At 69.4% G+C, this 83,139-nt stretch carries 74 protein-coding genes and 1 tRNA gene; 28 read left to right on the top strand and 47 right to left on the bottom strand.

All coding sequences use genetic code 11. From position 1 onward, the window contains the following. Positions 1-3,174, bottom strand: a 3,174-nt coding sequence (locus ACFORO_RS28310; RefSeq protein WP_377873733.1) for a BTAD domain-containing putative transcriptional regulator, incomplete at its 3' end; no start/stop codon positions are given. A 95-nt stretch (positions 3,175-3,269) separates the two neighbouring features. On the opposite strand from ACFORO_RS28310, the gene ACFORO_RS28305 reads away from it, so the two are divergent. The 3 genes from ACFORO_RS28305 (at position 3,270) to ACFORO_RS28295 (ending at position 6,146) form a co-directional block, all read left to right on the top strand. Beyond that, entirely contained in the window at positions 3,270-4,136 is an 867-nt protein-coding gene (locus ACFORO_RS28305; protein ID WP_377873734.1) for an NAD(P)-dependent oxidoreductase, read from the top strand. Positions 4,137-4,146: 10 nt separating this feature from the next. Beyond that, positions 4,147-5,007: an NAD(P)-dependent oxidoreductase gene (locus ACFORO_RS28300; protein WP_377873735.1), complete on the top strand. Its 861-nt coding sequence runs from the start codon at positions 4,147-4,149 to the stop codon at positions 5,005-5,007. 176 nt (positions 5,008-5,183) lie between these two features. After that, positions 5,184-6,146, top strand: coding sequence for an ArsR/SmtB family transcription factor (locus tag ACFORO_RS28295; RefSeq protein WP_377873736.1), 963 nt, complete (start codon positions 5,184-5,186; stop codon positions 6,144-6,146). Positions 6,147-6,366: 220 nt separating this feature from the next. Here the strand turns inward: ACFORO_RS28295 and ACFORO_RS28290 are convergent, their stop codons facing one another. Then, positions 6,367-7,281 carry a hypothetical protein gene (locus ACFORO_RS28290; RefSeq protein ID WP_354737043.1) on the bottom strand — a complete coding sequence of 305 codons (915 nt, stop codon included), beginning with the start codon at positions 7,279-7,281 and terminating at the stop codon, positions 6,367-6,369. A gap of 184 nt (positions 7,282-7,465) precedes the next feature. Here ACFORO_RS28290 and ACFORO_RS28285 point away from each other — a divergent pair, with 184 nt between their 5' ends. Next, positions 7,466-8,209 (top strand): S1 family peptidase, encoded by a 744-nt coding sequence (locus ACFORO_RS28285; RefSeq protein ID WP_377873737.1) that lies wholly within the window; start codon positions 7,466-7,468, stop codon positions 8,207-8,209. Here ACFORO_RS28285 and ACFORO_RS28280 read toward each other — a convergent pair. Further along, positions 8,188-8,868, bottom strand: coding sequence for a bifunctional DNA primase/polymerase (locus ACFORO_RS28280; protein ID WP_377873738.1), 681 nt, complete (start codon positions 8,866-8,868; stop codon positions 8,188-8,190). The two genes, ACFORO_RS28285 and ACFORO_RS28280, sit on opposite strands and share 22 nt — an antisense overlap. 200 nt (positions 8,869-9,068) lie before the next feature. After that, a complete protein-coding gene (locus ACFORO_RS28275) occupies positions 9,069-9,485 on the bottom strand; it encodes a hypothetical protein (RefSeq protein WP_377873739.1) in 417 nt (138 codons plus the stop codon). 324 nt (positions 9,486-9,809) lie between these two features. Here ACFORO_RS28275 and ACFORO_RS28270 point away from each other — a divergent pair, with 324 nt between their 5' ends. Together ACFORO_RS28270 and ACFORO_RS28265 are read left to right on the top strand one after the other, a co-directional pair. Beyond that, entirely contained in the window at positions 9,810-10,490 is a 681-nt protein-coding gene (locus ACFORO_RS28270; protein ID WP_377873740.1) for a response regulator transcription factor, read from the top strand. A gap of 5 nt (positions 10,491-10,495) precedes the next feature. Beyond that, positions 10,496-11,800: a sensor histidine kinase gene (locus tag ACFORO_RS28265; protein ID WP_377873799.1), complete on the top strand. Its 1,305-nt coding sequence runs from the start codon at positions 10,496-10,498 to the stop codon at positions 11,798-11,800. Here ACFORO_RS28265 and ACFORO_RS28260 read toward each other — a convergent pair. After that, positions 11,789-13,012, bottom strand: coding sequence for a DUF1501 domain-containing protein (locus ACFORO_RS28260; RefSeq protein ID WP_377873741.1), 1,224 nt, complete (start codon positions 13,010-13,012; stop codon positions 11,789-11,791). The two genes, ACFORO_RS28265 and ACFORO_RS28260, sit on opposite strands and share 12 nt — an antisense overlap. 6 nt (positions 13,013-13,018) lie before the next feature. Next, positions 13,019-14,317 carry a DUF1800 domain-containing protein gene (locus ACFORO_RS28255; protein ID WP_377873742.1) on the bottom strand — a complete coding sequence of 433 codons (1,299 nt, stop codon included), beginning with the start codon at positions 14,315-14,317 and terminating at the stop codon, positions 13,019-13,021. 466 nt (positions 14,318-14,783) lie between these two features. Between ACFORO_RS28255 and ACFORO_RS28250 the strand changes: the two genes are divergently transcribed. Together ACFORO_RS28250 and ACFORO_RS28245 are read left to right on the top strand one after the other, a co-directional pair. Further along, complete coding sequence (locus ACFORO_RS28250) at positions 14,784-15,284, top strand: M15 family metallopeptidase (protein ID WP_446681613.1); 501 nt, start codon at positions 14,784-14,786, stop codon at positions 15,282-15,284. Positions 15,285-15,288: 4 nt separating this feature from the next. Next, a complete protein-coding gene (locus ACFORO_RS28245; protein WP_377873744.1) occupies positions 15,289-15,924 on the top strand; it encodes a TetR/AcrR family transcriptional regulator in 636 nt (211 codons plus the stop codon). Between the two features lie 167 nt (positions 15,925-16,091). Here ACFORO_RS28245 and ACFORO_RS28240 read toward each other — a convergent pair whose 3' ends face one another. Next, positions 16,092-16,535 (bottom strand): MarR family winged helix-turn-helix transcriptional regulator, encoded by a 444-nt coding sequence (locus tag ACFORO_RS28240; protein WP_377873745.1) that lies wholly within the window; start codon positions 16,533-16,535, stop codon positions 16,092-16,094. A 167-nt stretch (positions 16,536-16,702) separates the two neighbouring features. Between ACFORO_RS28240 and ACFORO_RS28235 the strand changes: the two genes are divergently transcribed. From ACFORO_RS28235 to ACFORO_RS28225, 3 genes are all read left to right on the top strand, one after another. Beyond that, positions 16,703-17,923 (top strand): MFS transporter, encoded by a 1,221-nt coding sequence (locus ACFORO_RS28235; RefSeq protein ID WP_377873746.1) that lies wholly within the window; start codon positions 16,703-16,705, stop codon positions 17,921-17,923. Between the two features lie 571 nt (positions 17,924-18,494). After that, positions 18,495-18,980, top strand: coding sequence for an acyl-CoA thioesterase (locus ACFORO_RS28230; RefSeq protein ID WP_377873747.1), 486 nt, complete (start codon positions 18,495-18,497; stop codon positions 18,978-18,980). A 437-nt stretch (positions 18,981-19,417) separates the two neighbouring features. After that, on the top strand, positions 19,418-21,037 hold the full coding sequence (locus ACFORO_RS28225) for an alpha/beta hydrolase (RefSeq protein WP_377873748.1): 1,620 nt from the start codon (positions 19,418-19,420) through the stop codon (positions 21,035-21,037). 282 nt (positions 21,038-21,319) lie between these two features. Here ACFORO_RS28225 and ACFORO_RS28220 read toward each other — a convergent pair whose 3' ends face one another. The 3 genes from ACFORO_RS28220 to ACFORO_RS28210 all read right to left on the bottom strand — a co-directional run bounded on the left by ACFORO_RS28220 (position 21,320) and on the right by ACFORO_RS28210 (position 23,697). After that, the gene (locus ACFORO_RS28220; protein ID WP_377873749.1) at positions 21,320-21,928 is read right to left on the bottom strand and encodes a hypothetical protein; all 609 of its coding nucleotides are present in this window, start codon (positions 21,926-21,928) and stop codon (positions 21,320-21,322) included. A gap of 320 nt (positions 21,929-22,248) precedes the next feature. Beyond that, the gene (locus tag ACFORO_RS28215; RefSeq protein ID WP_377873750.1) at positions 22,249-22,914 is read right to left on the bottom strand and encodes a hypothetical protein; all 666 of its coding nucleotides are present in this window, start codon (positions 22,912-22,914) and stop codon (positions 22,249-22,251) included. A 153-nt stretch (positions 22,915-23,067) separates the two neighbouring features. Further along, positions 23,068-23,697, bottom strand: coding sequence for a VanZ family protein (locus tag ACFORO_RS28210; RefSeq protein ID WP_377873751.1), 630 nt, complete (start codon positions 23,695-23,697; stop codon positions 23,068-23,070). A 343-nt stretch (positions 23,698-24,040) separates the two neighbouring features. Between ACFORO_RS28210 and ACFORO_RS28205 the strand changes: the two genes are divergently transcribed. The 3 genes from ACFORO_RS28205 (at position 24,041) to ACFORO_RS28195 (ending at position 27,166) form a co-directional block, all read left to right on the top strand. Next, a complete protein-coding gene (locus tag ACFORO_RS28205; RefSeq protein WP_377873752.1) occupies positions 24,041-24,262 on the top strand; it encodes a DUF1905 domain-containing protein in 222 nt (73 codons plus the stop codon). A gap of 261 nt (positions 24,263-24,523) precedes the next feature. Further along, on the top strand, positions 24,524-26,794 hold the full coding sequence (locus ACFORO_RS28200; protein WP_377873753.1) for an MGH1-like glycoside hydrolase domain-containing protein: 2,271 nt from the start codon (positions 24,524-24,526) through the stop codon (positions 26,792-26,794). 225 nt (positions 26,795-27,019) lie between these two features. Further along, positions 27,020-27,166, top strand: coding sequence for a hypothetical protein (locus tag ACFORO_RS28195; protein ID WP_377896661.1), 147 nt, complete (start codon positions 27,020-27,022; stop codon positions 27,164-27,166). 421 nt (positions 27,167-27,587) lie between these two features. On the opposite strand, the gene ACFORO_RS28190 is transcribed toward ACFORO_RS28195, so the two are convergent. Continuing rightward, positions 27,588-27,836, bottom strand: a complete 249-nt coding sequence (locus ACFORO_RS28190; RefSeq protein ID WP_377873754.1) for a hypothetical protein — start codon at positions 27,834-27,836, stop codon at positions 27,588-27,590. 543 nt (positions 27,837-28,379) lie between these two features. Next, positions 28,380-28,877, bottom strand: a complete 498-nt coding sequence (locus ACFORO_RS28185) for a hypothetical protein (protein WP_377873755.1) — start codon at positions 28,875-28,877, stop codon at positions 28,380-28,382. 342 nt (positions 28,878-29,219) lie between these two features. Between ACFORO_RS28185 and ACFORO_RS28180 the strand changes: the two genes are divergently transcribed. Continuing rightward, complete coding sequence (locus tag ACFORO_RS28180; protein WP_377873756.1) at positions 29,220-29,654, top strand: hypothetical protein; 435 nt, start codon at positions 29,220-29,222, stop codon at positions 29,652-29,654. Between the two features lie 990 nt (positions 29,655-30,644). Here ACFORO_RS28180 and ACFORO_RS28175 read toward each other — a convergent pair. The 4 genes from ACFORO_RS28175 to ACFORO_RS28160 form a co-directional block, all read right to left on the bottom strand. After that, entirely contained in the window at positions 30,645-31,055 is a 411-nt protein-coding gene (locus tag ACFORO_RS28175) for a hypothetical protein (RefSeq protein ID WP_377873757.1), read from the bottom strand. Positions 31,056-31,110: 55 nt separating this feature from the next. Beyond that, a complete protein-coding gene (locus ACFORO_RS28170) occupies positions 31,111-31,392 on the bottom strand; it encodes a hypothetical protein (protein ID WP_377873758.1) in 282 nt (93 codons plus the stop codon). Between the two features lie 195 nt (positions 31,393-31,587). Continuing rightward, the gene (locus ACFORO_RS28165; RefSeq protein WP_377896659.1) at positions 31,588-32,703 is read right to left on the bottom strand and encodes a hypothetical protein; all 1,116 of its coding nucleotides are present in this window, start codon (positions 32,701-32,703) and stop codon (positions 31,588-31,590) included. Between the two features lie 1,097 nt (positions 32,704-33,800). Then, complete coding sequence (locus tag ACFORO_RS28160; protein ID WP_377873760.1) at positions 33,801-36,593, bottom strand: AfsR/SARP family transcriptional regulator; 2,793 nt, start codon at positions 36,591-36,593, stop codon at positions 33,801-33,803. A gap of 710 nt (positions 36,594-37,303) precedes the next feature. Here ACFORO_RS28160 and ACFORO_RS28155 point away from each other — a divergent pair. After that, the gene (locus ACFORO_RS28155; RefSeq protein WP_377873761.1) at positions 37,304-37,726 is read left to right on the top strand and encodes a hypothetical protein; all 423 of its coding nucleotides are present in this window, start codon (positions 37,304-37,306) and stop codon (positions 37,724-37,726) included. A gap of 194 nt (positions 37,727-37,920) precedes the next feature. After that, positions 37,921-38,427 carry an RICIN domain-containing protein gene (locus ACFORO_RS28150; RefSeq protein ID WP_377873762.1) on the top strand — a complete coding sequence of 169 codons (507 nt, stop codon included), beginning with the start codon at positions 37,921-37,923 and terminating at the stop codon, positions 38,425-38,427. A 725-nt stretch (positions 38,428-39,152) separates the two neighbouring features. On the opposite strand, the gene ACFORO_RS28145 is transcribed toward ACFORO_RS28150, so the two are convergent. The 4 genes from ACFORO_RS28145 to ACFORO_RS28130 all read right to left on the bottom strand — a co-directional run bounded on the left by ACFORO_RS28145 (position 39,153) and on the right by ACFORO_RS28130 (position 41,056). After that, positions 39,153-39,404, bottom strand: a complete 252-nt coding sequence (locus ACFORO_RS28145; protein ID WP_377873763.1) for a hypothetical protein — start codon at positions 39,402-39,404, stop codon at positions 39,153-39,155. A 75-nt stretch (positions 39,405-39,479) separates the two neighbouring features. Further along, entirely contained in the window at positions 39,480-39,926 is a 447-nt protein-coding gene (locus ACFORO_RS28140; RefSeq protein WP_377873764.1) for a hypothetical protein, read from the bottom strand. A gap of 3 nt (positions 39,927-39,929) precedes the next feature. Then, entirely contained in the window at positions 39,930-40,610 is a 681-nt protein-coding gene (locus ACFORO_RS28135) for an alpha/beta hydrolase (RefSeq protein ID WP_377873765.1), read from the bottom strand. Between the two features lie 74 nt (positions 40,611-40,684). Beyond that, on the bottom strand, positions 40,685-41,056 hold the full coding sequence (locus ACFORO_RS28130) for a VOC family protein (protein WP_377873766.1): 372 nt from the start codon (positions 41,054-41,056) through the stop codon (positions 40,685-40,687). Between the two features lie 253 nt (positions 41,057-41,309). Here ACFORO_RS28130 and ACFORO_RS28125 point away from each other — a divergent pair, with 253 nt between their 5' ends. Then, positions 41,310-42,137, top strand: coding sequence for a class I SAM-dependent methyltransferase (locus ACFORO_RS28125; protein WP_377873767.1), 828 nt, complete (start codon positions 41,310-41,312; stop codon positions 42,135-42,137). A 237-nt stretch (positions 42,138-42,374) separates the two neighbouring features. On the opposite strand, the gene ACFORO_RS28120 is transcribed toward ACFORO_RS28125, so the two are convergent. The 4 genes from ACFORO_RS28120 to sigK all read right to left on the bottom strand — a co-directional run bounded on the left by ACFORO_RS28120 (position 42,375) and on the right by sigK (position 46,057). Then, a complete protein-coding gene (locus ACFORO_RS28120) occupies positions 42,375-44,117 on the bottom strand; it encodes a cytochrome c biogenesis protein DipZ (protein ID WP_377873768.1) in 1,743 nt (580 codons plus the stop codon). Positions 44,118-44,304: 187 nt separating this feature from the next. Continuing rightward, positions 44,305-44,571 carry a hypothetical protein gene (locus ACFORO_RS28115; RefSeq protein ID WP_377873769.1) on the bottom strand — a complete coding sequence of 89 codons (267 nt, stop codon included), beginning with the start codon at positions 44,569-44,571 and terminating at the stop codon, positions 44,305-44,307. Positions 44,572-44,738: 167 nt separating this feature from the next. Continuing rightward, on the bottom strand, positions 44,739-45,461 hold the full coding sequence (locus tag ACFORO_RS28110; RefSeq protein WP_377873770.1) for an anti-sigma factor: 723 nt from the start codon (positions 45,459-45,461) through the stop codon (positions 44,739-44,741). Beyond that, on the bottom strand, positions 45,458-46,057 hold the full coding sequence (gene sigK, locus ACFORO_RS28105; RefSeq protein ID WP_377873771.1) for an ECF RNA polymerase sigma factor SigK: 600 nt from the start codon (positions 46,055-46,057) through the stop codon (positions 45,458-45,460). The genes ACFORO_RS28110 and sigK overlap by 4 nt, the downstream gene beginning before the upstream one ends. Before the next feature lie 247 nt (positions 46,058-46,304). Between sigK and ACFORO_RS28100 the strand changes: the two genes are divergently transcribed. Continuing rightward, positions 46,305-46,976, top strand: coding sequence for a fasciclin domain-containing protein (locus tag ACFORO_RS28100; protein WP_377873772.1), 672 nt, complete (start codon positions 46,305-46,307; stop codon positions 46,974-46,976). A 237-nt stretch (positions 46,977-47,213) separates the two neighbouring features. Beyond that, positions 47,214-47,348, top strand: a complete 135-nt coding sequence (locus tag ACFORO_RS28095; protein WP_377873773.1) for a hypothetical protein — start codon at positions 47,214-47,216, stop codon at positions 47,346-47,348. A 740-nt stretch (positions 47,349-48,088) separates the two neighbouring features. On the opposite strand, the gene ACFORO_RS28090 is transcribed toward ACFORO_RS28095, so the two are convergent. Further along, positions 48,089-49,051, bottom strand: coding sequence for a ferritin-like domain-containing protein (locus ACFORO_RS28090; RefSeq protein ID WP_377896658.1), 963 nt, complete (start codon positions 49,049-49,051; stop codon positions 48,089-48,091). A 619-nt stretch (positions 49,052-49,670) separates the two neighbouring features. On the opposite strand from ACFORO_RS28090, the gene ACFORO_RS28085 reads away from it, so the two are divergent. From ACFORO_RS28085 to ACFORO_RS28075, 3 genes are all read left to right on the top strand, one after another. Further along, the gene (locus ACFORO_RS28085) at positions 49,671-51,026 is read left to right on the top strand and encodes a HEAT repeat domain-containing protein (protein ID WP_377873776.1); all 1,356 of its coding nucleotides are present in this window, start codon (positions 49,671-49,673) and stop codon (positions 51,024-51,026) included. Positions 51,027-51,116: 90 nt separating this feature from the next. Continuing rightward, positions 51,117-51,536, top strand: a complete 420-nt coding sequence (locus ACFORO_RS28080) for a barnase inhibitor (RefSeq protein WP_377873777.1) — start codon at positions 51,117-51,119, stop codon at positions 51,534-51,536. A gap of 446 nt (positions 51,537-51,982) precedes the next feature. Further along, positions 51,983-52,402 (top strand): hypothetical protein, encoded by a 420-nt coding sequence (locus tag ACFORO_RS28075; RefSeq protein WP_377873778.1) that lies wholly within the window; start codon positions 51,983-51,985, stop codon positions 52,400-52,402. 153 nt (positions 52,403-52,555) lie between these two features. Here the strand turns inward: ACFORO_RS28075 and ACFORO_RS28070 are convergent, their stop codons facing one another. Beyond that, positions 52,556-55,678 (bottom strand): NACHT domain-containing protein, encoded by a 3,123-nt coding sequence (locus tag ACFORO_RS28070; RefSeq protein WP_377873779.1) that lies wholly within the window; start codon positions 55,676-55,678, stop codon positions 52,556-52,558. Positions 55,679-55,959: 281 nt separating this feature from the next. Next, positions 55,960-57,423, bottom strand: coding sequence for an FAD-dependent monooxygenase (locus ACFORO_RS28065; protein WP_377873780.1), 1,464 nt, complete (start codon positions 57,421-57,423; stop codon positions 55,960-55,962). Positions 57,424-57,506: 83 nt separating this feature from the next. On the opposite strand from ACFORO_RS28065, the gene ACFORO_RS28060 reads away from it, so the two are divergent. Then, on the top strand, positions 57,507-58,112 hold the full coding sequence (locus ACFORO_RS28060; RefSeq protein WP_354736944.1) for a TetR family transcriptional regulator: 606 nt from the start codon (positions 57,507-57,509) through the stop codon (positions 58,110-58,112). 671 nt (positions 58,113-58,783) lie between these two features. Here the strand turns inward: ACFORO_RS28060 and ACFORO_RS28055 are convergent. Further along, a tRNA-Asn gene (locus tag ACFORO_RS28055) sits at positions 58,784-58,856 on the bottom strand. A gap of 177 nt (positions 58,857-59,033) precedes the next feature. Between ACFORO_RS28055 and ACFORO_RS28050 the strand changes: the two genes are divergently transcribed. Then, on the top strand, positions 59,034-59,213 hold the full coding sequence (locus tag ACFORO_RS28050) for a hypothetical protein (protein WP_116204675.1): 180 nt from the start codon (positions 59,034-59,036) through the stop codon (positions 59,211-59,213). A 23-nt stretch (positions 59,214-59,236) separates the two neighbouring features. Here ACFORO_RS28050 and ACFORO_RS28045 read toward each other — a convergent pair whose 3' ends face one another. The 4 genes from ACFORO_RS28045 to dnaG are packed head-to-tail and all read right to left on the bottom strand — an operon-like array spanning position 59,237 to position 63,080. Then, the gene (locus ACFORO_RS28045) at positions 59,237-59,821 is read right to left on the bottom strand and encodes a class I SAM-dependent methyltransferase (protein ID WP_377873781.1); all 585 of its coding nucleotides are present in this window, start codon (positions 59,819-59,821) and stop codon (positions 59,237-59,239) included. Further along, a complete protein-coding gene (locus ACFORO_RS28040; RefSeq protein WP_377873782.1) occupies positions 59,821-60,588 on the bottom strand; it encodes a trans-aconitate 2-methyltransferase in 768 nt (255 codons plus the stop codon). Before ACFORO_RS28040 ends, ACFORO_RS28045 begins: the two co-directional genes overlap by 1 nt. Positions 60,589-60,640: 52 nt before the next feature. Next, a complete protein-coding gene (locus ACFORO_RS28035; RefSeq protein ID WP_377873783.1) occupies positions 60,641-61,165 on the bottom strand; it encodes a hypothetical protein in 525 nt (174 codons plus the stop codon). A 1-nt stretch (position 61,166) separates the two neighbouring features. Next, the gene (dnaG, locus tag ACFORO_RS28030) at positions 61,167-63,080 is read right to left on the bottom strand and encodes a DNA primase (protein WP_377873784.1); all 1,914 of its coding nucleotides are present in this window, start codon (positions 63,078-63,080) and stop codon (positions 61,167-61,169) included. Between the two features lie 51 nt (positions 63,081-63,131). Between dnaG and ACFORO_RS28025 the strand changes: the two genes are divergently transcribed. Continuing rightward, a complete protein-coding gene (locus ACFORO_RS28025) occupies positions 63,132-64,073 on the top strand; it encodes a sigma-70 family RNA polymerase sigma factor (protein WP_377873785.1) in 942 nt (313 codons plus the stop codon). Between the two features lie 65 nt (positions 64,074-64,138). Here ACFORO_RS28025 and ACFORO_RS28020 read toward each other — a convergent pair whose 3' ends face one another. The 13 genes from ACFORO_RS28020 to ACFORO_RS27960 all read right to left on the bottom strand — a co-directional run bounded on the left by ACFORO_RS28020 (position 64,139) and on the right by ACFORO_RS27960 (position 77,909). After that, a complete protein-coding gene (locus tag ACFORO_RS28020) occupies positions 64,139-64,705 on the bottom strand; it encodes a carboxymuconolactone decarboxylase family protein (protein WP_377873786.1) in 567 nt (188 codons plus the stop codon). A gap of 63 nt (positions 64,706-64,768) precedes the next feature. Then, the gene (locus tag ACFORO_RS28015) at positions 64,769-66,502 is read right to left on the bottom strand and encodes a glycosyl transferase (protein ID WP_377873800.1); all 1,734 of its coding nucleotides are present in this window, start codon (positions 66,500-66,502) and stop codon (positions 64,769-64,771) included. 92 nt (positions 66,503-66,594) lie between these two features. Then, positions 66,595-67,668, bottom strand: a complete 1,074-nt coding sequence (locus ACFORO_RS28010) for a serpin family protein (RefSeq protein WP_377873787.1) — start codon at positions 67,666-67,668, stop codon at positions 66,595-66,597. Positions 67,669-67,702: 34 nt separating this feature from the next. Then, positions 67,703-69,001, bottom strand: coding sequence for a deoxyguanosinetriphosphate triphosphohydrolase (locus ACFORO_RS28005; RefSeq protein ID WP_377873788.1), 1,299 nt, complete (start codon positions 68,999-69,001; stop codon positions 67,703-67,705). A 30-nt stretch (positions 69,002-69,031) separates the two neighbouring features. Then, positions 69,032-69,679, bottom strand: a complete 648-nt coding sequence (locus ACFORO_RS28000) for a YdcF family protein (RefSeq protein WP_377873789.1) — start codon at positions 69,677-69,679, stop codon at positions 69,032-69,034. A 268-nt stretch (positions 69,680-69,947) separates the two neighbouring features. Then, positions 69,948-70,553, bottom strand: coding sequence for a response regulator (locus ACFORO_RS27995; RefSeq protein ID WP_377873790.1), 606 nt, complete (start codon positions 70,551-70,553; stop codon positions 69,948-69,950). Further along, complete coding sequence (locus ACFORO_RS27990; RefSeq protein WP_377873791.1) at positions 70,550-71,779, bottom strand: sensor histidine kinase; 1,230 nt, start codon at positions 71,777-71,779, stop codon at positions 70,550-70,552. Before ACFORO_RS27990 ends, ACFORO_RS27995 begins: the two co-directional genes overlap by 4 nt. A gap of 23 nt (positions 71,780-71,802) precedes the next feature. Continuing rightward, entirely contained in the window at positions 71,803-72,543 is a 741-nt protein-coding gene (locus ACFORO_RS27985) for an ABC transporter permease (protein ID WP_377873792.1), read from the bottom strand. Continuing rightward, positions 72,540-73,469, bottom strand: a complete 930-nt coding sequence (locus ACFORO_RS27980) for an ABC transporter ATP-binding protein (RefSeq protein WP_377873793.1) — start codon at positions 73,467-73,469, stop codon at positions 72,540-72,542. Before ACFORO_RS27980 ends, ACFORO_RS27985 begins: the two co-directional genes overlap by 4 nt. Positions 73,470-73,838: 369 nt before the next feature. Next, positions 73,839-75,227, bottom strand: coding sequence for a glycine--tRNA ligase (locus ACFORO_RS27975; protein WP_354736918.1), 1,389 nt, complete (start codon positions 75,225-75,227; stop codon positions 73,839-73,841). Between the two features lie 85 nt (positions 75,228-75,312). After that, positions 75,313-75,972, bottom strand: a complete 660-nt coding sequence (locus tag ACFORO_RS27970) for a class F sortase (RefSeq protein ID WP_377873794.1) — start codon at positions 75,970-75,972, stop codon at positions 75,313-75,315. A 185-nt stretch (positions 75,973-76,157) separates the two neighbouring features. Further along, positions 76,158-76,796 (bottom strand): class F sortase, encoded by a 639-nt coding sequence (locus tag ACFORO_RS27965; RefSeq protein ID WP_377873795.1) that lies wholly within the window; start codon positions 76,794-76,796, stop codon positions 76,158-76,160. A 3-nt stretch (positions 76,797-76,799) separates the two neighbouring features. Further along, positions 76,800-77,909, bottom strand: coding sequence for a hypothetical protein (locus tag ACFORO_RS27960; protein WP_377873796.1), 1,110 nt, complete (start codon positions 77,907-77,909; stop codon positions 76,800-76,802). A 921-nt stretch (positions 77,910-78,830) separates the two neighbouring features. On the opposite strand from ACFORO_RS27960, the gene ACFORO_RS27955 reads away from it, so the two are divergent. Both ACFORO_RS27955 and ACFORO_RS27950 read left to right on the top strand, forming a co-directional pair. Continuing rightward, complete coding sequence (locus ACFORO_RS27955) at positions 78,831-79,256, top strand: ArsR/SmtB family transcription factor (RefSeq protein WP_377873801.1); 426 nt, start codon at positions 78,831-78,833, stop codon at positions 79,254-79,256. 2 nt (positions 79,257-79,258) lie between these two features. Further along, positions 79,259-79,672 (top strand): Fur family transcriptional regulator, encoded by a 414-nt coding sequence (locus ACFORO_RS27950; protein ID WP_354736910.1) that lies wholly within the window; start codon positions 79,259-79,261, stop codon positions 79,670-79,672. Positions 79,673-80,548: 876 nt separating this feature from the next. Here ACFORO_RS27950 and ACFORO_RS27945 read toward each other — a convergent pair. Continuing rightward, positions 80,549-81,304: a TIGR03943 family putative permease subunit gene (locus ACFORO_RS27945; protein ID WP_377873797.1), complete on the bottom strand. Its 756-nt coding sequence runs from the start codon at positions 81,302-81,304 to the stop codon at positions 80,549-80,551. Next, the gene (locus ACFORO_RS27940) at positions 81,301-82,320 is read right to left on the bottom strand and encodes a permease (RefSeq protein ID WP_377873798.1); all 1,020 of its coding nucleotides are present in this window, start codon (positions 82,318-82,320) and stop codon (positions 81,301-81,303) included. Before ACFORO_RS27940 ends, ACFORO_RS27945 begins: the two co-directional genes overlap by 4 nt. Between the last annotated feature and the right edge of the window lie 819 nt (positions 82,321-83,139).

The following is an 83,139-nucleotide window of genomic DNA, read 5'->3' as shown; positions in this document are numbered from 1 at the left end:
CCACCACCGCCCAACCACGAGCCGCTTAAGTCCCAGGCATTGGACTCTGATTCCCTCAAGGAGCCCTTCACGGACCGTAAGTGGTTCTCCCAGCTCGCCGCCCGCGCGGAACTCGGCGGCGAATTCCTCCGCACCGAGAACGCCGCTCGCGCGGGCGGTGATCCGGTCCACGTCGTCCCGCTCCGCAGCGGGCAGCGGAGCGCCGACCCCGGCGCGGGACGCCGCGGCCGCGCCCAGCAACCGTGCGGCGTCGCGAGCCGCACCGGCCAACGCATGTGCGCCCGCCAGCCCTTCCAACGCCAGCGCGATCGCTCGCGGGTCCCCTGCCCGGTGGGCGATCTCGTAACCTTCCCGCTGCCTTCGCAACGCACTGTCCGGGTCTCCGCGCAATTCGGCGACGAAACCGAGTTCCGCGAGAATCAAGGTGTTCCCCGGTTCGAAATCGACCTGCTTGTTCCACTCGAGCAGTGTCCGCAAATGCCGCTCAGCGAGATCCAGGTCGCCCTCGCGGCGGGCGCCGAGGGCCAGCCCGGTCAGCGCATACATTTCCCCCGGCGTGAAGCCGTGCTCCGCGGCGACCTCGCGAGCGCGGTCATGCAGTTCGCGGGCGGCGGCGTAGTCCTTGCGCAGCAACGCTACCCGGCCCAGCCACGACAGCTGGTACGACGCTTCCGGCCACAAGCCCAGTTCCTCGGCGATCCGTAATCCTTCGATGTGGATCTCCTCGGCGCGCGTGTAATTCCCTGCGAGGGAACTGAGTGCGCCCTGCGCGAAAATCGCCTGCAGCTGACCCCATTTGTCACCGATCTCGGCGAACAAATCCGCGCAACGATCGGCGTAACGCCATGCTGCCGCGACATCGCCTCTCGACAACACCTGGCTCGCGCGGTCGCCGCTAGCGGCAGCGATCCCCCATCGGTCATCGGAGGCTTCGAAGGCGGCGAGGGCGTCCAGGGTCAGCGGTTCGGCACCGGGCAGATCGGCCACTGTGGACAGTGCGTAGCCGATGAACCACTTGGCGCGGGCGCTCATCGGCTGTTCGGCCACGGGACGCCAGTCCGGCCGATCGCCAGCGAGGATGCCGAGCGCGGTGAGCGTCGCCTGAGCTTCCGCGCGCAGTTCAGGATCGCCGCCGGGCAAGCCGAGCGCGGCGCGCAGGGAACGCATCGCCTCGGCCATCCGGCCGCGCAGGAACCGGTACCAGGACAGCCGGTTCGCCAGCCGCAACGCGTCGTCGGCGCTCCCCCAACCCGCCAGGTTTTCCGCTGCGGCACGGAGATTCGGCAGATCCGCGTCGAGTCGTTGCAGCCAGCGACGTTGGTCTCGGCTACGGAGACCGGCGTCCGCGACACCGGCGAGCTGGACGTAGTACTCCGCGTGCCGACGCCGTGTCTTTTCGACCGCACCGGCCTCACGCAACCGCTCCAGGCCGTAAACCGCCACCGATTCGAGCAGCCGGTACCGCGCGTTGTTCGCGGGCACGACCAGCGAGCGGTCGACGAGCTTCGCCAGCAGACCCAATACCTCACCCTCTTCGACACCGTCGCCAGCACAGACCGCCTCGGCCGCGTCGAGCGCACAGTCTTCGGTATGCACCGACAACCGTTGCAGCACAAGGCGTTCGGGCTCGCTCAGGAGTTCCCAGCTCCAGTCGATCATCGCGCGCAAAGTCTGCTGCCGCGCAGGTACGCCGCGACGGGTGGTGTCCAGCAGGCGGAAACGATCGTCCAGGCGACGCAGCAACTCCGGGACGCCCAGCGCGCGCACACGGGTCGCGGCGAGTTCGAGTGCCAGTGGCAATCCGTCCAGCTTCCGGCAAATCTCCGCGACCGCGGCAGCATCGGCACTGTCCACAGTGCACCCGGTGTCGGCGACCCGCGCGGTGAAAAGCCGCGCGGCGCTGTCGTGGTCCAGCGGCGGCACGGGGAACTGTGTTTCCCCGGTAATCCCGAGCGGCTCCCGGCTGGTGGCGAGGATCCGCAGGCCGGGCGCGGCCGCCAGCAGTCGTGCGGTCAGCGCGGCGACCGGCTCGATCAGCTGCTCACAGTTGTCCAGGACAACGAGGGTTTCCTTGCCCCGCAACGACTCGGCCAGCCGTTGCACGGGATCCGCCGGGGAGGGAACTGCCGCGTCCCGGATCCCCAGCGTCGCGGCGATCGCCTCGACGACCCACTCGATCGGCGGGCACTGGCTCAGCGCGCATTCGTGCCGGTCCATGCCGGTGAGTTCCACGAGCCACGCGCCCGCGGCGAAGTCGCCGCCGAGCCGGTGCGCGGTCTCCAGCGCGAGCCGGGTCTTGCCGACACCGCCGGGTCCAGTGAGCGTCACCAGGCGAGATTCGCTGACGAGCGTGCTGACGGCCCGCACCGCGGCGGTCCGGCCGACCAGTTCGGTGAGCGGTACCGGAAGCTGCGGGACGACGGCCGTCAGCGCCGGGTCCTGCGCCAGGATCGACCGGTGCAGCGCGGTGAGTTCCGGGCCTGGATCCAGGCCTAGCTCATCGGCGAGACGGCGGCGCAGCTCGTCGTAGGAGGCCAGCGCTTCGCTCTGCCGCCCCGCCGCATACAGCGCGCGCAGCTGGAGAGCGCGCAAGCGTTCCCGCAACGGATGCTGCCGGACGAGGTCGGCGAGTTCCGCGGTGAGCGCGGCATGTTCGCCCAGAGCGAGCCGGGCGTCGGCGAGGTTTTCTTGCGCGACAAGGCGATCCTCTTCGAGCCGCTGGATCACCGGCTGCGCGAAGGGTTCGTCGGCGAACTCGGCGAGCGTCGGGCCCCGCCACAACGCCAGCGCTTCGGTGAGCAGCGCGACCTTCGACCGCGAGTCCTCCGCAGTGTCCGCTGCAGCGGTCAGCGCGCGGAACCGTCCGACGTCGACCGCCTCCGGCTCGACCCGCAGGACGTAGCCGGGGGCCTGATGCGCGAGCGCACGGCCCTGCCCCGGTTCGGCGGCTTCGAGCGCGCGCCGCAGCTGCGAGACCTTCGTCTGCAGCGTGTTGACCGGGTTGCCGGGCAGATGGTCGCCCCACAGGTCGTCCGCCAGCCGGTCCGCCGACACCGGACGGCCCTCGTGCACGAGAAGAACCGCGAGCAGGGTCCGGACCTTGGCCTCGGGCACCCGGACCGGCTCGCCGTCGTCGCTGCTCACGGCCAAGGGCCCCAGGATGCCGAATCGCACAGACCCACCGTAACCGCACCCGTGCGCGGACCCCCAGCGAACCGTGCGTACGCCTCGGCACCGTGGTCGGCAGATCGACGAACTGGAGGGACGACATGTCCGGGAACACGACCTCGGCGACCGTGCTGGGGCTCGGCGCGATGGGCAGTGCGCTGGCCGGCGCGCTGCTGGGGACGGGACGGCCGGTGACGGTCTGGAACCGCTCGGCGGACAAGACGAAGCCGCTGGTGGCACGGGGTGCCGTGGCGGCGGAGTCGGCCGCCGAAGCGGTCGCGGCGAGCGAGCTGGTGCTCGCCTGCCTGCTGGACGACGCGTCGGTGCGCGAGGTGCTCGGCACGGCTTCGCTGGCGGGCAAGACGGTGGTGAACCTGACCAACGGCACCCCTCGGCAGGCGCGCGAGCTGGCCGAATGGGTCTCGGAGCAGGGCGGGAAGTTCCTCGACGGCGGCATCATGGCGGTGCCGCCGATGATCGGGCAGCCGGGCGCGTTCGTGTTCTACAGCGGGCCCAAGGACCTCTTCGACACGCACCGCGCGGCGTTCGACGCGTTCGGCGGCAGCAACTACGTCGGCGAGGACCCGGGGCTGGCGGCGTTGCACGACCTCGCGCTGCTGTCGGGGATGTATGGCCAGTTCATCGGCATCTTGCAGGCCTACGCGCTGATCCGCAGCGAAGGCCTCTCGGCGGTCGAGTTCGCGCCGCTGCTGAGCGGATGGCTGACCGCCATGGGCGCCTTCGCCGAACACGCCGCCAAGGAAATCGACAGCGGCGACTACACCCAGGGCGTCGTGTCGAACCTGGGGATGCAGGCCGCCGCGTTCGACAACCTGCCCGCTGCCGCCGCTGACCAGGGCGTCAGTTCCGAACTGCTCGCGCCGCTGCACCAGTTGCTCCTTCGCCGGGCCGCGGACGGCCACGGCGCGGAAAACCTCACGAGCGTCATCGAACTGCTGAAGAAATAAGGAGAAACCCGTGAATGTGACGTTGATCGGTCTCGGCCCGATGGGCCAGGCCATGGTGCGGTCCTATCTGGCGGCCGGCCACGAGGTGACAGTGTGGAACCGCACCGCGAGCCGCGCCGACGAGCTGGTGGCCGCGGGCGCGAAGCGCGCGGAAACGGTCGTGGACGCGCTGGCCGCGAACGAACTGGTGCTTCTCAGCCTCACCGATTACCAGGCGATGTACGACATCCTCGCGCCGACCGAGGACGCGCTGCGGGGCAAGATCGTGGTGAACCTGAGCTCGGACACGCCGGAGCGGACGCGAGTGGCCGCGGAATGGCTGGCCGCGCGCGGTGCGGAGATGATCGCCGGCGGGATCATGGTGCCCGCGCCGGTCGTCGGCACTGAGGGTTCGTTCGTGTTCTACAGCGGCGCGCAGCCGGTGTTCGACCGGATCGAGCCTGCCCTGCGCGTCATCGGACGGCCGGACTACCGGGGCGCGGACCCGGGCCTGGCGCAGCTGTACTACCAGTCGCTGCTGGACCTGTTCCTCACCACGCTCTCGGCGTTCCTGCACTCCGCCGCGCTCGTCGGCACGGCCGGGGTGTCCGCCGCGACGCTGGTGCCGTACGCGACGGAACTGCTGGCGCTCGCGCAGTCGATGCTGGACGAGACCGCGAAGAACGTCGACAGCGGCACCCACCCCGGCGACCAGGCGAACGCCAAGATGATGGGCGCGACGGCCGACCACGTCCTCGCCGCCAGCCGGGACGCGGGCATCGACACGGCCCTGCCCGCCGCGGTCAAGGAGCACTACGACCGCGCCATCGCGGCTGGGCACGGCCGGGACAGCTGGTCCAGCCTGATCGACGCGATCCGCAGCAAGGCTTGATCCGCTCGCGGTCTGGGAAGCCGCCGTCGTTCAGCCCCGCCGAATCCGCGGCCCCGCCCGCCGACGGATCCGCGCCGGTCGGCGGAGGACGCTTCCCAGACCGCGGTCCCGGGCCGCATCCTGGACCCAGAGCCGCGCTGGGGAGGCGCGGACCAGGGGTGGTTTCGATGCTGCGCATGATTTTCACAGCCGAAGACCTGTGCCGGGTGCGAGTGGCCAGCGGCGCGCACCCGACGTGGGAGCTGATTCTGAGCATCAACAGTCTCCAGGACCCTCACCTGCCCCTGGAGTACCGCGGTTGGCGAGCGACAGTCCTGACTGGCGCCCGGCGCGCCCCTGCTCGCTGGCGCTGCCTGAAGGCCGCCGCGGAACTGGTCCCGGCCGGGAACTTCCCGGACTTCCTGACGCCCGCGCTGGACGAAACGGACGTCGGAGCCCACTTCGAAACCATCCTGGCCCAGCCGAGAGCCGCCCTGCGCGAGGACATCGTCCGCACTTTCGCCCGGCACCGCCGCGTGCCGCGCTGGGCCCGCACGGTCTATGCCGACGGCAGCACGCGCGACGTCGTGCATGCGCTGCGCGAGTACAGCGACCTGGTCCTCGGGCCTGCGCGGCCGATCCTGGACCGGCGGGTCGAGGCCGACCGGGCTCGGTATGCGCAGCAGTTGCTGAGCGGTGGGGTCGAGGCGCTGCTGGGAAATCTGCATCCGTCGATCCGGTGGCGGAATCCGGTGCTGGAGGCGGACTATCCGCGTGACCGCACGGTGTCCTTGGACGGCCGGGGTTTGGTTTTGGTGCCTGCCCATTTTTGCTGGGGCGAGCCGGTGACGTTCATCGACGCCGCCCAGCGGCCGATGCTGGTCTGCCCGGCGGTGGGGCTGGTGCCGCATGAACCGGTGGGTACCCGGGAGGATCAACTAGCGGGGCTGGTGGGTCGTACGCGGGCCCGGTTGCTGTGCGAGTTGGCGGCGGAGGCTTCTACTACGGCGCTGGCTACGCGGTTGGGGGTTTCGCCTGCGGCGGTTAGCCAGCACACGAAGACGTTGCGGACGGCTGGGTTGATTACGACGACTCGGGAGGGGGCGGGGGTGCAGCATTCGCTTACGCCGTTGGGGAGGGCGTTTCTCGAGGCGCGGTAGTCAACCGGAAGGATCCGCACGCCGAGCACGAGCGCGGAAACAACGGCGATGACGCTTGCCCACCGATTCGGCCGCGTCCACCAAGCGATCCCCGCCAAAACTGGCTGCTCGTCAGGAAAACCCTCAATAGCCGCCCGCACGCGAAGCGCTCCGCCCAAGACAGAGGCCATCTTCTGTCCACAAAGGATCAGTCCGCAGTGGATCGCGGACGGTCACCGGATCACCAGCGCCACCGCATGCCGTGAATCCCGGGCCCCTGCCCGGTCCGGATCGCATGCGCCGGCACGCCGGAGCGCACCCGCACCTCCGCGGTCTCCAGTTCCGGCCCCACCGGCGAATCCTGGCGGTACGACACGCATTCCACGGGCAGCGCCGCCGGATCGAAATGCACTTCCAGCAGGTGTTCCGCGATCGGCAGCCGGAACCGCCGGTCGTAGCGCGAGTCCGGTTCCTCGTCCCGGAACGCGAACCGGTACTCCACGATCGCCGTCTCGCCCGGCGCCAGCGGGTGGTCCAGCACCAATTCCGTCACCGAGAACGCCTGCTCCGGCGTCGCCTGCACGATCCCCGGACGGCAATACCGTGCCGACACCAGTTCCGGTGACCGTCCGGGCGTGAATCCCCGCAACGCGACAATGCGCACGAACGCCGGTTCGTCCAGTGCCCGCAGCACTTCTCGCACGTGAAGACTGCGCATCCGGCCTTGGGCGTCGACGTGCAGTGTCTCGTGCACGCTCACCGATTCCGGCGAAGAATCCTCGAACGAATTCAGCACCATCGGAAGGAGACTGCGGTTCTCCCACAACCGGTCCCATCGCGCCGCGCGCGGGGCCGGGCCGCCGGTGCGCGGCCGGTCCAGCAGGGCGCGCAGCGAACCCGGCGGCACGTCCAGCACGGGTTCCAGCAAAGCCAGTGCCCGCAACGATTCCGGCCGCTCCGGACGGCTGCGGCCGGTGCGCCACGAGCTGAGCGTGGTCGTGCTGACGGGCACGCCGGACGCCGCGAGCCGTTCGCGCAGCCGGGCCAAGCCGAGGCCGCTGCGCTCGATCGCCAGCGAGAGGGCACGTTCGAACGGGCCTTCGGCCAGTGCCTGGGCCAGCCGCTCCCGCATCGGAGCCGGGGCGAACAACCGCATTTCGCCCCTCCTGGAAAAAACGGACTGAGACGGATTGTCGGCATTGATTCACCGGTTGGCAACCCGTCGAAAGTCGCGTCGCCGCCGCTTGCCCGTCACGGGCGTTTCGGCGGATTCCGCTGTCCCGCCGCGCTGCTTACGTTCGGAAGCGTCCCCATCGGAAACGCCTTCCCCAAGGAGCGACATGCGCGCACTCACCCGGGCCCTCGCCGTGCTGACCGGTTCCTGCGCGGTGCTCGGCGCGGCCGCCGTGACCCCCGCGTCCGCGAGCCCCGCCACGCCCGAGGCCCAGCCGTCGATCATCGGCGGCAGCACCGCGCAGAACCCCGGCTACATCACGCGGTTCAACGGCCACGCCAACGGGTACACGTTCTTCTGCACCAGCACGCTGATCGGCAGCCGCTGGGTGCTCACCGCGAAGCACTGCATGTACGACAACAACGGCCAGCGCCTCACGGACATCGACCTCTACATCGGTTCCAACAGCGCCAGCGGCGGCGTGCACGCCAAGGCCTCCTCCACCTACCTCTACTCCGGCGGCGACCTGGCGCTGATCAAGCTGAACACCGACGGCGGCAGCACGTTCGCCCGCCTCGCCAGCAGCTCCAACGACGCGCAGGAGGGCGACAGCGCCACCGTCTACGGCTGGGGCGCCACGCAGAGCTCCGACGAGGGCCACCACCAGTCGAGCGTGCTGAAGCAGGCCGTGGTCACCATCTCGAACACCCAGGACAGCGACAACTCCGGCGGCCCCGCGATCACGGCGAGCACGCCGAACGGCGCGGTGGCAGGCGGGGATTCGGGCGGCCCGATGGTGGACGACGGCGTGCAGGTCGGCGTGTGCTCGACGAGCGACCGTTCCAGCGTGACGACCTACGGCAGCGTGGCCGCGGGCCGGGACTGGATTCAGCAGACCTCCGGGGTCTGACCTGCGCGGCCCGGGCCGGAGGGGCTGGTGCGTGTCCCCTCCGGCCCGGGCTGTCGCGGTTCGCACCCGGATTCGCGGGAAAGTTCGGCCAGCTTGCCCAGAATCGCGGCGCCGTCGCCTAACGTGTCCCGATCCGCCGGGGAAATGCGCCACCACACGACCCCTGAGACAACCCTGCTCGGCGGAAGGACGACCAGGTCTCCCGGCGCGAGGACCTCAACCCCGGGGGCCGGCTCGCGGTCCGCGCGGATGCCGGACTCGACGAAGAAGTACGCCCCGTGCGGCGACAACGCCACCGGACCGAGCGGCAAGCCGCCCTCGAAGGCGGCGAGCGTCCGCCAGCCGAGGTGGGCCGTAGTGCGCAGGACCTCGAACTGCCGCCCGACCGGCGCGAGAATCGCCTGCCGATGCGCAGACCACCACTCCGAAATAACGCGGCGGTCGACGGTCGCGCCGGACCGCGACACCGCGGTCTCCCGGCCGCCGAGCAGCTCGAGAGTGACCGGATCCCAGCTGGTCAGCCCGTCGCACACCGGCCCCGGCAGCACCGGCCAGCCCCGTGCGGCGTAGTTCTCGGCCGCCGCGCGCAGCGCACGCAACGCGGCTCCGTGGTCCCCGGCCAAGCAGCGCGAACGGCTGCCACGCGCAACAAGGGTCATCGCGAGAATCCCTTCCGAGAGATCAAGCCCGGACCGCGCGGTTCACGGTGGACTGCGCGGGACTGGCGGGAACCGGCTGCCGGAGTGCCACCGACCACCATGGGACCGCGACGCGTCCCAGACCAGCCAGAAAACCGCCCGGGAACCGGCAGCAAACCGGGAGCGGTCGCCCCGGACCCGGGACGCAGGCGCGAAGACCGTCAGCCCCGGTCCCAGAGCGCCAGGAAACCTTCGATGATCTCTCTGCCCTGGGGCACGTCCGCGCTGACGCCCAGAGCCGCCTCGCCCGAATCGAAGATCCGGAACAGCACCAGGCAGCGCGAGAAGTCGTCCCGATCCAGCTCTTCCCGGACGTAGTCCGCTTCCGAACGAGTGGCCACCACCAGCACGTCGATGGACTGGCCTATCCCCTCCGCCAGCCGAACCACGCCCGGCCAGGCGATCCCGGGCCGCGACGCCCCACCTCCGCCGAAAAGTTCTTCGACCACCGCGTCAGCCAGCCCCAGCGCTTCGACCTCCAGCACCCACCAGCACCAGTCGTAGTCCGGAATCAGCGGAACGACATCGCGCAAATTCGGATAGCCGTTCTCCAGAAGCTCCTTCTCGACGACTTCCATCCTCGGCACTCCAAGAGGTGTCACTCGGGCATTGCTCGACCGAACACCATAGCGGTGCCCAGAGCAGTCGCGGCCGACGCGAAGATCTTCGCTGACGCCGTCCTCCACAGCGGAATCTTGCTGTCCCGCAACAGCTTTTGCGACACGGCAAGGTCGCGGACACCACCCGGCAGTTGACACCGCGCGCCAGGTTTTCCGGCTCGAAAGAGTCCGAGTCAGAGTGACCCGCTGCCAGCACTCTGATCTCGTTCAGCGCGCTCCGGATTGCCGCGCGGCCGTCAGCGGTCCGCGTCGCGGCGCCGCCGGGACGCCTAGACTCCGGCCATGGTCCAGGGCGAACCGCGCATCCTCCTCGTCGAGGACGCCGAAGCGATCCGGCTTTCGGTGGAAGTCGCGTTGCGGGCGGCGGGGTTCGCGGTGCGGACGTTGCCCGACGGCGAACGACTCGAAGCGGAACTGGCCCGTTTCCGGCCCGATCTGGTCGTGCTCGACGTGCTGTTGCCCGGACGCGACGGGTTCGCGCTGCTGCGGGTCGTCCGGCGGCACCGCGCGGCGGGGGTCGTCATGCTCACCGCGCGGGACGGCGTCGAGGACCGGCTGCGCGGGCTCGGCGAAGGCGCGGACGACTATCTGGTGAAGCCGTTCGTGCTGGCCGAACTGGTCGCGCGAGTCACCGCGGTGCTGCGCCGGACGGGCCGGGCGCAGCCGGCGGTCGAGGTCGGCGATCTGGTCGTGGACTTGGACGCCGGGCTCGCGCTGTGCCGCGGCGAGCGGGTCGAACTGACGGTCACCGAGTGGAAGCTGCTGGCGTATCTGGCCGTGCATCGCGACCGCGTGGTCGGGAAGGCGCAGATCCTGAGCGCGGTGTGGGGTTACGACGAGTACAGCGCGAATCTCGTCGAGGTGAACGTCAGCACGCTGCGCCGGAAACTCGAAGCGCACGGGCCGCGGCTGCTGCACACGGTCCGCGGGCAAGGCTACGTGCTGCGCGGTGACCGTCCGTGAGCCGGATGAAGACGGGCTCGCTGTACCGCCGGGTCACGGTTTCCTCGCTGCTCGTGCTGGTCGCGGTCCTGGCGCTGGTCGGGTTCGTCGTGTTCGCGGTGTTCCGCGCCCAGGCCGAACAGGACGTGAACCGGGTGCTGGCCGGACGGGCCCAGCTCGCACAGCAGCTCGCCCGGCAGAACGTGAGCCCGCGCAGCCTGTTGCGCCGGGTCGAAACGACCGGCGTGCACGGGCGGCTGGCGTTGCCGGACGGCACGGTCGTCGGGGAACCGGCGCCGCCCGCCGGATCGCGGCTGAAGCAGGTCAAGGCGACGTTGACCGGTCCGGCGCGGATCGACGGCGCGAAGCTGACGCTGATCGCGGACGATTCGATCGTCGCCGGCGCCGAAGCACGGCTCGGAAAGCTGCTGCTGATCACCGGGCTCGCCGCGATCGTCGCGACCGCGCTCCTGCTGCTCGTCGGCGTCCGGCTGGCGCTGACGCCGCTGGACGCGATGACCCGGCTCGCCCGCTCGATCGTGTCCGGCGGGCGGGGCGGCCGGTTGACGCCGACCCGGACGAACACCGAGCTCGGCCGCGCGGCGGCGGCCTTCGATTCGGCGCTCGACGCGTTGGAGGGCGCGGAGCAGACCGCCCGGGCGTCCGAAGAACGGACCCGCCAGTTCGTCGCCGACGCCGCGCACGAGCTGCGGACGCCGATCGCCGGGGTCCAGGCCGCGGCGGAGGCGCTGGTGCAGGCGTCCGGCGACCCGGAGCACGCCGCGCGGCTGCAGCTGCTGCTGGCCCGCGAAGCGCGACGGGCCGGAAAGCTGGTGAGCGATCTGCTGGATCTGGCCCGGCTGGACGCCGGCGCCGAGATCGCCCGCGAGCCGGTCTCGCTGCTCGCGCTCGCCCGCGCGCAAGCTGACCGGATCGCATTGCTGGCCCCGGAAACCCTCGTCGAAGCGACCGGGGCGGACACCGTCGTCCGCGGCGACGCCGACCGGCTCACCCAGATCCTGGCCAACGTCGCCGACAACGCGGTGCGCGCGATGCACGGGCAAGGCAGCCTCACGCTGACCGTCACCGCGGACGGGTGCACGGTGACCGACACCGGGCCTGGCGTCCCCGAATCGGATCGGGAGCGGATCTTCGACCGGCTCGTCCGGCTCGACGACGCCCGCGACCGCGACTCCGGCGGATCCGGCCTCGGCCTGGCCATCGCGCGCGGCTTCGCGCGAGCCCACGGCAGCGACCTCCGGTGCGTCGAAGCTCCGGGCGGCGGCGCGCGGTTCGTCCTGTCCGGATTGGAGCCGGTGCTAGGCGAGTAGGCCCTCCAGCCGGCCGGAGTGGCCGGGCAGCACCCGGCCCGGGTCGGTGCCGAGCACCTGCTCCAGCACGGTCGCGTAGACGTCGCGGAAATCGGTGGTTTCCTTCAGGTCCCCGCCGGCGAGGTCGGTCAGGCTCGGCTCGTCGCCGTGGAAGCCGCCGCGCACTCCGTTGCCGAGGACGAAAACCGGACCGGCGGTACCGTGGTCGGTGCCTTCGCTGGCGTTGGCGACGACCCGGCGGCCGAACTCCGAGTACACGAGCACGACGGCCTGCTTGCCGCGGTCGGTGCGGCCGAGCCGCTGCACGAACGGCGTCAGCGCGCCGTCCAGTTCGGCGAGCAGCCGTTGCTGGGTGCCGCGCTCGTCGGCGTGCGTGTCGAAACCGCCCAGCGACACCGAATACGCGCGCGTCGGCACCCCGGCCTCGATCAGCCCGGCGACGACGTCGAGCTGCGCGGCCAGCGCGCCGTCTTTGCGGCCGCCGGCGGCCTTGTGCGCGCCCTTGGCCGGGTGTGCCGCCGAGCCCAGGACCTGCTCGGCGCGGTAGAGGTCGGCGATCGAACGCGCCGCCTTCGCCTGCCAGTAGCCCTCGCCGTTCTGCGCACCGCCGAGTGCTTGAAAAGCCTTGCCCAGCGCGCCTTTCGGCACCGTCAAACCACCGACCGGCATGGACGCCGCGGCGGTCTGCGCCCCGGCCAGCATCGGCGGCAGCACCGGCTCGACCGACAGCGCGCGCAGCGGGTCGTCGCCGGACCCGTCGAGCCACCGGCCGAGCCAGCCGGTCGGCACCGGCGTGTCCGGCGAGGCGGTCTGCCAGATCGCCATCGAACGGAAGTGGCTGTGGTCCGGCTTCGGGTAGCCGACGCCGCGCACGATCGCCAGCTCCTTGGTGTCCCACAAGCCTTTCAGGCCCTTCAAGCCCGGGTTCAGGCCCAGCCCGTCGCCGAGGTCGAGGACGTCCTCGGGCTGGTACGCCAGCTCCGGCCGGGCGTTCTGGTAGGCGCGGTCGCCGGCGGGCACGACGGTGTTGAGGCCGTCGTTGCCGCCGTACAACGTCACGACGACCAGGACGCCGTCCTTCGGGTCGAGCGGGGTCTGCTGGGCCGCGGACATCAGGTGCGTCCAGTCGACCTGGGTGGCACCGGCCGCGAGCGCCCCGGCGGCCGTCACGCCGCTCGCGAACAGGAACCGCCGACGAGTCAGTTTGTTCATGGTCTCCTACCCGCTCACCACGTACTCGGGCGCACACGCGGCGATCGCCGCCAGCTGCCGGGGATCGTTCGCGACTCCGCTGAGACAGGCGCGGGTCCGGTCGGACCACCCGTCGACCCCCAGCAGGTCCCCGATCGCCGCCGGCTTGTCCCGCGCTTTCGCCACCGCGGCGAGGTCGGCGTGCTGCGCGACGAGCTGCGCCAGATGCAGCCGGGCGAGGCCGGCCGACGTCGTCAGCCACGCACCGCCGGCCGCCCAGCCGCCCACGCTCGGCGGCTCGAAGGGCACTTGCCCCATCCCCCGCAGCCCGGTCAGCAGCTGGGCGCCGGACTTGGCGTCGAGCGCGGACGGACGCACCCGGAGCGCGCGCAGCAGGCCGCCGAGCCATTCCACCGGCTGTTTGACCAGAGACGTCGCCGAGTCGTGGAACACGTCCTCCTTGACCAGCGCGGTCAGCAGAGACCGGATGTCGCGGCCCGGTCCGTATGCCGCCACCAGCCGGGCCAGCGTGTCCGCCGTCGGCGGCGTCGCGGAGACGAGCCGGAACCAGAGCCGCCCGACCACGAACGGCGCCGAGGACGGCCGGGACAGCACGAGGTCGACGAACGAGCCGGCGTCGAAGTTCGCGGTCTGGCCGAGAACGGTCTTCGGCGTCGAGTCGTGGCGGCGCGCGGCCAGATGAGCGGCCGGGTTCTCGCGGGTCGCGGTCCAGCCGGTGAGGGCACGCGCGGCTTCGCGGACATCAGTCTCGGTGTAGTTGCCGACGCCGAGGGCGAACAGCTCCATGAACTCGCGCGCGAGGTTCTCGTTCGGCTTGCCGGCTTTGTTGCTGTTGCCGTCGAGCCACAGCAGCATGGCCGGGTCGACGATCATCGCGTGAGCGAGCTGGGTGAAGCTGCCCATGCCGAGCGTCCGCAAGGTCTGGTTCTGCGCGAGCATCAGGCGCGGGCTGCGCACCTTTTGCTCGCTGGTCGCGAAATGCCCGTGCCAGAACCAGGTCAGCCGTTCGACCGCCGGAAGGTCGGCCGCCGCGATCCGGTCCAGCCACCACAGCGCCGCACGCGTGACTTGCCCCTGAAGTTGCTGCGCGGCTTGCTGTTTCGCCGCCTTGTCCGCTTTCGCGGGCCGCGGGGGCGGCGCCCCGACGTCCGGAAGCGGGGTCGCCTCCGCACCCGCGTCCGGCCCGGCGGCCAGCAGCCGCGCCATGGTCGCGGCCAACCCGGCGTCGAGATCGCCCGGCCGGGGCCCGAACCCCAGCCGATCGTGCAGCCGACGCACCGCCGCGCGCTCGGAAATGACTGCCATGCCCCGATCTTCGGGACCCCCGGGGCGCATGGCCAGCAGCCGGGGACTTCCTTAAGGGAACCCACAGCTCCGGCCGGTTCGACGCGGTACGCGCGAGACCGCCTTCATCCGGCTGGTCCTGTCGATGCGGTGCGGGCGCCTTCTTCAGTCCGCCCGCAGTTGCGGTCTGCTCAAGGCCGAGCGGCATTCCTTTGACCGGAACCGCTGCCAGCCCCGCCGGAACCGGGCCCGCCGACAAGGATTCCGCGACCGAAGCCGACGGGTCCGGCTCCCGTCGACGCGCTCAAGTCGACGACCTGCCCCTTGAGCAGTTGCTCAAATCTCGTCTATGCTCTGATTTGAGCAACTGCTCAAAAGCGGGTTGGCGGTCGCGTGCACGACCGGAGTGGGGGTAGCAATGGCCAGCGTCCGTCCCGATCGCGGTTGGGCACACCGCCGCGATCGTTGGTACAAGGCGATTACCCGGATGCTGGCAGCAGCGCTGCTGCCAGTGGCGTTCGTGATCACGCCGGGCCGAGCCCGGCGTACGGCCTGCCGATGGGCCCTGGCGGTGCGTTTTCCCGCCGAGGACCTCACCGGCCTGACGCCGCCGACCCGTGCCGCGTTCACCGCGGCGCGCACGCAGGCGTTGTGGCGAGACGGTGAGCTGATCGGACTCACCTCGGGACACCGGGATGCCGGGGAACAGGAACGCTTGTTCGCCGCGGAGGTCCGCCGGAGCGGGTCGCCGGCGGCGGCCCGGCGGCGGGCGCTGCCGCCGGACGAGTCCCGGCACGTCGCGGGGACCGCCCTGGACATCCGCCCGGTCGAAGGCGCGCGCTGGCTGGAGCGGCATGGCGCGCGCCATCACCTGTACCGGGTGTACGACAACGAGTGGTGGCATTTCGAGCACCGGCCCGACGGCCCTCCGCAGCGGCTGCCTCACCCGGGCTCCGTCGGTCACCGGCTGTCGGGGCCTCTACGGTGAAGCCGTGGCCGACACCCGACAACGCTTGATCGACGGCACGATCGAGACGATCCGCACGCACGGCCTAGGCGGCACCACGGCCCGGAGCATCGCCGCCACCGCCGGGGTCAACCAGGCGCTGGTCTTCTACCACTTCGGCACCGTCCACGACCTGCTGCGGGCCGCGTGCCTCGCCGCGACCCAGGCCAGGGTCGCACCGTTCGCCGAACGCCTCGGCCAGGTCACCGACCTGCGGCAGCTTCTCGCGCTCGGCCGCGCCCTGCATGCCGACGAACGCGCCCGGGGCAACGTCACGGTGCTCGCCCAGATGCTCGCCGGCGCGCAGGCCGACCCCGAACTCGCCGAAGCGACCGCGACGGCCCTGCAGCTGTGGATCACCCCGATCGAGGACGCCCTGACCAGGCTGCTGGCCGACTCCCCGGTAGCCGAGGCGATCGACACCGTGGGCCTCGCACGGGCGATGAGCGCCGGGTTCGTCGGACTGGAGCTCTACGAAGGCGTCGACCCGGAAGGAAGCCAGACAGCCCTGGACGCACTCGACCGGCTGGCCGTGCTCATCGAGGTGGTCGACGACCTCGGACCGATCGCACTGCGCGCACTCCGCGGCAAACTCCGCAAGACGACCAAAAAAGTGCGGTAGCGCGAGCACCGGAGGTCTCCGCGACAGCTTGTTCTCGCGACCGCGAATCCGGCGGCCAAAGCCAGCCACCGCGCGAAAACGTCGCCGCCCTCACTGGCCTCAAGGGCAAGATCAGGACTGCGACACTGCTCCGCCCTCGGTCTCCGCTGACTCCTGGCGCCTCGGGTTCAGGCCGAGTCTTCCAGGGCTTTGACGAGAAGACGGGACAGCCGGCGGAACTCCTCGGCGTCGGCCCGGCCGAACTTCTCCAGTGCCGGAGCCAGCCGGGCCTCGATCCGGACGAAGGTCTCGTCCACCAGCTTGTGCCCCTTGGCCGTGAGATGGTTGTCCACCACCCGGCCCCGGGCCGGGGAGCGCTCCACCAGTCCCTCCTCTTGCAGGGTCCGGACGAGGCGGCTGACCGCCTGCGGCGTGTGGACCGCGGCGCGCGCGAGTTCCGAGGCGGAGGCGCCGGGCGCCCGCTTCAGCTCCCGCAGCACCGTCCACTGCCCGAGGGTGAGCCCCAGCGGGTGGATGACCTGCTCGATCCGGTCGGCGAAGTGTTGCCGGACGATCCTGGACAGCGCACCGATCTCGATCCCCTGAGGCAGCGGGTCGCCCGGGTTCTTCATGGTTGACAGCGTACCTGTCGCGTTCTACATTGAACTTAGATTCAATATAGAACCTCAGTTCTATACCAGTCGGCCGCTCGGTCGAGAGAGCACGCCCTGAACTGGCCGACTTGTGGAGCCGACCCGGCTTCCGACCCTGCCCGCGTCCGTATCCGGAGAGACAGACCATGCCCGCAGCCGCCCAGCCGAATACGCAACAGCGAGCACTGCCCGGCCGGCTGGTCGTCCTGCTGGCCGTTTCCTGCGGGCTGACCGTGGCCAACCTCTACTACGCCCAGCCGCTCCTGGAGACGCTGCGCCGGACCTTCCAGCTCCAGGACTCGACCGCCGGCCTGCTGATCACCCTGACCCAGCTCGGCTACGCCGCCGGCATGGTGTTCCTGGTCCCCCTCGGCGACCGCATCGAGAACTCCCGCCTGGTCTCCGTCCTGCTCACCGTCACGGCACTGGCCATGGCCGCGGGCGGACTCGCCCCCACTTTCACCGTTCTGCTCGTCGCCGCGCTCGTCGCGGGCGCCACCTCCGTCGTCGCACAGGTCCTGGTCCCCTACGCCGCCGACCTCGCCCCCGATCACCTGCGCGGCGCCGTGGTGGGCAAGGTCATGAGCGGACTGCTCGCCGGGATCCTGCTCTCCCGCACCGTCGGCAGCCTGCTCGCGGACGTCGCGGGCTGGCGCGCCGTCTACCTGGTCTCCGCCGCGCTGATGGCGATCCTGTCCCTGGTCCTGCGCCGCGCACTGCCCCGCCGGGCGCCCACCAGCACCCATTCCTACGGCGCGCTGCTGCGTTCCACCACCAGCCTGGTTCGCGTGCATCCTCGGCTGCGCCGCCGGTCCTGCTACCACGCCTGCATGTTCGCCGCCTTCAGCGCGTTTTGGACGACCATCTCTTATGTCCTGGCCGCGGCACCGTACAACTACTCCCAGCTCCAGATCGGCCTGTTCGCTTTCGTCGGTGCCGCCGGCGCGCTCGTCGCACCTCTCGCGGGCCGCCTCGCCGACCGAGGGCTCGCCCACGGGCTCACTCCCGTGACCTGCCTGCTCGCCTCAGCCGCTCTCGTCTGGGCCGGCCTGGCCGCCCACCAGATCGTCGCTCTCGCCGCCGCCGCGATCCTGCTGGACTGCGCCGCGCAGTGCTCCCTGATCTTCGGACAGCACATCATCTACCAACTCGACGCAGCCGCCCGCGCCCGAATCACCAGCGTCTACATCGCCACTTTCTTCATCGGCGGCGCCATCGGCTCCCAACTCGGCACCCTTGCCTACCACTGGGGCGGCTGGCCTGCGGTCACCCTCACCGCGGCGGCCTTTCCCGTCCTCGCCGCGCTCGCCTGGACCACCGACCGCACCCACGCCAGCGGAAAGCGCCGGGCAGCAGACACCGGGTGAACGCAGCCGTCAATTTCGCCACGCCGCCCACCTGGGTCTTGCCCGCTTTATTCCGCAGCTGAGCTTTTCTGTTCCAGCAGATCACGCCGCAGGGCCACGCTCCCGCGAATACCACAGCGAGACAGGCTGTCCGCAACCCGCTCGACGACACACCCCGGAAATGGATTACCGACGTCCGCCCTTCACTCGGAGCGATTCCGGAATCACGGTCGCGCGTCACCCGAAATCGCATAATGCGTTTGGTTTTCACGTTTCGGCCGTCGTTCGCGTGAAGCGGGCGCGATCGCGCGGAGCGACTTACCTCCCATGCTAGGATCGATTCAGAGAGCATCCACTGACCGTCGACGCGCTCTATCGGCGCATTCCCCCGCGCCCGAACGGGAACCGTTCCCCGATCGGGCTAATTCGGCATGCCTCCGGGAGACCCCCGGACATGCGGACGCGTCTCGTCGGGACAAGCGGAATTCCACGAACAGTTTCCGCCGGCCTCCTGAATTCCCCTGCTTTCCCACCGCGCTGACGCGCGGAATTTTTTCGCGCGAACCACCCGGCGACCGAAAGGACTACCGAGATGAGCACCAGTTCGTCCGCCCCCTGTGCGCGGACACTCGTTCAGCGCACCTTGACCCACCTGGCCCAGCCCGCCGACCTCAACCACCAGGGAGACGTCGCCGGCGCGGTTATCTTCCGGCTGATCGACCACGCGGCCTGGCTCGCGACCCTCGAGTACAGCAACGGGCCGACGGCGACCCGCGCGGTGAAGCAGATGGAATTCCTGAACCCCGTGCGCGAGGGCGGTCTGCTGCACGCCCGCGCGCAGATCGAGCGGGTCAACAACACCTCCATCGAAGTCCGCACCACGGTGACCGCCACCTATTGGTCAGGCTGGGCCGACGATCCCGAGGACCTCGCGGCCCCGCCGACGCCGGTGGCTTCCGCGGAGCTGGTGTTCGTGGCGATCGACGTCACCGGAACCCCGCGAGCCGCGAACCCGGTGCCGGGGGCCAGGCCGTCGTCGGAGAACCTGTATCTGCACCAGGCCGCGGCTTCCGGCTAATCGCCGCGCCAGTCCGTAACTTCTTCGGCATTCCGCGAGAAACCGGAGCTGAGAGCAGCGTCGGCAACCTTGGTCATCGCGGACCAAACTGGCTAGCGGCGAGCCGAGTGCACGCCGCTAGCCAGTTTCGCGCTGCCTGCGGCGAAGCAGAACCGGCGACCGACCCCTCCGCGGACTGCAGCCGGTTCGCAGCGATCGGCCCACCGCCGACGCGGCCAGACCGTCTTGGCATGCCGCACGATCACGGGCGTCGCGGCATGCCAAGACGGAGAAACCGCGGTACCGCTGTTCGCCGGACTGCGGCAGCATCGCCGGGACCGTCCGGTACCGATTCGATCGCGGCACTCCGCGCCACCGACCAACGGCGGTTGTCCCGCCCTGGCCAGCGCTATAGGAATAGCCCGTTCACTGGCGAAATACCCAAAAGGGGCAACCATATGAGACGACTCCGCTACGCGGTGGTGATCCCGGCGATCGCCGGCACCTTGCTGGCCGGCTTCACGCCCGCCTTCGCGGGCCAGGAGGCCGCCGCCGGCAAGCAGCCGCTGAACTCGACTGGCATCCCCGCGCAGTACGCGAGCCAGAAGCTGGACTGGCACCTGTGCGCGGTCCCCTCCGAACTGCCGACTCCCCCGCCCGAGGGCGCCAAGGACATGGAGTGCGCGACCTACAAGACGCCGCGCAACTGGTACCAGCCGAACGCCCAGATCGACCTGACTATCGCGGTCAGCCGGCTGAAGGCGACCAAGAACGCGACAGCCAGCGTCGTCACGAACCCGGGCGGCCCGGGAGCTCCCGGACGCAACTTCCCGGCGCGGCTGCGCAACCAGGCCAAGCTGCGCGAGCACCAGGAGATCGTCGGATTCGACCCGCGCGGCACCGGCAAGAGCACCAACATCACCTGCGGCGGCGCCATCGGCACCGGCTCGGACCTCGACCCGCGCGACCGCAGCAAGCAGAACCTGAACCTGATCCTCCAGGCGACGAAGTACGCGGCGCTGTCCTGCCAGCAGAAGTCCGGCGAACTGGGCCCGCTGATCAACACCGACCAGACCGTCAAGGACATCGACCTGCTGCGCGTGCTGCTCGGCCGCGACAAGATCAACTGGGTCGGCTACTCGGCGGGCACCTGGATGGGCGCGCACTACGCCCAGGCCTTCCCCGCGCGCACCGGCCGGTTCGTCCTCGACTCCTCGACAGAGTTCACCACGACCTGGCAGAAGTCGTTCGACGCGCAGCCGCTCGGCTTCGAGCGCCGCTGGCGGCAGGACTTCCTGCCGTGGATGGCGAACTACGACAAGCTCTACCACTTCGGCACCACCGGCGAGGCGGCCCGCCAGACCTACGAGCAGCTCCGGTACGCCCTGACCCAGAACGCGGTCACCCTGCCCGACGGATCGCACGTGTCGGCCAACGGTCTCGACTCGTTCATCGCCGCGCAGATCTACTCGAAGCGCGCCTTTCCGGGGCTGGCCGACTACCTGGTCAACGTCCGCGCGCTGACCCAAAGCACCACTTCGGCCCAGGCCAAAGCGTCGGCCGCGCAGCGGGTCAAGGCCGCCGACAAGAGCACCACGACGTCCGGCCCGCAGCCGCTGATGGTGCCGGCCGACGGTGACTCCTACGACGCGTCGTTCTGGACGATCCCGTGCAACGAAGGCCCCTGGACCGGTTCGCCCCAGAGCGCCGTCAAGCAGTCGCAGAAACTGATCGACCGGCAACTGCCACTGCTCGGCGCCGGCTGGTTCATCCAGCCGTGCCTGTTCTGGAAGAACACCCCCGCCCCGCTGCCGGTGCTCAACGGCAAGGGCGTTCCGCCGGTGCTGATCGTCGAATCGGAGCACGACCCGGCGACGCCCATCGAGGGCGCGCGCCGCGCACACAAGGCGTTCGACAACTCGCGGATGCTGACCATCACCGGCGAGGGCGACCACGGCATCTACGCCGGCGGCAACGCGGGCGTAGACAACGTCGTGGAGGCCTACCTGGTCGACGGCGTGGTGCCGAACGACCAGAACCTTCCCGGCATGCCGCTGCCGGTGCCCCCGGGAGCCTGACCCCGCAAGGGCCTTTCCGGCCTTGAGGAATCGGCACTGTCGGCCGGGCATCGAACCCCGCTGCCCGGCCGACGCGCTGTGCCGCCGAGTTGCGACCGTCACCGATCACTGGTGGCGAACGAGGTATCGGTCGCTGCGGCGGGAATGATAAGTCCGCTGCGAATGCGGTAGCTGATCGTTTTCTCGCTCGACGCGTGGACCTCCGTCCACACCGACCGCGCAGGTCACTCCCCGATGAGGCGAATCCTCACCGTTTCGTCTCCGAACCTCGCTTCAGCTCGTTCAACCGACCGCACCGAACACTCTCTCCCGGCGGGAAAGCCTCGCCGCACCAACGGGTTCCTCGGCACCGGGATTCGCCAGCAGGGCGTACTCGTCTTCCGCGAGTTCGCGCACGGCCTCGACCCGGCCCTCGTCGGTGACGTCGACACGAACTGTCTGGCCGAGCCTGCTCGACCGTGTCTCGGCGGGCAACGCGGAGACGAGATCCGCGAACAGTTCGCCGAACACAGCCGGGTCACCGCGTTCGCCGAGCCGGACGAGCACCTGGTCGGCCAGCATCCGCAGCAACCACAGGCGACGCTTCGTCTCGCTCGTGAAGTCGACCAGCCGGATCGGCAGCGGCCAATCCGACCGAGTCAGGAAGTCGGTGTCCGGGTAAAGATCTGGAGGCTCCAGACCAGGACAAAGCCAGACACCCGCCTCGTCGCCCACCGCGTCGAACTCCCGCTTGTCCAGTTCGACCAGCTGCTCGATCTCGCCGGGCGAAACCTCGAGACCGTCTCGCGCGCGCACCAGAACCGACAGCTCGGTCGTCGACAACGGGCAGCAGAACTCCTGCAGCACGGCGAGAACCGCTTCCCGCATGACCGCGGATTCCCGCTTGTCCATGACATTCCTTTCGTTCCGCACAGCGGCCTCAGCAGCGGTTCGTGCCGCGCTTGTGCTGTCTCTAACTATTTATGACAGTTATTCGAAGCCGGTTGCGGTGGTGCCGGTGGCTTTACTGGCGAGAGTGCCGCGCGCTGTAGCTGTAGGCGATGGAGCCTTGGCTGATCAGTTGGTTGCGGGCGCTGTAGGTCGCGGTGACGTTCCCGGCGTGGGTGCGGTTGCCAGCTGCGCGCCCACCCCGTTCCTTGCCCTCGCCAACCAGGAGACCTGATCCCCTCCAGTCGGTGTTCCAGACCTTTGGCCGTGTGCCTTCCAAACCCCTAGGCCCGGCGGTGCAACTCGCCCGCGTAGGTGTTGATCGCGCGCCGAATCCGCACCGGATCGCGAAAGTTCCAATTGTCCAGTATCTGCACGCGACCAGGGATTCCGTTAATGCTGCTCGACTCGCCCTTCCAGCTGAACTCCGGTGCGTCGGCATTCGCCTTCACCCAGAGCCCGCCCGAGTCTTCGGACCAAATATTCGCCAGGTGCGTCCACGGAATGGTGAGGTGCTCGCGTGCGGTGCGCCTACTCTCCCGGAAAGAGATTTCCAGGTACGCGGGAGCGAACTCCGCCCAGCAGTAGAACGTCCACCAGGAGTTCACGGAGATACCGACGCAGAACACGGCCACCAGGAGCATGCCGACCGCGGCCGGAGTCGAATACCAGCGGTCGCTCGAAAACCAGAACAGGGCTGTCCCGGTGGCGCCGAGGAACACTCCCATCGTCATCCAGATTCTCGAGCCACCGCCGTCGCCGTCAGACCGGATTCGCACTTTCTGCGAACTGCTGGCAGCACCGCTCTGCGCCAACTGGATCGCGGTCAAGACCGCTGCCACTCCCAGTCCCGCGGCGACCGTCCCCACGCTGTTGCGATCGCTGGCCAGGTTCACCAGGTAGGCCGCGCCGACGGCGCAGACGGCACCGCACAGGATCCGACCGACCATGAGACTCCCCACGCGGCGTCAAAAGACGCCTCAGCTTGCCCACCGTGCATTCATCCGCGGGCAGGACTGCCCGCCACAATCTCTGGTCGGCCGCGCTTCTGCTGGTGTTACGGCCCTGCGCTGGTCGTAGTCACCGTTGCGGCGGTCTACGCGCTAACGCTGATCGCGGGCGCGCGAGTCGGAGTTCCCCGGGCGAGCCTTAGCGCGAAAATCCTTCAGCCCACCGGGAGGTGTCGCGCTGGCGGCCACGGTCTCGGTCCCTTCGCGCGGGCGAGGGATCGTCGGGGACAGCGCACACCAGAGACCGCGAGTCAGGCGCGCGCTGGCGGTGGCGCCGATGGTGTTCAACAGTACGTCGTCGGTGGCACTGACCCGGCCGGCGTCCAACAGGTACTGCACGGCTTCGATTCCGATCGAGACGAGCGCCGCCGCCGCTGCTACTCGGGCGAGCGACCGCAGCCACGGCACCCGAAACGGGACCAGCGCGGCGAGCGGCGCCAGCAGCACCAGGTTGCCCGCGATCTGCCAGCCCGCGTCTTCTCCCAGTGTGGCGACGTCCTGGCCGGGGATCAGATGCAAGGTGCTGCCTTCGGCGTCCCCGGCGGGCGCCGTGACCAGGACGACGACCAGTCCGCCGCAGAGCAGGATCGCGGTGTCGATCGCCGCGGTGAACGTCGCGACGGAGGCCGGCCAGCGCCGGCTTCGACGCACCGCCAGCACGACCCAGAGGATCTGCGACAGCGGCAGCGCGACGACCGTCACCGGAATGAGGCGTTCGACCACCGAGTCCACCCTGCACCCCTCCCCTGACCACCCCTGGCAAGATCACCTTCGCATCGGCCGGGAAGGGTGTCTCGTCGTCACGATCACCCGACCTGGTGGAGGCCGCGCCTCGGCCGTCGCACCGAATGCCGTGTCTTGCAGCGGGATCAGCCAGCCCAAGGCTCGGTGACCGGTTAACGCAATTACGCCGGTCGTGTAGCCGAAGAGAGGGTGAATCCCGGGACTAACGCGGCACGCCGCCGCACCCTCCGCCACGCGGGTGCGCGCTGCTCGCGGATCGCCCGGAAACCGTCGGTGGCGCGTGCGAAGCTGGCGACGTGGAAGTGCACTTCGACGCTGAACTGTGGATCTGGGACGCGCGGCGGACCGGGAACTGGGCGGGCCGAGCCGCGGGTTCGGATCGATGCGCGTGCAGGTCGGGGTCGGCGCCACCACCTGGCGGGCATCGGTCTTCCCGGACAGCACGCGCGGCTACGTGCTCCCGGTGAAACGCGCCGTGCGCGAGGCCGAGAAGCTCGATCCCGGCGACGTTGCCCGGGTGACCGTGACGGTCCTCGACCTCTGACGTCGGAGGAGGCGGTCCGCCCGCCGGAGGTGTGCGGGGGCGTTCGTTGTTACGCGCGTGATCAACTTGACGAATGCAGAGAAATTTCGAGCTGCGCAAGGCGGTAATGCCAGCCGCCGCCCCGCATGCAGATGGTCGGCCGCGGAAGGCAGGGACGCGGTGTGGAACCGTGTGGCTCAGGGTGCTCGGTCAGGGGCGGTCGATGGGAGGGCCGACGGGAGTCGGCACCGCGACTGTCGCCAGTCGGCCATCCTGGTTGTCATGACTTTGCGTGCGAGGTTGTCGGCTGGCGGGCACACAGCAGAGGTCCGCGGCGCTTCGGCCGAATCGATTCACTCGCTCAGGAAGGTGTTCATGTTCCGTTCGCGCACAGCTCTCGCGGCGATCACCGTCGGTGCCGCTCTTCTTCTCCCGCCCCCCGCGGTCGCGTCTGAGTCCTCCGGGAACGAGGCCGCCTCGTCCTACGCGGACGTGCTCGATCTGCAAGGCGTGCCCACCTCGGCGCTGCCCGGCTCGGCCGGCGGCGATGTCAGCGACATCAACGTGTTCGCCGACCGCGGCGCGTGGCACGCCTACGCGCTGCCCAAGGCCGGCGACACCGCGTCCTACGGTGCGTTCACCGGGCCGCTGTACCTCGCGCAGGAGTACCCGTGGTGGCTGAGCGCCGGTTTCAGCCGGCTCAACCTGAGCGAGGCCGGGCACCCGATCAACCTCGCTGACGCTCGCGACCCGGCATTCAGTTCGCTGCCCGGCGCGCTGCGGCAGAGCTTCGAGGTCGACGGCCTGCGCGTCGTCATGGAACTGCGCTACGCCAGCAACCGCACCGCGCTGGTCCAGGCCACCGTGGAGAACACCGAGCACCGGTCGCGGTCGGTCGGCGCGGGCTGGAGCGGCACGCTGCTGCGGCCGGACGCCGGACCCCAGCACGGCGCTCCCCGGCTTTCCGCGACCAAGGACGGCGTCGCGGTCGGTTTCGCCAAGGTGCGCGAAGCGAACGACTACCTGACCGACGGCACCGAACGGTTCCAGGTCGTTCACGCCGACCCGGTGACGACAACGGTCACCGGCGACACGTACACCACCACGAGCGACGCACCCCTGCAGCTCGGCCCGCACGGCCGGCGGACGCTGAACTGGACCGAGTCCTACACCTTCACCCCCGCCGAGGCTGCCGCCGACGCGTCGGCGGCGAGGCGCGCGTTGGCTCAGCCGTGGCGCACCGTCGCCGAGGACGACGCTCGCTGGCACGGCTACGTCGCGGCGGCCACTCGCGGGGTGCCGCCGAACCGGCAGCGGCTGGCGGTGAAGTCGGCCGAAACGCTGATCACCAACTGGCGCAGTCCGGCGGGCGCGTTGAAGCACGACGGCATCACGCCCGCGATCTCCAACAAGTGGTTCAACGGCCTGTGGGCGTGGGACACCTGGAAACAGGCGGTCGGCACCGCCGTGTTCGATCCAGCGCTGGCCGAATCCCAGATCCGGTCCATGTTCGACTACCAGGTGACCGCGGCGTCGACGGCCCGGCCGCAGGACGCCGGGATGATCCCGGACGCCGTCTTCTACAACGACCCCGCCCACGGCGGCGGCAACTGGAACGAGCGCAACTCCAAACCGCCCCTCGCCTCCTGGGCGGTCTGGTCGGTCTACCAGCGCAACGGCGATCTCGGGTTCCTGCGCGAGATGTACCCGAAGCTGGCCGCCTACCACGCCTGGTGGTATCGGGACCGGGACCACGACCACAACGGCCTCGCCGAGTACGGCGCCACCGTCGATCCGGCCAACGCGACTGCCGAGGACAAGCGCCTGGCGGCGGCATGGGAAAGCGGAATGGACAATGCGCCGCGCTTCGACGCGAAGCTCGGCGCCACCGTCGTCGACAACACCTCGCCGAGCGGACAAGTCGTCGGTTCGTCGCTCGCCCAGGAGTCGGTGGATCTCAACTCCTACCTGGTGATGGACAAAAAGACCCTCGCGCTGATCGCCGACCGGCTCGGCGACCGCCGGGCGGCCCGGTCCTACCGCGCCTCGGCGGCCAGCGTCGCGGCCGCCGTCCAGCGCACCATGTTCGACCCGGCCACCGGCTGGTTCTACGACACGGAACTGGGCACCGGCCGACGGCTCACCGCACGCGGCAAGGGAATCGAAGGCGCCATCCCGCTGTGGGCCGGCGTCGCCACCCCCGGCCAGGCGGCGGCCGCGCGGAAGAACCTCCTGTCCCCCACCGAATTCGACACCCGCATGCCATTCCCGACCACCTCGGCGAGCTCGCCGTACTACCAGCCGACCGGCTACTGGCGCGGCGCGGTGTGGCTGGACCACGCGTACTTCGCCTTGACGGGCTTGCAGCGCTACGGATACGGCACCGACTCAGCGGCACTCGCCGACCAGCTGCGCTCCAACGCGGCCGGTCTGCTGGGCAACGGGCCGCTGATGGAGAACTACAACCCCGCCACCGGCGCGCCGATGAACTCGCGCGGCTTCAGCTGGTCGGCGGCGATGCTGCTGGCACTCGACCACCCACAGCGGGCCTGACGCCGGGACCGCCCGTCGCCCCGGCGTGCGCGGGGTACGGCCGAGAAGACAGGTGGCGAACACACTCGGTCGCCGAACTTCTCCGTTTGCGCGCAGGGTAGCCGTGCGGGTGGCCGAGACCCGTCGGTCTCGGAGACGTCCCTCACCCGCAGGGCGCCGGCAGACGGCCACGATGACGTCCTTGGAACGGCTGGGCAGGAGCGCCGGGCTATCAGGTCCGGACTGATGGAACACCTCTCACAGCCCGGCGGGCACGCCGCCCGCGACGAAGGGACCACCCCGCTGGGGGCGGCCCCTTCGTCGCGCTCGTTTCAGCGGCCGATGGCGATGCCGTCGTACACCAGCCACGCCACGAACCGGACACCGTCGTGATGGTCACTGTGTTCCGGCCCTGCTTCAGTTGTCCTGCCGGGAGGTGGATCGACTGTGTGCTCGGCACGATGCCGTGGGCGTTGAGCGGCTGGGTGTCGCCCCAGTGGTAACCGTCGCCGCCGACTGCACCGGAACCCTCGTCATCGGCGGCAGCCTGCACTTCGACCTCTACCTCGACCCCTCCGGCGACAGTTTCGTCTACGTCCAGACCGACCCCGGCTCAGTCAGCGCCACCACCGAACACCGAGCCACCCGCACCTGGCCCGCCGGACAATCGACCCCGGCAGCCGCTGCTTTCCCTGCCCTTGAGCAAGAAGGCGGCCCCGCCAGGCTCGGCCGACTCGCAAGTCCAGATCGGCCCGGCCCCAAGAATCCCGGCCAGCCGGTGACGCCCACAACGAACCGTCGCGGGCGTCACCGGTCATTTGCCGGAGTGGTCGATCACGTTGCCGTTGGAGCAGTTGTTGCGGTGGTCGCCGACCCACGCGCCGAGCGCCGGCACGACGGCGAGTTCTTGGATGCAGACGTCGGCGGCGGTGAAGTTCCAGTTGTTGGCCGCGTTGACGCCGACGCCGAAGTTCGAGTCGTTGTCGGCTGCGGCGGGCGTGGCGAGCAGTACGGGCACGCCGACGGCGAGCACGGCGGCGGCGACCTTAGCGGGCAGGGACACAGGGGCTCCTCTCGATCTTGCCAGTAGTGGCGAACGAGGTATCGGTCGCCACGGCGGGAATGATCAAGCCCGCAGCGAGTGCGGTACCCGATCGTGTTCCCGTTCGATGCGGCGTCTGCCGCCGAACGCTGGTGGCAACAAGGGAAATGCGTTGTCGGCAGGCACACGCGTGACCGGGCGCGTCAGTTGTCACCGCCGCGGCAGGCGGGCATCGGACCTGAGCGATTGTCGTCTGCCGTGCGCTGTCTCCGCGACTGTGCAGCGACGGTTCGCGGCCTCGGCCGGACGGCAGCGTCCATTCCCAGCACGTTTGACAGCCGCAGACACCATGGCATCAAAGGAAAAACACGCTCACAGTGATTGTCGCGCTTGCGACGCGGGTCCGCCCCCTGCTCGGACACGGTCCCTCCTCCGGCCCCGACCGGGGACGGGTGCGGGGGTGGTCCCGGGCAGAGCCCCGCAAGCTGGTTCGTGGTGCTGTCTTCCCCGTGCGCGCGGGGGTCCTCCATGTTTCCTTGGGCGGCCCGGGGAACCACGCGTCCTTCAGCCCTGCTGCGCGGTGCGGACCACCTCCAGCAGGCGGTCCGCTTCGTCGCCCACGAACAACGCCAGCGGCGCGATCAGCATCCCGTTGGAACGGTGGCCGGGGTTGCCGCTTTTCTCCCGATCGCCGAACTCGACGGCCCGGCCGCCCCGGTAATCGGTGACAGCCGCCTTCGCCAGGTCTGACAGGCGCTCGGCGCGACAGATCGGACGTCCCCACCACGTTGCTTCGACCAGGACCCGCCGGGTGGTCACGGTGTAGCGGCCGCGCGTGAGAGTCGCCTTCATCCGCCACCGATCGGCCGCTGTGAAGAACAACGTAGTGAGGCCCGACTGGATGGCGACGCCCCAATTCCAGGCGGACCCGAGCGCCGCGAGTCCGATCAGGTATCCGAGCAGCAACACCCACAGCCACCGGGGCCGCTTCCGGGGCAGCGAACAACCGGTCCACAGGACAGTTTCCCCGGGTTCCAGCTCCTGCGGTCTTCGTCCTCCCATACTGAGCGCATACCCAGTCGGCCCTCCCCCGACTCGTGACTTCCCCATCCGGTGAGATGCCTTCCGGCGAGGGAATCGTCGAACGAGCCCAAGCAACGACGATCTCTGCTGTCGCGCTCAGGCTGATTCAGCGAAACGCCATCCCCACCACCGGCATCGTGACCGCCAACCCCTACGACCAGTCCACGCCGGGTGTCCGTTCCTTATGCCCCGCCGACCTGGTCGAAGCGTCGTGCCGCGGGGCGGCCGACGAGCACCACCGCGCGCTTGCCCGGTGTCCCTGTAACCCTGTCGCGTATCGACAGGTGCAGACAATAAATTGCTGAGAACAGGGAGGATTCCGTGCGGTACAAGCACATTGCGGCAACCATGGTCGTCGCTGGTTTGCTCAGCCTTGTCATCACCGGGAACGCCGAGGCCAGCCGGCGGTGCGGTCCCACCTCGGAGGCCGACGGCGTCGGGAACATGGGAACGTCGTGGACGCTGAAGTCCAAGCACGACGACGACGGGCCCGGCGGAAGCTTCGTCGTCGGCGAGGAGTTCGAGATCCACACCAACGTTCCCAACCAGGTGTGGTCGATCACGTTCGCCGACAACGGCCAGGTCTTCTTCACCGGCGACGACACCTCGACCGCCACCGGGATCAGGGAGCAGCACCCGACCGCCAACCACCCCGGCACCAACCAGCACATGACCGCGCACGCGGTCAACCACACCACCGGCGAGATCATCGACGCCGCCGTGGACGTCGCCCCAGTCCCCGCCTGCGGCGGCTGACCACGGATCCCGCCACCACCGTCCCCTCAACGGCAGCCCGTTCCGGGGGCGGTGGTGGCCGAACGTCTCGAGGGAGGTCGCGTTGTCGCGCGACCGGCCCCGACGCCACCGTCAACGCGATCCTGGCCGTGGTCGACGCCGAGACCCGCCGCTGCGCCTGCTGCTGTCGGGCACCGCGTTCGACTTCGCCCGAAACGTCTACCAGCAACGCCTGACCACCTGGTCGGAATGAGAAGCAACCTCCCGCTCCGCCGACCGCTCCCGCCAACGCAGCGAACTTCGCTATGAAGCCGACACATGCGTCCCGGGCAGGTATGCCTCGACCCTTTTCGCATCGGGCACGCCGATCTTCTCGTAGGAGTCGCGAGCGGCCTGAAGTTGGCTCGCACCCCGCGCCTCGTGTCCGTCGGTGCGCAACACCACTCCCAGGCCCTCGCGAGCCAGTAGGGATCGCCGGTCTTCCATGCGAATTCGAGTGCCCGCCGATGATGGTCGAGCGCGGACGAGGTGTCTCCGAGCACTGTCAGGACCTCGCCGAGCCCGGTGAGCGCGGCGCCCTGGCTGGCTGGGGTGCCGACCTCGCGGGTGGTCTCGAGCGCCCCGGACCCCGGCGTCTGCCGCTACATCCGGTAGCACGGAAGGCGGTCGGGAGCACCGCAGTCGCGGCCAACTGCTCCGTCGACGACGACAATGGACTGCAGTTGCCACAGCGCCGCTGGACAATCACGCCGTCCCGTCGGACGCGATTTCGCCAGCTTTTGGGGACGCGCTTCATTTCCGGCGATCACGGGCAAAGTTGGCAACCAAACGCGACGCTTCCGGAGGTGTTGACGCGTCGGCGATCTCGCCGTGAGTTTCCCCTGCGGCGGTCCAGGTTGGACCATCACAGGGGAAACTTCTGTTATTCGCGCAGCGTTCCGGATCCCGAAGAGCAAGCTACCTGGAACACGTCGCGGGGGCCTGGCGGCCGCGCGTACGCGAGATGCGTGCTCATGCCACGTCGTTGAACTTCCAACCGGCCAAGCGGTTCGGCTTGCACGAGCCGTGAATCATGTAGTCGCCGATTCCGTAGTAGGGACTGTTGTAGGATTTTCCGTCAGAGCAGTAAATAGTAATTTGAACCACGCCCGCGGTGATCTTGCAGTTGACGAACAGGTCCTGAGGACCCTGCCAGTACTTGCAGTCATACCGGGCGTAAGGGCTCGCGACCTGTCTTTCCGCCGTGCTCAGCCCAGGCTGTGCCGCAACAGCCTCGTGCTGAACCGGTGAAAATCCCGGGGCCTGCGGAGCTGTCGATGCGCTGGCGCTCGCGTCGCTCAGCGCCCACATCGAAAGCGACGCCATGGCCGCGACCAGAATCTTCGACACCGTCCTGACAAGCGAGGCAGTTTCCGTCTTCACGCCGTCTCCTTATTATCGAGTTTCTCTATTTTTTGCCGCAGTTCGCTCTTGAAGGTCACTCGCGGACACTCGCGTCGAAGAGCCAGAGCGCCCACAGGCCGTCGTTGGCTCCCGCATCGCTGCTGTCGCAGTCATATGCCGACGACTGGCCGCTCGCGACCATCGAAATGCCATCACTCGTGCACTGCTCCGAGGTAATGTGCGATTCGTAGAGATATCGGCCAAGAGGAGAGGCGGGTGCCGCATTTGGAGTCTCGGCCGATGCCGTTGCGTCCGACGCTGTCAGCAGAAGCACAGCTGTCGCAGCGGTAATGCAGAGCAGCACAGTATTTCGCATGAAATCATCCTTTCTGGGAGCAATTCTCTCGGCTCGTGGAACAGCCGCCACGTCGGACACTATCGAGAGTGCGAGTGCTGACAGCCCCGTCTTGTACAACCTTGTACACATCCGGTACGGGAGGTCTGCGACACCAGGGCTGGTCGGGGCCGCCGGTTGGGCAGGTGCGATGACGGACGGGGCTGAGCCGTTGTCTCAGAAACCGGCCAATCTCCCAAGCAATTCGTCGCGTTGCCGGCCGGCGGGTCGGGTGCGGAGCGCTGCGCGCAAGCTGGCTGTCGCATGACGCAGGTCGGCAATGCGTTGGTGCGGCGGCAACAGCAACACCGGCTTCGTCAGGCGGTCGACGGCGTCCAGGTCGTCACGGTGCGCATAAACCTTGGCCAGCAGGAGATGCGCCAACGCAGCACGGTCGAAAGTCCATCCCGCGCGATGCGGGTCCCGGTAGCCTTGGGCAGCGTGGCGGGCGTGCTCTTCAAGCAGCGTCAGGACTGTCCGCTCCGGCGGAAGGGCAGCGAAGACTTCGGCGGCGTAGCTGAAGTAAGCGGATTCGGTATTGTCGTGGTCGTATCCCAACAGAGTGTCGAGTTCGTCGGGGATCAGCTTGTTCCGTCCGCGCTCCGCGTGAGCGACAGCGCAGAACGCTTCTGCTGTCCTGCCCCGCGTTGCGAGCGCACGCGCCGCCCGCAACGCGAGCAGTCCGGGCATCGTTCCCCGTGACGGCCGTGTCACGTCCATCCCTTCCAGCGCGAACCGCAGTGCGGCCGCGTCCCGTCCCTGGAGCAGGCCTGACAGCGACTGGATGTTGCAGATGAGCGCGTGTGCGGAGCCACCGTCGTCAGCCTTGCCGACAAACAGCCGGGCAGCTTGTGCGTAGCGCGCCGACAGGGGCCAGTTCGCCTGGTCATGACCGGCCGAAGCCAGCAGGTACCCGGACAGTCCCGCGTACAGGTACAGCCGTTTGGCCTGTTTCTTGCTCAACCGTGCGGCCGTCAAGTCGAGTGCGGCGTTGTGGAAGTCGACGAGTTGCCGCGTGATCGCCGACGAGGATTGTCGTCCGTACGCTGCCGCGAGGCGGCCGATCCCGGCGCGCAGCGAGTCCAGTGCGTCGCCCGCCGTTCCCGCCGACACCGCTTCGGCGATCCGGAGGGATCGCTCTGCTGTCGCGTCGAGCAGCGGTTCAGAGTTCTCGTGCGCGCTCGGTTCCGAGAGGCTGCGGCCGAGGCCCCGGCGCAGATCCTCCACGCGGTCGCGCGCCGTCGCCAATGCGCGGCACAACTCCGCAGGCACCCCCAACGCCGAAACGATCAAGTCGAAACGGTCGGCCGGAGCCAGGACTTTTCCGGACAGGTACGTGCCGATCGTCGTATGCGGCAGGCCGGTCGACGCCGACAGTTCGCGGTAAGTGGCCGGACGTCGCCCGCCGGGCCCTCGATGGATGCGCCGCACTTGCGCGAGCACTTCGGCAAGGTCCGGGACAGTCCGCGCCCGCGTCGCCGCGAGAATGAGTCGTTCGTGCTCGTCCATACGCCGCCCATGCGATAGGTGCTCTATCCGTCGAGCCAGGAGCCCCGGCTTGCTCGCGCAGTCGGATTCCGGGGAGCTTCGTGACCGGTTCGGGTCTCGTTCGTCCAGGTGACGTCGGCGGGCTTGTGCTCGAAGCGGACGGTCGCTTCTTTCCGTCAACAGTTAACTCTGATCACGGGGCTCTTTGTAGTGCCGCTGGCCGACTGGGGCGTATAGCCTTTGGGAAAGACCACGGAATGATGCCCCAACGTATAGTAGTACGCGCTTCCGCCCTGGCATATGTCGTTGGCTGCCGACGTGACGTATGTGCCGGGTCCGTACTTGTATTGCCCGATCCCGGCGAGAGCCCAGCCGAAACCGGGAAGCCACCGGTACAGTTCAGCCTGGGTGGCGACCGACGGAACGGGAACCGGGCAGCTTGTCGTGGATTCGCCGGCGACGAATCCTGGTATGTGTTGCGACCGGTGCGGATAGTTTGCCCGGATGGGGCAATTGATGACGTTCTGCGCACCGAATCCTCGGGCGTTATCGGGTGCGGCGCTCAGAACCACGGTTTCCGCGGCCGTCATTGCCGGGACGTCGGCCGGCGGCGGTGCGACGCTGTCGGCGGCCGAAGCGGATTGCGCCACGCACATGCTCAGAAGAACTGCGGTGGCTGAAGCGAATATCGCAGTACGAGATCCCGATCTCGACATGCCCCCTCCTTTGACTGCGTATGAGACGTGCCCAGCCTGCTCGGCCGACCGTTGGTAAACCTTTGACGGGCCTTGTCACAGGCTGACCGGAAGCGCGGTGGTCTGCCCGGCGATCCTCCTTGTTCACCTCGCTCAAGCAACTGGGTTCGAGAGCGTCTGGCCTTCCGGGTGGACCCGCACGATGGCTCAATCCTGGCCGAGGCGGTCGAGCAGGAGGCTGACCCGCTCCGCGTCCCCGGGGCGGCGCTGCGTCCGGTAGTGCTCCAACGCCGCCTCCCACCGGGAACGAGCCTGCTCGCGCTGGCCCTGGGCGTAGTGCGCGGCGCCCAGGTTAACCAGCGTGTCCGCCTCCTCGGAGGCGTTGCCGAGGCCGTTGAACGCCGTGAGCGCCTGTTCGTAGTAGTGCGTGGCCCGCGCGTAGTCGGCGGCCCGCACGCAGATGTAGCCGAGGCTGTCCAGGACGACGGCCTCTCCTTCCGGGTCGTCGTGGCGCCGGGCCAGTGCGAGGGCGGCCGCACAGTGCGCGCGCCCCTCGTCGTGATCGCCGAGCCGGGCCTGATGCCAGCCGATCTGGCCGAGCGTCCAGCCTTCCCACACGGGCAGGTCAAGGGCCCGGAACAACGGCAGGGCGTGCCGGGCGCAGCGCAGCGCCTGCCGGTCGTTCGCCTGCTGCTCCCACGCACCGGCCATTAGGTGGTAGGCGTGCGCCTGGCCAAGGCGGTCATCGGCGGCCTCGGCTAGCGACAGTGCTCGGCGCAGGTGCTTCTGCGCGTCATCGGCATGACCGGCCCGCGCGTAGGCGTAGCCGAGAAGACGATGCGTCAAGGTGTGCGCGGCGCGGTCTCCCGCGCGGTGCGCGGCGTCCAGTGCCGCAGACCAGACCGTGAGGTTGTCCGACAGCAGACCACTTCTTCGGTGATAGGTGCCTAGCGTCCAGGCCAGTTGCCAGACCTCGGCGCGCCAGCCCCGGTCCGCGGCCAGCCGTTGGGCGACCAGCAGATTGGAATGCTCCGCCGCGAACCACGCCAGAGCGGCGGACTCGTCGTCCGGGCACAGCGGTTGGCAACCGGCAGCCACAGCGTCGAGCCGGATCGGCGGATAGTGCGGATCCAGCCGTCGATTGGCCGCGAACGCGGTGTGCAGATAGAAGTCCACCAATCGGCGCACCGGCTCCGCAGCGCGGTCGTCCGCATCGGTTTGCTTCATGTGCTGGGCGGCGAACAGCCGCACCAGGTCGTGCATGCAGAAGCGGTGCGGAGCGTGCTGCTGCACAAGGTGCGCGTCTTCCAATTCGCGCAAAACGATCCGCGCCCTCGCGGTGGGCAGGCCGGTCAGTGCCGCTGCCGCTGGCAGGCTGAGGTCCGGTCCCGGAGCCGACCCGACCAGTCCGGCCGCCGAGGTCGCGTCCCGCGAAAGGCCGCGGCAGGACCAGGAGAGCACGGCGCGCAGGTTCAGCGTGAGGTCGCCCCCGTCCAGCAGATCCAAGCGGCTGGCGGGGTCGCGAAGTTCGGCGGCCAGTGCGGCGAGAGGAAAGTCCCGGTGCTGCGCGGCACGCGCGGCGACGATGCCGATCGCCAACGGCAGCCCGGCGCACAGCTCGAGGATCTCGGTCGCCGCGCGGGGCTCGGCAGCCAGTTTCTCCGCGCTCAGGTGGCGGACCAGCAGTTCCCGGGCCTCGTCGGCGTTCAACGGATCAAGATCCAGCACCAGCCCGCCGTGCGTCGCCGCCAGCGTCGAGAGCTGGCCGCGGCTCGTGACGAGCACGGTGCACCGGGAATCGCCCGGCAGCAGCGACCGGACCTGATCGCTGTCGGCGGCGTTGTCCAGCATGACCAGCATCCGTTTGCCCGCGACCATGCTTCGGAACAGCCCGGCCTGCGCATCGAAATCCGCCGGAACGGCGAGCGAATCGCCGCCGAGCGCGTCCAGGAAACCGCGGATCGCCGTGGCCGGGGCCATGGGTTTTCCGGTCGGGTCGAATCCGCGCAGGTTGACGTACAGCTGCCCGTCGGGAAACCGATCGAGATGCCGGTAGGCCCACCGCAGCGCGAGCCAGGTCTTGCCGATTCCGCCGGTGCCGGTGATCGCCAGGACAGACCCGTGCCCACGCCGGGAAGCGTTGTCGTGCATCGCGGTGAGCCGGGCCAGCTCGTCGGCGCGGCCGGCGAACGGCCAGGGCATCAACGGCAGTTGACGGGCTCGGGGCACCGGGGAGATACGCACCGGATGCGGCGGCGCGGCCAGCGCCGGATCCGCCGTGAGGATCCGGCGGTGCAGGGCGCGCAGCTCGGGACCGGGATCGGCGCCCAACTCCTCGCCCAACCGGCGTCGCAGGCGCTGGTAGCAGTCCAAGGCGTCGGCGGTGCGGCCGCAGCGGTAGTGGGCGAGCATGAACTGCCCGGCCAGCCGTTCGTCCAGGGGCTGCTCGTCGACCTGGTCGCGAAGGCCGGCGAGCACAGCGGCGTGGCGGCCTTGGCGCAGGCGGATGTCGGTCAGGTCGAGCCGGGCCTCCTGGCGCTTGTGGGCGAGCATCGTACGGATCGTGTTGAACCACGGCGTGTCGGCCCCTGCGAACGGCTCGCCGCGCCACAAGCCGAGCGCCTGTTCGAGCAGCGCGCCGTCCCCGCCGTCGGCGATGGCACCGGCCCTCTCGATGAGCCGGCAAAACCTGTGCAGGTCTACGTTTTCCTCGTCCACCTCGAGCACATAGCCCGCGGACCGCCGGGCGATGCCTCCCTGCCGCGCGGGCTCCAGAACCCGGCGAAGCAGCGACACGTACGTTCCCACCGCGCTGGCGGGATGGGCCGGAAGCTGCCCGCCGCCCCACACCCGGTCCACAACATGAGCGACCGGCACCGGACGGTTAGCTTCGACAAGCATCACCGCCAGCACGCACCGCTGGCGGTGATGTCCGACCTCGACGAAGGAACCGTCGACGAACATCTCGATCGCGCCGAGCAAGCGGAAGTCCGCGCCCATCGCTCCCCCTGGCGACGAGAAACCTTTCCTGTAGCGCCATTATCGCCGCGGCTCCCCAAGACCTTCAACCGTAGCTGGGAACGTGCGGCCCGCCATTAGCCAGAAATTCGACTAAAACCGTCCATTTGCCCCAAATCTGCACGTGCAGTTCGCCATTCTCCTCAATACCGTCCGGGCCGCCGACCGAAATGCCCCATGCGGATCATCGCGCCAACATCGGCCAGCAGCCAGGGAACGATCCCAAAGCCGTGCGCGGAAGAACCGCGACCGGCCAGCCATCTCTCAAACCGGCCGCGCGAGCGTACGGCTCCATCGCCTGGGCGAACAGGCGTTCCCCCTCCGCGGCGACGGCGACTCCGGCACCGGCGAGCCGCCAGGCCCAGTTCCCAAACCCGGCTCGCGACAGACCCAGTCAACGGCCTCCCGGATCGCACGGCTTTCCCGCGGAAGTTCGCCGGAGCCGAAGGCGGCGCAGCACGGAAGACGAAGAAAATACGCATGATCGCGACCGATCTTGCGCCATTCCGATGAAGCGACACACAAAAACGAAGATCACAGAACATCTCGGAGCACCGCTGGGAGCGTCACCGCATAGGACGCGAAACCCGGCTGACCAGCTCACCGATGAATTGCCAAGCGATTCCTAAACCCCTGGTCAGTACGATGCGCTGCGGAATCGGCTCAACCCGTTGCGAGGGAGACGTAGATCCATGATTCGACCTCGAAGACCGCGTGCCGCCATTGCCTTGGCGGCGCTCCTGACCATGCTCTGCACCGTCGCACTCGTTCCCGGGGCGGCGAGCGCGGCAGCTCGGTTCCGCGGCGGCGAAGGCTCCGACCGCCACGGCGTCCTCCCGGACGCGGCCCCGGGGGTCTTCCGCCTCGCCGCCGCGCCGGACGGAACGCAGGCGAGCCCGGCAGATGCCGTCGACTGCTTCACCCACCTGGACCCGCTCATCCAAGCGACGTCCAGCATCCAGGCAACGGGTTCCGTGTGGTGCACCAGCCCGGTGCCGTCCCTTACCCTGCAAGTCACGCTGTTCTGGAACCACTTCCCGGGAGCCTACGACCGCCGGACCAGCACCCAGAACGTCGGCGTCCATGCCTTCGGCCCCTGCTTGAACGGCGAATAGTACGCCGAACTCGAACTCTGGATCGTCTGGCCGAAGGGCGTCAAAGGCCCGCCGTACCACCAGGAGTTCACCCGGACGGACACAGTTTCCTGCTGATCTGCCCGTGCAGGCGGCCGAGCGAACTACGCCGGAAAGCACCTCTGACAAAGGAATGCCAACCCAGTCCACGACCATACGGTGTGAGGTAGCAAGACATGCGCTCATCTGTTTATTCACGTCGCCGTCGCTCCATCACGGCGGCCGTCGTCGCCCTGCTCACGTTGGCCGGGGCCATCACCAGCACGCAGTCCGCCCAAGCGGCTGCTCCGCAGATTCTGACGTTCTGGAACAAGTGCGTCGATGTCCGAGGCGGCAAAACCGACGATGGCACCCGAATCGACGAGTGGACCTGCAACGGAACAGTCTCGCAAGAATTCACCATCGTGCCCCTGGGCAACGGCTACTCCCTCATCAAAACTTACTGGGGCAAGTGCGTCGACGTCCGCGGCGGCAAAACCGATGACGGCACCCGAATCGACGAGTGGACCTGCAACGGAACAGTCTCCCAGGAATTCACCATCGTGCCCCTGGGCAACGGCTACTCCCTCATCAAAACTTACTGGGGCAAGTGCGTCGACGTCCGAGGCGGCAAGTCGGACGACAACACTGATATCGACGAGTGGACCTGCAACGGAACGGTCTCGCAGGAATTCGCGCTCTGAGCAATAGGACATTCGCCCGAGCATCAGTCCGCTTCCTCGGCCCCCGCGCAACGCAGGGGCCGAGGGAGCGCACCCGATCCAGAACACACGCTGCCTGCGAAAGGAGGGCGTACTACGAGCGGAACCCCTCAATCGCCCGCTGCTGCCACGGCGCTGGACAGCGTCACGCCCGCATAGCACCAAAGGGAGCCTCACCGCATCGCCGTGAAGACACCGCCTGCCTCGGTCATCCGGGCCGCCGAGGAACTCAACTTATTCGACTACGGCAAGGAACGCGCCGTCCACCACCGCGAAGCCGTCGCCGAACAGCTCGAGACCGCCCTTGCCTGCCTCGGAGTGATCGAACGGGTCAAAGGCGTGCTCTCCCGCGCTGGTTCCCTTCCGATGGACGGTGCCTTCGACCGCATGCTGCAGAGACCTGCCAACTGCCCGCCGGATCCCCGCGCGCAAACCGCCGACAAACCGGACCGCTTCAGGACAGACCCCGCGGTGACAGCTAACTTCTGGAAGCGACAACTATCGTCTGCAGCCAGTGCCAGTGGTGGAAGTCAGCGCCATGGCGAGATGGCTAGTCGTTGCCGACGGCTGATCGCGATCTGGCGCAGGCAGTCGTCGCCAGCGCCGACGAGGTTGTGTGGGTGGCGCCGCGAAGGTCGCGCAAGAGTCGACGTCTGGCAACGCCGCAGCGTGGTGTCCAGGTCGCGTCACTCGGCCGCGTGCTGCGGCTACTTCTTGTTCTCTTTTTTCTGCTGCCGAGCTTTTCCGTTCCAGTAAAAGAGATTGAAAATCCCCAGAGAAATCAGGACGACCAGCAGCACTACGCCGAACACGGGCGGATAGATGTCCGCCTTGAGGAAGAAGAAGGTGACGGAGATCATGACTATGATCAGGAAGTAGCTGACGCCTTCTTTCCAGCTGACAAGGTCACGTGAGCCCAGCCAGTCGAACAGGCGGGGCAGCTTGGTCCGGCCGGTCATCGTCTCCGCACCTTTCTCGCGGTCAACATACTAAAAGTGAAGCAAGGCCGACGCCCAGTCCCACGCCGAACAAGACTACCCGGCGGGCGGAACCAGAAAAGCGGCGGCTCCGAATCCGGTGGCGGTGCCGAGTGCGCCCGCGCTGCATATCCTCGACTTCGACCAGAACTTCTCTTCGTCCTTGTGGTCGTGGTTGCTGGTGAGGATTTGCTGCACGTATTCGCATCCCAGGTTGAGAGGTGTGTTGCAGTCCGGGTTGGTGATTATGCCAGGCCTGCGGAGCAAGGTGGTGTACCAGGCCGCGACGGGTCCCTCGCCTTGGAGGCAGCCGGCCGGGGCCGGGCCCGCACCGCCGTAGCCGTCGGCCGCGCCGCCACCGCCGGCGGGCGGGTTTTGCGGGTGGGCGATGGCGTCCCGGAGCACCTGGCTGGCCTCGTGGGCCGCTTGTGCGGCGTCCTTTCCGGCAGCGATCGCGCTGGCGTAAGCCGCACCGAGGGTCGCGGCACCTGCGCGAAGGCTCACCGGTCAGAGGTCGATGATGAGCTTCAGGACGAGCTCTGCAGCCTTGTGCATGAAGTTGTGTGTGGTGTCCCAGGCATGCACAGTGATCTGTTCGTCGGCGCGTGCTTTCGCCGTCATCGCCGCGAGCGGGGATTCGCCGGGCCAGTCTGTTGCTTCGACATAGTGTTTGACGGGTACGCGACGCCACGCCCCCGTGAGTTTTGAGGCTTGCATCAGTGTGGCCAGCGGATGCGGGCGCGCACGCTTGTCGAAAAACGGCAAGGGGTCGACGAAAACTCCGGTACGGGCCGACCCGTCGACGTACCAGGCGTGCTCCTCGTCGTTGGTCATCGACCAGCTGGAATCCCCGTTTTCGGGGAGCAGAGCGTCCAGGTAGACCAGCGCTCGGATTCGGTCGCATTCGACATCCGCGACACCGCTGATGATGCTTCCGCCGTAGCTGTGGCCGACGAGGACCGCGTCGCGCCTGCCGTCCGCTTCCGGAGGAACTGCCCGCAGCGCCTGGATGGCCTGGTGCACGTGGTCGTCCAGGGTGATCACCTGTTGCGGCGGGTTCGCGTCCGGATCCAGGCCTACAGGAGTGAGCGCGATGACGGTGTGCCCGGCCTCCTTGAGAGCGGGGACTACGGGGTCGTACCACCAGCCGCCGTGGCAGGCGCCCGGTACGAGCAGATAAGTGGTCACGGGCGGATTTCCTTCCGGCAGGTGAGTGCATAGCCAGGGCTGGCAGGGCAAAGCCGAGATACGACGCCCGTCAATCAGCCGTTGGGGCGTGACTCGAGAGCCTGGAGCGACCAGCTGTTGCCGTCAGGATCGCGGAAGTAGACGAAGCTGCCCCACGGCTGCACGTCCACCTCGCTCGCGGCGACACCGGCGTCGAGCAACTGCTCGCGGGCCGCGTCGGCGTTGGCGACCACGATCTGGATCTCCTGCGTGCCGGGTGTCCTCTCGGTGATGCCTTCGCCGATCACGATGGAGCAGGCCGAGCCGGGCGGTGTCAGCTGGACGAACCGCAGGCCTTCATGCACTTTGTGGTCGTGGTCGGCGTTGAAGCCGACCTTTTCGTAAAACGCCTTGGCCCGGTCGACGTCGGTCACCGGGACGGGGATGAGTTCGATCTTCCAGTCCATCGTCCTACCGTAGGACGTGGGTACGACATTCCGCGCTTCGTTCCGTACGGTCTTCCGAGAAGCGCGAGCGGCGGCAGGGCCAGCGCGGTCACTGCCCGTTGGCCGGATGAACGTGAAAGCCGCGCTAGCCACACCGCACCGTCAGCGGCATGAGCGGCCGGGTTGTCCCTGCGAAAACCATTGGTGAACCGACTTGCTCCGCTGATGTACTGATGTGCCACCGTGAGTCTGCCGCGTGACGGAGGTAGTAGTTGTGACGGGCTATGCCGCGCTTGCCGAGGTGTACGAGTGGCTCATCTCCGATGCGAAGCTGGCTCCGGCCGAGTTCGCTGCGTCGTTCGATAATGTCCTCAGCCTCCTGCCGTCGAACGCCCACGTCCTCGATTGTTCGTGCGGGACCGGGCAGTTGGCGGTTGGCCTCGCCCGTCGTGGCATCCAGGTTGTCGCAACTGACGCCAGCGACGCGATGGTCCGTCGGACTGCGGAGTTGGCTGAGGAGCTCGGGGCATCCGTCCAGGCCGTGCGGGCGGACTGGGAAGAGTTGCCCGACCATTTCGATGACGCCACCTTCGACATGGTGTTCTGCGTCGGCAACTCGCTGCACCACGCCGTCGGCGCGAGAGGCAGGGTTGCTGCTCTGGAGTCGATGTCACGGGTTCTGCGCCGTGGCGGGCGCTTGGTGCTCACCTCCCGCACGTGGGAACTCGTGAGGGCCAAAGGTTCCCGGCTGGACATCAGTGACCGACTCGTCCGCCGGAACGGTCGCGATGCCGTCGTGGTCTACCGCTGGGAGATCGCGCCGCATTGGGAGGACGAGCACCACATCGAGATCGCGGTCGCGCAAGTTGATGCGGCTGGGTCGGTTCTTGTCCGCTCGGAACTGCTGTCGTGCTGGCCCTACCGATACGACGAACTCGAAGTCGAGTTGCACCGGGTCGGACTTCGGAGGGAAATGAACACGTTCAACCCTGAGGCCGAGAACTACCTGGTGGTGGCGAGCAAGCTACAGACAACGGGCTCGCAGTCCCTGGCCAGACCGCGCGGTTGCTCGCAGGAGGCCTGCGCTCTCCCATCGGCATGAGCGCGTAGCCAGCGCAACGCACGCTATGCGGCATGAGCGGATGTTGGTCTGGTTGGGGTGCGGTCATCGACCTCGAGCTTCGGTTTCGTCGCCTTGTTTCCTGGCCCGGTTGGGATTTCTTTGAGCGATGGAGCCGCTTTCCTGCGTGGGCGGCATCAGGTGGCTCAGAAATCGACGGGAGGGGCCTGTTGTTGTCGAGGCATGTCTGTGGCGGAGTGCGGAGTTGGTGGTTCCTGTTCAGTCGAAGGTGAAGGAGTAGGCCTGGAGTCCGGGGCTGAGGGTGAGGGTGAGCCGACCGCTGTGCAGGTCCGGGGTTTGGGTCAGCCGGTAGAGGTTGGGGGTGCCGGAGACGGTGACGGTGCGGGTCGGGGCGCCGTCGGCGGAGACGGTCACGGTGCCTTGTCCGGCGAGGACGAGGTTGGTGCTTTTGGCTGTGTAGCTCAGTGTGAGCTTCGCGCCGGGGCCCGCGGTGGCTTTCTGGTAGTCGATGGTCCAGTTTCCGTCGAGGGCGACCTTGCCCGGCGGGACGTCGGCGGGGAAACGGTAGCCGGTTTCCTTCTCCAGGACCGGCGGAGTGCCGCCGGGGGCGAGGGTTTTCGGCAGTTCGCCGTAGCTGAGGTAGGTTTCGCGGCTGGTGCGCTGGTCGGTCGGGGTGGTGTCGGGCAGGTCGCCCGGAGCGGGCAGGGTGACGCCCGGGTCGGCTTGCCGCAGCAGCTGGCGGACGGCGGTTTCGGTCTGGTCGTAGGCGCCTTCGCCGAGTTTGAGGTAGCGGACGGTGCCGGTGGCGTCGATCAGGTAGCGGGCGGGCCAGTACTGGTTGCGGAAATTGGTGAAGGTGCTGGTTTCGTTGTCGATCGCGACGGGGTAGGCGATGCCGAGTTTCGCGGTCGCCGCGGTGACGTTGTTCTTGTCGTGCTCGAACGCGAATTCCGGGGTGTGCACGCCGACGACGTCCAGGCCGGCCGTGTGGTAGCGGGCGTAGAGGTCTTTGATGTGCGGGAGGCTGCGCTGGCAGTTGATGCACGAGTAGGTCCAGAAGTCGACGAGGACGACTTTGCCTTTGAGCCCGGCCATGGTCAGCGGCGGGCTGTTGAGCCAGGCGTCGATGTTCTTGAACTCCGGGGCCGGTCCGCAGTCGCGCAGTTGGCCGTTCGGGTTGTCCGCGCAGCGGTCGAGGCCCTGGTTGCTCGCGTCGCCGAGGCTGGAGAGCCGGAGCTTGCTGATCGCGTCGTTGTTTTCGACTTTTTCCTGCAGGGCTTGGGTGTAGTTCGGCAGGGATCGCTGCAGGAGATCGGGCAGGTTCAGGTACAGCGCGACGGCGAGCAGCAGCATCAGCGCGCCGCCGGCCGCGCGGACTTTTTTGTTGTTCCTGCGGAAGAAGCCCACCCGTTCGGAGATCTTTGCGCCGGCCAGGGCGAACACCAGCAGAGGTGCGGTGGCGCCGATCGCGAACGCGACAGTCAGCGCGACGGTCTCCACCCCGATCTTGCCGTTGGCCGCGGCGATGGTGATCGCGGCGAGGACCGGTCCGGCGCACGGCACGTACAGCAGTCCCAGCCCCAGTCCCAGGGCGAACCCGCCGCTGTTCGGGTTGACTTTCCGTTGCGGCAGCTTGGCGAACGGCTTTTCCAGCAGCCTTTCCAGCGGCGGGATCAGCAGCGACAGCCCGACCGCGGACAGCACGACCAGGCCGATCGTGCGGAGGATGTCGTCGGGCAGGTGCAGTGCCTTGATCAGCAGCGAGCCGAGCAGGGTGAACACGGTGAAGCTCAGCACCAGCCCGCCGATCACCGCGTAGGGACGGCGGTTGCGCACGCGGGGTTTCTTCGCGGCCGGCACGTCTCCGCCGGTCGTCTCCGGTTCGCTGCCGGGCTGTTTGGCGCCGCCGGCGAAGAACACGACCGGCAGCACCGGCAGGATGCACGGCGACACCCCCGTGATCAGGCCGCCGAGCAGGCCGATCAAAATCAAGGTCCACATCGCCGCGTCCTTCCGAAGTACGTTCCCGGTCCTCCTTTGTTCGCGGCGGGCGCTCTCTCGGACAGCTCTGTCCGGGACGCGTTATCGGTTCGAAAGATCTGTGCCCTACCGCAAAAAACGGGCGGGACACCGGGTGATCCGGTGCCCCGCCCGTTCGGTGTTCCCGTCGGGACGAGCCTGGACGGGGTCAGCGAAGGTCGAGCAGACCGCCGTCCAGCAGGCCGCCGTGCCAGCAGCCGCCGTCGTGGTCGTCGCCGAGGCCGAGGTGCAGGCCGAGCAGGATGTCCAGGTCCAGGCCGTGGTGCTGGCGGTGGTGCCTGTCCGCCGCAGCACTCGAGGGAGGGGCAGCGTGCGGAGTGGAGGCGGAGGCCGCGCCTGGGGCTGCCAGCAGGAAGCCGAGTGCCGCGGCGGGCAGTATTGCGGTCGCGAGAATGCGACGGCGAAGAGTGCTCACGGTGGATCTCCTTCTCCTCGAACGAACAACGGACCTGATCCCGGACGGGATCACCGGTCGTTCGGAGCGGTTCCCGGAAAGGGACGGTCCGCGGGATCTCGACCATGCCTGTGGGTGAACGGGAAGAGCCCGTTTCCCCGGCGGGGAGACGGGCTCGCCGCGGTAGTTCAGGCCAGGCCGACGAGCAGGATCGGGGCGGTGGTGGGCTGCGGCGACCCGGTGGCGGGTTCGACGGTCACGCCGATCCGGTCGGTGTCGGGCGGCAGCGCCGCGGTGATCGTCCCGTCGCCGGTGCGCAGCAGACCGGCTGATTGCGGGCCGCGGGGACCCATCAGCCAGAACTGGTAGGCCTGTCCGGAGCCGAGCGCCGGGAGGTGCCGGGTCTGCACGGTCACCAGGCCCAGCTGGCGCGAGAGAGTGGCGTTCGCGGCGGCGCCGCTGGTGCCGTCGCCGTGCACGGTCGTCGCGTCGGGCGCACCCCGCGGATCGGCCGGTGCGGCGACCTGGGCCGGGCCGGGATCGGTTTCGTGCAGGCCGATGCTGATTCCGCCGAACAGCACCGCGGCCGCGGCCGCGACGGCGGCGACGGCGATGCCCGTGCGGCTGCGCCAGGTCCGGTGCGCCCGGGGCTCCGGGGACGGCACCGGATCGACGTCAGGCGGTAGTTGCCGGGTCGTGGTGATCGTGGCGAGGACCCGGTCCCGGAACCCGCCGGGAGGACCTTCCGCCGCAGCGGCGCCCAGGATGCCCGCGGTCTCGCGGAACTCCTGGACCTCGTGCGCGCAGACAGGGCATTCCCCGAGATGGCGGTCGAACGCGGCACGTTCGAGGCCGGTGACCGCGTCGAGGGCGTAGGCGCCGGTGAGGACGTGGAGGTCGGGGGCGGTCATGAGTGTGCCCCCAATGCGCCCCGCAGGCGGATCATGCCGTCGCGCACGCGGGATTTGACGGTGCCGATGGCGACGCCGAGCTGTTCGGCGACTTCGCGGCAGGTGAGGCCGTGGAAGTAGGCGAGCTGGATCGACTCGCGCTGCAGATCGGTGAGCAGAGCGAACGCCCCTCGTACGCGGTCGCGGTCCAGCGTGGACAGCGCGCGTTCCACCACGTCGTCGTACGGGCGGCGCGGATCGAGCCGGGCAGCCTTCTCCTGGCGGTCGCGCCACGCCTGCTCGGAGCGGACGCGGTCGACCGCCCGCCGGTGCGCGATGACCAGTGCCCAGGTCAGCACCTTGGCCGTGCGCGCCGGGTCGAAGTCCGCGGCTTTGCGCCAGATCTCCAGCAGCACTTCCTGGGCGACCTCCTCCGACTGCGCCGCGGAACGCAGGACCGCCCGGACGGTGCCGTACACCGGCCCCGCCAGGTCGTCGTACAACTGGGCGAAGGCGCACTGGTCGCCGCGCGCGACGAGGACGATCAGGTCCTCGGGGGTCAGCGGGAAGCTTTCCCGCGCTGGGGCTGCGGTGCGGGCGGCGCGGATGACGGCCATGCGGAGTCCTTCGCCGGGCGAGTGGGTCACCAGTGGTTCGGCGACCTGCGGCGCGGGTATTGGTGACCGTCCCGCGTCCACGCTCTCGTTCATCCGGTCGGGGGTTTCTGCGGCCGCGACCCATCCGCGCACGACGGGACTCCGAATGCCCGGCGTACTACCGCTTCGATCCGGCATCCGCGCCGAATCGTCCTTACTGGCAGTTCCACTGTGGACTGTGACCGCCGCTCTAGAGGAGTGAACTCTCGTGAACAAGATCCGTGTCGCCGGTGTCGGCCTGACCGCCGCTGCCGCGCTGACCCTGACCGCGTGCAGCGGCAGCGACAACAACGCCTCCGGCAGTTCCAGCAGCGCGCCCGCTCCCATGTCGTCCTCGTCGGCGCCGATGTCCAGCAGCGCGTCCGGCGACGGGATGACCACCAACGCCGACGTGTTCGGCCCGGCCTGCTCTCAGCTTCCGCAGGGCAGCGCGCCGGGGTCGCTGGACTCGATGGGCCCGCAGCCGGTCGCGTCCGCCGCCTCGACCAACCCGCTGCTCACCAAGCTGGTCGCCGCGGTCAAGGCCACCAACCTGGTCGACACGCTCAACAGCCAGCAGGCCATCACCGTCTTCGCCCCGGCCGACCCCGCGTTCAACGCCCTCGGCGACGCGAAGTTCAAGGAACTGGCGGCCAACCCGAACCAGCTCGCGCCGATCCTGCAGTACCACGTCGTCGGAAAGCGCTACGACGCCAAGGGCCTCGCCGCCGCCGGCACCCTGCCCACCCTCAACGCCGGGGGCGGGGACCTCAAGATCGAAGGCACCGGCGACAACATGACCGTCAACGGAGCGAAGATCCTCTGCGGCAACATCCCCACCAAGAACGCGACCGTCTTCGTCATCGACAAGGTGCTCACCCCCGGTACCAACAAGAGCTGATCGCATCGCGGATTCCGCTGCTGCATCGGTCCACAGTGGAACAGCCGTCGGGCCGGACAGGTCTGGTGGTGCGTGTGAAGGTCCTGCTGCCCTAGGGAATCGCGGCCGGCTGGGCAGCAGGGGCCCGCCGCGTGCGCATGAGACCGGCAGGCCCGCCGGTCGCCGCCTGGAACGGTTCCCGCCCGGGCGGCGACCGGGTTCTCTTGCGTCGGAGGGCAAAGGAAACAAGGAGCTGCTGTGTCCTGGTTCGTGCTGTGCGCCGTCACCGCGGTCATCGTGCTGCTGGCCGCCTCCGCCGTGCTCGTGTGGCGGTCCGCGGTCGAACGGCGCACGAGCAGCCGCGCACCGGTGCGGGACGATCTGCCCCGCTGATCGCGGACCGGGACCAGGGCAGGCCGGGCACGTGTGCTTGTTCTGCGCGAGCACTCCCGCGTCCCGCCGCATCGCTTCGTGCCGCTCGCCCACAGCGGCCGCTGCCCGGTCGCGCGGATCCGGGCAGCGGTCCCGGGCCGGCGGCGGGAAACCGCCGCCGGGGGACGCCCCAGCGGCAGCGTCCCGCCGGCCGCCGTCACCGCCCGAATCACTCCAGGACGGCGACGGCGGCTGGCTCCTGCCCGCGGCAGCTCAATTTTTCGCCCGCGGCAATGCTGGCGTTGTCGCGCTTGGCCTCGCCAGAGCCGCCGCCGTTGCTTTTCTTGCGATACCGGTGAACTGGCCGCCGACACCGGTTCGGCCGTCCCGGCTCGTCTGGTGCTTCGCTGGCCGGCCGAGGCCAACCGGCCAGCGGCCGTGTCTCGTGCGACCTGCGCGGGGCGTGCCCCTCGTTCCGGCGGCGTGAACCACGAGAGCCTCCGCTCGAGGACCCCGAAGCGTGACTGCCTCCCCGGCCGCCGCCGGTCGACCCCGCGACGACACCGAGAGCCAATTCCTTCTGCCGCAACGCATCCGCTTCTTCCAGCGGAACAGCAAGCTCGTCGCGGACAGGACCTGGTCAGGCCGGGCTTCGGATGGCCGCCGATCTGCTCGCGACGGCATCAGCGCGCCCCGACGCCGGAGGCCGGGAGCGCCGGGCGCCGGGACGCGCGCTGCGTCCCGGCGCCCGGCGCGGCGGGTCAGTGGGCGGCGCTGGTGTTGACCTCGCCGTTGACGCCCTTGGGGAAGAACCCGCCGGAGGTGGCGGCCTTGCCGGTCAGGTAGACGATGTTGAGGACCTGGCCGGGCGAGCGGCTGTAGGCGATGCCGTTGGCGTCGGCCGGCACGATGTTGGCCTGGCCGCGGTTGTCGATGACGCCCTGGTCGTCGCTGCCGGTGCCGTCCAGACTCGCGCGAGCCTTTGCCAGCTTGACCGTGGCTTCGCCGTCGCCGCGCTGGTAGAGCGCGCTGCGGATGTTGCCCGCGTGGTAGGCCTCGACCGCGAGGATCCCGGCGGCGGCCTCCAGATAGGTCTTGTTGCTGATCAGCGGCGCCGCGCCCTTGTAGGCCGTCACCCCGACGTCCTCGAACAGGAAAGCGGCGAGGAGGAAGTTCTCCTCGCATGCGAACGGGTCGAAACCGCGGCCCGGCTTGACCAGTCCCGCGGCTTGGGCGGCCGCGGTGAAACTGGACTGAAGGTCGATCGCCGGGCGGCTGACCGCGGCCGAGCCCAGAGCGGAACGCAGGAACTGGACGTGCGCTTTCTCGTCCCCGGCGATCTCCCGCGCGTACTGGCGCGCGGCGCGGGTCTCGAACCGGACGGCACGTCCCCCGACCACGCCGCCGCGGGCGCCGGTGCCGGTGGTCATCTCGTCGCCGAGACCGTGTCCGGTGACCGCGTGCAGGTAGAACTCCGCTTCGAGGTACTCGAGGTTGAGCGCGAAATTGAGCACCGCGCTGTCGCTCACCCCGCCGCTCCCGGCCTCGGCGGCCCCAGGCCGCGCGGCGGCAGCGGCAGCGGGGCCGGCGGCGAACCCGCCCAGCGCGCCCGCGCCGACAACACCGAGGCCGGTCATCCCCGCCGCCCGCAGGAAACGGCGGCGGTCTTGCTCGTTCTCCGCGCTCCGATTGATCATCGACGCGGCGTAGCGAATGCCAAACACGGACGAACTCCTTCCCGCCCGCGCGTACGGCGGGCGCAACCCACCACCGGCACCCGGCGCTGGGACGGAACCTTCCCGGACACTTCGAGTTCGGCGCCCTCCACGCCGCGGATCGGTTCGATCACCCGACCGAGTGCCGAGGCCGCAGCAGCGGGCCGGTACGAACCTGTCCCACGCCGGAAAGCTCCCGCTCCCGAACAGGCCGGGACTTCGACCGCGCAGCAAACGTGGAACCCCGATGGTGCACACCATCGGCGCGGGGAAAGGCGGAACTCGCCGCGCAGATCCCGGTCGGACGGATCGCCCACCCGCCGAGATCGCCGGACTGGCCACCTATCTGGCCACCGACACCGCAGGCTTCATCACCGGCGCCACCTACGACATCAACGGCGGCGTCCTCATGCGCCCCCCGCAAGGCGAAACAAGAACCACGAAACATTCGCATCTCGCCGAAAGACACTCACCGCCGACCGCTCACCACCAGACCAGCACGACCGACTCGCGGCATTACCGGATGTTCAGCCTTCGGCGGGACTTGCGGAGGCTGTTTCGCACTAGCGCTCCTTTTTCTGTGAGCAGGCCACCCGATCTGGCCTGCTGTCCTGGCTATCGTGTCGGTGTGGGTATCCCTGAGTTGATCGAACAGCTTGCTGCACCGGAAATGGAGGCTCGGCAAGCAGCTGGAGCCGCGCTGGTGGCGGCGGGCGCGGCGGCCGTCGGACCGGTGCTCGCCGTCTTGTGTAACGAGGCTTCACCGGTGTACTGGGGTGATCCGGCGAACGTCCTTCGCCGGATCGGCGATCCGGCGTTCGATCCGGTGCTCGACGTCATTCTCTCGACGGGGACGGAGGAGGTGCGCCGGCGCGCACGCTGGACATTCGGTGGAATCGAGGTCTCTGACCTGACGAGGTACGCGGAGGTCTTGGCGCATCCGGATTCGTCGATCCGGGACACGGCCGCGTTTGTGCTTCAGAACGCGGGCAGCGCGGCGTTGCCGATGGCGCCCGCGTTGGTGCCGCTGCTGACAGACGCCGACGAAGACGTCTGCCAGCGGGCCGTGTGGGCGTTCGCGGGGATCGGTCCCGGCGTGATTCCGTTGCTGCGCCGGGTGCGGCGGTCAACCGCGCCGCAGCGGCGGCAGGCGTTGACGGCGTTGGCCGAGGTGGGCGGCTGGGATGCGCTCGACGCGGCCGATCAGCGGCTCGTCGAACGGCTGATCGCGGTCAAGCTTCGTGACGAGAAGCCGGCGTCGATGCATCTCTGTGGCGGCTGGTACGCGCTGCCGACGAAGGACCAGGGGGCGGTGCTGGAGGCGTTCGGACTTTCCGACGCGATGACGGTGACGATGCGCCTCGGCGAATCTGCGTGGAACTCCGACCACCACGGCGGAACCCTCGGGCACGAACACGGCAGGTGCTCCAGGACGTATGTAAGTCCGGTTCTCGACGGTTGGACGCTGGTGTTCGGCGATCCGCCAGGATCGGCGCATTCGGCTTCAGCGGAGACCGAGTCCGGGCGACGGCAGTACATCCGGCGCCGCTGCGCCGAGCTGAGCGGTGTTTTCGGTGCCGCCCACTGGTACGGCGAGAGCTGCGGTGACGGGTGGACCGCCTGGTGTCTTGCCGAACACGGCCGGATCATCCGCTGCTACGACGTTTTCGAGCCGGAGGACCAGGTCGGGAACGGGCACGCTGCCGAAGACGGCTACCGGTTGCCTCATGAGGACGGGGGTTTCCCGGAGGGGTGGATCGACGGGATCGACGTCTCCGACACAGCGGCGCTACAGGAGCGCTACGAGCAGGTCAAACGAGACTTCGCGATTCCCGATGTTTGTCATGCCGCGGATATCGCCGGACGGCTCTCCGTCGATCCTTCGGAGCTGGACGAGCGGACTTCGGTTCTGGGTCACGGCGTCCTCGCGCTGACCGCTTGCGGCCGACGGTACGGGACGCCGCGCGGGGCCTTGCACATCTGACGCACGCGAGGTCTTGCCGGACCGAAGGTCCTGCGACATCGGCTCAATGCTGGCATGAGCGGATGTCAGTGTTTCTGCGATGCTCGGATCATGACCGACCGCTGCGATGGCCTTCCTGTGCTCATTGTCGACGGAGCCTCCTTTTCCGACTTCGACGGCTTCGCCCGCGAGTTCTCGCGGCTGCTGAGTCATCACACCTGGCGCGGGAGTCTCGACGCCTTCAACGACCTGCTCCGAGGTGGCTTCGGGACACCAGAGAACGGATGGGTTCTGCGATGGCTCCGCTCCGAGTCGTCTCGATCCGCACTGGGCTACGCCGAGACAGAGCGACAACTGGAACGTCTCGTTCTCACCTGCCACCCCTCGAACCGTCCGGACGTCCAAGCCAGGATCGACAGCGCGCGGCGCCGGGAAGGGCCAACGCTATTCGACGAGATCGTCGCTATCATCCGCGATCACGGCCCCGGTGGCAGCGAGGCGGAAGACGGGATCTTGCTGGAGTTGCTGTAATGATTGAACGGATCACTTGCGCTTCCGAAGGGCACCCCAGCCGATCATGAGCACATCGCACGTCTGCCGGATCACCAAGTACGATCCGGCCGATCGTGACGACCGGGGCGCGTACCGCGGGTCCGAGGACGTGGTGAGCGACCACGGTCCGGTGGAGGCCGCCTACCTCGCCGCCGTGACGGCGTTCGCCGAGGACACCGGCGTGACCTCGCTGACTATCCGCGACCCCGCGGTCAGCGGATTTGTTCACTTCGGGGTGGAATCGCCCCTCGACGGCCACGGGCTGCACGGGCTGTTCCCACCAGACCTCACCGGCTGCCACGACGGCGCGCGGGTCACCCTGGACCTCGGGCGTGAACTGGTGCGCGCCATGCTGAGGGACAACGGCGCGTGGAACCGCCTCCCCGGTCCCGCATCGCGGCACGCAGGCCTGACACAATCCGATCATGGCCAGCCTCCCCGCCGATGTCGAACAGCGCTACCGCCGGCTGGCAGCACGCCGAGGCTGGTCGACCGAGACCGAGACCGCGTTCCGGGCCGCCGTCACCTGGTACCGGACGCTGGACGAGACACCCGGCCCGCGGTCCTGCTTCGAGTACGTCGACGACGGACTCGCGGACCCGGGCGCCCGCTGCCTCTGGGAAACCGTCACCGCCGACCACGAAACGGTCGCCGTCAAGCAGATCGACATCAGCTCCACCGGCACCGCCCACCGCTACTGGTGGCAGAACCTCGACGACGACTCCGGCACGCTCACCGACCAGCCCCTCGGACTCGACCAGCCCGGCCTCACCAGAATCCCCGACTCCGCCTTCTACGCGCTCTGGCACACCATCCGCGACCCGGCGGCGTCCCCCGAGGAATGAAGCGGCGCAAGAACCCCCTGCGCCAGTCAGCAGCATCGATCCCGGACCCGGCCGCCGAGGCAATCCTCGAGCCCGGCGTCACCCACGCCGGCCGCTATCTCACGACTCGCGGAACCGGGAACGCGATCGGCCCGCGAATTCCGCCCGAGCAGCCTAGTTGCGCAGCTTCGCGGCGAGCTCGTCGCCGACGGCCTTCGCCGCGATCCGGGCGTCCGCCTGGTCCACCCCGCGCAGTTCCAGGACGTGGAGCCGGTCGGCCAGCGGTCGCAGCAGGGCCAGGTCGTCGAGCGGATACGGGTCGCGCAGCACGAGTCGGCTCAGCGCGGGCAGTTCGCCCAGGGCCTCGACCTCGTCCGGCAGCAGCACTCCGCTGACCGTCACCTTCTCCAGCGAGGGCAACCGCTCGATGCCCAGCAGCGACCGGCTCTCCGGGCGGTTGTGGATCGCCAGCTCGGTCAGGGCCAGCCCGGCCGGAATCGGGTGCAGGCCTTCGGAAAGCCCGGGATGCCGAAGCGACAGGGAACGCAGCGGGGTCCCGGCCAGCGTGCCGAGGGCCGGATAGGCCCGCACCGTCTTGCCGATCGTGAGCAGGCGGAGCTTCTCGACCGAGGACCCGCTCAGGCCGGACAAATCCCGCAGCGCGCTGTACGCGGAAATGGTCAGCACTCGCAACGCGGCACAGTCCGCCAGCGGACGCAGGTCCCGGATCACCTCGTTGGACGCGATCTCCAGCCGCCGCAGCTGCGGCACGGCGGCGAGCGGGCGGAGGCCGTCGCGGTCGCTGACCAGCGCCATGTCGCCGATCATCTTCACCGCGCGCAGCGTGGCCAGGTGCCGCAGCCGGGGCAGCATCCCCCACCGGTGCACGTTCAGCACCAGGTCTCCGAAGTCCACTTTGGACAGCAGCTCGGCGGCGTAGGCCTCGGAGAAGTCGAACGCCCGCCATCCCCGCAGCAGCTCGTTGACGACCGTGGACTGGTGCATCGCGGTGAACGGCCGGATCTTCTGCCAGGCTTCCTCGCCGCCCACCAGCGCGAGAGTGCGCAGCACCGCGGCGGCGGCGGTGTCCCGGTTCGGCCCGGTCAGCTCGTCCGGTCCCGGCAGCAGGCCGACGACGAACCGGCCGGCCTTCGCCAGCATCTCCGCCTGCTGCACGTCGACCGGCGGCAGCAGCTGGCGGGCCGCCGCCTCGACCTCGACGCGCTGGCTGTGCGGATCCACCACGTCGGCGTACTCCAAGCACGCCGCGGCGACCAGCTTCAGCCGGTCCGCGACGGCCCTGTCGGTGCTGCGCCGGGCCCGCCGCAAGAGATTGCCGAGCAGCTCGGCGACCTCGCCTTCCCGCGCTCGCGCCGCGGCCATGAAGACGACCTCGTACCAGTAGTCCTCGTGCGCGTGGCCGGCCAGTTCGTCGAGCTGCCCCCGCTTCACGAGGTCAGCCGCGGCCAGGTAGTCGCGGAACGTGCGGTGGATGAACTGGATCTGGCGGTCGGCCGGGCTCTCCCGCAGCACGGACCGCTCCAGCAAGTGCTGCAGCAGCGGCCCGGAGGAGAGATCCTGCGCACGCAACCGCTTCTTCGCATCGTCCAGCCGGCCGAGCGCCTCGGATCGGGGCACCAGCAGCTCGTTGCGCCGCACCATCGCGGAGGCGAACCGCTCGAGCAGAATCTGCTTCTCCGCCTTGACCAGGTCGACGCCGTCGACGACCGTCATCCCGCGGTGCGCCGTGTCGTCCCAGCGCGTGAGCAACAGGTCGATCGCCTGGTCGAGCAGTTCGCGGCGGGTCCGGGGCAGGTACTGGTCCTCGCGGTAAAGAGCACACAGCAGCCCGGCCATCAGCGGGCTGGACACCAGGCCGCGGAGGTTCGGGCGAGCCTCCAGCTCCGTCCGCAGCCGCTCCGGATAAGTCCTCAGCAGCTCCCGCTGCTCGGCGCTCGGCTCCTGGTCGGCAGCAGCGGCGAACCAGCGGCCGATGACCCTGCCGAGACCGAGCCGGCTCAGTTCCGGCAGCTCGAACCGCTCCAGGCCGATCCCGGTGTCGGTCTCGACGAACCACTGGTCGTCCACGGCGGACGGCCGGGTGCTCACCACACACCGCGCGTCCGGGTAGGTGAGCACCAGCGTCTCCACCCACTGCCGAGCGCTCGCGCGCCGGTCCGCCACGAGCTCGTCGAGCCCGTCCACCAAGAGCATCGCCCGGCCGGACGCGAACAGCTCGGCGGCCCAGCCCTCCGGTTTCTCCTCGGCGAGCGTGGGCGCGACGGCGCCCAGCAACAGCTCCGGGTCCTTCGGCAGGTCGGTCTCCGCGAACAGACGCAACGAGATCGGGAAGGGCACGACCCCGCGCCACGGCCCCTCCTCGTCGTGCCGGCGCGCGACGTCGTTGGCGAGCCAGGCCAGGAACGTCGTCTTGCCCGCGCCCGCGCCGCCGAGCAGCAGAACCCGGCGCGCGTCGGCGATGGCATTGGCCGAGTCCGTGCCCGCACCGGTCAGTTCCGGGTCGGGCACCGCCGTCTGCCGCCGGGTGACCGGCGGGACGACGTAGTACTTGTCGAAGGAGCAATCGGCCGGACCGCGCCTCCGGGCGACCTTGAACAGCTCGAAACCCGCGTTGTCCTCGCGGACGAAATCGACGTAACGTTCCTCGAAATTCCGATCCGGAATAGGGTCGCTGTCGGATGTCCGGTCCGGGTAGGAATCGTCCGGACGGCTGATCCACGCGTCGCTTCGGGTTTCCTTGTTCTCCACGCGAACGCGCCGGTACGACTTCGGCCGCGCGGCCGCGATGTGCTGGACCACCTCGTCGTAGAACCACGCCGACACCGCGAGCGCCACCACTCCGGACGACTTGTCCAGCGCCCCGCGCAACGGCGCCGAGTTGACCAGCCGGAAGGCGAGGTTGATGGCGGTACCGGCGTAGCCGTGGCTGTCCGCGGCAACCTCGCCGGCGTGCATCGCCACCCTCAGCTGGATCCGCTCGTACTCGGGCGACCGGCCATTGCGCTCGCCGAGGGCACGCGCCAGCTCGTCCGGCAGCGCCGCCGCGAGCGGATTCTTGGAAAGCTGACCCGGAATCAGAATCAGCACCCCGTCGCCACGATCCTCGCGCGGGCACTTGTCCCACGGAACACCGGACCGGTCGAACGCCGTCTCTAGAGCGCGGTAAACGCCCGTCCTCGCCTCGATTTGCGCCGGCCGGGTCAGGAAACGGCTGAATTCCTTGATGTCGACGACGACAATCGCATAATGGCCGTCGGCGGGCCCGATCCCGGTCACGAATTCCAAACTACACCGGCGGCACGGGAACAGCACCGGGTTCGCCGCACACCCGGGAACGACGCCCGAGGACGCCTTCCTCAGTCACGTGAACAACGGACTTCCGACCGCCCTCCGCACGACTCGCCGGACCCAGCAGCAGCGATCCGCCGCCCCGGCGCCGCCGACCAGTTGGCCGGCTCGATGACCACCGCCTGGCTTCCAGCCAGCACCCCGGAAGGTTCCCGTCGTGTCCGGGCCCGGACCTCACGGGAGCGGGCGCCATGCCGCGCGGGGTTCGATCAACCCTGGCGATCAGCGGGCATTCGCGGCAGTCCGAGGGCGCTCCTCGCGCCGATCGCCGGCATCGCACCGGTTCCGCGCCATCCGAGGTGACCGTCGGGGCGGATCAGGACGCGCTCGCCGGGAAGGGGCTCGTAGGCCCGGCGCAAGCAGCCGTCGGCGTCGAGCGCGTCGGCGTCGAGGACCTGGGCGCCGACGACTGGTTCTGCAGTCCCGTCGAAGGCCAGGACCGTCCAGTCCGCTCGCCGGCGCAGCAGGAACAGCGTGGTGTCGCCGAGTGGGGCGTCCGGGGCGCGATCGCCCGGTCGCAGGCCAGGCTCCCCGGGATCGGCGCGGTAGCTGATGTCGAACTGCAGGCCTTGGCGGGCCAGTGCCGCCGGTCGATCGGCGTAGCCGGTGGCGCCGGTTTCGAGCACGTAGCGCGAGAGTTCGCTGGAGAGCCCCAGAACCTCCGCGGCGACCGGTTTGCGCTCGGCCTCGTAGGTGTCCAGCAGAGCCTCCTCCGCGCCGTCGAGAACCGCGGCGAGCTTCCACCCGAGGTTGACCGCGTCCTGGATGCCGGTGTTGAGACCTTGGCCGCCGGCGGGCGAGTGCACGTGCGCGGCGTCGCCGGCGAGGAATGCCCGCCCGACGCGGAACCGGTCCGCCATCCGTACGTTGAGCCGCCACGTCGAGGACCAGCCGATCCGGCGCAGCCGCACCCGCGGCCGGATCCCGTCGACCACGGCGTGCAGCGTCGCGTCGTCCGCCTCCCAGCCCGGATCGGGCGAGCGCAGCCCCAACGCCCAGGTCGGGCTCGCCGGCATCGGGCACAGGGAAAGGAAACCGGCGCCGTGGGCGCCCACCAGGTCGAACTGGTGCCAATGGTCCCGGTCGAGCCCGTCCAGCTCCACCTCGGCCAGAAGCATCCGCACCTCGTCGCGGGTCTCGCCGAGGAACCCGACCCCGAGAGCCCGCCGGACAGCGCTCGAACCACCGTCGGCGCCGACGAGATAGCGCGAACGCACGCGTCTCCGATCGGCGAGCACGGCAGTGGTTCCGTTCCGGTCCTGCTCGACGGCCACCACGCGAGCGTTCTGCTCGACCGCGGCGCCGAAGTCGGCGAGCCGCTCGCGCAGCACCTGCGTGGTCCGCCATTGGGGGATGATCATCGGCCGCGCGAACGGCTTGTCGGGCGTGGGGTCGAGACCAGGATGCCTGTCCCGCTCCCGCACGGCGCCATCCGTCGCGTACTGGCGGAACGACAGCCCGAATGTCCCCAGCGCCACCAGGCGGTCGGTCACCCCGAGCGGGTCGAGCACCTCCAGCGTCCGCGGCTGGATGCCGTTGCCGCGCGGACCGGGGAACGCGCCCGGCGCACCGTCCAGCACTCTCACCCGGCGGCCGCGCCGAGCCAGTTCGGCCGCCGCCACCAGACCCGTGGGGCCCGCTCCGACGACGGTGACTTCTGTGTCCGTATCCATGGCCACGACCTTAACAGAAAATAGGACTGAGTCTCAAAAGATACTCAGTCCTATGATCGCGGAGGTGTGCCACACTCTGCGGGGTGAGCTCCCTGCGCGAACGCAAGAAGGCGCGCACCCGTGCCGAGATCCAGCGCCAAGCGCTGCGCCTGTTCGCCGAGCGCGGGTACGAGGCGACGACCGTCGAAGACATCGCCGGCGCGGCCGAGGTCGCCCGCAGCACGTTCTTCCGCTACTTCGCCACCAAGGAAGACGTCGTCTTATTCGACGATGTCGACCCGCTGTTCGAGAAAGCCCTCGCCGCGATCCCCGCGGGCACCCCGCTGGTGGTCGCACTGATCAAGGCGTTGCGCGCCACCTTCACCGAACTCGACGAGCAGAAACGCGCCGACGAGGAACTGCGGATGCGACTCGTGCGCACCGTGCCCGAAATCGGCGCCGCGTCGCGGGCCCGCAGCGCGGGAGACGTCGAGCAAACCGCGTGTTTGCTGGCCTCCGCACTCGGCCGCTCCGACGAGGACCTCGAGATCGTGACCCTCGCCGGGGTGCTGATCGGCGCCCGCCTCGTCGCGCAGACCCTTGTCGCGCGCGAACCCAGCCGCAGCTACGTCGACGCCACATTGGAAACCCTCGAACGACTCCGCGGCGGCATCCCCCTGTTCGACGAGCCCGTCGTCGGCTCCCCGTGACAGCTTGCCCGGCACCGCACTGCGATGGAACACACTGTTCGCGTTCACGATCTCGCAAGAACCGGGAGCAATTTTCAGGCTCGCCGGGACGAGGGTGAAGAATTGAGCATCGCCACCTCGGCATGCATACATCAACGGCGGATCACGGTTTTTCCGGGAATTGTCCGGTAGTGCCAGGAACTGATTATGGCAATTTTTTAGCTGATATTTGCCGCCGAGCGCGTCTCTGCCGTATCGGTTGACGTCCGACCGCAGAATCTCCGGACGACGCACGGTCCGCGGCTTCAGCACGCCGCTGGCAATGACTCTTCCAGCGCTGCGGCGTTTCGTCCCGTAGCCCGCATTGATCGACTCAACCGCAACGAACTCGACGGCCGCCCAGCCTGAATCTGCCTGCTCACACCTGACGCGGTCCCAGAACTTCGATCGTCAACCCGACGCTGCCTCAGGCCCTGGATGCACGCGCTAAGCACCGAATCGACATATCGAGCGCACCAAGATCGATGGCGGCCAAGCGGAGCGCCGACCCACGGCTCCGAACTGCCGCCCGGCAACCGCAGCGGACCAACGGCGACCCCGACAGCCGACCGCTCGGACGACCGTCAAAATCGACGCTAAATCGCCCCTGCTCACAGACAGCAAAAAAGCCCAGGTCGCTGACCTGGGCTTTGCTCCCCCGCTTGGACTCGAACCAAGAACCCTCCGGTTAACAGCCGAATGCTCTGCCAGTTGAGCTACAGGGGATCGTGCTCCGCCGGTCCGGATCTCTCCGGGCTGACACGAAGAACTTTAGCCCATGTCGTTCCGGCCTCGCACAGGGGGGTGGGTCTTGCGGCCCGGCGGAGGGAACTCCGCGCGGAATCCGATTGTGTTGGACAATGGACAGTCGGAAGTCCTGCTGAGAAAGAGGTGTGGCCGCCGATGAAGAAGTTCCTGCTGGGCGTGGGCCTGGGGTACGTGCTGGGCACCAAGGCCGGCCGGGGACGGTACGAGCAGATCGTGCGCACCTACCGCAAACTGGTCGACCATCCGATGGTCCAGGGTGCGGCGGGGGTGGCGCGGGCGAAGCTCGGCGAGAAGTTCGGGCGCGGGAACGGCTGAGCGGGCCCCAGCAAAACCCCAGCTCAGGACGGTTTTTTCCAGGTGAGCGAGTACCGGCGCAGCATGTGCCGCCGGTACCGCACTCCTGGTAGCAACCGTTGCGCGGTCGTGCGCACCTCGCGGTAGCTCATCTGCGGCTGCATCGCTGGCATGCCGTCCGGGCCGTGTGGGCCGTGTGCTCGGCGAAGCGTCTTCACGGTGCGCACGATCGGTGCGGCTGCGATGGTCGCCGCCCAGTCGGTCACGCTCGCGTCGCGGGCCAGGCCGACGACGACCAGCGCGCCGCCTGGGTGCAGCAGGTCTCGCATTCGGGCGAGGGCTGGCTCGAAGTCCAGGTGGTGGATGGTGGCGACGGAGCAGATGAAGTCGTAGGCGCCGAGGTCAGCGGAGAGAAAGTCTCCCTCGACGAAGGTGTCAGAGGACAGCGAGCGGGCCTGAGCGACCATCTCCGGCGACTTGTCGATCCCGGTGGCCGAACGCACCGCGGAAGCCAGTTTCCGCACCAGCAGGCCGTCTCCACAGCCGACGTCCAGTGCGGTCGCGCATCCGGCGGGCACGGCGCGGAGGATGCCCGGATGGCGGGCGACGTTCGTGTTCCAGTACGACATCAGCCCGGGATCTTGGCGACGAAGAAGATCCGCCGGAATTCGAACCAGGTCGTGCCGTCCGGGCGGGGCGGGTAGGCCTCGTCCAGGAGCGGGGCCAAGTCGTCTTGAAACTTGGCCCAGTCGTCATCGGTCAGGGCCGCGCGGATGGGGCGGAGTGCGGTGCCGGTGATCCATTCCAGGACTGCCCGCGGGCCGGAAAGTTGTTGTACGTACGTGGTTTCCCAGGCGTCGACCAGACATCCCGCGTCGGCGAGGAGGTCCGCGTAGTCGCGAGGTTCGCCGACCGCGTCTTCGGCTCGCAGCGACACGGACGACAGCCGCGCGGCCCACTCAGGCGAGGCGGCTAGCTGGCGGCTGATGGCGTGCGAAGGGGCGGAGAAGTTGCCGGGCACCTGCACCGCCAGGACCGCTCCGGCCGGGAGTTCCGTGACCCAGCGGCGCAGCAGGTCCTGGTGCCCGGGCACCCATTGCAGGACCGCGTTCGAGACGACCACGTCGGTGTCCGGTTTCGGCGTCCACGTCCGGACGTCGCCGACCTCGGCGGCCACCCCGCGTTCGCGGGCCGCGGCGACCATCTCCGGCGAGCTGTCCATCGCCTCCAGGACCGCGTCGGGCCAGCGGAGCGCCAGGTCGAGGGTCAGCGTGCCGGGGCCGCAGCCCAGGTCGGCCACCCGGCGGGGCGAATCGGCCGAGATTCGCCCGATCAGGTCGTAGAACGGCCGGCCGCGCAGGTCGGAGTAGTCGAGGTACTTCGCCGGATCCCACATGAGCAGCCTCCCGCCGAGTAACAGTACAAACGTACTGAGTACGAGCGTACTGCTACTCGCCGAGGTTGGCCAGCTTCTCCGCGACCTCCGCCGCGACCGCCTCGACCAGCGCCCGGTCGGTGCCCGGATCGGGGCGGACCTGCAGTTCCACGCCGTCTCGGCCGGGAACCTTGCGCTGGACGAACCACGCGCCGCCCTCAGGGAACTCGTGCCGGTGCCGTCCGCGCACCGAGCCGTCGACGCGCAGGCGCACCTGCTGCGGCACCTTCCCGGGCTGCGGCAGCCGGAACCGCACCGGCCCGCGGTCGGCCAGCACCGCGACCGCGCCCGTCCGCCCGGTCTCCTCCGATTCGGTCAGCGTGAACACGCCCTCGCCCCAGGTCGCCTTGCCCACCAAGTGCCAGCCGACCCGTCGCGTCGCGCCCTCGCCGGTCGGGATCCACAGGCCCAGCGACGTCACGACCAGGTGCCCGCCGCCCTCGACCGCCGCCGCGGCGACCGGATCCTCGCCCTCGTCCAGCGTGCCGGGGAACCCCGCGGGCAGCCCGCCGCCGAAGAACCGGTTCAGCAGTCCCACGTCACTCCCACCCGCTCGCCGCCTGCTCGCGCAGCGACTTCCGGTACTGCTCCAGCGCGACCAGGTCGCCGAACAGCGCGCGGTAGTCGTCCGGGGCCTCGACCGGCGACAGCCGCTGCAGCTTCGACTTGATCTCGCCGATCTGCCTGCCGACGAGGTTCTCCTGCACGCCCGCGAGCACGCCGGAGATGTAGCGCGAGTCCACTTCCCCCAAGGCGCGCAACGGTTCCACCGCCAGCTCGCTGAGCACCCGGCGGACCGTCCCTTCCGGGCAGTGCGCCGACGCGGCGTCCAGCAGCGCGGGCCCGGTGAGCCCGGACGCCGCCCCGCCCGCCTTCAGCACGGCCAGGTGCACCGCGATGTACACCGGGTGCGTGAACGCCTCTTCGGGCAGCGAGTCGTACTCCGGACCGGCGATCGCGGGCTGCTGCAGCGCGGCCTTGAGCGCCTCGCGCTGCCCAAGGAACCGGGGGTCGTTCGGCGCGGGACGCGGCAGATCCTGCTTCTCCGGTTCGGGGGCCGGGGCCTCCTGCCGAGCCGCCGACCGCCGGGGCTGCGGTTCGGCCGGGCCGCGCCGCGCCGCCGCTCCGGCCGCGCCGCGCACCCGGTTGACCACCTGCGGGACGTCCTGCCAACCGATCCACCAGGCGAGCTTGGAGGCGTAGCCGTCCCGCGCCGAACGATCCTTGATCGCGGCGACCATCGGCACGGTCTTCTGCAGCGCGGAAACCTGGCCGTCGACCGAATCCAGGTCGAACTGCTTGAGCATGCTCTTGATGACGAACTCGAACAGCGGCGTGCGCCGGGCCACCAGGTCGCGCACCGCGGTGTCGCCCTTCGCGATGCGCAGCTCGCACGGGTCCATCCCGTCCGGCGCGACCGCGATGTAGGTCTGCCCGGCGAACGTCTGGTCGCCCTCGAACGCTTTGAGCGCGGCCTTCTGGCCCGCCTCGTCGCCGTCGAAGGTGAAGATCACTTCGCCGCGGAAGGCGTCGTCGTCCATCATCAGCCTGCGCAGGACCTTCATGTGGTCCTCGCCGAACGCGGTGCCCGAGGACGCGACCGCCGTCGGCACGCCCGCCGCGTGCATCGCCATCACGTCGGTGTAGCCCTCGACCACCACGACCTGGTGCCGTTTCGCGATCTCTCGCTTGGCCTGGTCGAGGCCGAACATGACCTGCGACTTCTTGTAGATCTGCGTTTCGGAGGTGTTGAGGTACTTCGCCGAGATCCGGTCGTCGTCGAACAGCCGCCGCGCGCCGAAGCCGACCACGTCGTTGCCGACGTCGCGGATCGGCCACACCAGCCGCCGGTGGAACCGGTCCATCGGGCCGCGCTGGCCTTCCTTCGACAGGCCGGACGCGATCAGCTCCTTCACCTCGAACCCGCGGTTGAGCAGGTGCTTGGTGAGCTTGTCCCAGCCGCCGGGCGCGAAGCCGCAGCCGAACTGCTTGGCCGCCGCGGCGTCGAAACCGCGCTCGGACAGGAAGTCCCGCGCCGCCCGCGCGTCGTCGGTGACCAGCTGCTCGATGTAGAACTCGGCCGCCGCGCGGTGCGCCTCGATCAGCCGGGACCGGGTGCCCCGGTCGCGCTGCACCGACGCGCCGCCGCCCTCGTAGTTCAGCCGGACGCCGACCCGGTCGGCGAGCCGCTCGACCGCCTCGACGAACGACACGAGGTCGATCTTCTGAATGAACTTGATGACGTCGCCGCCCTCGCCACAGCCGAAGCAGTGGAAGGTCCCGTGAGTGGGGCGCACGTTGAACGACGGGGTCTTCTCGTTGTGGAACGGGCACAGGCCCTTCAGGCTGCCCCCGCCGGCACGGCGCAGCGCGACGTACTCCCCCACGACCTCGTCGATCCGGTTGCGCTCACGCACCTCCGCGATATCGCTCTCCCGAATCAGTCCAGCCACGTGAACCACAATAGTTCTCCCTCCCCCCGCGCCGTGCGGCACACTCGGGACATGAGCACACCGACCGCGCTGGATGAGCTCGCCGCCGAGTTCGACGCCCATCGGCCGCACCTGATCGCCGCGGCCTACCGGCTCACCGGCACCCGCGCGGACGCCGAGGACGCGACGCAGGAGGCCTGGCTGCGGCTGTCCGGGCTCGACGACGCGGGGCGCGCCGGGATCCGCGACCTGCGCGGCTGGCTGACCGCGGTGGTCGGCCGGATCTGCCTCGACCGGCTGCGGTCGGCGGCGGTGCGGCGCGAGAAGTACGTGGGCGAATGGCTGCCCGAGCCGATCGTCACGCCGCTCGGCGCGCCCGCGAGCGAGGACCCGCTCGAAGCCGCGGTGCGCGACGACGGTCTGCGCATGGCCGCGATGGTGGTGCTCGACCGGCTGACGCCGGAGCAGCGCGTGGCGTTCGTGCTGCACGACGCGTTCGCGGTGCCGTTCGCGGAGATCGCCGACGCGCTGGGCTGCAGTGCGGCGGCCGCGCGCCAGCACGCTTCCCGTGGCCGTCGCGCGGTCGAAGACTCCGATCCGCCCGCCCGGCTCGAACTGGCGGAGCAGCAGCCGGTGCTGGAGAAGTTCGTGGTCGCGCTGCTGGCGGGCGACATCCGCGCGGTCACCGAACTGCTGCACCCGGACGTGGTGATGATCGGCGATTCCAACGGCCGCTCGCGCACCAGCCGCCGCATGATCGTCGGACAGGACAAGGTCGCCCGCTTCGTGCTCGGCGTACTGGCGAAGTACGCGCCGGGCACGATGGACAACGGGCGGCCGGTGCTCGTCAACGGCGACCTCGGCCTGTGGCTGCCGCAGCTGCCCGCGGTCGACGGCTACCTCGCCCTCGACGAGCGTGTGCAGACGTTCAGTGTGCGCGACGGCCGCATCGTCGGCGTCTACGACCAGGTCAACCCGGAGAAGCTCACCCGCATCACCCGGCCGGAGCAGTAGTACGTGAGGGGAACCCTGAGGAACTCTGATTCCCTCAGGGTTCCCCTCACGTACTTTTCCCGGGTTCAGGGGATCGGCACGCGGCAGGCGTCTCCTGAGGTGAAGCCCTGGTCGACGATGCCGAGCGCGCTGTTCATCCGCGCCCGCGAGTTCTCCAGGCCGATCTGATACGTCAGCTCGACCACGCCCTTCTCGCCGAATTCGGCCACCAGCTCGGCGATCTGCTCGTCGGTGACCGTGACGGCCGGGCCGGACATCGCGTCCGCGAGCGCGAGCGCCAGCCGCTCCTGGCGGGTGAACAACGGCGACGTCGCGTACTCGTCGATGTGCTTGAGCCGGTCGATGTCGAGGCCGTCGTGCCGCTGCAGCATGGTGCCGAAGTCGACGCACCACGAGCAGCCGATCTGCGTCGCGACGCGGTACACAGCGAGTTCCCGCACGTTGGCGGGCAGGTGCTTCGACGCCCTCTCCGCCATCAGCTCGTGCGCGATGCTGGTCCGCAGCAGCCCGCGGTGGTGCGCCACGACGGCCATCGGCTCCGGCACCGCGCCGTACCGCTTCCCGGCGACCCGGTAGAAGAGCTTCAGCACCGGGCCGCTGTCCGTGGCTCGTTTGACCGGGATACGAGGCATGTCGAGTCCTCCTTCTGAGTGGTTCGAGGGAGGAACGGGACAGCCGCGCGAGACGTGACAGCGTCAGCGGTGCCCGGTGATCGGGCGCACATCCCAGACCCAGACGCCGTCCACGTACTGCCCGGGTTTGCGCAGCAGGAGGTCGACCGTGGCGCGGTAGGCGTCGCTGTGCTCGCGCGGGATCAGCACGAGCACGCTGGCGTTCCAGTAGCGCAGGTCCTCGATCGCCTGGTTCCGGTCGGCGTCGGTGACTTCCTGCGCCTGTTTGGAGTCGCGGACCCGGTCGAACAGCGTCGAGGTCGGCCGCTGGTAGGAACCGTAGCGGCCGCGTTTGTCGTTCGGGCCCTGCGGACCGACGAAGTAGCCCTCCGGCATCGCGTACCGCAGTCCGGCGTCCATCTGCCAGTGCAGCGGCTCCGACTCCCCCGAACTCGGCAGCGGCACCGGCACGACCGTCCCGCCGGGCGCGACGTACATCTGCCAGGTGCCGTCGGCGAAGAACGCGGGCGTCGGCGGGCGTTTCTGCACGAGCAGCTGGGTCGGCGCGACCGGCAGCAGCACGGCCGCGACCGCGCCGATCCAGATCAGCCGCACCGGCAGCTTCAGCTGGCCCTTTCCGGCCGCGGTGAACACGCGATCAGTCGCGATCGCCAGCAGCGCGCCGATCGCGGGCACGCACGCCATCGCCAGCCGCGATTCCAGCAGCGATTCGAACAACGGCAGGTCCGCGAGCAGTTTCCACGGGCCGGGGACGCCGGTGTTCTCGTGCAGCACGGTGATCTCGGAGCCGAGCGAGAGCCAGGCCATCAGGAACATCGAGATCGCCAGCGAACGCGCCACGACCTCGCGCCACAGCCACACCGTGATCACGACCATCAGCACGATCAGCGGCCAGCCGAAGAACGCGTTCTCCTCGGTGCGGTTCAGCGACACCGCGGCCGCCGCCTCCGGCTGCCCGGACACCGATTGCGTCGCGAACCGGGTCATCGCGGCGGTGTCGTTGCCGACCTGGCCGTGCTCCAGCCCGGTGTAGCTGTCCGGGCCGAAGAACTGCCACCACAACGGGAACGCGACGACCACCAGCGTCAGCACCACCGCGATGCCGCCGCCGAGCAGCACCGGCCGCACCATCGCCTTGATCTCGCGACGCCGCGAAGCGCAGTACGCGACCGCGAAGATCAGGAAGCCGAGCGCGAAGATCAGCAGCGGCTCTTCGCCGAGGAAAATCTGGTACGCGGTGAGCACGCCGAGCCAGATCCCGTTGCGCACCGGGCGCTGGCCCCGCGCCAGCTGGATCACCTTGAGCGCGATGAACGGCAGCAGGAACCACGCGACGAAGTTCGGATGCGCGTTGGCGTGCGAGATCATCGGCGGCGCGAATCCGGCGAACGCGCCGCCGATCGCCGCGGAAACGCGGTGCCGCACGAGATGCCGCGAGAACACCCAGTACCAGGCCGCCGCGCTGCCGGCGAGGCTGCCGGTGAGCGCGATCGCCCAGGTGGCCGTCGGGCCGAACAGGAGCGTGATCGGGGTGAGCGGGATGCCCAGGCCCAGCATGGCCGTGTTGGCCATCATGTTCACGCCGAGCGGGTAGTTCTGCAGCCCGTTGGTGAGCGGGTTTTCCAGGTGCTGCACCGATTTCGCGGTGACCGCGAAGAACCATTCCCACAGGTTCTGGTCCGACGCGCTGTTCCACAGGTAGCCCTGGCCGAGGTCGGCCCACAAGCCGCCGAACAGGAGCACGGAGAACGCCAGGTACGCGCCGATGATCCCGGCGTCCGCCCAGGACCGGCGCATCCGCGGTTCAGCGGCGGTGACAGCGGCTTCGCCGGGTTCGCGAGGCGGTGCTTCGGGTTTCGCTTCGGGGTTTGCTTCGGGCCGGAACACGCTCACGCGGGGCGCACCACCCGGGCGAAGAAGTACACCGCGCCGGTTTCGGCGTGGCGCACCAGCAGCAGGAACGGCCGGTCGACGCGGACTTCGAGCGGGTCGCCGGAGATGAGCGACAGAGTGCGCATCTGGATCGCGGTGGCGGCGGCGCCTTCGAGGCCCTGTTCGTCCAGGCGCAGCACGGCCTGGTGCAGGATGCTGTCCACCCACAGCGGGCGGTAGGGCGTGAGACCGGTGAGATCCGCGTCGTCGGTGAACAACTCGCGGACGCCGAGGCCCTGCAGCGCCCGTTCGAGGTCCGCGCGCACGTCGAGCGAGATCTTGGGCAGCGAGAGCTGGATCTTGTGCTGCTTCGGACTTTCCAGCAGCCCGCGCAACACTTGCGTGTCGAGCGAGGCTTCGGCGCTGTCGAGGTCGCCGTCCGGCAGCAGGACCACCGTCTCGACGCCGCCCTCGGCCGTCAGCCGGACGGCCTGCCAGCCGTTTTCGTGCGCGTAGCCGACGGATTCGTCCAGGTGCATCGTCGGCACCTGGCGCACGCCGTCGGGGGTGTGGAAGTCGGCATCCGCCGTGGCGTGCTCCGGGAACGGGTGTCGCCAGGCGGTTTTCAGGTAGAGGGCGTTGACCAGACTGGCACGTGTGTCGGGGTGGATCGCGCCTTCGGGCAGCAGCTCCGGGATCAGGCCGTGAGTGGTCTGGTCCACGTCGGCGTTGATCCGCTCGCGCGCGCCCTCGGGGTCGGATTCGAACGGCGCGGTCTCGGCTTTGCCGCCGGGCCAGCGCACGAGCTCGGCCTGGAAGCTGTCCTCGACGGTGATCAGGTCCGAGGCCCAGAGCGTGTTCGCCACGGCCAGCTGGGCCTTGTCGCCCAGCTCAGCCGCGGCGTGCAGCAGCCCGCTCTGGTCGCGGCCGAGCACGGCGGCCAGTTCTTCCGCGGTGCGTCCGCGCGCGGCCTGCTCGGCTAGACCGAGCGCGCTCGCCGCCGAGTAGGGCGAGAAGCACGCGTCGGTCCCCGGGGGCGCGGTCGCACCGTGCAACGCCAGGGTGAAGGTGAGGTGGCTGTCCAGGGCCATGCGGCGACCGTACCGGAACGGGTGGTTCCGCGGCTCACGGTTCGGCAGGCGGCGCCGTTCCGTGCCGTCCGGTGTGCCATCGATGCCATTCGTACGCCTGCGCGTCGGTGAGCGACGCCACCTGGTCCACCACCACCCGCAACCGCGCCGCGTCGTCCGCGGCCGCGTCCCACTCGGGCACCAGCAGCGGGTCGAGTGCCTCGGGCGCGCGGCGGCACAACGCCGCGACCAGCTCGGTGATCACCTCCCGCTGCCCGTCCTGCATCGCCAACCGGCGGCGATCGCTCATCACGTACCGCAGCGCCAGCGCCTTGAGCAGGGCCACCTCCGCTCCGACCTGCTCCGGCACCGCGAGCCGCGCCGCGTACCGGGTGAGCGGGCCCTCGCCGTAGCCCGCGCGGGTGCCGGTGACCGCGGCCGAGGCGAACCGGCCGACGAGTTCGCTGGTGAGCCGTTTGAGCGCGACCTGCGCGCGCAGCGAACCGTCCGGCTCCGCACGCACCAGCTCGGCGACCACCGGCAGGTCGAGCAGTTCCTTCGCCGCACCTTCCAAAGTGGACACCGACAGCGTGGAGAAATGCCGGGAAGCGGCCTCGGCGACCGCCGCGCGTTCCTCCGGATCGGCCAGCAGCCGCAACCGGATCCGGCCGGCCAGCACCCCGTCCTCGACGTCGTGCACCGAGTAGGCCACGTCGTCCGCCCAGTCCATGATCTGCGCTTCCAGGCACCGGCGAAGGCCCGGCGCGCCCTCGCGGATCCAGCCGAACACCGTGGTGTCGTCCGGGTACACGCCGTATTTCGGCTCCCCGGACCGGCGCGGCCACGGGTATTTCGTGGTGGCGTCCAGACACGCCCGGGTGAGATTGAGCCCGGCCGTCGCGCCGTCCGGGCCGACCGCCTTGGGCTCCAGGCGCGTGAGGATGCGCAGCGTCTGCGCGTTGCCCTCGAAGCCGCCGCACGCCTGCGACGCCTGGTCGAGCGCGCGTTCGCCGTTGTGGCCGAACGGCGGGTGCCCGATGTCGTGCGCCAGCCCCGCGGTGTCGACCAGGTCCGGGTCCGCGCCCAGCTCCTCGGCGATGCCGCGGCCGATCTGCGCGACCTCCAGCGAATGCGTGAGCCGCGTCCGCGGCGCGCCGCTGACCTCCGCGCCCTCGCCCGGCCCGACCACCTGGGTTTTGCCCGCCAGCCTGCGCAGCGCGGCGGAATGCAGCACCCGCGCGCGGTCGCGGGCGAACGCGCTGCGCCCGTCCGGCCGCGCGCCGGACAGCGCCGCGCCCTTGGGTTCCTCGGCCAGCACGCGGGCGCGGTCGTGCTCGCGGTAGCCGTCACTCACCCCGTCAGCTTAGGCGCGGGGACCGACAATTCAGCCCATCGTCGTGCCGAACAGGTCGTCCGCGGGCGACTTGGTCAGCTCGTAGAACAGCAGCGCGCCGGTTTCGCGGAAGATGTAGCGGACCTGCGTCGAGCGCTCCTGCACGATCGGCCCGCTGTGCGTCGGCGCGGTCCACGCCTCCAGCCCGAGGTCCTCGGACATCGTCCGCGACCGGTAGGAATGCCACGGATCGCTGACCAGCACCACCGAACGCCAGCCGCGCGCCTTCACCTGATCGGCTACCGCGCGGAGGCTGCGCAGGGTGTCATTGCCCTCGCCGACCGGCAACGTCGCGGTTTGCGGCACGCCGTGCTTGGTCAGCCAGCGCGCGCCCGCGGTCGCCTCGGTGAAGTTGTCGCGGGTTTTCTTGCCGCCTGCGGTGATGACTGTCTTCGAGACGCCCTCGGCGTACAGCTGACGCGCCTTCTCCAGCCGAGCGGTGAAGATTTCGGAAGGCTTGCCGTTGTACTGCGCGGCGCCCAGCACGACGATCGCGTCCGCCGGCGTCCGGTCGTTCTCGCGCGCGACCTGCCACACCCGGAACGCGGTGCCGCCGACGACCGCGACGAGGGCCAGCACCACACCGAAAATGATGCGGCGCACCCAGTTTCCCGCGGTGGGTCCTGTCCACGCGTCCATGGCGGACATCCTCGCAGAGCCTTCCCCGGGCGGCGGGAAGGCACCCCGATGCCACTCTGAGCATGTCCCGAGACCGCGCGGTTCTGGGTGCATTCCCCACGCCCGTCACGCCTTCGACGCGTTCGCACGCCAAGGTGGCCTTTGGCGCGTCCAACGCACTCGACGCGGCGTGGGGCGTTCCTGGGGCATTCACGGCACTCAGCGCGGCTTTCGGCGCGTCCACATACCCCACGCCGCACCGAGGTTCTCGCCGGGAAACCGCGCGCCCCTAAAGCCAGCCGCGTTCCTCGGACAGCCGCACCGCCTCCGCGCGGGTGCGCGCGCCCGTCTTCCCGATCGCCGACGACAGATGGTTGCGGACCGTTCCGTCGGACAGGAAAAGGGATTTCGCGATATCCGCCACCGTACTTCCATCCTTGGCCGCACTGAGCACGTCACGTTCCCGGGCGGTCAGCGGACTCGTCCCGGTAGCGAGCGATTCCGCGGCCAACGCCGGATCGACGACCCGAAGTCCACTGTGGACTCGACGCACCGCCTCGACGAGCTGTTCCGGCGGCGCGTCCTTCACCACGAACCCGGCCGCGCCCGCCGCCATCGCCCGGGCGAGATAGCCGGGGCGGCCGAAAGTGGTGCAGATGATCACGCGGCACGCTGGCAGCGCGGTTTTCAGCTCGGCCGCGGCGGTGAGGCCGTCCATGCCGGGCATCTGCACGTCGAGCAACGCCACGTCCGGCGCCGTTTCCTTCGCCGCGGCCACCACCTCGTCGCCGCTGCCGACCTGGGACACGACTTCGATGTCGGCTTCCAGGCCGAGCACGGTGGCCAGCGCCCCGCGCACCATCGCCTGGTCGTCGGCCAGCAGCACCCGGATCACGCAAGTCCTCCAGCGGGTTCGGCCCGCACCGCGACGGCGGCTCCGTCCGGGCTCGGCTCCGGGGCCTCGGCCCGGACGACCCATCCTCCCCCGGGCCGCACCCGCGTCGTCACCGTGCCCCCGATCGCGGCCAGCCGTTCGGACAATCCCCTCAACCCGTTGCCCGGTGTGACCTCCCCCTCGGCGCAGCCATTGTCCTCGATCTCCATCCAGCCGCGGCCCAGCCGCACCTTGACCGCCTTCGCACCGGAATGCCGCAGCACATTGGTGATCGCCTCGCGCAGCACGTAGCCGAACGTGCTGTGCAGCTCCGCGCGCACGTTGTCCACCGCGTGCGGCAGGTCGGCCTCGATCTCCCCCGCGCGCAACGCCGCCCGCGCCCCCGCGATCTCCGCGGGCAGCGACACCTCCCGGTACTCCGTCACCGTCGCCCGCACATCCGACAGCGCCGAACGGCTCAGCCCTTCGACCTCGCGGATCTCCTGCACCGCGCGGTCGATGTCGCCGGAGCTTTCCAGCACCCGCCGCGCCAGCCCGGACTTCACCGTGATCGTGGTGAGGCTGTGCCCGAGCAGATCGTGCAGGTCGCGGGCGACCCGCTCGCGTTCGCTGGCTACCGCGAGCGTCGCGATTTCCTTGTTCGCCAGCTCGAGCCGCCGGATCGCCCGGATCAGGTTGGACATGAAGAACATCGCCGACGTGACCGAGACGACCGTGATCACGTCGGAGACGTGCTCGGACAGGTCCCCGCGCAGCCACAGGACCAGCACCAGCAGGCCCATCGCCGTTCCGTTGAAGATCACCGACCACGCGGCCGGGAACAGGAAGGCAAGCGTGGCGGTGGCGTAGAGCAGGACGTAGGGGTTGGCGTCGGTGGCGAGCGCGCACGCCAGGCCCAGCACCAGCATGACCCCGCCGAACCAGAGCTTCATCCGCCGGGGCTTGCCGAAGACCGCGGGGAACACCGCGTAGCAGGCACAGTAGGCGTAGACCAGCACGCCGAGCAGGATCCGGATCCCCAGCGGCCCGGAGTCCACGACCAGTCCGCGGGTCGCCGGGATCAGGAACGGCAGCACGAACGCCACGGCGAAGATCGGCCAGCCGATCTTGTGCGGGCCGCGTCCCGGGCGCACCGGCGGATCGTCCCACCAGGACGCCCGGTCGTTGAGCCCGAACCGGTGCGCGGCGGGGTCGCCGGTCGTCGCCTCTCGGCCGAGTGGCCACACGTCGTTCTTCCTTCCCCGCCCGGTCAAACCCGAGCGCTGTCCTTACGGTATCGCCTGACCACGACAATCCCGAGCGCCAGCGTCCACGCGCCCAGCACGCCGATCGCCGTCGGCAGGCTCACGAGCAGCTGATTCGTCACCGCGGGCCGGACCAGCCCGAGGACCCAGTAGGTCGGCATGATCTGCGCGACGTCGTGCATCCAGGACGGCATGCCCTCGAGCGGGATCCAGAGCCCGCCGAGGAAACCGATGCCGAGGGTGACGATCATGCTGATCGGCTGCATCGACTCCGGCGTGCCGAACTGGCCCAGCAGCAGTCCGAGCAGCACCAGCGGAATGGTGCCGAGGAAAATGCCGAGGAAGATCCGCAGCCAGCCCGCCGGGTCGAGGTGCACGCCCTGGGAGAACGCGGCGATGACCGGGACCAGGATCAGCGCGGGCAGCCCGGCGAGCATCCCGGACACTGCTTTGCCGCCGAGATAGCCCGCGCCGGACAGCGGGGTCAGCCGCAGCTGCCGCTGCCAGCCGCCCGCCCGCTCGATCGCGAGCCGGGCGCCGTTCGTAGTGGCCGCGGCGAAGGTCCCGAATGTCATCATGTTGACCATGAGCACGCCCGCGACCGCGACGTGGTCGGGCGCGGACTTGTCGGTGAACACGTTGGCCTGCAACAAGAACATGATGACCGGGAAGGCCACGACGAAGATCAGGAACCGCGGCGAGCGGAACAGCCTGCGGGTTTCGACGACCAGGTAGGCGGGGTTCATCGGACTGCTTCTTCCGTTTCGTCGGAGGTCAGGGAAAGGAACGCGCCTTCGAGGCCGACCGCGCCGATCTCGATGTCGTGCACGGCCGGGACGGCGGCGAGCAATGCGCGCAGGGTGGTGTCGGAGTCCGAACTGGACAGTGCGACGCGTTCGCCGCGCAGTTCGAAGGACGTGACCGCGGGCAGCGTCGAGACCAGCTGGTCGCTGACCCCGGCCGGAAGCACCGCGCGGATCGTGCGGCCTCCGGCGAGGGCGCGGACCTCCGCGACGGACCCGTCGGCGACGATCTCCCCGGCCCGCATCAGCACCACCCGGTCGGCGAATTCCTCGGCCTCTTCGAGGTAATGGGTCGCGAACAGCACGGTGCGGCCGGTGTCGGTGAACGAGTACATCGACTTCCAGAACTCGCGCCTGCTGCCGACGTCCATCGCCGCGGTCGGCTCGTCGAGCACAAGCAGATCGGGGTCGGACACCAGCGCGACCGCGAACCGCACGCGTTGCTTTTGGCCGCCGGAAAGCTTGTTGGCCCGCCGGTCGGCGATGTCCTCGACGCCCGCGCTGCGCAGCGCGTCCCGCACCGGCATCGGACGGCGGTGCAATTTCGCGACGAGACCGACGGTTTCGCGCACGGTCAGGTCGTCCAGCAGCGTGCCGCCCTGCAGCATCGCCCCGATCATCCCGGCGCGCACCGCGTCGGCGGGCGTCTGGCCGAACACCGAAACGGTGCCCTCATCAGGTTTGGTGAGCCCCAGAATCATGTCGACGGTGGTCGATTTGCCCGCCCCGTTGGGCCCGAGCAGCGCCACCACTTCCCCCGGCGCGATGGTCAGGTCGACCTGCTTGACCGCGCGCACGTCGCCGTAGCGCTTCGCGATCCCGCCCAGCCGGATCGCCGCCCCCGCCGCGATTTCCTGTGTGTTGTCCATGGCTTGAAGCCTGCCGCGCTTCGGGGACCGGTACGCAGGCCGAGCGTCACGACCCGACCGTGACAGGTGTCAGGGGTGCCCGGGGCTGAACGCCAGGGACATAAGCCGCGTGGCCTCGGCCCACCGACCGTCCACAAAGGACGCCAATAGCACCGAAATACCCGATTTGTCGCCAGGTGGCCGTGTCTTGAAGTCCGGCTTCCGTACCCGGTCCCGGGGCCCACAACGACCCGCGCTCACGCGGATCGAGCCAGCTGAGCTGGGGAAACACGCCAGCAGCGTGTCCGCGTCACAGCCTTAAGGGGCTGAACGCGGGACGGCCCTCCCTCGCAGCGCGGGAAGGGCCGTCCGGAAGGGCTTTCGCGTCGGTCAGCAGCCGAGCAGGCGACCAGCCAGGTACGACTCCACCTGGTCGATCGAAATGCGCTCCTGGCTCATGCTGTCGCGCTCGCGGACCGTCACCGCGTTGTCCTCGAGCGTGTCGAAGTCGACCGTGACGCAGTACGGCGTGCCGATCTCGTCCTGGCGGCGGTACCGGCGGCCGATCGCCTGGGCGTCGTCGAAGTCGACGTTCCAGTGCTTGCGCAGCCGCGCGGCCAGGTCGCGCGCCTTCGGCGACAGGTCGGCGTTGCGCGACAGCGGCAGCACCGCGGCCTTGAACGGCGCGAGCCGCGGGTCGAGGTGCAGCACGGTGCGCTTGTCAGTGCCGCCCTTGGCGTTCGGCACCTCTTCCTCGTCGAACGCGTCGACCAGGAACGCCATCATCGACCGGCCCACGCCCGCGGCGGGCTCGATCACGAACGGCCGGTAGCGCTGGCCCGAGGCCTGGTCGAAGAACGACAGGTCCACGCCCGAGTGGTTCGAGTGCGTGGTCAGGTCGAAGTCGGTGCGGTTGGCGATGCCTTCCAGCTCGCCCCACTCCTGCCCGGCGTTGAACGCGAACCGGTACTCGATGTCGACGGTGCGCTTCGCGTAGTGCGAGAGCTTTTCCTTCGGGTGCTCGAAGTGGCGCAGGTTCTCGGCCTTGATGCCGAGGTCCTTGTACCAGTCGGTGCGCGCGTCGATCCAGTACTGGTGCCAGGTCTCGTCCTCGCCCGGCTCGACGAAGAACTCCATCTCCATCTGCTCGAACTCGCGCGTGCGGAAGATGAAGTTGCCCGGCGTGATCTCGTTGCGGAAGGACTTGCCGATCTGGCCGATGCCGAACGGCGGCTTCTTGCGCGAGGCCGTCTGCACGTTGAGGAAGTTGACGAAGATGCCCTGCGCGGTCTCCGGGCGGAGGTAGGCGAGGCCTTCTTCGGTCTCGACCGGGCCGAGGTGCGTCTTCAGCATCATGTTGAAGTCGCGCGGCTCGGTGTACTTGCCGCGGGTGCCGCAGTTCGGGCACGGCACCTCGGACAGGTCGTCCTCGGTGGTGGTCTTGCCGGTGCGCGCCTCGAAGTCCTCGGCGAGCTGGTCGGCACGGAACCGCTTGTGGCACGAGAGGCACTCGATCAGCGGGTCGGTGAACACGTTCACGTGCCCCGAGGCGACCCACACCTGGCGCGGCAGGATGACCGAGGAATCGAGGCCGACCACGTCCTCGCGGCCCTGCACGACGGTCTTCCACCACTGGCGCTTGATGTTGTCCTTCAGCTCGACGCCGAGCGGCCCGTAGTCCCACGCCGACCTGGTGCCGCCGTAGATCTCTCCCGACGGGAAGACGAAGCCACGGCGCTTGCACAGACTGACGACGGTTTCGATTTTGTTGGCGGGCACTCCACGCTCCGGACGCATGCGGGGTCAGTTATCGGAAGGTCCAGCGTATCCGGCCGGTTCCCGGGGCCTCCGCGCAGGTCGGAGGTCACGAACGGGTGACCGGAGAGGCCGTCACGACCCGGTTGTCGTCGTAGCCCTCCTGGCCGCCCACGTAGTCGCCGCCGCACGTCACGAGCACGAGCCGGTGCGGGCCCTCGGGGTCGAAGAGTTTCGCGGATGCGGCGGCGAGATCCGATTTGTGGATCGTGCGCGCCTCGTCGATCTTGTACTCCCACTGTTTGCCCGCGGTGTCGGTGACGGTGACGACCTGGCCCGCCTTCATCTTCCAGAGCTCCTGGAACGGCCCCGACTTGCCCGCCCAGTTGACGTGCCCGGACAGCAACGTGACGCCTTGCGCGGCCCCGAGGCCGGATCCCCACCAGGCCGCTTCGGCGAGGCTTTTCGGGATCGGCAGCGCGCCGTCCGCGCCGACCTCCTCGGGGATCAGCTTCGCCTGCCCGCCGCCGGGCAGCTTGACGGTGCCCGGGGTCTGCCCGGGGTCCGGCTGGGTGTTCCCGGCCTGGCTGCTTCTGGCCTCGCCTGCGCCGGCCTGCGCGGTGCCGGTCTGCTGCTGCGGCTGCGCCGCGTTGTCGTTGCCGGTGAAGAAAATCAGCACCGCGGCGATGACGGCTGCCACGACTACGACGGCCGCCACGACGATCAGTGCGCCGCGTTTGCGTGCTGGTTGGGCCTGTGTCCCCTGCATCGTGCTCCCCTGGTCTGGAGGTTTCTCCGGGGAGACATGCGGTGGGACGGCGAAGGGGTTGCACGGATTTTCGCCGCGCTGACGGGTTTCTTCGCGGCCTTGACGTTCAGGCGTTTTCGGATGAGGGGACCTGTCGCACGGCGCTGTTCAACGGCCGGTGCCCTGAACGGCGCGGTCCGGCCGGTTCAGTCCGGACGGGAGACCAGGTCCGCCGTGACGATCCGGTTCTCGTCGTAGCCCTCGGTGCCGCCGACGTAGTCGCCGCCGCAGGTGACCAGGACCAGGCGGTGCGGGCCGGTCTGGGCGAACCAGCCGGGGGCCTGCGCGGGCAACTGTTCCTTCGGGATCGTGGTCGCGCCGGTGACGCGGTAGAGCCAGCGGCCGCCGGACGAGTCGACGATGCTGACGTTGTCGCCGGTGTGGACGCGCCACAGGTCGTCGAAGGGTCCCTTCGTGCCGGCCCAGTTGACGTGTCCGGAAAGCACCGCCGCGCCCTGCTGCGCGCCGAGCCGGGCACCCCACCACGCCGCGTCGCTGAGGCCGCGCGGGATCGGCAGGATGCCTTTCTGGGTGATCTCGGTGCGCTTCAGCCGGGCCTCGGAGCCGTCGGGCAGCCGGATGCTGCCGGGGCGTTGCAGGCCGATCGCCTGGCCGTCCGAGGGCAGTTCGGCGGGCGCGCCGTCCTCGCCCGGCAGCGAGCCGGGCGGCGGGTCGGCCACGACGGCCGTGGTCGGGGCCGGCACCCAGGTCAGGACAATCACGCCGGCCGCGATCGCCAGGACGGCGATCACCGCCGCCGCGACCGTCAGCACGGTGCGCGACACGGCCTATTCGCCGCGGGAACGGACGACCCGCGCCGCGCGGCGCCGGCCGAGCACGATCGCGACCGCGCCGAAGAGCAGACCGCCGCCGAGCAGGCCGAACCCGAGCGGCAGGCGCAGGTCGTCGGACGGCGCGGCGGCCGCGGCGCCGAGGTAGCCGGCCGGTACCTCGGTGGGCACCGACGGCTGCTGCACCGTGCCGCCGCTGCCCGAGCCGTTGCCCGCCGCGGCGACGAAGTTCTTCGGGATCGAGCAGCTGACGCCGCCGAGCACCATGGTGGTCTGCACGTCGCTCAGCTTGGTGTCTTTGGCGTCGCGCGCGTGCGTGGTGATCTCGACGCGCCAGCCCGCCTGCGCGGTGACGTCGCCGGAGCGCCAGCCGTCCTGCTTGATCAGCTGGTCGAACGTGGAAACGCGGGACACGACGACGTCGGAGACGGTCTTGCCGGGATCGCTCTGCGGCACGCTCGTGGGCGAGCCCATCTTGAGGCCGGTGACGCTGAGCGTCCCGTTGGCGGGCATCGCGACCTGCTTCAGCGCGTCGTCCTCGCCGCGCACCCAGACGCGGGCGGCCGTGGTGGAGCCGGTGGTTTTGCCGGGACCGGAGCAATCGACCGAGCTGCGCGCGCCCTCGAGGACCAGCATCGTGTTGTCGAGCGCCTTGGGCTTCTTGCGGCCGTTGTCGCGCAGCGCGTAGTTCGTCTCCGCGACCGCGGTGGGCACGTGCGTGGTCTGCAGCGCGGCGACGACCTGGTGGTCACGGCTCGCGATGCCTGCCGGGTACGGGCTGGCCGAGCTGTCCCCGTATTTGCCGAGGTCGATCTCGTAGTTCGGGCCGAAGGTATTGCGCTCGCCGTCGTTCTTCGGCACCGCCACGCGGTCCGTGCCGAGCTGCGACTGGCCGGGGGTGAGCGGGGACCGCTGGGTCTCGGTGATCAGCGCGCCGCCGTGCTGCGGGTCGCCGCCGAGGCGGACGGACGCCACGTTGGCGAACGACACCGGCCCGGTCTTCTCGTCGACGGCCTGCCCGGCCGGGGTCTGCGCCGCGGCGGCCGGAGCCAGGGCCGGAAGCGCCACCAGGGCCGCCACCGCGGCCTTCGTCACGAAACGAGTCATGTCTCCCCACTGCCCTCCGGCAACCCCGAGCGGTCCGCCACTGTACGAGACGCGACGAAACGCCCCCGCGACAACCTTGCACCGTCCGCCACGACTTGCGAAGCCGACAAGCCAAATCTTCCCGAACTCACCCGATCGGGTCACGCGGAAGGCTAGTCCCCGCGCGACCCGGCGATCACCGGGCCCGGGGAAGGGAACACTACGATGGCGGCGAAGGTTATCGGCAATGACATCCGGCTTCGGAAACGCCGCCCTCGGACTGGCCACGGTTTCGCGCCGTCGCCGTCCCCGGAGGCAGCGGCCGGGGCGGGCGGCGGGACGCGAGTGGAGGCAGCGATGACGTCGGCACCTTCGAGCGCCCTGTCCGACGGCCTGGGGGCTGGGTCTCCGGCTGGGGCGGGTTCCGCTGGGGCAAGTTCTGCTGCGCCGAGTTCCGCTGGGGCGGGTCCTGCCGGGGCGGGTTCCGCCGGGTCGAGTTCCGCTGGGGCGGGTCCTGCCGGGGCGGGTTCCGCCGGGTCGAGTTCCGCTGGGGCAAGTTCTGCTGCGCCGAGTTCTGCCGGGGCGGGTCCTGCTGGGGCGGGTTCAGTCGCTCCGGGCTCCGCGACGGTCGAGAACGCCGAGGCATCCGCACCACACATCCGCCCGGTCGTGGCAGCCGAGCCAAGCTCGGCCGCCCTGGATCCGGCAACGACCAGGAACGTCGAGGCCTCAGTGAAGAACCCCGCCGAGGGCGAGACAGCCGCAGCACGCCCGGCCACGGACTCGGCCGCGAGCGTCGAGACGTCCGCGGAGACCGCTGCCGCAGACGAGACGGTCGCACCACGCCCAGCCACGAGCGCCGCGGCGTCTGTGAAGCCCGCTGTCGTGGACGAGACAGCCGCTGCGAGTCCAGACGTCCGGGATGCGACTGCGGCCAAGGACATCGAGACATCCGCGGATGCCGCTTCCGATCCCTCGGACGAGGCGGTCGGCGGCGGACAGGCGGACCCGCCGCATCCCGTCGAAGCGGGCCGGGCAGACGGCTCGGCTGGCCGGTCCGCCGCGTCCGGACCGGCGGTTCTGCCCCCGGGCGTGCTCGCCGACGCGGGCGAACTGCTCCGGGCGCTCGCCGCTCCGGTGCGGATCGCTATCGTGCTCCAGTTGCGGGAGGCGGACCGGTGCGTGCACGAACTCGTGGACGAACTCGACGTCGCCCAGCCGTTGATCAGCCAGCACCTGCGCGTCCTCAAAACGGCGGGCGTGGTGCAGGGCGAGCGGCGCGGTCGCGAGGTCATCTACCGGCTGGTGGACGATCACCTGGCGCACATCGTCGTCGACGCGGTCGCCCACGTGCAGGAAGGGAAGTGACGATGTCCTCGATCCCCAAGCCGGTCCCGGTGCCCGGCCGGCGCTCCACGAAACAGCGGGCGGCGGTGGTCGACCTGCTCAGCACCGTCGACGACTTCCGCTCGGCCCAGGAACTGCACGACGAACTCCGCAAGCGCGGCGACGGCATCGGCCTGACCACCGTCTACCGGACGCTGCAGTCGCTCTCCGAGGCGGGCGAGATCGACGTCCTGCGCACCGACTCCGGCGAGGCGATCTACCGCCGCTGCTCGTCGCACCACCACCATCACCTCGTGTGCCGCGTGTGCGGGCGCACGGTCGAGGTCGAGGGTCCCGCGGTGGAACGCTGGGCGGAGAAGATCGCGGCGGACCACGGGTTCACCGAGATCAGCCACACCGTGGAGATCACCGGCACCTGCGCCGAGCACGCGAGCTGACCCTCGTCCGGGCCGCGACCTGCTCTGCGGCTGGCCGGGGCGCTCCGGTTGGCTGAGCACGCGAGCTGCCGAGCATGGCGGCGAACTGCTGCGCGACGGACCAGACTGCGCGGGGTGGCCAACCACCGCGAGTCGCGAGCCGCTCCAGGCCTGGCCAGGGGCTTCCGGTCGGCTGAGCACGCGCTGCCGAGATCGACGGCGAACTGCTCCGCTGCGGGCGGACAGCGCGGGGTGGCCGAGTACTCGGGCTGGCGCTCGTCCGAGACGCGACCTGCTCCGGGGCTAGCCGGGGGCGTTCCAGTTGGCCGAGCATGCGAGCTGCCGAGCATGGCGGCGAACTGCTCCGCGACGGACCAGACTGCGCGGGGTGGCTGAGCACGCGAGCTGGTCCCCTCGGACAGTGAGCGTCGCCTGCAGCTGTCCGGGACATTCCGGATCGCCGACTGGTCAGCGGGCCAGTTCCTTCGGCTCAGCAGTGCTGCCGTCGGATGGCTGCTGCGCCATCCCAGCAACGACCCTACCGAGTGCGACTGGAAGCCCTCAGGACCGATGGGCGGGCGAGCCGACTCGGTCCGGAGGCGGAACCGGTCCGGGGCTGGCCGGAGCGGCGGGGGCGTCGCGGGGCGGAGCACGCTTCGGGCTGGCCGTGCCGCTGCGAAGCTGTCTGGCCGCGGGGTTTCGCAACTCTGAGCTGTCCGGACCGGTCACGGTCAGGTTCCGTTCGGGAGCCGTCTCAAGCGGCGGGGGCTTGAGTGGGCACGCGAAAACCGGAACCGCTTCGGGATCAGTCGACTGGCTCAGGTGCACCGGGCGGGTGGGTGCGGCGGTCCGCGTTCCGAGGCGGTCGCGGCTGAGGAGTTGGGGGCGTTGCTCCCTTCAGTATTCATACGGATCCTTCGGCGCGGTGATCCGCTCTACTGTCGTCGGGACCAGGTCCGGCGTGTAGCTGTTGGACTCGGTCGCGGTGCCCGGGACGATTTGGCCTGCGACGCGCAGCCAGGTGTCGCTCGGGAAACGGTCGGCGTCGCCGCCCTTGAGGTGCACGGTGACGGGGGCCGCGTCGGCTGCGCAGCAGCTGATTACCAGGCGGGCCAACAGGGTTTGGCCTCCGGTGTGGACGACGAAGCCGGAGACTTCGACGGTGCGTCCGTTCATGGTTCCGTTGGCGTCCCAGCCCGCGCGCGTGACCACCTCGTTTATCGCCATCGGCACCACCGCTCCGGCGGGGAGTGGCGGGAACGCGGCGGCGGACGTGGTCGCGGCGCTGGCGGGCAGCCGGGCTTCGGTGCGGGTCACCGAATCCGCGCCGAGAGCGGGCGGGGCGACCAGGAATACCGCCAGCACCGGGACGACCAGCAGCCAGGCTGAGCGTGCCGGGTGATGGTGGTGGCCGTGGGCGTCTGGATGTTCCGTGTCCGCTTCGGATTCTTGGGCTGCTTTCGCCGCGGCGCGTGCGGCCGTGATGTCGCGGATGATGGCTGTCGCGCCTAGCACCAGCATCACTGCGCCGCCGGCGATGATCCATGGTTGCTGGGCTGGTTTTACGTAGCGCAGATAGTCGCCGTTGAGGGCGATCTTCACCAGGGCGCCGCCGAGCAGGATCAGCAGGACGTTTTGGGTTTCGCGCCTCATCGGACGCCTCCGAGGAAGATCACGCCGGCGATGGTGCCGCAGGCGATCGCCACTATGAAGGTGACCGGGGCGAACCGTGCGGCGAAGGATCGGCCGAAAGTGCCTGTCTGCAACGCGAAAAGCTTGACGTCGACGGCGGGACCGACCACCAGGAACACCAGCTTCGGCAGCAACGGCACGGCGGTGAGGGAGGCGGCGACGAAGGCGTCGGCTTCGCTGCACAGCGCGAGGACTACGGCTAGAACCGCCATCACTACGACGCCGACGATGACCTGTCCGGACAACACTTCGAACCACTTCGCGGGCACGAGAACGTTGAGGGACGCGGAAATCAGCGCGCCGAGGACGAGGAATCCGCCAGCCTCCACGAGATCGGTGCGGGCGGTTTCGGTGAAGACGCGCCATCGCTGTCCTGGTTGGACGTCGGGCAATCGGCGCAGCGCTCGTTCGGTGATCCAGGACAGTTTGCCCCAGCGGGCCCAGATCCAGCCCATCACCATCGCGGTGGCGAGCGAGCCGACGAACCGCGCGAAGACCATTTCCGGACGACCGGGGAACGCGACCGCGGTGGCCACCAGCACGACCGGGTTCACCGCGGGTGCGGCGAGCAGGAAGGTGAGCGCGGCGGCGGGTGCGACGCCTTGCCCGATCAACCGGCGCGCCACGGGAACCGACGCGCATTCGCAGCCGGGCAAGGCGACTCCGGCCAGCCCGGCGACGCCGACCGCGGCCGACGCTTTCTTCGGCAGCACTCGTTCCAGCGCGCGGGCGGGCACGAAGGCAGCGATGGCACCGCTGATCAGCACGCCGAGCACGAGAAAGGGCAGCGCCTGCACGCACACCGCGACGAAGACGGTGGATCCGGTGCGCAGCGCGGGCACGTCGAAGAGGTCCTGGAGCTTGCTTTGCGCGAGGACAGCCACGAGCAATACGGCGCACAGGATCTCGATGGAGCTGATTCGGAACCGCCGCGTGCGGGGGCGCTCCTCGGCGGCGTTGTTGGAAAGGGTTTCCACGAAGGCGATGATGCCAGCCGGGTCCGACAGAACCCCAGCCGCAGGTGGCGCGAGGGGACCCCTCGCGCCGGTTTTGCGTGAATGTCACCCGATTGAGAGGGAGGAAGGGGCGGAATCGGGCGGGCGGTGCGGGGATGGAACGAGGCGCGGCGGAGTCTCCGGACGGGGGCGCGGCTTGGGTTGAAGGGGTGGCTGGCGAGGGCGGCTTGGGCTGAAGGGGTGGCGGCGGAGCGACACCGCGAGCTGGCGAGGGCGGCCTGGGCTGGAGGGGTGGGTACATCGAGCTGGCGAGGGCGGCCTGGGCTGGAGGGGTGGGTACATCGAGCTGGCGAGGGCGGCCTGGGCTGGAGGGGTGGGTACATCGAGCTGGCGAGGGCGGCACGCGCGGGCAGAGCTGCGAAGCGGACAGCAGAACAGCCGACTATGACAAGCCCGGAGCGGAAAGGCGCGTTGAGGACGCGCGGGGTGGCGAAGTCGAGCACAGAACGGAACACGAAGCGAAGCGGCCTGCACGGCGAATGGCGCGGCGGAGTCACACTTCGGGCCAGTGGCGGCCCGGGGACGCGGTGCGCGGCTGAAGCCGAGGCGAGCAGTGGAGCAGCCGCGAACGCGGAAGCTAGCAGCGAAACCGAGCAGACGACGGACCACAGCGGCGAACTGGTCAAGTCGCGAAGTTCGGTGCGGCTCGGGAGATCCGTGATGCGGGAGAGGCACCTGCGGGCGGAGCTGCTTCAGCGTGCGACCAGGGCGGGCCGGGATCCGGACCCTGTCATGATTTCCGTGTAAGCCACGGATGGTTTCTTCTTTTATTCTAGTGGA

The organism is Amycolatopsis halotolerans, from assembly GCF_042647905.1.
Lineage (GTDB): Bacteria > Actinomycetota > Actinomycetes > Mycobacteriales > Pseudonocardiaceae > Amycolatopsis > Amycolatopsis halotolerans.
The sequence above is the reverse complement of the archived record's forward strand: the minus strand, read 5'-3'. Positions and strand labels throughout refer to the sequence as shown.

Excerpts from the sequence above, each read along its gene's own strand:
- ACFORO_RS28290 (WP_354737043.1), bottom strand. The coding sequence starts at position 7,281 with ATGCGGTTGTTCGCCCCGGCTCCGATGCGGGAGCGGCTGGCCCAGGCA.
- ACFORO_RS28220 (WP_377873749.1), bottom strand. The coding sequence starts at position 21,928 with ATGGACAAGCGGGAATCCGCGGTCATGCGGGAAGCGGTTCTCGCCGTG.
- ACFORO_RS28275 (WP_377873739.1), bottom strand. The coding sequence starts at position 9,485 with ATGGAAGTCGTCGAGAAGGAGCTTCTGGAGAACGGCTATCCGAATTTG.
- ACFORO_RS28020 (WP_377873786.1), bottom strand. The coding sequence starts at position 64,705 with ATGCCTCGTATCCCGGTCAAACGAGCCACGGACAGCGGCCCGGTGCTG.
- ACFORO_RS28150 (WP_377873762.1), top strand. The coding sequence starts at position 37,921 with ATGCGCTCATCTGTTTATTCACGTCGCCGTCGCTCCATCACGGCGGCC.
- ACFORO_RS28285 (WP_377873737.1), top strand. The coding sequence starts at position 7,466 with ATGCGCGCACTCACCCGGGCCCTCGCCGTGCTGACCGGTTCCTGCGCG.
- ACFORO_RS28160 (WP_377873760.1), bottom strand. The coding sequence starts at position 36,593 with ATGGGCGCGGACTTCCGCTTGCTCGGCGCGATCGAGATGTTCGTCGAC.
- ACFORO_RS28155 (WP_377873761.1), top strand. The coding sequence starts at position 37,304 with ATGATTCGACCTCGAAGACCGCGTGCCGCCATTGCCTTGGCGGCGCTC.
- ACFORO_RS28260 (WP_377873741.1), bottom strand. The coding sequence starts at position 13,012 with ATGAACAAACTGACTCGTCGGCGGTTCCTGTTCGCGAGCGGCGTGACG.
- ACFORO_RS27980 (WP_377873793.1), bottom strand. The coding sequence starts at position 73,469 with ATGGACAACACACAGGAAATCGCGGCGGGGGCGGCGATCCGGCTGGGC.
- ACFORO_RS28295 (WP_377873736.1), top strand. The coding sequence starts at position 5,184 with ATGATTTTCACAGCCGAAGACCTGTGCCGGGTGCGAGTGGCCAGCGGC.
- ACFORO_RS28040 (WP_377873782.1), bottom strand. The coding sequence starts at position 60,588 with ATGTGGGATCCGGCGAAGTACCTCGACTACTCCGACCTGCGCGGCCGG.
- ACFORO_RS28265 (WP_377873799.1), top strand. The coding sequence starts at position 10,496 with ATGAAGACGGGCTCGCTGTACCGCCGGGTCACGGTTTCCTCGCTGCTC.
- ACFORO_RS28025 (WP_377873785.1), top strand. The coding sequence starts at position 63,132 with ATGAGCACACCGACCGCGCTGGATGAGCTCGCCGCCGAGTTCGACGCC.
- ACFORO_RS27950 (WP_354736910.1), top strand. The coding sequence starts at position 79,259 with ATGTCCTCGATCCCCAAGCCGGTCCCGGTGCCCGGCCGGCGCTCCACG.
- sigK (WP_377873771.1), bottom strand. The coding sequence starts at position 46,057 with ATGGCCGTCATCCGCGCCGCCCGCACCGCAGCCCCAGCGCGGGAAAGC.
- ACFORO_RS27960 (WP_377873796.1), bottom strand. The coding sequence starts at position 77,909 with ATGACTCGTTTCGTGACGAAGGCCGCGGTGGCGGCCCTGGTGGCGCTT.
- ACFORO_RS27945 (WP_377873797.1), bottom strand. The coding sequence starts at position 81,304 with ATGAGGCGCGAAACCCAAAACGTCCTGCTGATCCTGCTCGGCGGCGCC.
- ACFORO_RS28195 (WP_377896661.1), top strand. The coding sequence starts at position 27,020 with ATGGAACACCTCTCACAGCCCGGCGGGCACGCCGCCCGCGACGAAGGG.
- ACFORO_RS28270 (WP_377873740.1), top strand. The coding sequence starts at position 9,810 with ATGGTCCAGGGCGAACCGCGCATCCTCCTCGTCGAGGACGCCGAAGCG.
- ACFORO_RS28050 (WP_116204675.1), top strand. The coding sequence starts at position 59,034 with ATGAAGAAGTTCCTGCTGGGCGTGGGCCTGGGGTACGTGCTGGGCACC.
- ACFORO_RS28280 (WP_377873738.1), bottom strand. The coding sequence starts at position 8,868 with ATGACCCTTGTTGCGCGTGGCAGCCGTTCGCGCTGCTTGGCCGGGGAC.
- ACFORO_RS28305 (WP_377873734.1), top strand. The coding sequence starts at position 3,270 with ATGTCCGGGAACACGACCTCGGCGACCGTGCTGGGGCTCGGCGCGATG.
- ACFORO_RS28015 (WP_377873800.1), bottom strand. The coding sequence starts at position 66,502 with ATGCGCCGGTCCTGGGCGGACGCCGGGATCATCGGCGCGTACCTGGCG.
- ACFORO_RS28080 (WP_377873777.1), top strand. The coding sequence starts at position 51,117 with ATGACCGACCGCTGCGATGGCCTTCCTGTGCTCATTGTCGACGGAGCC.
- ACFORO_RS28110 (WP_377873770.1), bottom strand. The coding sequence starts at position 45,461 with ATGACCGCCCCCGACCTCCACGTCCTCACCGGCGCCTACGCCCTCGAC.
- ACFORO_RS27985 (WP_377873792.1), bottom strand. The coding sequence starts at position 72,543 with ATGAACCCCGCCTACCTGGTCGTCGAAACCCGCAGGCTGTTCCGCTCG.
- ACFORO_RS28225 (WP_377873748.1), top strand. The coding sequence starts at position 19,418 with ATGAGACGACTCCGCTACGCGGTGGTGATCCCGGCGATCGCCGGCACC.
- ACFORO_RS28120 (WP_377873768.1), bottom strand. The coding sequence starts at position 44,117 with ATGTGGACCTTGATTTTGATCGGCCTGCTCGGCGGCCTGATCACGGGG.
- ACFORO_RS28185 (WP_377873755.1), bottom strand. The coding sequence starts at position 28,877 with ATGGGAGGACGAAGACCGCAGGAGCTGGAACCCGGGGAAACTGTCCTG.
- ACFORO_RS28240 (WP_377873745.1), bottom strand. The coding sequence starts at position 16,535 with ATGAAGAACCCGGGCGACCCGCTGCCTCAGGGGATCGAGATCGGTGCG.
- ACFORO_RS28215 (WP_377873750.1), bottom strand. The coding sequence starts at position 22,914 with ATGGTCGGTCGGATCCTGTGCGGTGCCGTCTGCGCCGTCGGCGCGGCC.
- ACFORO_RS28045 (WP_377873781.1), bottom strand. The coding sequence starts at position 59,821 with ATGTCGTACTGGAACACGAACGTCGCCCGCCATCCGGGCATCCTCCGC.
- ACFORO_RS28250 (WP_446681613.1), top strand. The coding sequence starts at position 14,784 with ATGCTGGCAGCAGCGCTGCTGCCAGTGGCGTTCGTGATCACGCCGGGC.
- ACFORO_RS28000 (WP_377873789.1), bottom strand. The coding sequence starts at position 69,679 with ATGGACGCGTGGACAGGACCCACCGCGGGAAACTGGGTGCGCCGCATC.
- ACFORO_RS28010 (WP_377873787.1), bottom strand. The coding sequence starts at position 67,668 with ATGGCCCTGGACAGCCACCTCACCTTCACCCTGGCGTTGCACGGTGCG.
- ACFORO_RS28255 (WP_377873742.1), bottom strand. The coding sequence starts at position 14,317 with ATGGCAGTCATTTCCGAGCGCGCGGCGGTGCGTCGGCTGCACGATCGG.
- ACFORO_RS28065 (WP_377873780.1), bottom strand. The coding sequence starts at position 57,423 with ATGGATACGGACACAGAAGTCACCGTCGTCGGAGCGGGCCCCACGGGT.
- ACFORO_RS27970 (WP_377873794.1), bottom strand. The coding sequence starts at position 75,972 with ATGCAGGGGACACAGGCCCAACCAGCACGCAAACGCGGCGCACTGATC.
- ACFORO_RS28235 (WP_377873746.1), top strand. The coding sequence starts at position 16,703 with ATGCCCGCAGCCGCCCAGCCGAATACGCAACAGCGAGCACTGCCCGGC.
- ACFORO_RS28075 (WP_377873778.1), top strand. The coding sequence starts at position 51,983 with ATGGCCAGCCTCCCCGCCGATGTCGAACAGCGCTACCGCCGGCTGGCA.
- ACFORO_RS28170 (WP_377873758.1), bottom strand. The coding sequence starts at position 31,392 with ATGCGAAATACTGTGCTGCTCTGCATTACCGCTGCGACAGCTGTGCTT.
- ACFORO_RS28230 (WP_377873747.1), top strand. The coding sequence starts at position 18,495 with ATGAGCACCAGTTCGTCCGCCCCCTGTGCGCGGACACTCGTTCAGCGC.
- ACFORO_RS28145 (WP_377873763.1), bottom strand. The coding sequence starts at position 39,404 with ATGACCGGCCGGACCAAGCTGCCCCGCCTGTTCGACTGGCTGGGCTCA.
- ACFORO_RS28200 (WP_377873753.1), top strand. The coding sequence starts at position 24,524 with ATGACTTTGCGTGCGAGGTTGTCGGCTGGCGGGCACACAGCAGAGGTC.
- ACFORO_RS28130 (WP_377873766.1), bottom strand. The coding sequence starts at position 41,056 with ATGGACTGGAAGATCGAACTCATCCCCGTCCCGGTGACCGACGTCGAC.